Origin of the sequence: Microbacterium songi (genome assembly GCF_042747925.1) — a bacterium.
Classification (GTDB): Bacteria; Actinomycetota; Actinomycetes; order Actinomycetales; family Microbacteriaceae; genus Microbacterium.
Window position 1 is genome coordinate 1 of sequence record NZ_JBHZIE010000008.1, and the last position, 93,109, is coordinate 93,109.

At 69.5% G+C, this 93,109-nt stretch carries 89 protein-coding genes and 1 pseudogene; 45 read left to right on the plus strand and 45 right to left on the minus strand.

All coding sequences use genetic code 11. The features are described from left to right. Window positions 1-721, plus strand: a 721-nt coding sequence (locus ACFM35_RS10500; protein ID WP_378841739.1) for a class F sortase, incomplete at its 5' end; no start/stop codon positions are given. 20 nt (window positions 722-741) lie between these two features. Here ACFM35_RS10500 and ACFM35_RS10505 read toward each other — a convergent pair. Both ACFM35_RS10505 and ACFM35_RS10510 read right to left on the minus strand, forming a co-directional pair. Beyond that, on the minus strand, window positions 742-1,134 hold the full coding sequence (locus ACFM35_RS10505; protein ID WP_378841741.1) for a PPOX class F420-dependent oxidoreductase: 393 nt from the start codon (window positions 1,132-1,134) through the stop codon (window positions 742-744). A 64-nt stretch (window positions 1,135-1,198) separates the two neighbouring features. Next, entirely contained in the window at window positions 1,199-1,417 is a 219-nt protein-coding gene (locus ACFM35_RS10510; protein ID WP_378841743.1) for a three-helix bundle dimerization domain-containing protein, read from the minus strand. Window positions 1,418-1,573: 156 nt separating this feature from the next. On the opposite strand from ACFM35_RS10510, the gene ACFM35_RS10515 reads away from it, so the two are divergent. The 3 genes from ACFM35_RS10515 to ACFM35_RS10525 are packed head-to-tail and all read left to right on the plus strand — an operon-like array spanning window position 1,574 to window position 7,651. Continuing rightward, on the plus strand, window positions 1,574-2,329 hold the full coding sequence (locus ACFM35_RS10515; RefSeq protein WP_378841745.1) for a hypothetical protein: 756 nt from the start codon (window positions 1,574-1,576) through the stop codon (window positions 2,327-2,329). 7 nt (window positions 2,330-2,336) lie between these two features. After that, window positions 2,337-6,272: a Pls/PosA family non-ribosomal peptide synthetase gene (locus tag ACFM35_RS10520; protein ID WP_378841747.1), complete on the plus strand. Its 3,936-nt coding sequence runs from the start codon at window positions 2,337-2,339 to the stop codon at window positions 6,270-6,272. Further along, complete coding sequence (locus tag ACFM35_RS10525) at window positions 6,269-7,651, plus strand: M1 family metallopeptidase (RefSeq protein WP_378841749.1); 1,383 nt, start codon at window positions 6,269-6,271, stop codon at window positions 7,649-7,651. Before ACFM35_RS10520 ends, ACFM35_RS10525 begins: the two co-directional genes overlap by 4 nt. Here the strand turns inward: ACFM35_RS10525 and ACFM35_RS10530 are convergent. Next, the gene (locus ACFM35_RS10530) at window positions 7,626-8,312 is read right to left on the minus strand and encodes a hypothetical protein (RefSeq protein ID WP_378841751.1); all 687 of its coding nucleotides are present in this window, start codon (window positions 8,310-8,312) and stop codon (window positions 7,626-7,628) included. The two genes, ACFM35_RS10525 and ACFM35_RS10530, sit on opposite strands and share 26 nt — an antisense overlap. Before the next feature lie 39 nt (window positions 8,313-8,351). Further along, entirely contained in the window at window positions 8,352-8,702 is a 351-nt protein-coding gene (locus ACFM35_RS10535; protein WP_378841753.1) for a UBP-type zinc finger domain-containing protein, read from the minus strand. A gap of 133 nt (window positions 8,703-8,835) precedes the next feature. Between ACFM35_RS10535 and ACFM35_RS10540 the strand changes: the two genes are divergently transcribed. Together ACFM35_RS10540 and ACFM35_RS10545 are read left to right on the plus strand one after the other, a co-directional pair. After that, window positions 8,836-10,032, plus strand: coding sequence for an MFS transporter (locus ACFM35_RS10540; protein ID WP_378841755.1), 1,197 nt, complete (start codon window positions 8,836-8,838; stop codon window positions 10,030-10,032). Between the two features lie 27 nt (window positions 10,033-10,059). After that, on the plus strand, window positions 10,060-11,022 hold the full coding sequence (locus tag ACFM35_RS10545) for a Dyp-type peroxidase (RefSeq protein ID WP_378841757.1): 963 nt from the start codon (window positions 10,060-10,062) through the stop codon (window positions 11,020-11,022). 24 nt (window positions 11,023-11,046) lie between these two features. On the opposite strand, the gene ACFM35_RS10550 is transcribed toward ACFM35_RS10545, so the two are convergent. Beyond that, complete coding sequence (locus ACFM35_RS10550; protein ID WP_378841759.1) at window positions 11,047-11,865, minus strand: shikimate 5-dehydrogenase; 819 nt, start codon at window positions 11,863-11,865, stop codon at window positions 11,047-11,049. Between the two features lie 102 nt (window positions 11,866-11,967). Between ACFM35_RS10550 and nhaA the strand changes: the two genes are divergently transcribed. Both nhaA and ACFM35_RS10560 read left to right on the plus strand, forming a co-directional pair. Beyond that, on the plus strand, window positions 11,968-13,839 hold the full coding sequence (gene nhaA, locus ACFM35_RS10555) for a Na+/H+ antiporter NhaA (RefSeq protein ID WP_378841761.1): 1,872 nt from the start codon (window positions 11,968-11,970) through the stop codon (window positions 13,837-13,839). Window positions 13,840-13,849: 10 nt separating this feature from the next. Continuing rightward, entirely contained in the window at window positions 13,850-15,481 is a 1,632-nt protein-coding gene (locus ACFM35_RS10560) for an FAD-dependent oxidoreductase (protein ID WP_378841763.1), read from the plus strand. Between the two features lie 44 nt (window positions 15,482-15,525). Here ACFM35_RS10560 and ACFM35_RS10565 read toward each other — a convergent pair whose 3' ends face one another. Next, the gene (locus ACFM35_RS10565; protein WP_378841765.1) at window positions 15,526-16,503 is read right to left on the minus strand and encodes a squalene cyclase; all 978 of its coding nucleotides are present in this window, start codon (window positions 16,501-16,503) and stop codon (window positions 15,526-15,528) included. A gap of 136 nt (window positions 16,504-16,639) precedes the next feature. On the opposite strand from ACFM35_RS10565, the gene ACFM35_RS10570 reads away from it, so the two are divergent. After that, window positions 16,640-16,849, plus strand: a complete 210-nt coding sequence (locus tag ACFM35_RS10570) for a three-helix bundle dimerization domain-containing protein (protein WP_378841767.1) — start codon at window positions 16,640-16,642, stop codon at window positions 16,847-16,849. A 4-nt stretch (window positions 16,850-16,853) separates the two neighbouring features. Continuing rightward, on the plus strand, window positions 16,854-17,660 hold the full coding sequence (locus tag ACFM35_RS10575) for a siderophore-interacting protein (protein WP_378841769.1): 807 nt from the start codon (window positions 16,854-16,856) through the stop codon (window positions 17,658-17,660). 44 nt (window positions 17,661-17,704) lie between these two features. Here ACFM35_RS10575 and ACFM35_RS10580 read toward each other — a convergent pair whose 3' ends face one another. Further along, the gene (locus tag ACFM35_RS10580; protein ID WP_378841771.1) at window positions 17,705-18,262 is read right to left on the minus strand and encodes a helix-turn-helix domain-containing protein; all 558 of its coding nucleotides are present in this window, start codon (window positions 18,260-18,262) and stop codon (window positions 17,705-17,707) included. 65 nt (window positions 18,263-18,327) lie between these two features. Here ACFM35_RS10580 and ACFM35_RS10585 point away from each other — a divergent pair, with 65 nt between their 5' ends. Further along, on the plus strand, window positions 18,328-19,089 hold the full coding sequence (locus ACFM35_RS10585; RefSeq protein ID WP_378841773.1) for a methyltransferase domain-containing protein: 762 nt from the start codon (window positions 18,328-18,330) through the stop codon (window positions 19,087-19,089). A gap of 16 nt (window positions 19,090-19,105) precedes the next feature. On the opposite strand, the gene ACFM35_RS10590 is transcribed toward ACFM35_RS10585, so the two are convergent. From ACFM35_RS10590 to ACFM35_RS10640, 11 genes are all read right to left on the minus strand, one after another. Continuing rightward, a complete protein-coding gene (locus tag ACFM35_RS10590) occupies window positions 19,106-20,569 on the minus strand; it encodes a serine hydrolase domain-containing protein (protein WP_378841775.1) in 1,464 nt (487 codons plus the stop codon). A 49-nt stretch (window positions 20,570-20,618) separates the two neighbouring features. Further along, window positions 20,619-22,037 (minus strand): alanine--tRNA ligase-related protein, encoded by a 1,419-nt coding sequence (locus tag ACFM35_RS10595; RefSeq protein WP_378841777.1) that lies wholly within the window; start codon window positions 22,035-22,037, stop codon window positions 20,619-20,621. Between the two features lie 152 nt (window positions 22,038-22,189). After that, window positions 22,190-22,600: a DUF3253 domain-containing protein gene (locus ACFM35_RS10600; RefSeq protein ID WP_378841779.1), complete on the minus strand. Its 411-nt coding sequence runs from the start codon at window positions 22,598-22,600 to the stop codon at window positions 22,190-22,192. Window positions 22,601-22,627: 27 nt separating this feature from the next. After that, entirely contained in the window at window positions 22,628-23,806 is a 1,179-nt protein-coding gene (locus ACFM35_RS10605) for a zinc-dependent alcohol dehydrogenase (RefSeq protein WP_378841909.1), read from the minus strand. A 145-nt stretch (window positions 23,807-23,951) separates the two neighbouring features. After that, a complete protein-coding gene (locus ACFM35_RS10610) occupies window positions 23,952-24,170 on the minus strand; it encodes a hypothetical protein (RefSeq protein WP_378841781.1) in 219 nt (72 codons plus the stop codon). Beyond that, entirely contained in the window at window positions 24,167-24,493 is a 327-nt protein-coding gene (locus ACFM35_RS10615; RefSeq protein ID WP_378841783.1) for a DUF7882 family protein, read from the minus strand. The genes ACFM35_RS10610 and ACFM35_RS10615 overlap by 4 nt, the downstream gene beginning before the upstream one ends. Before the next feature lie 108 nt (window positions 24,494-24,601). After that, window positions 24,602-24,940, minus strand: a complete 339-nt coding sequence (locus ACFM35_RS10620; RefSeq protein WP_378841785.1) for a hypothetical protein — start codon at window positions 24,938-24,940, stop codon at window positions 24,602-24,604. Between the two features lie 106 nt (window positions 24,941-25,046). Continuing rightward, window positions 25,047-26,093, minus strand: a complete 1,047-nt coding sequence (locus tag ACFM35_RS10625; protein ID WP_378841787.1) for a YihY/virulence factor BrkB family protein — start codon at window positions 26,091-26,093, stop codon at window positions 25,047-25,049. Between the two features lie 80 nt (window positions 26,094-26,173). Further along, entirely contained in the window at window positions 26,174-26,737 is a 564-nt protein-coding gene (locus ACFM35_RS10630; protein WP_378841789.1) for a DUF3618 domain-containing protein, read from the minus strand. Then, window positions 26,734-27,147, minus strand: coding sequence for a phage holin family protein (locus ACFM35_RS10635; protein WP_378841791.1), 414 nt, complete (start codon window positions 27,145-27,147; stop codon window positions 26,734-26,736). The genes ACFM35_RS10630 and ACFM35_RS10635 overlap by 4 nt, the downstream gene beginning before the upstream one ends. Continuing rightward, window positions 27,125-27,937 carry a hypothetical protein gene (locus ACFM35_RS10640; protein WP_378841793.1) on the minus strand — a complete coding sequence of 271 codons (813 nt, stop codon included), beginning with the start codon at window positions 27,935-27,937 and terminating at the stop codon, window positions 27,125-27,127. The genes ACFM35_RS10635 and ACFM35_RS10640 overlap by 23 nt, the downstream gene beginning before the upstream one ends. A gap of 235 nt (window positions 27,938-28,172) precedes the next feature. Here ACFM35_RS10640 and ACFM35_RS10645 point away from each other — a divergent pair, with 235 nt between their 5' ends. From ACFM35_RS10645 to ACFM35_RS10660, 4 genes are all read left to right on the plus strand, one after another. Then, the gene (locus ACFM35_RS10645; protein ID WP_378841795.1) at window positions 28,173-29,390 is read left to right on the plus strand and encodes a glycosyltransferase; all 1,218 of its coding nucleotides are present in this window, start codon (window positions 28,173-28,175) and stop codon (window positions 29,388-29,390) included. Beyond that, window positions 29,387-30,679 (plus strand): hypothetical protein, encoded by a 1,293-nt coding sequence (locus ACFM35_RS10650; RefSeq protein ID WP_378841797.1) that lies wholly within the window; start codon window positions 29,387-29,389, stop codon window positions 30,677-30,679. Before ACFM35_RS10645 ends, ACFM35_RS10650 begins: the two co-directional genes overlap by 4 nt. Before the next feature lie 77 nt (window positions 30,680-30,756). Then, window positions 30,757-31,458: a hypothetical protein gene (locus ACFM35_RS10655; protein WP_378841799.1), complete on the plus strand. Its 702-nt coding sequence runs from the start codon at window positions 30,757-30,759 to the stop codon at window positions 31,456-31,458. Window positions 31,459-31,603: 145 nt separating this feature from the next. Continuing rightward, window positions 31,604-31,870: a hypothetical protein gene (locus ACFM35_RS10660; protein ID WP_378841801.1), complete on the plus strand. Its 267-nt coding sequence runs from the start codon at window positions 31,604-31,606 to the stop codon at window positions 31,868-31,870. Here ACFM35_RS10660 and ACFM35_RS10665 read toward each other — a convergent pair. Further along, on the minus strand, window positions 31,867-32,184 hold the full coding sequence (locus ACFM35_RS10665; protein WP_378841803.1) for a DUF7882 family protein: 318 nt from the start codon (window positions 32,182-32,184) through the stop codon (window positions 31,867-31,869). The two genes, ACFM35_RS10660 and ACFM35_RS10665, sit on opposite strands and share 4 nt — an antisense overlap. 211 nt (window positions 32,185-32,395) lie before the next feature. On the opposite strand from ACFM35_RS10665, the gene ACFM35_RS10670 reads away from it, so the two are divergent. Next, a complete protein-coding gene (locus ACFM35_RS10670) occupies window positions 32,396-33,535 on the plus strand; it encodes a zinc-dependent alcohol dehydrogenase (protein ID WP_378841805.1) in 1,140 nt (379 codons plus the stop codon). A 50-nt stretch (window positions 33,536-33,585) separates the two neighbouring features. Continuing rightward, on the plus strand, window positions 33,586-34,155 hold the full coding sequence (locus ACFM35_RS10675; RefSeq protein ID WP_378841807.1) for a hypothetical protein: 570 nt from the start codon (window positions 33,586-33,588) through the stop codon (window positions 34,153-34,155). 34 nt (window positions 34,156-34,189) lie between these two features. Here the strand turns inward: ACFM35_RS10675 and ACFM35_RS10680 are convergent, their stop codons facing one another. Together ACFM35_RS10680 and ACFM35_RS10685 are read right to left on the minus strand one after the other, a co-directional pair. Further along, window positions 34,190-34,384, minus strand: coding sequence for a hypothetical protein (locus tag ACFM35_RS10680; RefSeq protein WP_378841809.1), 195 nt, complete (start codon window positions 34,382-34,384; stop codon window positions 34,190-34,192). A 26-nt stretch (window positions 34,385-34,410) separates the two neighbouring features. After that, window positions 34,411-34,866 carry an SRPBCC family protein gene (locus tag ACFM35_RS10685; protein ID WP_378841810.1) on the minus strand — a complete coding sequence of 152 codons (456 nt, stop codon included), beginning with the start codon at window positions 34,864-34,866 and terminating at the stop codon, window positions 34,411-34,413. Window positions 34,867-35,081: 215 nt separating this feature from the next. Here ACFM35_RS10685 and ACFM35_RS10690 point away from each other — a divergent pair, with 215 nt between their 5' ends. The 5 genes and pseudogenes from ACFM35_RS10690 to ACFM35_RS10710 all read left to right on the plus strand — a co-directional run bounded on the left by ACFM35_RS10690 (window position 35,082) and on the right by ACFM35_RS10710 (window position 39,834). Continuing rightward, a complete protein-coding gene (locus ACFM35_RS10690; protein ID WP_378841812.1) occupies window positions 35,082-35,579 on the plus strand; it encodes an SRPBCC family protein in 498 nt (165 codons plus the stop codon). Continuing rightward, a pseudogene (locus ACFM35_RS10695) lies at window positions 35,576-37,047 on the plus strand (phytoene desaturase family protein). Before ACFM35_RS10690 ends, ACFM35_RS10695 begins: the two are co-directional and overlap by 4 nt. Window positions 37,048-37,306: 259 nt before the next feature. Beyond that, window positions 37,307-38,659 (plus strand): APC family permease, encoded by a 1,353-nt coding sequence (locus tag ACFM35_RS10700; RefSeq protein ID WP_378841814.1) that lies wholly within the window; start codon window positions 37,307-37,309, stop codon window positions 38,657-38,659. 1 nt (window position 38,660) lies between these two features. Beyond that, window positions 38,661-38,957, plus strand: a complete 297-nt coding sequence (locus ACFM35_RS10705; protein ID WP_378841816.1) for a hypothetical protein — start codon at window positions 38,661-38,663, stop codon at window positions 38,955-38,957. A gap of 115 nt (window positions 38,958-39,072) precedes the next feature. Beyond that, window positions 39,073-39,834: a ParA family protein gene (locus ACFM35_RS10710; protein WP_378841818.1), complete on the plus strand. Its 762-nt coding sequence runs from the start codon at window positions 39,073-39,075 to the stop codon at window positions 39,832-39,834. 42 nt (window positions 39,835-39,876) lie between these two features. On the opposite strand, the gene ppk2 is transcribed toward ACFM35_RS10710, so the two are convergent. Next, window positions 39,877-40,770, minus strand: coding sequence for a polyphosphate kinase 2 (gene ppk2 / locus ACFM35_RS10715; RefSeq protein ID WP_378841820.1), 894 nt, complete (start codon window positions 40,768-40,770; stop codon window positions 39,877-39,879). Between the two features lie 120 nt (window positions 40,771-40,890). On the opposite strand from ppk2, the gene ACFM35_RS10720 reads away from it, so the two are divergent. The 5 genes from ACFM35_RS10720 to ACFM35_RS10740 all read left to right on the plus strand — a co-directional run bounded on the left by ACFM35_RS10720 (window position 40,891) and on the right by ACFM35_RS10740 (window position 45,868). Then, window positions 40,891-41,571, plus strand: a complete 681-nt coding sequence (locus ACFM35_RS10720; protein WP_378841822.1) for a PhzF family phenazine biosynthesis protein — start codon at window positions 40,891-40,893, stop codon at window positions 41,569-41,571. A 128-nt stretch (window positions 41,572-41,699) separates the two neighbouring features. Further along, window positions 41,700-42,995, plus strand: a complete 1,296-nt coding sequence (locus ACFM35_RS10725; RefSeq protein WP_378841824.1) for an ABC transporter substrate-binding protein — start codon at window positions 41,700-41,702, stop codon at window positions 42,993-42,995. A gap of 2 nt (window positions 42,996-42,997) precedes the next feature. Next, on the plus strand, window positions 42,998-43,888 hold the full coding sequence (locus ACFM35_RS10730; RefSeq protein ID WP_378841827.1) for a carbohydrate ABC transporter permease: 891 nt from the start codon (window positions 42,998-43,000) through the stop codon (window positions 43,886-43,888). A 113-nt stretch (window positions 43,889-44,001) separates the two neighbouring features. Beyond that, on the plus strand, window positions 44,002-44,799 hold the full coding sequence (locus ACFM35_RS10735) for a carbohydrate ABC transporter permease (RefSeq protein ID WP_378841829.1): 798 nt from the start codon (window positions 44,002-44,004) through the stop codon (window positions 44,797-44,799). A 121-nt stretch (window positions 44,800-44,920) separates the two neighbouring features. Next, the gene (locus tag ACFM35_RS10740) at window positions 44,921-45,868 is read left to right on the plus strand and encodes a manganese catalase family protein (RefSeq protein WP_378841831.1); all 948 of its coding nucleotides are present in this window, start codon (window positions 44,921-44,923) and stop codon (window positions 45,866-45,868) included. Between the two features lie 54 nt (window positions 45,869-45,922). On the opposite strand, the gene ACFM35_RS10745 is transcribed toward ACFM35_RS10740, so the two are convergent. Continuing rightward, entirely contained in the window at window positions 45,923-46,666 is a 744-nt protein-coding gene (locus ACFM35_RS10745; protein ID WP_378841833.1) for an alpha/beta fold hydrolase, read from the minus strand. 204 nt (window positions 46,667-46,870) lie between these two features. On the opposite strand from ACFM35_RS10745, the gene ACFM35_RS10750 reads away from it, so the two are divergent. From ACFM35_RS10750 to ACFM35_RS10760, 3 genes are all read left to right on the plus strand, one after another. Beyond that, the gene (locus ACFM35_RS10750) at window positions 46,871-47,947 is read left to right on the plus strand and encodes a fatty acid desaturase family protein (RefSeq protein ID WP_378841835.1); all 1,077 of its coding nucleotides are present in this window, start codon (window positions 46,871-46,873) and stop codon (window positions 47,945-47,947) included. Window positions 47,948-48,073: 126 nt separating this feature from the next. Then, on the plus strand, window positions 48,074-48,778 hold the full coding sequence (locus tag ACFM35_RS10755) for a GAF and ANTAR domain-containing protein (RefSeq protein WP_378841837.1): 705 nt from the start codon (window positions 48,074-48,076) through the stop codon (window positions 48,776-48,778). 22 nt (window positions 48,779-48,800) lie between these two features. Continuing rightward, window positions 48,801-49,508 carry a GAF and ANTAR domain-containing protein gene (locus ACFM35_RS10760; RefSeq protein ID WP_378841839.1) on the plus strand — a complete coding sequence of 236 codons (708 nt, stop codon included), beginning with the start codon at window positions 48,801-48,803 and terminating at the stop codon, window positions 49,506-49,508. A gap of 9 nt (window positions 49,509-49,517) precedes the next feature. Here the strand turns inward: ACFM35_RS10760 and ACFM35_RS10765 are convergent, their stop codons facing one another. Then, entirely contained in the window at window positions 49,518-49,871 is a 354-nt protein-coding gene (locus tag ACFM35_RS10765; protein ID WP_378841841.1) for a DUF7882 family protein, read from the minus strand. 262 nt (window positions 49,872-50,133) lie between these two features. On the opposite strand from ACFM35_RS10765, the gene ACFM35_RS10770 reads away from it, so the two are divergent. From ACFM35_RS10770 to ACFM35_RS10785, 4 genes are read left to right on the plus strand one after another with little or no spacing between them, the layout of a single operon-like run. Continuing rightward, on the plus strand, window positions 50,134-50,274 hold the full coding sequence (locus tag ACFM35_RS10770) for a hypothetical protein (protein ID WP_378841843.1): 141 nt from the start codon (window positions 50,134-50,136) through the stop codon (window positions 50,272-50,274). Beyond that, entirely contained in the window at window positions 50,271-51,596 is a 1,326-nt protein-coding gene (locus ACFM35_RS10775; RefSeq protein ID WP_378841845.1) for an O-acetylhomoserine aminocarboxypropyltransferase/cysteine synthase family protein, read from the plus strand. Before ACFM35_RS10770 ends, ACFM35_RS10775 begins: the two co-directional genes overlap by 4 nt. Further along, window positions 51,593-52,918, plus strand: coding sequence for an LLM class flavin-dependent oxidoreductase (locus tag ACFM35_RS10780; RefSeq protein ID WP_378841847.1), 1,326 nt, complete (start codon window positions 51,593-51,595; stop codon window positions 52,916-52,918). The genes ACFM35_RS10775 and ACFM35_RS10780 overlap by 4 nt, the downstream gene beginning before the upstream one ends. A 54-nt stretch (window positions 52,919-52,972) precedes the next feature. Continuing rightward, complete coding sequence (locus ACFM35_RS10785) at window positions 52,973-53,854, plus strand: AraC family transcriptional regulator (protein ID WP_378841849.1); 882 nt, start codon at window positions 52,973-52,975, stop codon at window positions 53,852-53,854. Here ACFM35_RS10785 and ACFM35_RS10790 read toward each other — a convergent pair. From ACFM35_RS10790 to ACFM35_RS10825, 8 genes are all read right to left on the minus strand, one after another. Beyond that, window positions 53,805-56,819: a DUF5107 domain-containing protein gene (locus ACFM35_RS10790; RefSeq protein ID WP_378841851.1), complete on the minus strand. Its 3,015-nt coding sequence runs from the start codon at window positions 56,817-56,819 to the stop codon at window positions 53,805-53,807. The two genes, ACFM35_RS10785 and ACFM35_RS10790, sit on opposite strands and share 50 nt — an antisense overlap. Window positions 56,820-56,846: 27 nt before the next feature. Then, window positions 56,847-59,180, minus strand: a complete 2,334-nt coding sequence (locus ACFM35_RS10795) for a beta-galactosidase (protein ID WP_378841853.1) — start codon at window positions 59,178-59,180, stop codon at window positions 56,847-56,849. Window positions 59,181-59,353: 173 nt separating this feature from the next. Continuing rightward, window positions 59,354-60,169 (minus strand): VOC family protein, encoded by an 816-nt coding sequence (locus ACFM35_RS10800; protein WP_378841854.1) that lies wholly within the window; start codon window positions 60,167-60,169, stop codon window positions 59,354-59,356. A 204-nt stretch (window positions 60,170-60,373) separates the two neighbouring features. Then, window positions 60,374-61,219, minus strand: coding sequence for an alpha/beta fold hydrolase (locus ACFM35_RS10805; protein WP_378841856.1), 846 nt, complete (start codon window positions 61,217-61,219; stop codon window positions 60,374-60,376). Between the two features lie 58 nt (window positions 61,220-61,277). Further along, the gene (locus ACFM35_RS10810; RefSeq protein ID WP_378841858.1) at window positions 61,278-61,826 is read right to left on the minus strand and encodes a cysteine hydrolase family protein; all 549 of its coding nucleotides are present in this window, start codon (window positions 61,824-61,826) and stop codon (window positions 61,278-61,280) included. A gap of 94 nt (window positions 61,827-61,920) precedes the next feature. Next, window positions 61,921-62,244, minus strand: a complete 324-nt coding sequence (locus tag ACFM35_RS10815; protein ID WP_378841860.1) for a hypothetical protein — start codon at window positions 62,242-62,244, stop codon at window positions 61,921-61,923. A gap of 5 nt (window positions 62,245-62,249) precedes the next feature. Then, complete coding sequence (locus ACFM35_RS10820; RefSeq protein WP_378841862.1) at window positions 62,250-63,416, minus strand: inorganic phosphate transporter; 1,167 nt, start codon at window positions 63,414-63,416, stop codon at window positions 62,250-62,252. Between the two features lie 189 nt (window positions 63,417-63,605). Beyond that, window positions 63,606-63,977 (minus strand): hypothetical protein, encoded by a 372-nt coding sequence (locus ACFM35_RS10825; RefSeq protein ID WP_378841864.1) that lies wholly within the window; start codon window positions 63,975-63,977, stop codon window positions 63,606-63,608. Window positions 63,978-64,199: 222 nt separating this feature from the next. Here ACFM35_RS10825 and kynA point away from each other — a divergent pair, with 222 nt between their 5' ends. Continuing rightward, the gene (gene kynA / locus ACFM35_RS10830) at window positions 64,200-65,048 is read left to right on the plus strand and encodes a tryptophan 2,3-dioxygenase (protein WP_378841866.1); all 849 of its coding nucleotides are present in this window, start codon (window positions 64,200-64,202) and stop codon (window positions 65,046-65,048) included. Beyond that, window positions 65,045-66,289 carry a kynureninase gene (locus ACFM35_RS10835; RefSeq protein WP_378841868.1) on the plus strand — a complete coding sequence of 415 codons (1,245 nt, stop codon included), beginning with the start codon at window positions 65,045-65,047 and terminating at the stop codon, window positions 66,287-66,289. Before kynA ends, ACFM35_RS10835 begins: the two co-directional genes overlap by 4 nt. Before the next feature lie 60 nt (window positions 66,290-66,349). On the opposite strand, the gene ACFM35_RS10840 is transcribed toward ACFM35_RS10835, so the two are convergent. The 6 genes from ACFM35_RS10840 to ACFM35_RS10865 are packed head-to-tail and all read right to left on the minus strand — an operon-like array spanning window position 66,350 to window position 73,474. Then, window positions 66,350-68,347 (minus strand): family 43 glycosylhydrolase, encoded by a 1,998-nt coding sequence (locus tag ACFM35_RS10840; RefSeq protein WP_378841870.1) that lies wholly within the window; start codon window positions 68,345-68,347, stop codon window positions 66,350-66,352. 60 nt (window positions 68,348-68,407) lie between these two features. Continuing rightward, window positions 68,408-69,268 (minus strand): phytanoyl-CoA dioxygenase family protein, encoded by an 861-nt coding sequence (locus tag ACFM35_RS10845; protein ID WP_378841872.1) that lies wholly within the window; start codon window positions 69,266-69,268, stop codon window positions 68,408-68,410. Between the two features lie 43 nt (window positions 69,269-69,311). Beyond that, a complete protein-coding gene (locus ACFM35_RS10850; RefSeq protein WP_378841874.1) occupies window positions 69,312-70,292 on the minus strand; it encodes a glycoside hydrolase family 43 protein in 981 nt (326 codons plus the stop codon). Next, window positions 70,289-71,191, minus strand: coding sequence for a carbohydrate ABC transporter permease (locus tag ACFM35_RS10855; protein ID WP_378841875.1), 903 nt, complete (start codon window positions 71,189-71,191; stop codon window positions 70,289-70,291). The genes ACFM35_RS10850 and ACFM35_RS10855 overlap by 4 nt, the downstream gene beginning before the upstream one ends. Beyond that, window positions 71,188-72,171: a carbohydrate ABC transporter permease gene (locus tag ACFM35_RS10860; RefSeq protein ID WP_378841877.1), complete on the minus strand. Its 984-nt coding sequence runs from the start codon at window positions 72,169-72,171 to the stop codon at window positions 71,188-71,190. The genes ACFM35_RS10855 and ACFM35_RS10860 overlap by 4 nt, the downstream gene beginning before the upstream one ends. Continuing rightward, the gene (locus tag ACFM35_RS10865; protein ID WP_378841879.1) at window positions 72,164-73,474 is read right to left on the minus strand and encodes an ABC transporter substrate-binding protein; all 1,311 of its coding nucleotides are present in this window, start codon (window positions 73,472-73,474) and stop codon (window positions 72,164-72,166) included. Before ACFM35_RS10865 ends, ACFM35_RS10860 begins: the two co-directional genes overlap by 8 nt. 153 nt (window positions 73,475-73,627) lie before the next feature. Here ACFM35_RS10865 and ACFM35_RS10870 point away from each other — a divergent pair, with 153 nt between their 5' ends. The 4 genes from ACFM35_RS10870 to ACFM35_RS10885 are packed head-to-tail and all read left to right on the plus strand — an operon-like array spanning window position 73,628 to window position 78,507. Then, a complete protein-coding gene (locus ACFM35_RS10870; RefSeq protein ID WP_378841881.1) occupies window positions 73,628-74,671 on the plus strand; it encodes a LacI family DNA-binding transcriptional regulator in 1,044 nt (347 codons plus the stop codon). An 11-nt stretch (window positions 74,672-74,682) separates the two neighbouring features. Next, window positions 74,683-76,587: a glycoside hydrolase family 2 protein gene (locus ACFM35_RS10875; RefSeq protein ID WP_378841883.1), complete on the plus strand. Its 1,905-nt coding sequence runs from the start codon at window positions 74,683-74,685 to the stop codon at window positions 76,585-76,587. Further along, a complete protein-coding gene (locus ACFM35_RS10880; protein WP_378841885.1) occupies window positions 76,578-77,522 on the plus strand; it encodes a glycoside hydrolase family 43 protein in 945 nt (314 codons plus the stop codon). Before ACFM35_RS10875 ends, ACFM35_RS10880 begins: the two co-directional genes overlap by 10 nt. Beyond that, entirely contained in the window at window positions 77,404-78,507 is a 1,104-nt protein-coding gene (locus ACFM35_RS10885; RefSeq protein WP_378841887.1) for an alpha/beta fold hydrolase, read from the plus strand. Before ACFM35_RS10880 ends, ACFM35_RS10885 begins: the two co-directional genes overlap by 119 nt. Here the strand turns inward: ACFM35_RS10885 and ACFM35_RS10890 are convergent. Beyond that, the gene (locus ACFM35_RS10890; RefSeq protein WP_378841889.1) at window positions 78,496-80,763 is read right to left on the minus strand and encodes a helix-turn-helix domain-containing protein; all 2,268 of its coding nucleotides are present in this window, start codon (window positions 80,761-80,763) and stop codon (window positions 78,496-78,498) included. The genes ACFM35_RS10885 and ACFM35_RS10890 overlap by 12 nt on opposite strands. Window positions 80,764-80,856: 93 nt before the next feature. Here ACFM35_RS10890 and ACFM35_RS10895 point away from each other — a divergent pair, with 93 nt between their 5' ends. Continuing rightward, complete coding sequence (locus tag ACFM35_RS10895; RefSeq protein WP_378841890.1) at window positions 80,857-82,044, plus strand: helix-turn-helix domain-containing protein; 1,188 nt, start codon at window positions 80,857-80,859, stop codon at window positions 82,042-82,044. Window positions 82,045-82,066: 22 nt separating this feature from the next. Here the strand turns inward: ACFM35_RS10895 and ACFM35_RS10900 are convergent, their stop codons facing one another. Further along, window positions 82,067-82,963 carry an ATP-grasp fold amidoligase family protein gene (locus tag ACFM35_RS10900; RefSeq protein ID WP_378841892.1) on the minus strand — a complete coding sequence of 299 codons (897 nt, stop codon included), beginning with the start codon at window positions 82,961-82,963 and terminating at the stop codon, window positions 82,067-82,069. A gap of 265 nt (window positions 82,964-83,228) precedes the next feature. On the opposite strand from ACFM35_RS10900, the gene ACFM35_RS10905 reads away from it, so the two are divergent. After that, window positions 83,229-84,863 (plus strand): Na+/H+ antiporter, encoded by a 1,635-nt coding sequence (locus tag ACFM35_RS10905; protein ID WP_378841894.1) that lies wholly within the window; start codon window positions 83,229-83,231, stop codon window positions 84,861-84,863. Window positions 84,864-84,883: 20 nt separating this feature from the next. Here ACFM35_RS10905 and ACFM35_RS10910 read toward each other — a convergent pair whose 3' ends face one another. The 4 genes from ACFM35_RS10910 to ACFM35_RS10925 all read right to left on the minus strand — a co-directional run bounded on the left by ACFM35_RS10910 (window position 84,884) and on the right by ACFM35_RS10925 (window position 88,425). Continuing rightward, on the minus strand, window positions 84,884-85,312 hold the full coding sequence (locus ACFM35_RS10910) for a VOC family protein (RefSeq protein WP_378841896.1): 429 nt from the start codon (window positions 85,310-85,312) through the stop codon (window positions 84,884-84,886). 92 nt (window positions 85,313-85,404) lie between these two features. Further along, complete coding sequence (locus tag ACFM35_RS10915; RefSeq protein ID WP_378841898.1) at window positions 85,405-86,343, minus strand: alpha/beta hydrolase; 939 nt, start codon at window positions 86,341-86,343, stop codon at window positions 85,405-85,407. A gap of 85 nt (window positions 86,344-86,428) precedes the next feature. Next, on the minus strand, window positions 86,429-87,733 hold the full coding sequence (locus ACFM35_RS10920; protein ID WP_378841900.1) for an ABC transporter permease: 1,305 nt from the start codon (window positions 87,731-87,733) through the stop codon (window positions 86,429-86,431). Further along, window positions 87,730-88,425, minus strand: coding sequence for an ABC transporter ATP-binding protein (locus tag ACFM35_RS10925; protein WP_378841901.1), 696 nt, complete (start codon window positions 88,423-88,425; stop codon window positions 87,730-87,732). The genes ACFM35_RS10920 and ACFM35_RS10925 overlap by 4 nt, the downstream gene beginning before the upstream one ends. A 167-nt stretch (window positions 88,426-88,592) precedes the next feature. Here ACFM35_RS10925 and ACFM35_RS10930 point away from each other — a divergent pair, with 167 nt between their 5' ends. From ACFM35_RS10930 to ACFM35_RS10940, 3 genes are all read left to right on the plus strand, one after another. Further along, a complete protein-coding gene (locus tag ACFM35_RS10930; RefSeq protein ID WP_378841902.1) occupies window positions 88,593-89,798 on the plus strand; it encodes a sensor histidine kinase in 1,206 nt (401 codons plus the stop codon). Further along, window positions 89,795-90,484, plus strand: a complete 690-nt coding sequence (locus tag ACFM35_RS10935; RefSeq protein ID WP_378841903.1) for a response regulator transcription factor — start codon at window positions 89,795-89,797, stop codon at window positions 90,482-90,484. Before ACFM35_RS10930 ends, ACFM35_RS10935 begins: the two co-directional genes overlap by 4 nt. 82 nt (window positions 90,485-90,566) lie before the next feature. Next, window positions 90,567-90,953, plus strand: a complete 387-nt coding sequence (locus tag ACFM35_RS10940) for a YdeI/OmpD-associated family protein (protein ID WP_378841905.1) — start codon at window positions 90,567-90,569, stop codon at window positions 90,951-90,953. 16 nt (window positions 90,954-90,969) lie between these two features. Here the strand turns inward: ACFM35_RS10940 and ACFM35_RS10945 are convergent. Beyond that, a partial coding sequence (locus tag ACFM35_RS10945) for an alpha-galactosidase (protein ID WP_378841907.1) occupies window positions 90,970-93,109 on the minus strand: 2,140 nt, incomplete at its 5' end.

A 93,109-nucleotide genomic window follows, 5' to 3' on the forward strand; every position in this document is an offset into this window, starting at 1 on the left:
TCGTTGCGGGAGGGGCGGGAGCGATCGCGACCTTTTCGGCGGGGCCGCGGCGCGGCCCCGCCGAGCGGTCGTGGTCGGCGTCGCCATCGCCGCCGTCGCCGTGGTGCTGAGCGTCGTGGTGATCGTCTGGGGTGGCGGACTCGCGCAGTCCGCCACCCCGGGGCCGGCCACCTCGCCCTCGGGCGCGTCCGCCACGCCGTCCGCGACCGCTCCGGCGACGGAGTTCTCGGCGGGCGGACTGCAGGATCCGTCGACGGGCGCAGCGCCCGAGGCATCCGCAGGCACCCCCGTGCGCATGGCCATCGCCCGCATCGGCGTCGACTCGACTCTCGAGTCGCTGGCGCTCGCCGCCGACGGGCAGCTCGCCGCCCCGGTCGACTGGGACTCGGCCGGCTGGTACGCCGACGGAGTCTCGCCGGGTGCGATCGGTCCCGCCATCATCGCCGGACACGTCGACTCGCCGACCGCGCCGGCGGTGTTCTGGCGTCTGGCGGAACTCGTCCCGGGCGACGAGGTGCAGGTCACGATGTCGACCGGAGCGGTTCTCGTCTTCGACGTCACGGGCTCGACGCAATCGGCGAAGGCGCAGTTCCCCACCGACGAGGTCTACAGCAACGTGCCGCGGCCGGAATTGCGCCTGATCACCTGCGCCGGTGCATTCGACTCCTCCATCGGGCACTACACCGACAACCTCATCGTCTTCGCGTCACTCCGCACCTGACCGCCGACGGGCGCAGATGATCAGCGGATGCCGCTGACCCTGGCGACCGCGATCTTCAGGATGACGCGCACCTGGTCGCGGCCCCCGTACCAGCTGTACGGCTTGCCGAGGTACTTCTGCGACATCGCCTCGATGCTCTCGACACCGCCCTCGGTGGTCGCCTCGATGACCGACCCGCGCAGCTGCACATAGCTGGTCGGATCCTCGCGGTCGGCCACCGCAACGGCCACCCGGGGGTCGCGGCGGATGTTGCGCTCCTTCTGGTGGCCCTGCACGGTGTTGATGATGACGTGCGTGCCGTCCGTGTCGACCCACACCTCGGTCACCTGCGGCGAACCGTCGGGCATCACGGTCGAGAGGAAGCACGGGGAGGGGGCGCGCAGGAGTTCGAGCGCGCGAGGGGGAAGGTCCATTCCGCCAGTCTGCACCCGCCGTACGTCGGCGCAGGCCGGAACCCGCACCCCGCCGTCGCCCCGGTCAGGCCGCGTGCTCACCGCGCGCGCGAAGGCGGCGCACCACGTTGTGCTCGACGAGCACCGGCACGTAGTCGCGCAGTCGGGCTCCGTCGAATCGCTCGAGTTCCTCGGCCGTCATTGCGAGGATCGCGTCCTCGTCGGCATCGGGGAAGCGCGCGGACACCCGACGGATGAGGTGCACCAGCGCCTCATACTCGTTCTCGGGATTCGTCACGCTCATATATCGATGGTGCCGCAGCCGCAGCGGCCGTGTCCATGCCGGTCCGATGGTCTCGGACCTCGGCTATGATCGTGGGTCGTTAACCTTCGGCCTGTAGCCTGTACGCCTCCCGCGCTCTCGCGCGGGTGCTCGCTTCGAGGGAAGAAGGTACGTCGCGTGTCCAAGACGACGAAGAACGTGCGGTCGGCGCAGACCGCATTGGAGGCGACCGCTTCGGCCGCCAAGGATGCCCACCGGATGAGCAAGACCCTGCCCAAGAAGCAGGCGAAGAAGCTGCGCTCCGTCGCAGAAGAGGCGGCGGATGCTGCGCGCCCCGGCTCGAAGAAGCTCAAGGCGAGCCCTCGCAAGGTGGAGAAGAAGGCCGTCTCGGCCCTCCAGCGCGTGGAGACGGCGATCGACAAGGCAGAGGCGAAGATCGCCGCCGCGGCCGAGAAGGCCGTCCGCGCGACGAAGAAGTCCGACGCCAAGAAGTCCGACGCCAAGAAGTCCGAGGCCAAGAAGAAGTCCGACTCGAAGAAGAAGTCCGACACCGGAAATCGCCCGAAGCCCGCGGCGAAGAAGCCCGCGGCGAAGGCGCCGACGTCGCTGCCCGAGACGAGCTCGCCGATCGAGGCCGGCTCTCCACCGGCTGCTCCCGACGTGACCGCACCGACGTCTCCCGCGAAAGCACGCCCCCGCAAGGCCCCTGCGGTGAAGGCTCCCGCCGGAAAGGCCACCGCCAAGGCTGCGCCTGCGAAGGCCCCCGCTGCGAAGACCCCCGCTGCCGCGCGCCGCGCGCAGCCGGCGGGTGTGGCATCCACCGATCTCAACGGCCTGACCCTCGCCGAACTGCGCGAGCGCGCGAAGGCCGAGGGCCGCACGGGCTTCTGGCGTCTGCCGAAGGCGCAGCTGGTCGCGCTCCTCAGCGCCTGAACGCCCGATGACCCAGGAGATCCTCGATCGTCGCGCCCTCGCGACGCCCCCGCGCACACTCATCGACATCCTGCGGGAGACGGCGCGCCGGCATCCCCAGGCGTCCGCGATCGAGGACTCCGACGGCGCGCTCAGCTACGCCGAGCTCGTGACCCAGGTGTGGCGCACCGCCGCTCGCCTGCACGAGGCGGGGGTGCAGCGCGGGGACCGGGTGGGAGTGCGCATGCCCTCGGGCGGACGCGAGCTCTACCTCTCGATCCTGGGCATCATGGCCGCCGGCGCGGCCTACGTACCCGTGGACGCCGACGACCCTCAGGAGCGGGCCGACCTCGTCTTCGGGGAGGCGCACGTCGCCGGGGTCATCGTCGGCGGGGGGAGCTACGTGCCGAGCGCCGCCGAGCCGGCGTCGGCCCGACACGGCGAGCTGTTCGAGGGCGATGCGCCGCACCCGTCGTCGAGTTCCGTGCTGATCGTGCCTCCGCCGACCGTCGACGACGACGCCTGGATCATCTTCACCTCGGGATCGACCGGTGTCCCGAAGGGCGTCGCGGTCTCGCACCGCTCTGCCGCGGCCTTCGTCGACGCCGAGGCGCAGTTGTTCCTGCAGGGCGCGCCCCTCGGCCCGGGCGATCGCGTGCTGGCCGGCCTGTCGGTCGCTTTCGACGCGTCCTGCGAAGAGATGTGGCTCGCCTGGCGGCACGGCGCGTGCCTCGTCCCCGCTCCGCGCTCACTCGTGCGCTCCGGCGAAGACCTCGGCCCCTGGCTCGTGGGTCACGGCATCACCGTGGTCTCCACCGTGCCGACGCTCGCCGCCCTGTGGCCGCACGACGCCATCGAGAACGTCCGGCTGCTGATCTTCGGCGGGGAGGCCTGCCCGCCGGAGCTGGTGACGCGTCTCGTCGGAGAGGGCCGCGAGCTCTGGAACACCTACGGCCCGACGGAGGCGACCGTGGTCGCCTGCGCGGCGCTCCTGGACGGCACCGGCCCCGTGCGCATCGGACTGCCGCTCGACGGCTGGGCACTCGCCGTCGTCGACGCCGAGGGACGACGCGTGGCCGAAGGCGGGGTGGGCGAGCTCATCATCGGGGGCGTGGGCCTCGCCCGCTACCTCGATCCCGCGAAGGACGCCGAGAAGTACGCACCCTTCCCGGCCCTCGGGTGGGAACGCGCCTACCGCTCGGGCGACCTGGTGCGGTTCGAGCCGGAGGGACTCCTCTTCCAGGGACGCGCCGACGATCAGGTCAAGGTCGGCGGGCGACGCATCGAACTCGGTGAGGTCGAGTCCGCTCTGCAGGCCCTGAGTGCGGTCTCGGCCGCGGCGGTCGTGGTGCAGCGGTCCGAAGGCGGCGTCCAGCTCCTGGTCGGCTACGTCGTGCCGACCGAGGGGTTCGATCGGCAGACCGCCCGGGCGGAGCTCGCCGAGACTCTGCCCGCTCCGCTCATCCCACTCCTGGCCGTCATGGACGATCTCCCGGTGCGCACCTCGGGCAAAGTGGACAAGGCCGCCCTTCCCTGGCCACTGACCGACACGGATGCCGCGGACTCTCCGCTCTCGGGAACCACCGCGTGGCTCGCCGAGCAGTGGCAGGCGGTGCTCGGCATCCGTCCCTCCGATGAGGACGCCGACTTCTTCCAGCTCGGCGGAGGCTCGCTCGCCGCCGCACAGCTCGTGTCGCGCATCCGCACGCGGGCACCCGAGTTCACGATGGCCGATGTCTACGACCTGCCGAGACTTCGTCGGATGGCGGACGCCGTCGAGGCCGAGGCATCCGATGACGACGCCATCCCCGCGACCTTCAGCACTCCGCATCCGACACCACGCGTGATGCAGTGGGTGCAGACGCTCGCCGGGGTGCCGCTGTTCATCCTGACCGGCATCCGCTGGACGCTGTGGCTGCTCACCGCCGGGTGGTTCCTGCAGCTCGTTCCGGGCTTCGAGTTCCTGCCGTCGGTGCCCGGGTGGCTGCTGCTGCTGGGGCTGATCCTCTTCGTCACGCCGTTCGGCCGCATGACCATCTCAGCGGGCGCGTCGCGGCTTCTTCTCGGCGGGCTCCGGCCGGGCGATTATCCGCGCGGTGGCGGCGTGCACCTGCGGCTCTGGCTCGCCGAACAGGTCGCGCGCCAGATCGATCCCGTCGGGCTGGCAGGCGCACCGTGGGTGAGCTACTACGCCCGGGCGCTCGGGGCGAAGATCGGCCCCGACGTCGACCTGCACGCGCTACCGCCGGTGACGGGCATGCTCGACATCGCCGCCGGGGCGGCCATCGAGCCCGAAGTGGACCTGTCGGGCTACTGGATCGACGGCGACACCGTGCGCATCGGCGAGATCCGCATCGGCGCCGGGGCCACGGTGGGCGCCCGCAGCACGCTGGCGCCGGGCACCAAGATCGGCCGCGGCGCCGAGATCGCGCCGGGCTCGGCCGTCTTCGGCCGCGTCCGCGCGGGCCAGCGGTGGGCGGGCTCTCCGGCGGTGCGCGTCGGCGGGACGACACGCCCGCTGGCGCCCGCGCGCCCGCCGGCGCCGACCCGCTGGCTCTGGGCGTACGCGGCGTCGTCCGCGATGCTCGGCCTGCTCCCCTTCCTCGCCTTCGCCGTCGGCGGTCTCGTGATCGCCCAGGGCATCCGTGGAGTCGACACGCTCAGCGACGCGGTCGGCCCCGCGCTCCTCTGGCTCATCCCGGCGACGCTGGCCACAGGCCTCACGTTCGCGGTCGCCGTCGTGGTGCTGGTGCGCGTGCTGTCCATCCGACTGACCGAGGGCGTGCACCCCGTGCGCAGCCGGGTCGCCTGGCAGGCGTGGACGACCGAGCGACTGCTCGACTCGTCACGGACACTGCTCTTCCCGATCTATTCGAGCCTGTTCACTCCGGTGTGGCTCCGCCTGCTCGGAGCACGGGTCGGTCCCGACGTCGAGGCGTCCACCGTGCTCCTCATCCCGTCGATGACGACGATCGACGAGGGCGCGTTCCTCGCCGACGACACGATGGTCGCGACGTACGAGCTCAAGGGCGGATGGATGCGCCTCGCCGAGGCGCGCATCGGCAAGCGCGCGTTCCTGGGCAACTCCGGCATGGCCGGGCCCGGACACCGCGTGCCCCGCGACGGGCTCGTCGCCGTGCTCTCGGTCGCCCCCGAGAAGTCGAAGCCGGGCTCGTCCTGGCTGGGCTCCCCCGCGATGCGACTGCGCCGCGTCGTGAACGACTCCGATCTGGAGCGCACCTACCACCCGCGGCCCAGCCTGCGGGTGGCCCGCACCCTCTGGGAACTGTGCCGCATCCTGCCTGTGTTCGTCTCGTGCGCGATCGGGCTCGGGGTGCTGTTCACGATCGGCTGGATGATCCAGACCTGGGGCGTGGGCGTGGCGATCGTGCTGTCGGGCGTCGTGATGCTGATCGCCGGCGCGGGCGCCGCCGCCATCACCACCGCCGCGAAATGGGCCTTCGTCGGTCCGATCCGGCGCGGCGAGCACCCGCTCTGGTCGAGCTTCATCTGGCGCACAGAGGTGTCGGACACCTTCACCGAGATGGTCGCCGCCCCGTGGTTCGCGAACGCGGCCGCCGGTACCCCGGCCCTCGCGATGTGGCTGCGCTCGCTCGGTGCGAAGATCGGCCGGGGTGTCTGGAGCGACAGCTACTGGCTGCCCGAACCCGACCTCGTGACCCTGGGCGACGGCGCGACCGTCAACCGCGGATGTGTGGTTCAGACGCATCTGTTCCATGATCGGGTGATGAGCATCGACACCGTGACCCTCGAGGCGGGCGCCACCCTGGGCCCGCACAGCGTGGTCCTGCCCGCCGCGACGATCGGCGCGAACGCCACCGTCGGGCCCGCGTCTCTGGTCATGCGGGGAGAATCCGTCCCCGTCGGCAGCCGCTGGAGCGGCAACCCCATCGGTCCGTGGCGTGCGGTCAAGGTGCGCGTCTACCAGGCTGAAAGCGAATGAGCGCCGACTCCTACACCCCGCAGAGCGGCGACGCGGGCATCCGCGTCGAGCACTACGATCTGGAGCTCGACTACCGCGTCACGACGAATCGGCTGAGCGGCACCGCGACGATCCGCGGGCGGGCGGCCGTGCCGATCCGCACGATGTCTCTCGATCTGATCACCCTGCGGGCCAGCCGCGTGCGGGTGACGGGGGACAAGGGAGCGACCTTCCGGCAGACCGACCGAAAGCTGCGCATCTCCTTCGGCGGTCCGTTGGCCGCAGGCGAACCGTTCGAGGTCACGATCACCTACGCCGGTGCGCCGCGTCCCCGCCGTTCGCGCTGGGGGACGATCGGATGGGAGGAGCTGGAGGACGGCGTGCTCGTCGCCTCGCAGCCCACCGGCGCACCGACGTGGTTCCCGTGCAACGACGTGCCCTCCGACAAGGCGACCTACCGCCTCGCGTTCACCACGGACGCGCTGTACTCGGTGTCGGCGACGGGTCGGCGCACCGGACGGGCGTCCCGCGCGGGCCGGACGACCTGGACGTTCGAGCAGGATGCCCCGACACCCACCTATCTCGTCGCCGTCCAGGTCGGTCGGTACGTGACCGAGCCCCTCACCCTCGACATGGTGGCGGGCGAGCTGTCGTACCCGCCGGCCATCGCGGCGCGTGTGCACGCGGACTTCGAGCCGCTGCCGCGCATGATGGCGCTCTACCAGCGGCTCTTCGGACCGTACCCGCAGGAGGGGTACACCGTCGTCGTCACCGAGGATGCCCTCGAGATCCCGCTCGAATCGCAGGGCGCGGCCGTGTTCGGATCGAACCACATCGACGGCATCGGCGGACTCGAGCGCCTCATCGCGCACGAACTCGCCCATCAGTGGTTCGGCAACAGTGTGGGCCTCGCCGGGTGGCAGCACATCTGGCTCAACGAGGGCTTCGCCTGCTACGCCGAGTGGCTGTGGTCTGAGGCCGACGGCGGGCCCACCGCCGATGCCAGGGCGCGTCAGCACCATGCGCGCATCGCCCTGCTCCCCCGGGACCTCGTGGTCTCCGATCCCGGCCCCGACCGCATGTTCGACGACCGCGTCTACAAGCGCGGCGCGCTGGCACTGCACGCCCTGCGATCGACGGTCGGCGACGGTGTGTTCTTCACGATCCTGCGCGAGTGGACAGCGCGGTTCCGTTACGGCATCGCGTCCACCGCCGACTTCACGGCCCTCGCCGAGCGCGTGGCAGGCGTTCCGCTCGCAGACCTGTTCCGCATCTGGCTCGACGAACCCGCCCTGCCGCCCCTCCCCGACGGCCCGAAGACGGGACGCGCGGCGGCGATCGCCGAACGGGTGCTCGATGCGACCGCACCGCGACTCAGGCCCAGGCGACCGCAAGACTGACGACGCATCCTTCGGGCGCGTCCGCGCCCCCCACCGTGGCGACCTCGAAGGCGTCGTGCACGCCGGGCACTCGCATCCACGTCCCTCCGGGAAGGCGGGCGGATGCGGCATCCCGCGCATCACCGACGACATCGGCCGGCTCGATCCGCACTCCGCGTCCGTCGGCCTTCAGGACGGCCTCGATGCGCGTCCAGCCGGCGAGATCGGGCGGGGCGGCCGGCGCGAACAACGCCGCGAGTCCGGACTGCACTTCGCCCGCCGCACCGGCGCGCCGCTCGACGTCGACCCCGAGCCGCGCGATCACGGCGCGGGGCGCGGCAGCGGCCACCACCACAGAACCTGCGTAGCTCACGCTCAGCGCCACCGGCGCGACCACCGCCCGGGGAGCACCGTGGTCGGCGCCGCACAGCGCGCAGGTCGTGTCGATCTCCGGCTCGGCCTCGGGCCCGGCCAGCTCGCCGATCAGAGTGGCGAGAAGGTGTCGGCCGAGCGCGAACCGGCGAGCGCGCAGCCCCTCCAGGCTCGCGTGGCGACGCACCTGCTGCGCTCCGACCGCGGCGAGGCCGTCTTCGGCGGCGGTGATGGCAGGGTGGTCGTCAGAGGACGCGGCATCCGTCCAGCGCAGCAGCACCGGCCCCACCCTTGCGCCGCCGATCGTCATACCCCGAGGGTAGATCCGGGTGGCGCCGCAGATGGCCGGTCACCGCTCGGCGAGGATCTCCTGCCAGTCCCGCGGGAGGCGCTCGGCGGGCCCGGGCACGGTCTGTGACGCGGGATGATGCTCGGGCGGAGCCAGCCGGGGGCCGTCGAGCATGGTCTCTTCGACGTAGTCCCAGTACCAGTCCTCGCCGGGCTCGAAACTCTGCATGTAGCGGTGCCGCGTGGAGTGGAAATGCGCGGTGGCATGCCGGTTGAGCGAGTCGTCGCAGCACCCGACGTGTCCGCACTCCGCGCAGCGCCGCAGGTGCACCCACCACGAGCCGCTCGCGTCGCACTCGACGCACCCGCTCCCCGAGGGCGGCACGGTCGGATCGATCCCGGGAATCGACATGGGTCCTCCTGTCAGGGGCACAGAGCGTCGGATGCCTCGAAGCTACCGTGCACCGATGCCCGGCGCAGCGTCGGCGCACGATATTCGACGGCTGTCGAGCGCGGCCGCGCGCCGTCCGCCCTAGATTATGAGCATGCGCCTGCCCCGCGTGCCCCACAGCATCGGCTTCTGGATCGTCGCGGCCACGTTCCTGAGCGTCATGGCCTACTCGACCGTCCCGACCCCGCTCTATCCGCTGTATCAGCAGCGTGACGGCTTCCCGGTCTCGACCATCACCGTGATCTTCGCCGCCTACGCGGTCGGGGTGGTGGTCAGCCTCTACCTGTTCGGCCATATCAGCGACTGGCTCGGCCGTCGTCCCGTGCTCATCCTCGCGGTGCTGGTCTCCGCCCTGTCGGCGGTGATGTTCCTGCTCTGGCAGGACGTTCCCGGCCTCATCGTCGCGCGGCTCGTGAACGGAGCGAGCATCGGCATGCTGACGGCGAGCGCGACCGCGCATCTGGGCGAGCTGCGCGCGACTGCCAAGCCCGACGAGAACACCATCGTGGCGGCATCCGTCTCGGGGGTCGCGAATCTCGGCGGCCTCGCGCTCGGTCCGCTCATCGGCGGACTCTTCGCGGAGTTCCTGCCCGACCCGCTGATGCTGCCGCACGCGGTCTTCCTGGTCGTGCTGCTCGTCGGAGCGATCGCCCTGTCGTGCGTGCCCGAGACCGTCGACCCGCCGGCCGAGCCCGTCCGATATCGACCGCAACGGCTCTCCGTGCCGGCCGGTGCCGGTCCGAAGTTCGCCACCGCGGGATTCGGCGCCTTCGCGGGATTCGCCGTCTTCGGCCTGTTCACGTCGCTCGCACCCACCTTCCTCGTGCTGACGTTCCACGAGGGCGACCACCTCCTGGCCGGGGCGACCGCGTTCTCGGTGTTCGCGGCGTCCGCCGTCGGACAGATCGTGCTCGGGCGCATCCCCACGCGCACGCAGCTCACAATCGCGGCGGTCGCCTGCGCGGTGGGGCTCATGGCGGTCGCGCTCGGGGCCGTCGTCCCCGAGCTGTGGCTCTTCATCGGCGGAGGGGTGATCGCCGGGCTCGGGGTGGGTGTGCTGTTCAAGGCCGCGATCACGACGGCCGCCTCGGTCGCCGACCCCCGCCGCCGCGGCGAGACGCTCGCCCTCCTCTTCCTGATCGCCTACGCGGGCCTCGCGATCCCGGTGCTGGCCATCGGCGTCGCCCTCGCGTTCGCACCCCCCACCGGAGTGCTGCTCGTCTTCGCCGGCATCGTCGTCATCGCCACGGTGACCGCTGCCCTGACGATGCGGCGACGGGCCGCCGCCTGACCACCTGACCCCCTCGCAAGGAGAACGATGAGCATGTCCACCCCCGGCAGACGGGTGCCGATCGAGACCCAGAGCGTCGACGCGCCGCTCACGATCTCGGCGGTCTTCCTGGTACTGACCGTTGCCGATCGCCCGGATGCGGTCGCCGCCGTGCGCTCGGCCCTCGGGAGCGTCTCCGACATCGTCAAGAACGTCGCCTTCCGCGACCTCGGCGCCGCCGTCTCGTGCACGGTCGGGATCGGCAGTCGGGTGTGGACGAGCCTCACCGGTCAGGCGCAGCCGGCGGAGCTGCATCCGTTCCAGCCGGTCGTCGGTGCCGCGCACACCGCCCCTGCGACGCCCGGCGACCTGCTCTTCCACATCCGCTCCGACCGACGCGATCTCTGCTTCGAGCTCGAGAAGCAGATGCTCGGCGTGCTCGGCGATGCGGTCGCCGTGGTCGACGAGACCGTCGGCTTCCGGTCGTTCGACGACCGCGACCTGCTCGGTTTCGTCGACGGCACGGCCAACCCCGTCGGCCCTGCATTGCCGGATTCAACCCTCGTCGGCGACGAGGACGCCGCCTTCGCCGGCGGAAGCTACGTCGTCGTGCAGAAGTACCTGCACCCGATCCGGCAGTGGCAGTCGCTCACGACCGAGCAGCAGGAAGCCATCATCGGGCGCACGAAAGCCGACAACATCGAGCTCGACGACGCGGCCGAAGACGCCCAGAAGGCCCACAAGACCCTTTCGACGATCGTCGATGATCAGGGCGAGCACGACATCCTGCGCGACAACATGCCGTTCGGCAGCCCGGGTGCCGACGAGTTCGGCACGTACTTCATCGGGTACGCACGGCACCTGTGGGTGATCGAGAAGATGCTGCAGCGCATGTTCATCGGCGACCCTCCCGGTCTGCACGACCGGCTGCTCGACTTCTCGACGGCGCACACCGGCAGCGTGTTCTTCGCGCCGACCGCCGATCTTCTGGACGGCCTCGGCGACGGCTGACCGTCCCGCTCGCCGCGTCCGCTGTCACCCCTCGCGCGAGAACTCCGACGCCCGCCGCACCTGGTCGGCGCGGGGGCGGACCCCCGTGTAGAGCACGAACTGCTCCTCCGCCTGCAGCGCGGCGACCTCGACGCCCGTGATCACCCGCACCCCGGCATCCTGCGCTGCCTGCAGCAGGGGGGTGACGGCCGGCATCGCCACGACATCGAAGACGACGGATGCCTCCGCCACGGTCGCTGCATCGAAGGCGAGGACCTCGGCGTCGGCGCCACCGGCCATGCCGAGCGGCGTGACGTTGACGAGCAGGTCGGCGGTGAGGCCCGCACCGGTCGGATGCCAGTCGAAGCCGTAGAGCCCCGCGAGCGCGCGGCCCGCTTCCTCGTTGCGGGCGATGATCGTGCCGCGCGCGAACCCCGCGTCGCGGAGAGCAGCGGCCACGGCCTTGGCCATTCCCCCGCTGCCCCGCAGGAGGAAGGTGTGCGACGCCGGAACATCGTGCAGCGTCAGCAGCGAACGCACCGCGGTGTAGTCGGTGTTGTGGCCGATGAGGCGGCCGTCGGTGTTGACGACGGTGTTGACCGAGTCGATCGCCGCCGCCGACTCGTCGAGACCGTCGAGGAGGGCGATGACGTCCTCCTTGTACGGCATCGAGACGGCGGCGCCTCGGATGCCGAGCCCGCGCACACCGGCGATCGCATCGGGGAGCGAGATCGGGGCGAACGCCTTGTAGACGTAGTTGAGGCCGAGTTCGTCGTAGAGGAAGTTGTGGAAGCGCGTGCCCAGATTGCTCGGCCGGGCGGCGAGCGAAATACACAGGGTCATGTCCTTGTTCAGGATCGGCATGGCGTTCTCCTCACGTCGGTGGCGCGCGGCTCGCAGGGCCCGTGCCAGCGTATCGAGCCGGCGTCTTGTCCGCTCGAGGCCCCCCGAGGAGAATGCACGCGTATGACCGAGCTCAAGATCATCCCCTCGTCCTCGCCCGCGGCGGCGCCATCGCGTCCCCGCCGATCGATCGCCGGCACGATCCGCGATCTCGGCCGCAACCGCACCGGCGCCGTCCTGCTGCTGGTCGCGACGCTGGCGGCCATCGTCTGGGCCAACATCGCGCATGCCTCCTACGAGGAGTTCTGGGACACCCGCATGACGTTCGGCGTCGCCGACCTGCGGCTCGAGTTCACGCTGCACGCCGTGGTGAACGACGCGCTCATGGCCATCTTCTTCTTCACGGTCGGGCTGGAGGTGCGCCGCGAGTTCGCGATCGGCGAGTTGACGAGCTGGTCGCGCGCCGTCGTGCCGGTGCTCGCGGCCGTCGCCGGCCTGGCGATCCCGGCGCTGCTGTTCGTGCTGATCGTCGGAGATTCCGGCTATGCCCAGGCCTGGGGTGTGGTGATCTCCACCGACACCGCCTTCCTCGTGGGCGCGCTCGCCCTGATCGGGCCGCGGGTACCCGGCCGGCTGCGCGTGTTCCTGCTCGCGCTGGCCGTCGTGGACGACATCGGCGCGCTCACGATCATCGCCCTCGTCTACACGGAGAACTTCACCGCCATGCCGCTGCTCGTCGCGGCGGCAGGGCTCGTGGGCATCTATTTCACCCGCTACCTCCGCGGCGGCCGCGGGCTCGTCTACGCGAGCCTGTCGATCATCGTCTGGCTCGCGTTCCTCGCCTCGGGCGTGCACCCCACCCTGGCGGGGGTCGCCATCGCGCTGCTCGTGCCGGTCTATCGACCGAACCGCCGCGACGTCGAGCACGCTCTGGAACTGGCACGCACGTTCCGCCAGTCCCCCAACACCGAATACGCCCGCGCCGCGGCGAACAGCCTGCGCGAGTCCATCTCCATCAACGAGCGGCTGCAGTCGGCCTACGGGCCGTACGTCGCGTACGTCGTGCTGCCGCTCTTCGCCCTGGCCAACGCCGGAGTGCAGCTCAGCCCCGACATCCTCGGCGCCGCGCTCGGCTCCGCCCTCACGTGGGGCATCGTCGTCGGGCTCGTCGTCGGCAAGTTCCTCGGCGTGTTCGGCTCGAGCGCGCTGATGAAGCTCTTCCGCGTCGGGGAGTTCGGCCCCGGTCTCACGCTCGACCGCATCGCGGGCGGGGCCGCACTGTGCGGCATCGGCTTCACGATCTCGTTGTTCATCGTCGACATCGCCATCGACGACCCCGCCGCACAGAACGAAGCGCGGGTCGGCGTGCTCGCCGCATCCGTCCTCGCCTTCCTCATCGCCACGATCGTCTTCCGCGTCTCGGACGCCGCGCACCCCGACATCGAGACCGGTCAGACACTCGTGCGCCCGGTCGACATGCGCCGCGACCACGTCTTCGGCAACGCGGACGCGCCGTACACGATCGTCGAGTACGGGGACTTCCAGTGCGAGTTCTGCCTCAAGGCGTCGGGGTCTATCCAGGAGGTCGCGCGCGAACTCGGAGATCAGCTGCGCTACGTCTGGCGGCACGCCCCGCTCGTGGGGCCCCACCCGAACGCGCTGGCCGGGGCGGAGGCCGCAGAGGCCGCCGCACTGCAGGGCAAGTTCTTCGAGTTCGAGCGCGGGCTGTTCGCCGACCAGGAGAATCAGCGCCCGTCCGACATCGTCCGCCTCGCGCGCGATCTCGGCCTCGATGTCGAGAGGTTCGAACGCGACCTCACCGATCCCGACGTGACCTCTCGCGTGCGCGATGACATGTTCGACGCCGAGGCGATGGGCATCACCTCGGTGCCGACGCTCTTCGTCAACGGCCGGCGGCACGTCGGGCCGTACGACGCACAGTCGCTGATCCGCGCGCTCGCGGCATCGGACGACATCACCGCCCCGGCCGGTTAGGGTCGTGGTGATGATTGACGCGTCTCGCGATCCCGTCCAGAGCCCGCCCCTGACCGACGCCCAGTGGGCGCGCTTCACCGCGTTCGGCACCGCCGAGACCGCGGCCGCGGGCGACTACCTGTTCCGCGCCGGCGACCCCGCCTACGACCTCTTCCTCGTCGAGACCGGCCGCGTGGAGATCGTGCGCGATGCTCTGAGCTGGTCGCGGGAGATGCACATCACCGTCATGGGTGAGCGCACCTTCGTGGGCGAGCTCGGACTGCTCAACGGCCAGGGCGCCTTCCTGTCGGCGCGGATGGTCACCGACGGCCGGGTCCTCCGCGTGCCGCGCGATCAGCTGCGTCGCCTGATGGCCGAAGACGATGAGCTCTGCGACATCGTTCTGCATGCGCTGTGGGCGCGGCGCGAGAGCCTGCGACGGGGTCCCGCGGCCATGACGCTCAAACTGGTCGGGGTGGAGTCCTCGCGAGATCTTCTGGCGCTCCAGCGCTTCGCGGAACGGCTCGACCTCGTGCACGCAGCGGTGGGGCTCCCGCCCGGTGATCTCGGCTCGCTGTCGGGCCACGACCTCACCGAAGCCGACCTCCCCGTCGCCTTCATCCAGGGCGAGCCGATCCTCCGCGCCACACCGGGGATCGTGGCCGAGCGCCTGGGGCTGAGCTACCAGGCGCGGGGCGACGAGATCGTCGACCTCGTCGTCGTGGGCGGCGGTCCCGCGGGTCTCGCCGCCGCGATCTACGGTGCCTCGGAGGGGCTCAGCACCGTGCTGCTGGACGCGGTCGCCCCTGGCGGGCAGGCGGCGGCGACATCGCGCATCGAGAACTTCCTCGGGTTCCCCTTCGGGGTCAGCGGCGGCGACCTCATCGGCCAGGCATCGCTCCAGGCACTCAAGTTCGGTGTGCGCGTGTACGCCCCGTGCGAGGCCGTCGCCCTCGAGCCCGCCGGCGATCTGCTCGACATCACGCTCACCGATGGGCGCATCATCCGGGCCCGCACCACCATCGTCACCTCGGGCGCGGCTTATCGCCGTCTCGGTCTCGAACGCTGGAGTGAATTCGAGGGATCCGGCATCTACTACGCGGCGACGCAGCTGGAGCTCCGCCAGGTGATCTCGTCACCCGTCGTCGTGGTGGGCGGCGCCAACTCCGCGGGGCAGGCGGCTCTCTACCTCTCGTCGAACGGGTGCCCCGTTCACCTGGTGGTGCGGGGGGACGACCTCGGCGCACGCATGTCGAATTACCTCGTCGACCGCCTCCTGGAAGACCCGAGAGTGCATGTGCATACGCGCTCGCATGTGGTCGGTCTCGACGGCACGGGCGCCCTCGAGCGCGTGCACATCGACACCGTCGGCGAGATCGATGCCCGCGGACTGTTCTGCTTCATCGGCGCCGATCCGGCGACCTCGTGGCTGCCCGACCTCGATCGCGACAGCGACGGCTTCCTGCGGACCGGCACGGATGTCGCTTCCCAGACGCTCGCGCAGTGGCAGTCGCTCGGGCGCGAGCCCCTCCCCTTCGAGACATCCGTCCCCCGCGTGTTCGCGGCAGGGGACGTCCGCCGCGGCTCCATGAAGCGGGTGGCGGCAGCGGTGGGCGAAGGCTCCAGCGCCGTGGCATCCGTGCACCGGGCGCTGGCCGGCTGAGACGCGCGTGCCGTCCGCACCCACGGCTCCGCTCGTCGAACCCGTCAGCCGGCATCCCACCATGCCAGCACGCGTGTCGCGAAGAAGGTGAGCCACTTCGACGGCCGGCCCTCCGCCACATCGACCTCGAACCACACCCGCCCGGGGTGGCGCACGCCCTGCAGCCACGTGCCGTCGGGCTGACGCTGCGCGCGGAGGAGCTCGATGGCCTCGCTCATGCGGGGGTCGGGCCGGGTGCCGTCGTGCATGGCGGCATCGCGCAGATGATCGGTCGCGCGGAGGATGTCGTATTTCCAGCGGAAGGGGTACGACAGGCGCAGCGCCCAGTCACCGACGAGGTCGCCCGTCGTGAGGCGCGTGAACAGGTCGCGTTCCAGGAGGTATTCCTCGCCGGCGTGGCGCGCCGCCGTGAGCGCCGGGCTGCCGCCGGTTGCGACCTCGTATGCGAGCAGGCCGCGGACGGCGTTGAGGGTGGAGTGGTACGACGAGCGCGTCGATCCCTCCACCCACTCGCAGTTCCAGCCACCGTCGGCGAGGCGGTGCTCGACGAACCACTCGGCGATACCGTCGACGTCCGCCCCGAGCCAGACACCCGTCGCCAGGGTGTCGGCGTTGATGCAGCAGTCCACTTCGCCGCCCCAATACGGCAGATCGTCGTACTCCCACCGGGCGTTCGCCGCCAGCAGCGCCGCGGTCCCGTCCAGCGCTGACGCGTCGAGGCCCCATTCCCGCAGAAGCTTCAGCACCGGGGTCGTGGCAGTCCAGGGCTGGCCTTCCGGCTCTTCGGGTCCGCCGGAGTCGAACCACCCTCCCGGGAAGAACGCGCCCCCCGCCCACTGCCCGTCGGCACCCTGGTGCGCCAGCATCCGCGCGCCGAACCCCTCCGTCGCGATGCGCGCCCTCGTGCGACTCCACACGTCCTCGGGTGCACGCAGGAGGTCGCGTTCGACCTGCCAGCGCAGCGCGGGGTCGGACTCGCGCAGCCAGTCCAGGAGGAGAGGATCCGCCGTTTGATCGGTCATGGCGGGACAGTACTGCGGGGGGCGGACATGCGGCCACCCCGTCGACGTGCGGGCCGGTGGCAGATCGGAGCGTCGCCGGATATCGTTGCGAGAACGCACGACTCGCTCCGTGCGTCGAACCCCCTTGGAGAGCACCATGACCCACGAGATCGTCGACGAGAACGCAGCGATGGATCAGGTGGTGGAGCGCCTCACTCTTCGTTTCCCGAGTCTCGACCCTGCCGTCATCCGCACGACGGTCGACGAGGCGCACGCGACGATGAAGGACGCCCACGTGCGCGACTTCCTCCCCGTACTCGTCGAGCGCGAGGCGAAGAAGAAGCTCAAGAAGCTCGCCGCGGCCTGACGCGGTGACCACGCGACTCACCGTCACCGGCGCCGACTGGACCACACCCCACATCCGGCGCATCCACTTCCGCAGCGATGACCTCTCCGCCTTCGCCGGCAGTGACGCCACCGATCGCTATGTGAAGCTCGTCTTCCTTCAGCCCGGTGTGACATACCCCGAACCGCTCGATGTGCGTGCACTCCGCGGCATCCTCCCTCCCGAGCACCTTCCGGACGTGCGCACGTACACCGCACTGTTCCCGGATGTCGCGGCCGGCACGCTGGCGATCGACTTCGTCGTCCACGGTGACGAGGGCGTCGCCGGCCCGTGGGCGGCGCACGCGCAGCCCGGCGACACCCTGCTCGCCAACGGCCCGGGTGGCGCCTACCGTCCCGATCCGGACGCGGACTGGCATCTCCTCGTCGGCGACGAGTCCGCGTTGCCGGCGATCATCGCCGCAGCCGCCGCACTCGACGCCGATGCGGTGGCCCGCGTGATCGTCCTCGTGGAGGAGCCGGGAGACGAAGCCGCGATGGCCCTCCCGGACGGCGGTCGGGTGCAGTGGGTGTACCGGGCGGGCGGTCCCGCCGACGGGCTGCTGCTCGATGCCGTGCGCAGCCTGGAATGGCCGGTCGGCACCCCGCACGTCTTCGTGCACGGCGAGGCGCAGGAGGTCATGCACCGCATCCGCCCGTATCTGTTCGGTGAGCGCGGCCTCCGCCGTGATCGCGTCTCGATCTCGGGCTACTGGCGCTACGGGCGCACCGAGGAGTCGTTCCGCGAGTGGAAGCACGAACAGGCGGAGTCCGAACGGGCCGCCGCGTCCTGATGCACCGCCGACCGCCGTCCGCCCGGACGGCTGCCGCCTTCTCCTCAGTCGGTCGCGACGTGGGTGTGCAGCCTCTCCCCGGCGGCGCTGAAGATGCTGAGCACCTCGGCGGGGCCGTCCACCGTCGCGCTCAGGCTGTGCGGCAGGCGCGTGTCGAACTCCGCCGCCTCGCCCCGCTCGATCACGTGCTCGGTGTCATCGAGCACCAGTCGCAGCCGCCCGCTCAGGACGTAGATCCACTCGAAGCCCTCATGCACCCGCGGAGCGGGCGCGGCATGTGCGGCGGGGAAGGTGATCTTGAACGTCTGCACCGGGGAGTGATCGAGTGTCAGCGGGGCGATCGTCATGCCGCCGCGTCGCGTGGGGCTGCGACGCACCCGCGGGTCGGGTGACGCCGTGGGCAGCAGATCGTCGATGCGGATGCCGAGCTGGCGCGTGAGCGGCACCAGCAGCCCGAGCGACGCCTGGCGCTTGCCGGACTCCAGCCGCGACAGCGTGCTGACCGACATCCCCGCGCGCTCGGCCAGATCCTCGAGGGTCCACCCGTGCGACTGCCGCGCGGCGCGAAGACGCGGCCCGACGTGCTCGATCTCCCCGGCCATCCCCCCATCTTGCCAATATCGCAAAAGCGTTTGCAACTTCATGCGCAGACGAACACGATGAAGACATGGATGCGCACACGGACACACGAGGCGACACCGCGAGCCCTGACGCCGGCGGGCCCCCCTCGATGAGCGAGGGGTCGGCGGGCGCGAAGAGCGCCCTCGTCGCCGAGGATGCGGCGCACGCGGTCGCCGCACAACGGACCGCGGACCGGAACCGGGAGTGGGAGAGCCGCTATTCGTCCGCAGGCACGGTGTGGTCGGGCCACGTCAACAGCACCGTCGCCATCCTCGTCGCACCGCTCGCGCCCGGCACCGTCCTCGACATCGGCTGCGGCGAAGGCGGCGATGCGATCTGGTTCGCCGACCACGGCTGGCGCGTCACCGGCATCGACGTCTCGGCGACGGCTGTCGGGCGCGCCTCCGCTGCGGCGCGCGAGCGGGGGATCGACGACGACCGCGCACGCTTCGTCGTCATGGATGCCACGAGGGAGATGCCGGAAGCGCGATTCGACCTCGTCACGGCGAGCTTCCTGCACTCCTCCGAGCATGACTTCCCGCGCATCGAGGTGCTGCGCGCCGCGGCAGCGCGCGTGGCACCGGGCGGCAGGCTGGTGATCGTCTCCCACGTCGCGCAGGCCGGGTCCGACGCGCACGATCATGGTCCGGTGCTGCGCACCCCTGACGAGGAGCTCGAGACCCTGGGTCTGCGCGCACCCGAGTGGGTGGCCGAGGCGGTCGACGTCCGTCCGCGTGCGGACGTCGTCGCGGCGGACGCCCACGGCCACCTCGAGGACGGCATCATCGTCGTGCGTCGGGTGGCCTGAGGCCCCGGCGCCCGGCTCAGTCGGCGGTGTCGAGGACGAAAGCAGCCGTGACCAGCGTCGAGAGCGTCGCTTCCCAGAGCGGGGCGGTGTGCCACCCTGCGGATATCTCTCCGTCCGCCGCGACGGTGACGATCATCCGGTGGGGCGAGGTCGTGTTCACGAGGTGGACCAGCACATCACCTGCGGGGGTGCGCGCTCCCCGCGCTGCCAGCGCGAGATGCGTGCCCTCGCTCACCTCGGGCCCGACCACGGGCAGCGGGCGGCCGAGAGGATGACCCTCCCCCGTCCGCTCCACGACGGTCTCGATCCACGTACCGTTGCCGACGACGACCTCGAGAGCGGGCAGGACGTCGCCGCCCGGGATACTCAGGCGCCATCCCTCGCCCTCCTCGCTGAGCGCCCAGCCCATCGTGTCGACCGGTGCGGCAGGGTCGATTGCGAGCACCTCGCGGGCGTTCCACGTGTCGAGCGAGTCCGCCCGATCGGCAAGTGCTGCGGATGCCGCGGCATCCGTCTCCACGTCGCCATCGCCGATCGCCTCGACGAAATCCCACATGGCGTTCAGGGTCGCGGGGGTGTCGCGCGACGCTCCCTGATAGCCGATCGCCAGCCCGCGCTCCGGGACCGCGAGCCCGAACTGACCGTAGGCGCCGTCGATGCGGAATCCATGGCGGCTGCGCCACACCTGGTACCCGTATCCGAGCGTCCAGTCATCAACCGGCGCGCCCTCGGCCGGCGGCCCGTCACCCGGGTTGTGCGAGTCGGACCACGGCTTCTCGAGGTCGGCGGCGTAGTCGGCGGGCACAAGCTGGGTGTCCTCCCCCCACCGTCCCCCGTCGGCGAGCAGCGAGGCGAGACGCGCGATGTCGTACGCGGTGAGATGGAAGCCCGAGAACCCCTGCTCGACGCCGAACAGCGGGCTCATCCACCGCCGGCCGATCCCGAGCGGATCGAGGAGGCGGGGCCGCAGGTACTCGGTCAGCGTCTCGCCCGTGAGCGCGCTGACGATCCGGGACAGCGCGTAGGTCGCGTCGGAGTTGTAGGAGAAATAGGTGCCGGGCACGAAGGCGGGAGGCACCGCGAGCAGGGCACGCGGATCGAACCTCAGCCCCTCGATCTGCTCCGCGGTGTGGCCCGTGTTCATGGTCAGCAGGTGGAAGACCGTCAGGCCGTTCGGGTTGGGCAGGTCGAGCAGATCGCCGACCGAGTCGTCGAGGCGCAGGCGCCCCTCGCTCTCGAGGAATCCGATCGCGACGGAGGTGAAGGTCTTCGAGGCCGAGTACGACAGCGCCGCCCGGTCGGTGCGGTACGGGGCCCACGCGGTGTCGAGCACGATCCGCCCGTGGCGGACGACGACCAGTGCGTGAGGGTCGAGCCCCTGATCCTCCAGCGCACGGATCAGGGTGCTCAGCGCGGCGGACGGGATACCCGCCTTCTCGGGGGTCGTGCGCGCGAGGGGGGACGAGACGAACGGTGTCATGCATCGAGCCTACGGCGGCCGCCGTCCGCGGCGGCGGCCGCCGTGCAGGTCACGGGTGCAGCGTGGTGCTCTGCTGCGACCGCGCGCGCTGCGCCGCCATCTGCTCGTCGAACTCTTCGCGCCAGCTCTCGCTGAGCGCGATCTCCTTGCGCAGCGCCTCCTCCGTCGACAGCTCGACCGGGAAGCCGTAGGTGTCGTACAGCACGAACAGCTCTTCGCCCGTGACCGTGGTGCCGCGGTAGCTGTTCAGCTGCTTGAGGCCCTTGCGCAGCGTGCGTCGGAACCCCTGTTCCTCCTTCACGAGCACACGCTCCACCTCGGTCGCATGCTGGGCCACCTCGGGGAAGTGCTCTTCGTAGATGCCCGCGATGGTCGGAATGATCTGCGGGAAGAAGTTCTCCTCGAGTCCGAGGTCGAACGCGAAGCGCACCGCGCGGCGGATCAGTCGCCGCATCACGTAGCCCTGCGCCTTATTGCCGGGGCGCACGCCGTCGACGGCCAGGAACGTCGCGCCGCGCAGGTGGTCGGCGATCACCCGCATCGCCCGCGTCTCATCTTCGTACGTCTTGCCTGACAGCTCCTGGAGCTTCTCGATGATCGGCCACAGCAGGCCGATGCGGAACACGTCGGGGCTGTCGATCGCGGCGGCGGCGATACGCGCGAGTCCTCCGCCGTAGTCGACGTTTTTCCGAGGAAGCGGCTCGAATCCGACCTCGGCCTTCTGGTACTCCATGAACACCGAGTTGCCGAGTTCGATGAATCGGCCGCAGTCGCAGTTCTGATGGCAGTGCAGACCGTACGCCGTGTCGTGCTCCACATTCGGGAACAGGTAGAACATCTCGGTGTCGGGACCGCCGGGTTCCCCCACCGGCATGTCCTCGGCCTTGCCTCCACGGCACCACCAGTTCTTCTTGCTGTAGAACGCGATGCGGGCCCCGTCCGTGCCGACGGCGGCCGCGTGCTCTTCGGTGCCGACATCGACCTGAGCGCTCGAGACACCCGCTTCGTCGAACAGGCGGGACCAGATCGCCGCCGATTCTTCGTCCTTGGGGATGCTGTTCTCGGGGTCGCCGCTGAAGCAGGAGACGTAGATGCGGTCGGGGTCGAGCCCCACCTTCTCGGTGAGGAACGTCCACACCTGCGGGATCTGCTCCTCCTTGAAGTAGTCGCCCAGGCTCCAATTGCCGAGCATCTCGAAGAATGTCGTGTGCCGGTTGTCGCCCACCTCCTCGACGTCCTGCACGCGCAGGCACGTCTGGCTGTCGGCGAGACGCCTCCCCGCGGGATGCTCCGCACCGAGGAGGTAGGGAAGCAGGGGCTGCATCCCGCTGCCGGTGAACAGGGTGGTGGGGTCGTCTTTGGGGATGAGCGGGGCCCGCGGAATGACGACGTGCCCCCGCTCCGTCATGTATTCGAGGTAGATGCGGCGGATGTCATCGGCGGTCACACCATTCTCAGCAGCGGTCATACACCGACGCGTCCGATCCCGCGATCACGGAATGCGCGACGCGCCCTCCCTTCGGCAACTTGTCTACCATCTGCCCGCTCGTTATAGTGATCTCACACGGGGGACGCGCACTCGAGGCGCCTTGCAGGTGCAATTCCTGAGTCCTCCACCATTCACTGTTCTTCGTTCGGTCGTGCGCGGCCGATGCGGATCGGGCCTTTCGCCGTCGACGGATCCACGAGCGCGCCCTTCTGGGTGATGCGCACGTCGCCCGAGGCGACGAGTCTGCGCGCGGCACGGCGCGCCGGCTCCATGAGGTCTCTCCACTCCTCGCCGCCGATGGCGCGGGCGGCGTCGGATGGGCAGATCGTGGATGTCGCCGCCCGCTCGCCGAGCAGCCGGAGGATCGTCTTCTCGAGTTCGCGATCGGTCGACGACACCCGGCGGGCGCGACACGCATCGGAGCAGTAGCGCACCTCGTCCCAGTGGGACGCCCATGCCGCGCGCCACTCGATGCGTCGGCCGCACGACGCGCAGGTCTTCTCGGTCCGATCGGGCTCGGCGACGCGCTTTCGATGTGCCATGTCGATCCCGATGCTACGCGCCGTGCGTCAGGCGGGGTTCAGAACGACCTTGATGCAGCCGTCGGTCTTCTTCTGGAACGTCTCGTACAGCTCGGGGGCGTCGGTGAGAGGGGCGTGGTGGGTCACGAGATCCATCACTCCGAGCGGATCAGCGGGATTCTCGACGAGCGGCAGCAGATCGTCGATCCACCGCTTCACGTTGCACTGCCCCATCCGCAGGCTGATCTGCTTGTCGAACATCGTCTTCATGGGCAGGATGTCGGCGTCGCCGGCGTAGACACCGCTCAGCGAGACGGTGCCTCCGCGGCGGACGACGTCGATCGCCGCGTAGACAGCCGCGAGACGGTCCATTCCCGTCTTGTCCATCATCGGCCGCGACAGCGCATCGGGCAGGAGTCCGACGGCCTTCTGGATGAACTTCACGCCGCCGTCGCCGTGGGCTTCGAGGCCCACGGCGTCGACGACGGCGTCCGCTCCCCGGCCTTCGGTGAGATCGCGCAACTCGTCCACGATGGTGTCCGTCAGGTCGAAGGTGAGCGCCCCGTGACGCTCCGCCATCGCTCGACGCGCCGGCTCGGGCTCGACGGCCAGGACCCGCAGCCCCCGGTGCGCCGCGATGCGCGCGACGAACTGGCCGACGGGGCCGAGACCCATGACGGCGAGCGTGCCGCCCTCGGGAACCTGCGCGTACTCGACGCCCTGCCACGCCGTCGGGAGGATGTCGCTCAGGAAGAGGTAGCGGTCGTCCGGCAGCTCCGCCCCGACCTTGATGTGGTTGTAGTCGGCCAGCGGGACGCGCAGGTAATCGGCCTGACCTCCCGGCACCTGGCCGTAGAGCTTGGTGTAGCCGAACAGCGCGGCCCCGCTCCCGTATTCGCGCACCTGCGTGGTCTCGCACTGCGACTGCAGCCCACGACGGCACATGAAGCACGTGCCGCACGAGATGTTGAAGGGGATGACGACGCGGTCGCCGACCGCGAGGGTGCTGACGTCGGCGCCCACCTCGACGACGACCCCCATCGGCTCGTGACCCAGGATGTCACCGCGATCGATGAACGGACCGAAGACCTCGTACAGGTGCAGGTCCGAGCCGCAGATCGCGGTCGAGGTGATCTTGACGATCGCGTCGCTAGGGTGTTCGATGCGCGGGTCGGGGACTTCCTCGACGCTGACCTTGCGCGTGCCCTGCCACGTGAGCGCCTTCATCGCACGCCACCCGTCGAGGAGGTGAGGGAGCAGGAAGATCGGATGCTTCGCGTTTTGGTCATGCCCCACTGTGAGCCGCGCCCACGCACCCGCCGAAGGGCATTGACGAACGTCCGCCGACCATCTATGCGTCGCGACGAGAAGATCAGTCGGTGCCGCCGGTCGCCGGGATCGGGATCACCGCGATGCTCGTGCCGGTGCTGACGAACAGGAGCGCGTCACGGCGCTCGCCCTCCCCGTCGTTGACGCGGATCCACCCACCGCCGTCGCGCACGGCGGCCGTGATCTCATCGGTGAGATCCTCGATCTCGCGGCCGCCCACGCTGTACAGCTGCCCGCCGTACGTGATGTCTATGCGCTTCACGACGGCAGCCTCGCCTCGCCGCTGCCCTCCGGCGGCTCGGGAACGATGTGCAGCCCGGTCTGCGAATTCGCGGTGTAGGACAGCGCCTCGATCCAGGCGCGATTGACCGCCGGTCGCCGGCTGCCGTAGTACTTGTAGACCATCGAGCAGCGCGGGTGCAGCCACACCGTCGTGCGGCCGTCACCGATGCTGGTGTCGTCCTTCCAGCTGAAGAAGAACGGCTCGCCGCGCCTGAGCTTCGCCCCGATGACGGTCTGCAGGTGCATCAGCAGTCGGTCCTCGAAGTCGACCTTGACGAGCCCGTCGTAGATGAACTTGCCCAACTCATGCCTCCGTGTTCATGTGCGCGCGCGGTCCGCGCCGCTCGACCATAGGGGGCACGGCGTCGGGTTGCCGAGGGTCTTGACCCCTGGTGCACCCACTGATAGGCGTCACAGCTCGTCGATGCCCAGCGGTGAATCGGGCTCGTCGATCATGTCCGGCCACACCGGCGTGGAGATCTGCAGGCGCCGGGTGCGCTTCTCGAGTTCTTCGACGAGCTCGGCGTCGACGACCTCCTCGACCGATTCGGCGACGGGTGTCGAATACAGCTGGCTGGCGGGCCCCACCAGGAAGTGCGCGTATCCGCGCGCGCCCCCCTCTTCCAGCACCGGGATGGAGACGACGTCGGAGGTCGCGTTGTCGGCGAGTGCACGGGCATAGCGCAGGAGCGCCGTGCTGACGGCGTCCGGCGTCAGCACGTACCCGCCGGAATAGTGGAGTCTTCTCATGTCGTCAGCGTGCCTTTCGTGGGGCGTGGTCCCGTGGGGGTTGATTACCGCGGCGCGAGCTCACATGATCACGCGCGCTCGTGAGGGGCGCAGCATCCGCCTGCCCTCACTCGTTCTCTCGTCTGATCCGTCGGCCCTCTGCGACGTCCTTCTCCTCCTTCTGGGCCGCCTTGTCGCTCTTGCGCGTGTCGCGCGGCGGCAGCTGGATGTCGCGCTCCGCGGCCACACCCGCCTGCAGCTGACGGCCCCGCTCCAGCTCCGCATCGAACTCGGCGCCGAAGAGGAGGGCGAGATTCGCGATCCACAGCCACAGGAGGAAGACGATGATGCCCGCCAGTGAACCGTAGGTGCGGTCGTAGTTGGAGAAGTTCGCGACGTAGAAACCGAAGGCCGCGGTGGCGATCGCGAGGATCAGGATCGCGAGGAAGGCGCCGATGCTCAGCCACCGGAACTTGGGCTGCTTGGCGTTCGGAGTCGCGAAGTAGAGCACCGCGACCACGAGCACGACGACGAGCACGAGCACGGGCCACTTGAGGATCGACCAGATCAGCAGCGCCGTGTCACCGAGGCCCACGGCGTCGCCCACGGCCGAGGCCACCGGGCCCGACAACACGAGGATCAGACCGGCGATCACGATCAGCGCGATCGCGATCAGGGTGACGAGCAGCTGCTGCGGCTTGAGCTTCCAGAACGGACGGCCTTCCTCGATCTCGTAGATCCGGTTCATCGCGCGGCTGAACGCGCTGACATAGCCCGACGCCGACCAGATGGCCAGCACGATGCCGGAGATCAGGGCGAAGCCGGCGGCCGGCGATGACGCGATCTGCTCGATCGGCCCACGGATGGCCTCGGCCGTATCGCCGGGAGCGACCTGGCCGACGATGTCGAGCACGGCGTCGCTGGTGGATTGGCCCTGGCCGAACACCCCGAGCAGCGAGAAGATCGCGATCAGGGCGGGGAACGCCGCGAGCACCGCGTAGTAGGTCAGCGATGCTGCGATGTCGAGGCACTGGTCCGACGAGAACTCGCGAAGCGTCTTCCTCAGGATGTACTTCCACGACCTCTTGTCGAGATCATCCGGCGAGTCCGGCTTGCCCTCGTCTTCTGCATCCGGTGCCTTCCCGGACGGGCCTGTGGTGTGGATGGTGCTCATTCGATCTCTCCTCGCAGAAGGCGGGGCCACTTTCGTGGCCCCGCCTCATGGATGTTCTCCGGGTGCTCTCAACGCGTGGTTCAGTGCCCGGCGACGTTCTCGCGAGCCTGACCCGCCTGATCCTTCACTTCACCGGCAGCCGACTGGGCTTCGGATTTGACGGCCTCGACCGATTCCGCGGCGGAATCCTTCACGGCCGCAGCAGCCTGCTGCGCGGGCTCCTTCAGATTGCCGCCGACCTCTTTGGCCGTCGCGGACAGGTCGTCGACGAGCGGCTTCGCCTGCTCCTTGACGTCGGCGGCGAGATGCTTCTCGCGCTGCGACGCCGGGATGAGCGACGCGATGAGAAGTCCGGCGCCGAAGGCGATCAGGCCGATCGCGAGAGGATTGCCCTCTGCCTTCGCCTTCGCTCCGCTGAGACCGGCGGACGCGGACGAACCGGCGTCCGAGAGGGACGAGCCCGCGCCATCGGCCGCTCCCATGACTTTGTCGCGCACCGACCCGAACGCTCCCTTGACCTTGTCGGTCTGGCGACCGACGATCTTCGACGGCGTCACCTTGTCGGCGAGGGCGTCCACGTCGCCGCCGAGCTCCGCCCGGGTGGCCTCGATGTTCGCTCGGATCTCTTCCGCTGACTGGCTCATCGGTTCTCCTCGTTCCTCTTCAACGTTTCGGGTATCTCTTTCAGGGTCTCCGCGGTCTGCGGGGCGCCCTTCACCTTCTTCATCTGGCCTCGGCCGACGACGAAGAGGATGGCGGCGATGATCAGCCAGATGACGGCCACGATCACGCCCGACCAGCCGCGGCCGGTCACCTCGCCCAGAGCCCACCACAGGGCGATCGAGAGGAAGAGCACGCCCATCAGGGCGGCATAGCCGGCTCCCCCGAACAGACCTGCGCCTTTCGCGCTCTGGGAGGCCGTCTCCTTCAGCTCGACCTTGGCCAGCTCGACCTCTTGGCGCATGAGCGTCGAGATGTCGCGCGTGACCTCGCCGACGAGCTCACCGAGCGACGTGGTGGCCGCTCTCTGCTCAGAAGGTGTCGGGTCGGTCATCTTCGTCCTTTCGGCTGTCTCCGGCGGTCGTGCTCGACTGCTCGAAGATCGGCGTGTCACCGGCATCCGGCTCGCCGTCGGCGAAGACCGTCGCGCTCGCGATGGGCGCGGTACCGGTCACCGGCGGCGCATCCCACGGCTGGTTCGGGATGCGGTCGGTGGCGTGCACGCCGACGGCGGGCACCTCGGCGGGCGCTGCGACCGCGTAGCGATCGGTCGCGACGTCGTCGGCCGCCGTCCGGGGCGTGGCATCCGACGCTTTGTCATCCGCGGCGTTCGCGGTCAGGGCCTTCGTCAGCCGTCCGGCGACGACGCCGATCACGGCGGCAGCCACGATGAAGGTGCCGGGGCTGCGGCGCGCGTACTGCTTGACCTCGGTGAACACCGAGGCGGGATCGCGATCGCCGAGCCACGACGAAGCGCTCGAGAGGCGTGTCGAGACCTGGCGGACCAGATCGGCGGCGATGCCCGAACCCTGGGATTCGGCTGCCATCGAACCGAGTTCGTCGCTGACCGAGCTCAGTCCGCCGGCGAGGCGCTGCTGCTGGGTGTTCGCCTGGTCCTTCAGCTCGCTCTGCGTCTGCGCGAACAGGTCCTTCGCCTGCGTCTTCACGTCGCCCACGACGGAGGATGCTTCGTCCTTGGCGGTGCCGGCGACGCTCTTGGCCTGGTCGGCGGTGGTGTGTGTCAGCCCGGCGGCCTCTTGCGTGGCCGAATCGAGCGTGCCGGGGGAGTCCGCGGACGCGGTTCCCGACGTGCTCTGCACACCCGTGTCATAGCTGTCCGTCATCATTGCCCCTTTCGTAACCGACCCGTCGGGCCGGAGAAGTCCCATTCCTACGCGCGACCGAATCGTTCCCGATGCCCCTTGCCAAGCTCGGCCGTCATGAGCTACATGCACGCGCGGCGCCGATGCCTGCGCTGCCGTGAACGGCGCTCGCGCGGAACGGGAGTTCGGATAGTCCACGGCGCGATCCCGCGTCAAGGGCCGCCGGGAAAATCGACGGCAGCTCGACACTGACCGGATGGACACCCGTGCCGCGCAGCATCCGCTCGCCGATCTCTTCTGCTTCTCCCATCTGCGATGGGACTTCGTCTACCAGCGTCCGCAGCACGTCATGAGTCGGTTCGCCCGCACACGCGGCGTGGTCTTCGTGGAGGAGGCGATCGTCGAGGCCGGGGTCGAGCCGCATCTGCACTGCTCCGACAGAGCGGGTGGGGTGCGCGTGGTCGTGCCCGTCCTCCCGGAGGACCAGGGCGACCGTGACGCGATCGCCCTGCAGCGCGGACTGCTGTCGGACTTCGTGGAGCAGCACGGGACGCCGTCTCCGACGTTCTGGTTCCAGACCCCGATGTCGCTGCCGGTCGCGCCCCTGGACCTCGCCGGCGCGGTCGTCTACGACTGCATGGACGAACTGGGCGCCTTCCACGGCGCGCCGCCCGCCCTCGCCTTCAACGAGAAGCAGCTGCTGAGCCGCGCCGACCTGGTGCTGACGGGCGGGCGGGCGCTCTACGAGGCGAAGCGGTCCAAGCACCCCAACGTGCACTGCCTCCCCAGTGCGATCGACGCGGCGCACTTCGCCCGCGCCCGTCACCACATCCACGGAGCGACGGAATGCCTCACCGAGGTGGTGGACCTGCCCACGGGGCCGCGGGTGGGCTTCGCCGGCGTGCTCGACGAACGGCTCGACATCGGGCTGCTCGCGGACGTAGCCGACCTGCGCCCCGATCATCAGTTCGTCATGGTGGGACCGATCGTGAAGATCGATCCCGCCGAGCTCCCCCGGCGCGCGAACATCCACTACCTGGGCCTGCGCGAGTACGCCGACCTTCCGGATCTGATGGCCGAGTGGGATGTCGCGATCATGCCGTTCGCGCGGAACGCGGCCACCCGCTTCATCAGTCCGACGAAGACGCCGGAGTATCTCGCCGCCGGGCTCCCGGTCGTGTCGACCGGCATCCTCGATGTGGTGCGGACCTACGGCGAGCCGGGGCTCGTGGCGATCGCCGACGACGCGGCGGCCTTCGCGGCGGCCATCGACGCCGCCGTCGGGGTGAAGGACGACCCGACGCGGCTCCGTGCCGTCACGAACGCTCTCAAGGACGTGTCCTGGGACTCGATCTGGAGCCGGATGGCCGCGCTCGAGCAGATGGCCGCGCTGGAGCAGAGATCGCTGCCCGAGCCGCCCTCCGCCGGCCCGGTCGGAGAAGGGCGGCGCGAGAACGCGGCGGACGTGCGGTGACGCCGGGCCCGCTCACGCGCCCCGAGGTCTGGGGCGGTATCGAGTGCACGCACAATCGCGTGGGCGGGCGGTTCCACAGCCAGCTGGATGCCAGCGGACACTCTGCTCGGATCGAAGCAGACCTCGACCGTTTCGTGACGCTGGGCATCGCACGATTGCGCTACCCCGTGCTCTGGGAGCGCGTCGAAGCCGTGCGCGGGGTGTTCGATTTCCGCGAGTCCGACCGGGCCCTCGGGCACCTGGGTGCCGGTCCCGTGCGCCCCGTCGTCGGACTGCTGCACCACGGGAGCGGCCCGGCATGGACGTCCCTCGACGACGAGGGCTTTCCGGAGCGGTTCGCGGTCTACGCCGAGGCGGTCGCCCGCCGGTACCCGTGGGTGGACGATTACACGCCCATCAACGAGCCACTCACGACCGCCCGGTTCTCCGGCCTCTACGGTCACTGGTATCCGCACGGTCGCAACGACGGATCTTTCGTGCGGATGCTGGTGCTGCAGGCCCGGGCGACCGTACTGGCCATGCGCAGCATCCGTCGGGTCAATCCGGCGGCGCGACTGATCCAGACCGAAGACCTGGGGCGAGCGACCGGCACCCCTCCGCTCGAGGATCAGGTGACGTTCGAGAACGACCGTCGCTGGCTGACGTTCGACCTGCTCAGCGGAAAGGTCACGCCGCAGCATCCGCTGCACGACTACCTGACCTCGTCGGGGGGCGCCGATGCCGCAGCTCTGGCATGGTTCGTCGACCACCCATCCGTACCGGGCGTCCTGGGCATCAATCACTACCCGCGCAGCAATCGATGGCTCGATCACCGACGCGAGCTGTTCGACCCCGCCGACCACGGCGGCAACGGCCGGATGGCATATGCGGATGTCGCGGCCTCCGACGTCGCCCTGGCCGTCGCGCCGACGCTTTCGTCGTTGATCAGGGAGACGTCGGCGCGCTACGGAGGCGCCGTCGCCGTGACCGAGATCCACGTGGACGGCGACGCGGTCGCACGAGTCGCCTGGTGGGAGGCCGCCTTGGGTGAGGTCGAGCACGCCCGGTCGCACGGAAGCATCGTCTGCGCGGTCACCGCGTGGAGCCTTTTGGGATCGTTCGACTGGGACACCCTCTGCACGAGCGTCGACGCCTCCGCGGATCGTACCGTCACGTATGAGGCCGGTGTCTTCGACGTCTCCGCCGGCGAACCGGCCGAGACGCCGATGGCCGAGGCCGTCCGGCGGGCATACGCCCCGAATACCGCACCGGTCGCCGCCCGATGGGCTCGGACTGTAGCGCGGGAGTGATGCCCTGTCTACCGCCTCACGCGAACCGGCTCCGCGCCCCCAGAGTGATCCAACCACTCACGATCATCGGAGCCGACATGCTGAATCCCCCCGCCGAGCGCAGAACGGGTGACATCGGGCGCGTGGACGCGCACACGTCCCACGACGACGCCGACCGGGCGCCCCAGGGCGTGACGAGCGACGCGCACACCCCCGAGGTCGCGACCGGCGAGCGCAAGGACGCACTGCTGCGCGATGTGCATGCGCGCGAGAAGGCGAAGTTCGGCGGCATCAAGTTCGGGACCGCCTTCTTCGGTTGGCTCACCGCCACGGGCGCCGCCGTCATCCTGGCGACGATCGTGGCCGCCGTCGGCGCCGCCGTCGGCGTGAGCGCCGGTGATTCTGCCGGCGACGCGGCGGCCGACAACGCCGGCACCATCGCCGTGGTCAGCGCGATCGTCCTCGGTCTCGTCCTGCTCGTCGCGTACTTCGCGGGCGGCTACGTCGCGGGGCGGATGGCGCGCTTCAGCGGTGCGAAGCAGGGCCTGGCCGTCTGGATCTGGGCCGTCGCGATCGCGATCGTGGTCGCGGCCGTCACTGCCATCGCCGGCAGCCAGTGGGACGTCCTGGCGAACCTCGACAGCTTCCCGCGCATCCCCGTGACGCCCGAGACCGCGACGGTCACGGGTGTGCTGACCGCGCTGGGAGCCTTGGCCGTCGCCCTGATCGGTGCGGTCCTCGGCGGCCTGGCCGGCATGAGGTATCACCGCAAAGTGGACCGCGCCGGCCTCGCCGAGTGAACGGGACCCGCGCGGGGATCGGTGCGGACGCCGGTTACCACGGGCGCGTCTCACCGGCAACCCGGGGGCTCCACGGGGCGGATCTGCGTAATGTCGACGCTGACAGGTTGTTCGACGCCGAGGGGACGTGGATCCGATGTACTACGTGAACGTCCACGATCAGTACTTCGCCGTGTCGGACGAGCGCATCGACGACGTCCGCTCCGCGATCCTCTCCGCCGTCCGTGACGGTGGAGGATTCGTGAGCTTCGATGTCGGCACCGGTGGGAGCGCGGAAGTCCTCATCACTCCGCACACCACCGTTCGCATCGAGCAGACCGCGACTGCCGCGGGCGATGATGAAAGCCGCCCCGAGGGGGCGCGGGAAGCTCCCGAGCACGCCGACATGGACTGGTGGCTCGAGTGGGGCTAGGCCTCCGGCTCGTCGGCGGGTTCGATGCTCTCGCCCGTGATGACCAGTCCGTTGTTGGTGTTGGCCGATAGCGCCAGGGTTTCAGCCCAGGCCCGGTTGATCTTCGGTGTCTCCGACTCGTCGAACCGCATCCTCAGCGGCACGCCGTTGTCGATCCAGATCACGTTGCGGCCCTCAGCCTCGGACTCGCTGCTCTTCCACGACAGGAAGAAGCTCTCGCCGCGGCGCAGCTTCAGGCTGATGATGATCTGCAGGTGCGCCAGCAGCCGGTCGTCCAGGACGAACCGCGCGTCATCGTAGAACAGTGTGCCCATGCGCTGCCTTCTCCTCCGGGTCCCGGGTGACCGCCAGCAAAAGTACCACCAGGCACGGTCCCGACGTCGCCCTTGATCTGAGCTCCGAGATGTGCTCGCCCCGCGGTCGCCGTGCCGCCCCGGCGAACGCGGGGGTGAGGCATCCGGTTTGTCAAGCCTTTTGATCTCGACCCCTCCGCACGGCGATGGTGCTGACGACGAAAGGGACGACATGAAGGCGATGGCCTACCGCGGTCCGTACAAGATCCGCGTCGAAGAGAAAGCGGAACCGGAGCTCGCCCATCCGGGCGATGCGATCGTGCGCGTCGAGCTCGCGGCGATCTGCGGTTCGGATCTGCACCTCTACCACGGCATGATGCCCGACACCCGGGTGGGCCACACGTTCGGCCACGAATTCATCGGGACGATCGAGCAGGTCGGCTCGTCGGTGCAGAACGTCCGGGTGGGCGATCGCGTGATGGTCCCCTTCAACATCTACTGCGGATCATGCTATTTCTGCGCACGGGGGCTGTTCTCGAACTGCCACAACGTGAACGCGAACGCCACAGCCGTCGGCGGCATCTACGGCTACTCCCATACGGCCGGCGGCTACGACGGCGGGCAGGCCGAGCGCGTCCGCGTGCCGTTCGCCGACGTGGGCCCGGCGATCATCCCGGAGGACATCTCCGACGAGGATGCCCTCATGCTGACCGATGCGTTCTCGACGGGGTACTTCGGCGCCCAGCTCGCGAGCATCGCGGAGGGCGACACGGCCGTCGTGTTCGGGGCGGGACCGGTCGGACTGGCCGCGGCGAGATCGTGCTGGCTGATGGGCGCGGGAAGGGTGATCGTCGTCGATCATCTGGACTACCGCCTCGAGAAGGCGAGGACGTTCGCCTTCGCCGAGACCGTGAACTTCGGGCAGGTCGGCGACATCGTCCGCCATCTGAAGTACGCGACCGATGGCCTAGGGGCGGATGTCGTCATCGACGCCGTCGGCGCCGAGGCGGACGGCCATGTCCTCCAGCACGTCACGGCCGCCAAGCTCAAACTGCAGGGAGGCTCGCCCGTCGCCCTCAACTGGGCGATCGACGCGGTCCGCAAGGGCGGCACGGTCTCGGTGATGGGCGCCTACGGGCCGCTCTTCAGCGCCGTGAAGCTCGGCGATGCGGTGAACAAGGGCCTGACCATCCGCACCAACCAGGCACCGGTGAAGAGGCAGTGGCCCCGGCTGTGGGAGCACATCCGCAACGGGCACATCGCGCCCCACGAGCTCATCACCCACCGCATGCCCCTCGAGCACATCGCCGAGGCGTACCACGTCTTCTCATCCAAGCTCGACGACTGCATCAAGACCGTCATCACACCCTGAACCGCCGCACACGCGGCAACGCTGCCGGCCGACCATCCGCAAGGAGCACCATGCCCTACACCGCACGAGACCACGAGCACCGGCCGTCGCCCGACGAATTGCGGGCGCGAATCCCCGGCTGGGGAGCCGATCTCGACCACGCCGATCGGCCGGCGTTCCCCCGCGAGCAGCCGGGGATCGACACGGGGGCGCGCGAGGAGCTTCCCCCGCAGCAAGCGGGCGGGCGTGGGCGCGAGAGGTCGGTCGAGCACCTCCGCCTGACACCGGTGTTCGGGACGGCTCAGCCCTTGCACGGTATGGCCGGTGCGATCCGTCGACGTGCCTACCGCGTCTACAGCGAAGGCCAGACCGCTCACTGGCTGCTGCTGATCGCCGCCGATCGGGTGGACTCCGCCACCGCGCACGCCCGGTCGCTCGTGTCGGGTCGTCCGGACGATCCGATTACCCAGAGCGGTGTGCTCGGCGAGCGCGGGCACCACCCCGTCGTCTCACGCTTCGGACGCGGGCGCGTCGACCTGAAACACGCCTGGCTCGACCCGATCCTCGTGGTCGGTCCGTGGGTGCTGGTCGTCGTGGCGGGCTCCGCAACGGTGCGCCGGCTCCTTCGAGCCCTCGGGTGACGCGAGGGAGCCGGGCGCACACGGTGCCGGTGGATCAGTCCGCCGTACCGGGCCGCACGACGGCGTCCGGCACGATGTCAATCCGCGTGATGTTGCCGCGCCTGGTGGTCTCGATACGCGGTGCCGCGTCCTCTTCGGTGGACCCCGCCGCGCGCAGAAGCTGATCCCGACGCTTCTCCTCGTCGGTCATGTCGACCGAGGACTCCCGAGCGGCGTCGGGAGGAAGCATCCGATCAGCGTCGTCCACGTCGGGGGTCACGCCTCGACGTCGCCGCGCCAGGCACCCGTTTCGGCGCCCCGGCTCTCGATGAGCTCCTTGAAGTTCTTGAGGTCCTTCTTCACGGCGTGCGAACCGACGCCGACGAGCGAACCGACGCGCTCGAGCAGCCCCTCGGGCTCCCAGTCGATCTGGACGGTGACGCGCGACGTCGAGTCTGAGAGCTTGTGGAACGTGACCACGCCCGCGTGGTCGGTGTCTCCGCCGGTGCTCTTCCACGCGACGCGCTCGTCGGGGTGCTGCTCGGTGATCTCGGCGTCGAACTCGCGCTTCGCACCGGCGACGCTCACGACCCAGTGGGTGTGGGTGTCGTCGGTCTGGGTGATGGACTCCACTTCGTCGAGGAACTCCGGGAAGCTCTCGAACTGGGTCCACTGGTTGTAGGCGGTGCGGACGGGGACGTCCACGTCTACGGTCTCGATGATCTGCACCATGGGATGCTCCTTGCTCGTCGTCAGGGGTGTACATGTCTATTCAGCCGGACGAGGGCCCCGACGGGGACGGGGTTGACAGGCGCCGAAGCGATCACTCTCGATGGGAGGAGCTAGCGGCTCGCGCAGGTTTTGGCCAGACCCTCGGCGATATCCTTCTCGCGCGAAAGAGTGGGGCGTCGCCCAGCAGCGCTCGGGCACCGAGGAGAGGACGTGGGATGTCGCGCAATGTGAGGGTCGTGGAGTGTTCGCCCGAAGACGTCTTCCGGGTGCTGGACGATGGATGGCTGTTCCCGTCCTGGGTGGTGGGGGCATCGCGGATGCGCCACGTCGAGAAGGCCTGGCCGAACGTCGGCTCGCGCCTGCACCATTCCTTCGGCGTCTGGCCGGCGCTGATCGACGATGCCACGGTCATCGAGGAGTACGACCCGCCCCGGCTGATCGTGATGCGGGCGAAAGGCTGGCCGATCGGAGAGGCCCTCATCACCATCAACGTCAAACCCCGCGGTCTCGGCAGCGCCGTCCGCCTGCAGGAGGAGCCTCTCGCCGGTCCCGCACGATACGTGCCGCAGACGCTGATGGATGCGCTGCTGCACTGGCGCAACCGCGAGACGCTGCATCGGCTGGCCTATCTCGCCGAAGGCCTGTCGGAACATCCGTCGGATGTGACCTCGGCCGAGCGCGAGCTGCAGACGGAGTGGGCGTCGGCGTCGTGACGCAGAGCGGGGAGCGGGACGAGGTGGACGCGGTCGTGGTCGGGGCGGGACCGAACGGGTTGGCCGCCGCCGTGACGCTCGCGCGCGCCGGCCTGAAGGTGCGGGTGTACGAGCGCGATGACCGCGCCGGCGGAGGCGCCGCGACCCGCGAACTGACGCTGCCCGGATTCCTGCACGACGTCTGTTCGGCCGTGCACCCCTTGGCGTTCATGTCGCGATTCTTCCGCGAGTTCGGACTCGCGCAACGCGTGCCGTTCGTCACGCCGGACGCGTCGTACGCGCATCCGCTCGACGGGGGTCGCGCCGGCATCGCCTACCTCGACCTCACCCGTACCCGCGAAGAGCTGGGGCGCGACGGCCGGGCATGGGAGCGGCTGATGCGGCCCCTCGTCGACCGCGCCGGCGCCGTCGCCGAGCTCACCGGCTCCCCGCTGCTGCGCATCCCGCGCGACCCGCTGACCGCCGTCGCCTTCGGGCTCCGCACCCTCGAGCAGGGCACCCCGGCGTGGAACGTGCGCTTCCACGGCGAGGCGGCACCCGCGATGCTGACGGGGATCACCGCACACAGCATCCTTCCCCAGCCCAGCCTCGCCGCCGCCGGCGCGGGGCTGACGCGTACGCGTACGCGCACGCACGCGGATGGCCCATTCCGATCGGCGGGAGCCAGAGCATCGTCGACGCGCTGGTCGACGACCTGCGCGCGCACGGCGGCGAACTGGTCACCGGGCGCCACATACGATCGCTGCGCGAACTGCCGGTGGCGAGGGTCACGCTGCTGGATGTCACGCCGCGCGCGCTGATCAGCATGGCGGGGTCGCGGATGCCGCAGCGCTATCGGCGGGCGCTCGAAGGGTTCCGCTACGGCGACGGCGTCGCGAAGATCGACTTCGCGCTCAGCGACCCGGTGCCGTGGGCGAACGCGGAGGTGCGTCGGGCGGGGACGGTGCACGTCGGCGGGACGCGGGCGGAACTGGCCGCGTCCGAGAACGACGTGAGCCGCGGACGCCTGCCGGAGAGTCCTTACGTGCTGGCGTCGCAGCCGTCCGTCTTCGACGAATCGCGCGCACCCCGCGGACGCCACACACTGTGGACCTACACGCACGTCCCCGCCGGCAGCGCCGAGGACCGGCAGGAGGCGGTCATCCGCCAGATCGAGCGATTCGCCCCGGGCTTCCGCGACACGATCCTCGCGACGAGCTCCCGCAGCGCGGTCGAGGTCGAGCAGCACAACCCGAACTACCCCGGTGGCGACATCGCTGCCGGGGCACCGTCGCTGCGGCAGATCATCCGTCGTCCCGTCCTCGGCGCCGAGCCGTGGCGCACGCCCATGCCGGGCGTCTACCTCGCCTCCGCCTCGGTGGCGCCCGGGCCCGGCGTGCACGGCCTCGCCGGGTGGTTCGCCGCACTGAGCGCGCTCCGGCACGAATTCGGGTCGCGCGCGCTGCCGGACCTGTCGCCGCGCCCCTGAGGTCGCGGCCGCGGCGCTGGGTGGGCTGCGCGGTGGGCTGCGGCCGGGTCGCCCGGGTGGGTGCGCGGGCCCAGGCCTGTTCGCGCCGCCTCGGCCCAGACGCGGGCGCAGCAGCCACGACCAAGCGGGAGCAGCAGCCGGGGATCAGCAGCCATCCGCAGCCGGGAGCCGGGAGCCGGGAGCCGCCCCACCGACGCACGGGCGAAGCGCGCTGTCAACCCGCAGTCGCATAGCGCCGGCCGGCTCCTACGGTGGCCCGATGACCACCGATACCGACGCGCCGTCCACGCTCCACCGCGGCATCACCGGCCCACTCCTGTTCGCCTTCATCCTCGGAGACGTCCTCGGCGCCGGCATCTACGCGCTCATGGGCGTCCTCGCGGGCCGTGTCGGCGGGATGCTGTGGGCACCGCTCCTCGCAGCCCTCCTGCTGGCGCTGCTGACCGCGGGCTCGTACGCCGAACTCGTCACGAAATACCCGCGTGCCGGCGGAGCGGCCGTCTTCGCGGAGCGGGCGTTCAAGAACCGGCTGGTGTCGTTCCTCGTCGGCTTCAGCATGCTGGCCGCCGGTGTCACGAGCGCCGCGGGTCTCTCGCTCGCCTTCGCCGGTGAATACCTGGGGACCTTCATCGACCTGCCGCCCGTCCCCGTCGCGATCGTCTTCCTCGGAATCATCGCCGCACTCAATGCACGCGGCATCCGCGAATCGCTCGGGGCCAACTTCGTCATGACCGCGATCGAGGTCAGCGGGCTCGTCATCGTCGTCGTCGCCGTGACGTTCCTGGTGGCCGGTGGCGGCGGCGACATCTCGCGCGTGACTCAGGTGCCCGAAGGCACCGGCGTCGCCTCGGCGGTGCTGGCGGGCGCGATCATCGCGTACTACTCGTTCGTGGGGTTCGAGACGTCCGCCAACGTCATCGAAGAGGTGAAAGAGCCGTCCAAGATGTACCCGCGGGCGCTCTTCGCCGCGCTGGCGACCGCGGGCGTCGTCTACGTGCTGGTCGGGCTGGCGAGCTCGATCGCCCTCCCGGCCGACGAACTCGAGGCCTCCAGCGGGCCGTTGCTCGCCGTGGTCGCGGCGAGCGGGGTGGGCATCCCGTCGTGGCTCTTCAGCGTCATCGCTCTGATCGCCGTCGCCAACGGCGCGCTGCTCACGATGATCATGGCCAGTCGCCTCGCCTACGGGATGTCCGACCAGGGGCTGCTCCCTGGTGTGCTCTCGCGCGTCCTGCCGAAGCGTCGCACCCCGTGGGCGGCGATCCTGGCGACCACGGTCGTGGCGATGCTGCTGACGCTCGTCGGCGACCTGGCCACGCTCGCCGAGACGGTCGTCCTCCTGCTGCTGTTCGTGTTCCTCAGCGCCAACGTCTCGGTGCTGGTCCTCCGCCGCGACACCGTGGAGCATTCCCACTTCCGGGTGTGGACCTTCGTCCCCATCCTCGGCATCGCCTCGTGCATCCTGCTGATGACGCAGCAGCGTCCGATCGTCTGGCTGTTCGGGGCCATCCTCCTCGCCGTGGGCGTGGGGCTGTACTTCCTCTCCCGCTGGACGCGTGCTCGCCGTGGCGACCACCACGCCGTGCCCGCAGGTCGTGCGTCGGGCGGAGCCTGAGGTGGGACAGCCCGCGCGAAGACAGCGGTACCGACTGCACCGAACCGACCTCTTCACGTGGGTCATCACGTACGCCGGCACGACGGAGCCCGGCGCGCACCCCGTGGCGCATCTCACGCTGAACGAGCACGATCAGGTCGACGCGGTCTGGGTGCCCCCTCGCCCGCTGCCCGTACTCTTCGCCACGGTCGGCGACGCCCTCGACAGCCTCCAGGAGTGGGAGGACCGCCCCGACGGCGCCTCCAAACCCATACCGATCCCGCACCGTCCGCCCCCGCGCCGCAGGCCGCAGGGGTGATCGGCCGGCCCCCGAGCCCCGCGAGGGTGCCGCGGATCAGTACGGTGGGACACAACGGCCCGCCGCGGCCGCGAAGGTGGAGGTTCGGGATGCTGCGAACGACGGGAAACGGCGCATGAAGGTCGTCGCGGTCTACAGCACGAAGGGCGGGGTCGGGAAGACGACCGCCGCCGTGAACCTCGCCTGGGAGGCCGCGAAGGACTATCGGGTGCTGCTGTGGGACCTCGATCCGCAGGGAGCGACCACCTTCCTCCTGCAGGTGAAGCCCAAAGTGAAGGGCGGCGTCGGAGCCCTCGTGGCTGGTGACAGCAAGGTGTCGGCGGCGATCCGCTCCACCGCCTTCGACCATCTCGACGTGCTGCCCGCCGACGCCAGCTACCGCGATCTCGACCTCGTCTTCGATCACGCGAAGAAGTCTGAGCGGAGGGTCGCGAAGATCCTCGAGCAGGTGGAGTCCGACTACGACGTCGTGATCCTCGACTGCCCACCGGGGGCGTCGCTGGTGGCCGAGAACGCGGTGTTCTCCGCTGACGCGGTCGTCGTGCCGCTGGTGCCCTCGCCGCTGTCGATGCGCTCTCTGGAGCAGGTCACCGAATTCGTCGAGGCATCCGTCTCGAAGGCGCCGGTCGTGGCCTTCCTGTCGATGGTCGACCGCCGGAAGACCGCGCACCGTGCAGCCGTCGAACAGCTGCCCGCCACGCAGGCGGCCGTCACCGACGTGGTCGTGCCGGCGACGGTGCACATCGAGCGGATGGGCACGCACCGCGCGCCGCTCGGCTCGTACGCTCCCACCACCGAAGCCGCGCAGGCGTACGGCGAGCTCTGGAGTCAGGTGCGGGCGCTGGTCTCGCCGAAGGCGCGCAAGCGCAAGCGCTGACCACCGCGGGGGCGGAGGGCGTCCCCGCTGCTCGTCCGTCGGCTATTCGTCCGCCGTCTCCTGCCGACCGCGCATGACCAGGAGAGGGTCGGGCTCGCGGACGACCGCGTCGTCGCGTCCGTCGTAGTCGAACTGCCCGAGGAAGAAGCGCATGGCATTGATGCGGGCGCGCTTCTTGTCGTTGGACCGGACGATCGTCCACGCGGCATGCTTCTTGTCCGTGCGACGGAACATCTCCTCCTTCGCCGCCGTGTAGTCCTCCCAGCGGTCCAGGGACGCGAGGTCCATCGGCGAGAGCTTCCACCGACGGACGGGGTCGAGCTGTCGGAGAGCGAAGCGGGTGCGCTGCTCGGTTCGCGAGACCGAGAACCAGAACTTGGTGACGTGAATGCCGCTGTCGATGAGCATCCGCTCGAATTGCGGCGCCTGCGTCATGAACGTCTCGTACTCCTGGTCCGAGCAGAAGCCCATGACGCGCTCCACGCCCGCGCGGTTGTACCAGGACCTGTCGAACATGACGATCTCGCCGGCCGTCGGAAGGTGCTGCACGTACCGCTGGAAGTACCACTGCCCCTGTTCGCGCTCGGTGGGCCTCGCCAGGGCCACCACCCGAGCCGTGCGGGGATTGAGGTGCTCGGTGAAGCGCTTGATCGTGCCGCCCTTGCCCGCGGCATCCCGCCCCTCGAACAAGATGATCGCGCGCTTGCCGTGGTCTTCGAGCCAGTACTGGAACTTCACGAGCTCGACCTGCAGACGGTACTTCTCGAACTCGTACTCGTCGCGGTCCATCCGCTCCGCGTAGGGATACCCCTCCTGCCACGTGTAGACGGGGGCGCCGTTCGGGTCGATGAGGTCGGGGTCGGGAGTGTGACCGTCTCGGACCGAGTACCCCTCCTCCCGGAGCTGTTCGATGTACTGCTGCAACCCGTCGCCCATGCGCGTCGTCCCTTCCCACCCGTGGGGTGTCCTCTCGGCATTATCGTCGCCGCCGGTGACGCGACGGTGAACGGAGCGCGCCGTCGTGCGTTTCGGGCATGTCTGCGAGGATCGGTTCTCGTGAGCCTCCTCGTGAACGTCGTACGCGTCTTCGTCGATGAGGACGGCGACCACGGCAATCCGCTGGCCATCGTGTGGGCGTCGTCCGCAACACAGCGCCAAGAGCAGCAGATCGCCGCCGACCTCGGGTTCAGCGAGACGATCTTCGTCGACGCCGTCGCCGGGGGCTCGGCGCGGGCCCGCATCTACACCCCGACGCGGGAACTGCCGTTCGCGGGTCACCCCACCGTGGGGCTCGCGGCGTGGCTGCACGCGAGCGGTGACGACGTCAGGCAGATCGACGTCCCCGCGGGCAGCGCCCGCGTGCGGGTGGAGGGCGACCTCGTCTTCGTCACCGCACGTTCGGAGTGGGCCCCGGAGTTCGAACTCGTGCAGCTCGATGGGCCCGCCGCAGTCGGCGTCGTGGATCCGGACGCGTTCGGCTACAGCGCCGTCTACGTCTGGGCGTGGGCCGACGAGGAGGCCGGCCGGGTGCGTGCACGCATGTTCGCGCCCGATCTCGGGATCCGCGAGGACGAGGCGACAGGGTCGGCGGCGGTGCGCCTCACGGCCGCCCTGGGTCGAGACCTCGAGGTCTTCCAGGGCCAGGGCTCGAGGCTGTACACCCACAATCGCTATCTCGGTCAGCAGGTCGAGGTGGGCGGGCGTGTGTCGAGCGCGCGGACCATCGAGCTGCGCTGAGGTCCCGCATCACATTTCGGTCTCCGATGGCCCTCGCCTGCTCCGAGCGCCCATAAGTTATCTGCAGGAGGCGACGCAACTCGCGGCGTTCACTTCTGTTCTGGTTCGACGACCGATGGAGTGACGCCATGACTATTTCCCGACGCGGGTTCCTCGCCGGTGCCGGGGCGCTGACGCTTCCCGTCCTCCTGGCCGGATGCGGCTTCGTGCCCCAGAGCACCCCTTCCGCGCGCACCGGCACGCTGACGTTCACGACCTGGGGCACCGACGCCGAGCTCGCGGGCTTCACGTCCGCGATCGCCGCCTTCGAAGCCGCCAACCCCGGTCAGAAGGTCACCCTGAATGCAGTGCCCTACGAGCAGATGTTCACGAACATCGACGCCCAGCTGCAGGCGGGGAACCCGCCCGACATCTTCCGGGTGCCGTACTACACGTTCGGCGCCTACGCGGGGCGTGGCCAGCTGCTCGACCTGAAGCCGCTGCTGTCGTCGGACCGCGAGGCGCAGTTCACGCCGACCGCGTGGAAGGCGGTGCAGAACAACGGCGGCGTCTTCGGCCTCCCCCACCACACCGACACGTCGGCGATCCTGGTCAACCGCGAGATGCTCGCCACCGCCGGTATCACCGAGGTGCCCGAGAGGCTCGAAGACGCCTGGACCTGGGATGAGCTCGCCGACATCGGCGACCGCCTGCGCGCGGCACTGCCTGCCGACCGCTATCCGTTCGCGTACAACTGGCAGGGCAACGGCGTCACGCGCTGGTTGAGTCTGCTGTTCCAGGCCGACGGCGCGTTCCTCGAGTCCGATCAGAAGACTCCGGCGATCGATTCGGATGCCGCGCGCAAGGCCATCGAGTTCTCGAGCTCGTTCTTCTCGAAGGGCTACGTACCCGCCAACAACACGATCGCCTCGTCGAGCTACGCCAGCGAGTCCTGGTTCTCGCAGTCGGTCGCCATGGTGTGGTCGGGGGCGTTCCAGCTTCCCGACGCCGACGCCACCGCGTCGTTCGACTGGACGGCGACCTTCGCTCCCCGTGACGTACGCGGCGGCGGCGACTTCGGCGGCAACGCCCTGGTCGCCACGGCGCAGACCGCCCAGCCGGAGCTCGCCGCGTCGTTCCTGGAGTTCCTCACCGACGCCCCGCAGATGTCATCGTTCTGCCAAGCCGCGTCGCTGCTGCCGACCCGCGCCGATCTGCTCAACTCGGATCTGCTGTTCGACGTGCGTCCCGAGCTCGCGCCGATCTATGCGGCGCAGGCCAGCACCGTGCAGCCGCAGGACGTCGCCCAGGTCGCGTCTCCCTCGATGTCGGCCATCATCCCGGTGCTGAAGGAGCAGCTCGATCTCGCCTTCACCGGTGCACAGGATGCCTCGGCCACCGTCGACGGGCTGCAGCGCGGCATCGCCGCGGCCACCGGGGCATAGGGATGGCGGGCGCCCGCCGGGCCGGTGCGCGCAAGGAGGCGTTCGCCGCCTACGCGTTCATCGCGCCGAACTACGCACTCCTGCTGATCTTCGTGCTGCTCCCCCTCGCGGGCGCGTTCATCGTCAGCCTGCAGAGCACGGACGGATTCGGCGAGGGGACTTTCACCGGGTTCGACAATTACGCGCGGCTCGCGTCGGATCCGCTGTTCTGGCGCTCGCTGGGGAACACGCTGCTGTTCACGGTGATCGTCACACCGCTGTCGATGCTGTTCGGTCTGCTCGCGGCCGTGCTGCTCAATTCCGCGCTGCCCGCGAGGCCCGTGCTGCGGTCGCTGCTCATCCTGCCGATGGCGGTGTCGGGCGTCGCCACGGCTCTCATCGGCATTCTGATCTTCGACCAGAACTCGGGGGTGCTGAACAAGCTCGCGCAGCTCTTCGGCCTTCCGTACATCGACTGGCAGTCTCAGCCGGCACCGGCGTTCGCGTCGATCGTCATCGCGACGGTCTGGTGGCGCACGGGCTTCAACATGCTGATCTACCTGGCCGGCCTGCAGGGCCTCGGGGCGGATCTCTACGAGGCCGCGCGCCTCGACGGCGCGAATGTCGTGCAGCGATTCCGCCACGTGACGGTGCCTCTCCTCGGACCCACCACGTTCTTCCTCGTCGTGCTGAACGTCATCTACTCGTTCCAGGTGTTCGACATCGTCTTCGTCCTGACCGGCGGTGGGCCCGGTGGCGCGACATCGGTCCTCGTGACCTACGCGTACGACACCGGATTCGTCACGCGTGACCAGGGCTACGCGGCGGCCATCGGCATGGTGCTGTTCGTCTTCGCGCTGCTGTTCGCCGCCGGTCAATGGCGCGCCAGCCGAACAAGGGATCTCGTCGAATGAGCACCGCAGAAGTGGACAGGACGGCAGCGGACCCGCTCGCACCCGAGGGGTCGTCGCCGAGCGCGCGAAGACCGAGGTCGGCCCAACAGCGGTCCTCGCGGTGGGCGACGGTCGTGCGCACGGTCATCGTGCTGGTCATCGGGCTGCTCACGATCTCGCCGCTCTACTGGATGCTGGCCGTCGCCTTCTCCACCCGATCGGAGCTGCTCAGCGGCGGTGATTTCCGGCTGTGGCCGCGCGAACTCACCCTCGAGAACTTCGAGCGCGTGTTCGGGTCGTTCCCGGTCGCGACGTGGTTCGGCAACTCCGTGGCGATCGCCGTCGTGGTGACCGCGCTGTCGGTGGCCACCAGCCTGCTGGCCGGGTATGCGTTCGCCCAGTTGCGCTTCCCCGGGTCGACGGCGCTGTTCTTCGTGGCGCTGGCAACCCTCGTGCTGCCCGTCCAGGTGATCATGGTCTCGCTGTTCCGCCTCATCACCGGCCTCGGGCTGTACGGCACCTACTGGGGCGTGATCCTTCCGAGCGCAGCATCCGCTTTCGGCCTGTTCCTCGCCCGACAGTTCATCCTCGGCATCCCGCGCGAACTGATCGAGGCGGCGCGCCTCGACGGCGCGAGCCACTTCCAGATCTTCCTGCGCATCGTGCTGCCGATGTCGAAATCCCTCATCGCCGTGCTGGTCTTCATGGGCCTGCTGCAGTCGTGGAACGACTTCGCCTGGCCTCTCATCGCTCTCAAGGAGAATCAGCTGTTCACGCTGCCGATCGGCCTGCTCTTCCTGCAGGGGCAGGCGAACAGCGACTACGGCGCCACGATGGCCTTCGCGCTCATCAACGTCGTGCCGATCGCCATCGTCTTCCTGTTCTTCCAGAAGTACTTCATCGCCGGGTTCGCGCGCAGCGGCATCAAATAGGGACGGATGCTGCGGGGCGCGCGCGATCGTACGCACTCGGTCATGCGTTGTCCAGGCCCGCGGGTTTCGGGCCGGTTCCGACGCACGATGAGCGCACACAACCCGTGCCAAGGAGGCCCTGATGTATTTCCACTTGCAGCAGCTGATCAACGAGATCGAGCAGGACGAGCCGGATCCGGCGGCGGCGAACGCCCTTCAGGAGGGCCTGGGCGGCCAGTTCGGCGAGATGCGCACGATGATGCAGTACCTCTTCCAGAGCATGAACTTCCGCGGGCCCGCTGCCAAGCCCTACCGCGACCTCATCCAGGGCATCGGCACCGAGGAGATCAGCCACGTCGAGCTGATCGGGACGACGATCTCACGCCTGCTGGACGGCGCTCCGGAGTATCACGGCAAGCTCACCGACCCGCTCGACAAGCCCGGAGCAGGTGGAGCCACGCCGCTGAACATCGCTCTGGACCACGGCAACATCCACCACTACCTCGTGGGGGCGCAGGGCGCCATGCCCGTGGACGCGGCGGGCAACCCGTGGCTCGGCAGCTACGTGTACAACTCGGGCAACCTCGTGCTCGACCTGCTGTACAACCTGATGCTCGAATCGACCGGCCGCCTGCAGAAGTGCCGTCTCTACGAGATGACCGACAACAAGACGGCGCGGTCGACGATCGCCTACCTCATCGTGCGCGACCAGGCGCACGAGAACGCCTACGCCCAGGCGCTCGAGACGCTCGGCGTGCAGTGGAACAAGACGCTGCCGATCCCGAAGACCAATGCCGAGAGCTTCCCCGAGGTCAAGCGGCTGCTCGACCTCGGCCTGCAGAGCAAGCAGTACTCGTTCGACCTCGGAGACCAGTCCGAGGCCGGCAAGATCTTCCAGGGGATGTCGCCGTCGAAGGACGGCACCACCCTCGACGCGAGCCAGCAGGCGCCGGAAGGTGCTCCCCTGACGATCTCGCCCGAGCGGTTCGAGGAGTTCGCGCCCGGTGCGGACGAAGACCTCATGGCGCTCATCGAGGCCACGGCCGCGATGGAGATGGCCGACATCGACGCGACGTTCGGCCGGATGTAGCCCGAACGCGGGAACGACGGGCGGGCGGCGACCACGGTCGTCGCCCGCCCGTCGTCAGGGGCGGAGGTGGGCGATGATCGCGGAGGCGACCGCACCGGGCGCGGTGTGCTGCACGACGTGGCGGTGCCCGGGGACGACCGCGACGAAGCCCTCGGCCGCACTGTCGCGCAAGCGCCGACACCACCGGATGCCGGCGACGGGGTCGTTGCCACCGCGGATCACCAGGAGCGGCGCCGTGAGGGCGGCGACGCGTTCCTCGATCGGGTACCCGATCATGAACGGGAGGTGCCGCGCGTACCAGCGCGGGCCGCACCGGAGGTAGTCGGTGAACACGATGGCGTTCGCACCCGGTGTCTCGCCGAGGACGTCGGCGGTCAGGGCCACGGCCTGCGCCGGCGCTGAGCGATGCTCGCTGTCTGTGACGGGGCCGATGACCACGACCGCCGCGATCAGCTCCGGCCGCTGCGCGCCCAGCTCCACGACCCACTGCGCGCCCATGGAGTGCCCGACCAGCACGGCCCGCTCCACGCCCAGCCGCGTCAGCACGTCACCGAGCGCGGTCGCCGTCTCGGCGATGTCGGGAGCGTGGTCGGGTTTGGGCAGTCCGGCGAATCCCGGCAGGTCGATCGAGTGCACCGAGCCCGTCGCCGCGAGTCGTTCGTGGAGGCGGCTGAGGTAGCGGTGCGAAGCACCGATGCCGTGGATCAGCACGAACGTCCTGCTCGTCCCCTCGGGGCCGTCGGACGACCTCACCCGGAAGGAGAGACCGCCGACCCGCACGACGCTTTCGCGGATCATCAGCGTCGCATCCACCGCGCACCCGGCCCGCTCTGCATCTCGTTCACTGCGCAACCGTACCCCTCGCAGGCGCGATCAGCGCACACCCCTGTTGTCAACCCTCAACCACCCGAGCAGCGAACGGACGTAGGTTCAGCCCAGTTGCCCCAGACCTCGGTCGACTCCATCGTCGTCGATGCGCGAGAGCGCAGGACCGGAGCCACCATGACCACACCGACCCGGGTCGCCACACGAGTGCGATCGACCGGCCCCAGCGACTTCACCGAGCTGTCCGCGCGGATCCAGGCAATGGGGCTCATGCGCCGCCGATACGGCTACTACTGGACGAAGCTCGCGCTGACGCCGATCGTGCTGGCCGCTGCGATCGTCCTGTTCATCTGGGTCGGCGAGAGCTGGTGGCAACTGCTCGTCGCCGCAGGGTTCGCGGTGCTGTTCACGCAGATCGCGTTCCTCGGCCACGACGCCGCCCATCGGCAGATCTTCGCGTCGGGCACGTGGAACGATTGGACGAGCCTCATCATCGCCGACCTCTTCATCGGCATGAGCTACGGATGGTGGCGACACAAGCACACCCGCCACCACGCCAACCCGAACAAGCAGGGGGCGGACCCCGACATCGAGCTCCCGGTGATCTCCTTCACCCCGGAGCAGGCCGCGCGCCGCCGCAATCCCGTGACGAGGTGGCTCGTCAGCCATCAGGGAACGTTCTTCTTCCCGATCCTCCTGCTCGAGGGAGTATCCCTCCACGCGTCCGGCATCGCCCGCGTCCTGCACCGTGACCACGTGGACCGACGGTGGGTCGAGATCGTGTTCATCACTCTCCGGCTCGGCGGATTCATCGCCCTGGTGTTCATCGTGCTCTCGCCCGGCCTCGCCGTGGCGTTCCTCGCCGTGCAGCTCGGCCTCTTCGGGTTCTACATGGGCGCGTCGTTCGCGCCGAACCACAAGGGCATGCCGATGGTTCCGGCGACGCTCAAACTCGACTTCCTCAGGCGGCAGACGCTGATGAGTCGCAACATCCGGGGAGGACCTGTCGTCGACACCCTCATGGGAGGCCTCAACTACCAGATCGAGCACCACCTGTTCCCTTCCATGCCGCGCCCGCATCTCCGGCACGCGGCGCCCATCGTGCGCGCCTACTGCAAGCGGCTCGATATCCCGTACACCGAGACCGGACTGATGCAGTCGTACGGCATCGTGCTGCGCTACATCAACCGTGTCGGCCTCGGCGAGCGCGATCCCTTCGACTGCCCGCTCGTGGCTCAGAGACGGGCGATCTGATGGAGCGCCGTCCGGCTTCACGTGCGACGGCCCCCTCCCGGGAAAACGTCATCCCCCGTGTAGCCTCGGATCGACGGCACCATCACCCACGCGACTCGTCATCTGACAGAGGCGAGGCGAGAGTACATGGCTGCGTCATTACCGGGCGATGATCGAGACGACTTCGCCCAGGCCCTGAGGGGTCTCACGACCGCCGGATCCGACGGCGACCTGTGCGGTCCCTTCGTCCGGGCCGTCGGCGTGTCGGGCGCGTCCATCTCCACGCTCGGTCGACCGCTCGGGAGCCAGGTGGTCTGCGCGAGCGATCCGGTGGCGGCGCGCATCGACGAGATCCAGATCGATCTCGGCGAAGGACCGTGCTGGGATGCGCTGCGCACACGCCGGCCCGTCCTCGAATCCGACATCCGGCGCACAGGCGGCGACGGGTGGCCCGGCGCGCGCGAGGCGTTCCGCGCACTCGACGTCGGCGCCGTCTACGCGTTCCCGCTCTTCGTGGGAGACCTGGGGGTCGGGTCGGTCGACCTCTACTCGCTGCCTCATCGGCAGCTCTCCCTCGTCGACATCGAGGACGTCACGGTGCTCGCGGCGATCGCGTCGCGACATATCCTGCGGCGTGCGCTCGATGATCTCGACACCGCGGACGAAGGAATAGCCGATGGCCCCCACTCTCGCCGCGAAGTGCATCAGGCGACGGGAATGGTCGCCGCCCAGCTCGGTGTCGGCGTGGATGAGGGCCTCCTCGTGCTGCGCGGGCGGGCGTTCTCCTCGGGTCGCTCCGTGCGGGACATCGCAGCCGACGTCGTCGCCCGGCGACTCACCTTCGTCCCCTGAACAGAGCGGCATACACTCAACTATGAGCACAAGAGAAGACCAACTGCTGCAGACCGTGGCGACACTGGCCGACTCGCTCGTCGACGATTTCGACGTCGTCGAGCTTCTCCAGCTGCTGGTCGACGAGTCCGCGAAGATCTTCGCGTCGAGCGCCGCCGGCATCCTCATCGTCGGGCCGTCAGGCGATCTGGAGGTGCTGGTCTCGACCAGCGAACGCAGCGAGTTCGTCGGTCTCATGCAGCTGCGGGCGGGGCAGGGACCCTGCGTCGAAGCCGTCACCACCGGCCGAGTGGTGTCGGTGGAGGATCTCCGCAATGTCGCGGACCGCTGGCCCGAGTTCGCCGCCGACGCCCGCCGTTCCGGCTTCGCGTCACTGCACGCCATCCCGATGCGCCTCCGCGACACCGTGATCGGCTCACTCAACCTCTTCGGCGACCGCGTCGGAGCGCTCAACGCGAACGACGCCGCGGCGGCGAAGACCCTGACCGACATCGCCACGATCAGCATCCTGCAGCAGCGTCTGGTCGAGGAGTCGATGATCGCCCAGGGTCAACTGCAGCGGGCGCTCGACAGTCGCGTCCTGATCGAGCAGGCGAAGGGCTACGTCTCGCAGAGCAAAGACGTCGACATGGACGACGCGTTCCGCCTCATCCGCGCGCACGCCCGGTCGTCGCAGACCGCTCTCAGCACCGTCGCCGCAGAGATCATCGCGGGGCGACTCGCCCTCTGACGCCCGGCCTCACTGCATCTCGTGAGAGAGCTTGAGGTTCAGCGCGTCGGCGATCGTCAGCGCCCCCTCCGGCGGCTCCGACACGGCGTAGAGACCGGTCGGGGCGTTCGCGGTGTACATCAGGGCCTCGACCCATGCCCGATTGACCTGCGGCTGCCTGCTGCCGTAGAACTTGTACGCCAACGAGACGGTGGGGTGCACCCAGACCATCGTGCGTCCGCTGCCGACGCTCGCTTCGTCGCGCCACGTGAAGTGGAACGATTCGCCGCGACGGAGCTTCGCTCCGATGACGAGCTGAAGGTGTGCGAGGAGGCGATCGTCGAAATCGACCTTGATCGTGGAGTCGTAGATGAACTTGCCCATGACAGACCTCTCGATGTGGGGATCAGAGGGCTCCGAGGTCTGGGGGCAACGGCTCGAAGGTGAGCCGTCCACGCGCGAGGAGCAACCGCTGCAGTCCGCTCCCGACAGGTGACTGATAGTCCAACGATCTCACACACCAGGCCGTGGCGACAGGGGGCTTGACGTCATCCGCGCCCCCCGGGACGCGAACCTCATCCCGCTCATGTTTCGGCGCGTAACAGACGACCCGCGCCGGACGGCGCGCTCACCATAGTCTCCCTCCATGGTTTCCCGCCGCTCCATTCCGCCGATCGAGATCTGGCACGCGCAGCACCTCGCTCAGGTGCAGGCCTCGCCGCCGAGCACCGCCGCTGCGCCTTCACCGTCGGTCGACGTCGACGTCGACGCCGGAGCGCTCCGGTGACGTCGCCGCAGGACCTCGGCTTCGCCACCCGGCAGATCCATGCCGGAGCGGAGCGGGACGATTCGCACCGGCCCCGGGCGACGCCGATCTACCTGACGGCCGGGTTCGTGTTCGACGACTTCGAGCAGGCGAACGAGCGGTTCTCCCCGTCCGGCGACGGATACAGCTACACGAGGGTCGGCAACCCGACGAACGCCGCGGTCGAGCGACGCATCGCCGACCTCGAAGGGGCCGCGGGGGCGCTTCTCGTCGGCAGCGGGCAGGCCGCCGTGTCGACGGCGATCCTCGCCCTCGCCGGAGCCGGGGACCACCTCGTGTCGGCGAACAGCATCTACGAGGGATCGCGCGAGCTCTTCCGCGACAACTTCGGGCGGCTGGGCATCACCACCTCGTTCGTCGACGATGCCAACGATCCGGCGGCGTGGGAGGCGGCCATCCGTCCCGAGACACGCGTGCTCTTCGCCGAGTCGATCCCGAATCCGAAGAACGACGTCGTCGACATCCGCGCCGTGGCCGCGGTCGCACGCCGCCACGGGATCCCGCTGATCATCGACAACACGCTGGCGACGCCGTATCTGCTGCGGCCGATCGAGCACGGCGCCGATGTCGTGGTGCACTCGGCGAGCAAGTTCCTCGCCGGTCACGGCACGGTGCTCGGCGGCGTCATCGTCGACGCCGGTCGCATCGACTGGTCGACCACCGGTGCCCGCTACCCGCATCTGACGGAGAATCGCGGCGCCGACGGGCGGACGTTCGTCGAGCGTGCGGGCCGGGCCGCATTCCTCACCTATGCGCGATCGGTGATCGCCCTGCGTCAGGGGCCGTCACCCTCTCCGTTCAACGCCTTCTTCATCCTGCAGGGCATCGAGACGCTGTCGCTCCGCGTCCAGCGGCACTCCGATTCCGCGCGGCGCATCGCGGAGTGGCTCGAGGCGCACCCAGCGGTCGCGTCGGTCGACTACAGCGGCCTGGAGTCGAGTCCGCACCGGGCCTTGGCCGAGCAGTACCTCCCCCGCGGCCAGGGATCGGTGTTCTCCTTCACCCTCCGCGGAGGGCGGGGTGCCGCGCGCGCGTTCGTCGACACCGTAGAGCTGTTCACCCGGATGACGCACCTGGGTGACGTGCGCTCGCTCGTGCTGCACCCCGCCTCGACGACGCACGCCGGTCGTTCCGAGGAGGAGCGCGTCGCCGCGGGGATCGGCCAAGGGCTCCTGAGGGTCTCGATCGGGCTGGAGGATGCGGAGGACCTGATCGCCGACCTCGACCGCGCGCTCGCGGCCGTCGAGGCATCGGAACTGCTCGAACGGGCCGGCATCCGATGAGCAGGCTCCAGCACTTCGGATGGTTCCTGTCGCGCGGTTTCGGCCCGCACGGGTGGGCGCGGCCCTACTACGAATGGAATTACGACTGGCAGAAGCCCGGCATCTACCAGGAGGGAGCGCGCACCCTCGAGCAGGCGGGTTTCGACTTCGTGCTGATCGAGGACGCCCTGTCACTGGGGATCAGTCCGGAGACCCTCGACCTGCGGGTGCGGAAGGCCTACGGCGGACCCAAGCACGACCCGTGGACGCTCACTCCGTACCTGTTCGCCGCGACAGAGCACCTCGGCGTGATCCCCACCGCCAACCCGGCGGGATTCCTGCCGTACACCGCCGCGCGGCAATTCGCGTCGCTGCAGCATCTGAGCGGCAGCCGGCTGGGTGTCAACCTCGTCACCGACGTCGGCAGCGCGCACCACTTCGGGCAGCAGAGGCTGCCGCACGACGCCGCGTACGACCGTGCCCAGGAGTGGATCGACGCGCTGCGCGAGCTCTGGCACAGCTGGGGCGATGACGCGCTCATCGCCGACCCCGTATCCCAGCACTACGCCGACGGCAGCCGCATCGGCGCGCTCCGGCACCGCGGGCAGTACTACTCCTTCGACGGTCCGTTGAACGCCGAGCCGTTCCCCGCGGGGGATCCGATCGTGGCGTCCCCGGGCGGGTCTCCCCGCGGCATCGACTTCGCGGCCCGCAACTCGGGCATCCAGCTCGCGCTGACCCGTCTCGACGTCGCGAGCGTCCGCGCCTACCGCGAGAAGGTCCGTGCGGCCGCCACCCTGCAGGGTCGCGACGCCGCAGACATCAAGACGCTCTTCGTCTTCAAGCCGATCGTCACGGCGAGCGCGGAGGAGGCCGATCGCCTCGTGCGCGCCTCGCTCCACCCCGACGACGCCGCCCTGCGCGAGGTCGCCGAGGCGTGGTCCAGCGACCTGGAGACCGATCTGACGGCGCTCGATCTCGATCGACCCCTCGATCCTGCGGTCTTCGGGGAGCACGTGTCGCAGGGCACCATCAAAGGACTCCGCGGACGCTACGACAGTTTCGCGGACGCATCGCTGCGTGACGTCCTCGCCGCGAAAGCCCGCCTCGGCCGTATCGGCGACGGCGCCGGCGGCGCGGTGGGCACCGCCGACGAGATCGCGGACCTCATCGAGGAGCTCGGAGAGGAGGCCGACAACGACGGGCTCCTGTTCTCCGGCGATCTGCACCCCGTGACGCTGCACAGGATGCTCGACGACCTCGTTCCGATCCTGCGACGCCGCGGCATCCTCCGCACCGAATTCGCGTCCGGAGGACTGCGCGCCAACCTGTCGTCGTTCTGACGGTCGAGCCCGCGGTCGGTGCGCCTGGATGATCCGATGCTCTAGCGTGGCCGTGTGTACGTCAGAGACGGATTCCTCGGCCAGCGGCTGCGGGTGCTCTCGGCTCCGCTGGCCGCACGCGCCGCGACGAGCCCGCTCACCGATCGCCTGCTGGTGACGGATGCCGGATACTTTCCGCATGCCGCCGCCCACGGGCGTTCCCGGCCGCGCGGCGCGGCGCAGGCGATCGTCATCATCTGTGCGAGCGGCGCCGGGTGGCTCGAGCTGGAGGATACGCCGCCGGTGCGCATCGAGGCAGGAGCGGCGGCGGTGATACCGGCCGGCCGGCCTCACCGATATCGCGCGGATGGCAACGACCCCTGGTCGATCTGGTGGGTGCACGCGACCGGCCCCGATGTCGACGAGCTCGTGACCGAGATCGTCCGCGACGATGACCCGGTCGTGCGCCTGCGCGACTCCTATTCGGCCATCGCGGGGATCGACGAGGTGCTGACCGCGATGGAGGACGAAGAGACCACGGCCGCGCTCTATGTGGCCTCGGGTGCCGCGTGGAGGCTGTTCGCGCAGCTGGCGGCCGATCGACTGCGCGCGCCCGCTCCCACCGACGACCGGATGGAGATCGTTCAGCAGTACCTCCGCTCCCATCTGGCGAGCCCCATGTCAGTCGATGACCTCGCCCGGCTGGCGGGGCTGAGCGCCTCCCACTTCTCCGCGCTGTTCAAGGCGACGGCCGGCATCCCGGTGGTCGAGTACATCAAGCGACTGCGCAGCGCTCGGGCCCGCGAGCTGCTCATCACGACCGACCGATCGGTGACCGAGATCGGCGAGGCCGTCGGCTACGCCGATCCCTTCTACTTCTCCCGACAGTTCCGCTCGATCAACGGCGTCAGTCCGACGGTCTTCCGCGCGCGCTCGAGGGACGAGCCGGCGACGTGACGGGCTCGGCCTCCTCCCGCGAGAAGAGCAGCAGCTCGGGGAGGCTCGTGGCGAAGTAGTCGACCTCGCCGGTGTCGTGGCGGGCAACCGGTGCCGTGAACGGCGAACGGGCCTCGCCCAGCGAGCGCGGAGGGTCGCCGAGCGGCAGACCCAGGGCCAGGCGTGCGCGGTCCCACGCGGCGAGGACCCGACCCTCACCCCCCTCCCACGGTTGGAACGGGCGGCTCTCGAGCAGAGCCAGCGCGTGGGCGGGGCGACCGACCGACACCAGGAGGTCGGCGAACTCGACCACCAGGTCGTCCCGCTTCAGCACCAGCGACCGTCGCGCCTCGAGTCGCGCGACCCGGCGCGCAGCGCTCTCGCCCAGCCGCGCCGCCAGCTGATCACGCTCGAAGAGGAGCCGCGGGTCCGTCGGGCGGAGCTCGAGCGCCCGCTCGTAGAGCTCCACCGCGGCATGGTCGTCGTGGGCGATGTTGAACGATGCCAGACCGGCGTTGCGGAGGACCACGGGGTCGGTGCTGCCCGCCTCGATGGAGGCCCGCCAGGCAGCGAGTGCCTCCGCCCGGCGACCCGCGTCGTAGAGCAGACCCCCGAGCAGCCCGCCCGCGACGACGTCGTCCCCGGTGGTGACGGCGGCGACGAGGGCGTCGTGGTCGTCGAGTCCGGCCGGGAACGCCCACTCGAGATCGGCCGTCCGGGCGCGGCCACACTCGGCTGCGGCGCACTCTTCTCGTCCGGCGCGCTGCAGAAGGAGAGCCTTGTGATAGCGCGCGACCGCAGACACGTTGCCGGCGCCCGAGGGTGTGGACTCCGCCGCGGCGTCGAAGACCCGGAGGGCCGCTTCGACCTCCCCGGCCTGACCCAACTCGACGGCGACATCCTTCCTCGTGCGCCCGTCTTCGGGGAGCGAGCCGTCGCGGAGATGTCTCAGCACCGGGTTGAGCGGGTCCTCCGCGAGGCCGCGGTCGAGCGCGCATTCCGCCTCCTCGGTGCGGCCGAGTCGGCGCAGGAGCACGACGAACAGCACGGCGCGCCGGCGATCGTTCCCGCCGAGCTGCGCGAGCTCTTCGAGGTCGGCGAGAGCCGCGGCATCCCTCCCCGCCCTGGCCGCCTGCCGGACGAGCTCGAGGCCGGCGGGAGCGAAGAAGGCGGCATCCCACCTCGCACGTGCCCATGCCGTCGCCGCCCGGTCGGGGCGACCTCGGCGGTCCTCGATCAACCCCATCAGGTAGTAGGCCTCGCCGTCCCGCAGGTTCGCGTTCCGGCGCGCGGCCCGTTCGAGCGCGATCATCGCGTGGGCGTGGGCGGTCTCGTAGTCGCCGGAGCGATAGGCGAGATCTGCCAATGCCAGCCGCACGCGGGCGTCGCGTGGGTCCCGCGCGATCGCCTCGTTCCAGTACAGCAGGGGCGAGCGGGTGGGATGCCGGTACTGCTGAAGGTGAAGTCCCGTGAGGTAGAGCTCGTCGACGCTCTCGATATCGACGGGGGCGGGCGGCTCGTCCGCGGTCCACGGCTCGTCGGCCAGGACATTCACCGCCTCCCACGCGACGAGCACTCTGCCGTCGGCAGCCTGCAGCTCGGCGGTCGTCCCCGCGGCCCAGGGCGCGTCGGACGAGACGACCATGACCTGACCCGGCCCCAGATCCATCCTGTTCTCGGCGAGCATCAGTCCCTCGGCGTCTCGGATGACACCTCGCGCGCCGGAACGCGGCGACGTCACCGCGAAGCGCGCGACGACCGGACCCTCTCGATCGACGTGCACCGCGGCATCCGGCGTCGCCTGATGCACGACCCCGATCGCGCCGACCGGATACCAGAACTGGCTGAAGCGCTTCGTCTCGCCGGGGGCGAGCCAGGAGAAATCGGGCTGATTGTCGGTGTACACGCCGGCCATGAGCTCCACGTAGGGACCGTCGTCGTCGGTGAGATGGGCGTCCCACGCATGCCCGAACGGGGCATCGCCCCACGTCCACTGCTTCTTGCCCGGGGCGATCCGCCGGTCAGCCCAGTGGACCACCCCGGCGCCGGCCGCGTGATCGTAGCCGCCGAAGAAGTCCTGCGCGGTGTCGACGATCATGTAGGAGGTCGGCACCGGGATGTTGCGGTAGAAGTCGATGCGGTCCGAACCGGCCTGCTCGGCCTGACGCGAAGGGTAGTCGACGCCGTAGTACGGGCGGTCCGCCGAGGGGAAGCGGGTGAGGGCTCGTCTCGCATGGTCGGCGACGTACCCGACGTCTTCGGGGAAGAACGACTGGTAGTCGTCGTGCACGCGGACGGCGGCATTCGCCCACCACAGAAAGGTCTGCGTGTCACTCGTGCGGTTGTGCAGGCGCACATCGATCTGCACGACCGAGCGATCGGGGTGCAGCCGGATGCCGTGGGTGCCCTGCATCCTCGTGAACGGGTCGTGATCGCTGCACCAGACCACGACGCTGCCGTCGGGCGACTCCTCGATGAGCGTCTCCACCGGGAGGAACGTCGCCGGTCGGTGGTGCTGCGGCCAGTTGAACTCCACGCCCCCGCTCACCCACGGGCCGGTGAGCCCCACGAGCGCGGGCTTGATCACGTTGTTGCGATAGAAGAAGTCGTACCCGGTCGTCTTGTCGTAGCCGATGTGGATACGGCCGCCGAGCTCGGGGAGGATCATCAGGCGGACGAATCGGTTCTCGAGGTGGATGGCCTGCCACGGGCGGGACTCGGGTGTCGACGCGACGCGTTCGTAGAACGGCAGCGGATACACCCGGCCGCTCGACCCCTGGTAGACGCGGTGATCGAGGAACATCGGGTACGTGGAGGGTGGTTCGGGCATGTAGGTCGAGATACTCACCGGCTCCGACCAGGCGATCGTCGCCCCCTCATCGAGTCGTCGTTGCAGGTGTGCGGGCGCAGCGGGCAGCACGAGGCGCGCACGCCCGGAAGCCTGATGCGCTCCACGAGCGGGTGCGCGGGTGGTGTCGTTCGTCATATGTTGTCCGCCTTCTTCGAGGGTGTCTCAGTGGGCGGCGTCGACGGAGCGGACGCGCGTGATGCGGGCTCGGTCGATGCCGAGCACGGGTTCCGTCGCGCGGGGACGCACCCGCGGGTCGACGAAGACCCCCGACGCGGGGTCGAAAGGCAGCGCCGTCAGCCGCACCTGCCGATCGCCCGCAGTCAGAGCGAGGTCCCACTCGCGTCCGTACCAGTACTGGTCGACCGTTCTGCGCCCGCCCACCGACGCGCGACCCACGTCACCCGTCCACTCGACGGAGAGCAGCGCCATCTCATCCGCACGCTCGAACGCCGCCTCGGGGATCGTGATGACGGCGGTCGCGGCCCGGTCGAAGCTTTCATCGGCGGGCGCCGAGAATCGATCCGCAGACCCTCCCCGTCGAGTCGGAGCCGGGACGGCGCCGTTCAGGTGCACCGTGATCACCGGGTCGATGGCCTGCGGGGTGGGCCCGTCGACGGTGTACACGGCGAGTACACCCGATCGGTCATCGATGCGTTCCACTCCCGCGCCGGTCGCCCGAAGCGGCGGAAACGCCCGCAGGAGCTGCCCGGCGTCCGTCGCGAGAAGGCGCAGCGTGCCCCGGTCGAAGACGAGACCCTGCTCCCAGAGCAGGACCGTGTCGACTCCGCCGACAACCCCTCGCCAGACGCGGCTCGCCGTGTGCGGGTCGAGCACGACGATCGTGGTGTCCTCTACCCGCAGCACGGCATGCACCCCGGGAGTCTCGTCGACGGCGACGAGAATGCGATCGCCGTCGGCGGCCACGACGCGTCCGCCGTCGACGTCCGCCACCGCGACACCCTCGAAGACGAACTCGACGGGCACCCCGGCCGTCGAGCTCACCAGCACGAGAGGGCCCTCGGATGCTGCAACCTCGGTGATCGGTTGAACGGTGGCCGACACCGCCTGCAGTCCGCCCAGCGGCCGTCGCACCGGCCAGATGAACGAGGCTCCCGATTGGATCGTGACGGGCGCCGACGGCAGGACGACTTCGCTCTCGGCGAGCTCCGCACGGAACTGCACGTCCGGCAGCTCGGGCAGGGGATCCGCCGCAGGCTGATGATTGTTCACGAAGAGGAAGCCGCCGGTCTCGTCGCCGCGGAACGAGAACCGCGGGTCGCCCGCCACGGTCGGAGCGATGACGGTCGTCGACTCGAGGAGCTCTCGGGCGTAGCGCTCCACGAAGAGATGCTGCTGCCGCAGCAAGTGGTAGTGCTCTCGCAGCTGGCCGAGTGCGCCGATCGGCGCATAGAAGTCGTAGTCGGTCATGGGCATATCGTTCGGGTAGCCGGTCGCGTGCGACTCCTGCGTCGGGCCGAGCTCTCCCGCGAAGTGCGTCCCCCCGTGGTACATGTAGTAGCCCTGCCACGCCGAACCGCTGCCGAGCTTGACCAGAGCGAGCGCGGCGACATCGGCGGGTTCGACCAGCGGGCGACGGTGATAGGCCACCGTCATACCCCCGCCCAGTTCGCAGGTGACCCAGGGGAAGCGCTCGTCCTGAGTGCGCGCGACGGCTGCCGTGCCGCGGACGTCGGCGCCCACGGTGAGGTCGTCCCGAACGCTCGAGAACTCGAAGTGGGTCCGGCCGAACGCGGGCCAGAGCTCGTCGCTCTCCGCCCAGAAGCCGTCGGAGTAGCCGGCATAGATGGGCATCAGATCGGGCGGCAGCTGCGCGCCGCCCCAGCCCGTGGCGGTCCACAGGGGGGCGGTGAGACCGACGCCCTCTGCGGCGGTGCGCAGCCACGCGAGGTGTTCGGGCTGGTCGTAGAGCTCGTTGTCGGTCTGGAACCCGATGATCGCGGCATCCGGCGTCGTCTCGGTGCGCACGAAATCGCCGACCTGACCGGCGATGGCCGCGTACCAGGCCAGAACCAGAGCCTGGTAGGCGGGATCGTTCGTGCGGTGACGGATGTCGAGGGCCTGCACCCAGTCGGGGAGGCCGCCGTTGCGAGTCTCACCGTGCACCCACGGCCCGAGACGCATCATGACCTTGAGTCCGTGGGTGTCGGCGAGCGCGAGGAAGCGCCGCACGTCGCGGTCGCCGTCCCACCGGAAGACGCCGCGGCGCTCTTCGTGGGCGATCCAGATGAGATAGGTCGCCACGACCGTCACGCCGCCGGCCTTCATCTTGAGCAGCTCGGTCTCCCACCGGGACGCATCGTCGCGGCTGAAGTGGTACTCCCCCATCACGGGGAACCAGGGTGCGCCGCCGCGCGTGACGAACCGGTCGGTGAACGAGACGGCGCCCGGTCGACCGTCGGGCTCACCCATGCCGGTGAGCGACGCGATCCCGTCCTCGGCGATCGGGGCGGGACGGGCGGTCAGAGAGTGGATCACAGAAGGATGCGCCTTTGCGTCGTACGGTCGGTTCCGGCGGGATGATCCCGCCCCGGCTCTGCCACGCTACGGCGGCGACTCGCCCGGGTGAATAGAGGAAGCGGGGCAGCGGCTGGACGATCCGACGAATCGATGCGCGTTTGTGGTTTCGGCGCCGCCCCGCGTCCGGAGAGTCACCCGGGAACGACGAGCTGACTGATGATGAAGGCCGCGCCCTGCGGGTCCTCGATGACGGCCTCGCGCGTCCAGTCCGTGTCGGTCACGGAGGTCACCATCCCGCCAAGCGACCTCGCCCTGTCCGCCGATTCATCGCGGTCCGCGACGGCGAATCGGATCCACCAACGGGCCTCGGAATCGGCTGGGGAGAGGCCGGCGATGACGTCGTCGAATCCCTCCGGCGCGAACTCCTGCCTCCGATGGATGTCCGGATCGGGGCCGGATGCCAGGAAGTCGCCGTATCCCGGAAGTCTGACCATGCCCGCTCCGAGCTCGGGACTGACGACCCAGCCGAAGACGTCGCGGTAGAAGCGCATCGCCTGCTCGGCATCGGGGGTGGCCAGGTCGCTGAAGTTCCAGGCTCCCGGTTCGTTGACAGCCTGTGCACCCGGACGCCGCCGCGCCTGCCAGAGGCGGAATCCCGCTCCCTGAGGATCGAGACAGGTGGCCGCACGGCCACCCGGCCCGGCATCCTCGGGAGGGTCGACGATCGTGCCGCCCGCGCGGGCTATCGCCGCCGCCGTCTGGTCGGCGTCGTCGCACGCGATGTAGCTCACCCACCCGTCACCGCCCTCGCCCGGAGCCAGGGCCGCCGCATCCTGCCCGTCGAGTGTGGCGATCATGTAGGCACCGGGAGCATCCGGCGGCATCGCGTTGCTGAAAGACCAACCGAAGAGGCCGCCGTAGAACCGCATCGCTCCGTCGAGGTCAGACTGGTTCAGGTCGACCCAGCAGGGAACGCCCTGCGGGTAGGTCCGTGTCATGCCGGCCATGTCGTCCTCCGTCTCCGTGTGCCTCAGACCATAGGACGGGCCGCCGACATCGTCATCACCCGGCCGTCGGCGGGGGTGTTCGCGGGCACAACTCCTCGAAGACCGTCCCCGCCTCCCGGAAGAGGCCGTCGCAAGGCCCCGCAGTGCTCGGATGTGAGGAGTTCCACCTACCCACAACCCGTCACTCCGCCGGGCCGGCCCCGCTCACCGTGCGCCGCGGGTGCGAGGCAGGGCGTCGAGGAACGAGAGCACGGCGGTCGCGGTCACCTCGGGTTGCTGCGCCTGCGGGTAGTGGCCCGCGTCGGCCACCATCACCACCTCGGCCTTGAGCGCATCGCCGATGAAGCGGCCCTCGGCGGCCGGATCCTTGAAATCGGGGTCGCGATCGCCCATGATGACGATCGCCGGGGCGGTCACGGCGTGGAGCTTGGCCTCGGCCGGGGCGTGGTCGGTCTGCCGGGTCGTCTGCGAGAACGCTTTTCCGTACGGCTTGCGCTTCAGGCTCGACACGACCGCGGTCCGGTACTCCTCGAAGTCGTCGGGCTTGCGGCCGGCATAGAGGGTGGGCATGTACCCCTTCCACACGGGAGCGATCCACAGCGGCGACATCATCGCGCGGAACATCAGGCGCGTGAAGGTGCTCGCCGGCGGGTTGCGCACGAACGCGCCCATCAGCACCAGGCCGTCGACCTGCTCGGGGTGGTCGGCGGCGACGATGACCGCGGCACCGGCGGCGAGGGAGTTCCCGCCGATCACGGCCGTTCCGCCCAGCTCGTCGATCAGCGCCGCCACGTCGCCGGCGGTCGCGACATCGCCGTAGGACGTGAACCCGGTGTCGCTGTCTCCGTGGCCCCGCAGGTCCATCGTCGCGACCGAGTACCCGGCTGCGACGAGCGCGGGCGCGAGGTAGCGGTAGGACGAGCGCAGGTCGCCCATGCCGGGCACGAGCACGACCAGAGGTCCGTCGCCCTGCAGGTCGTAGGCGACGCGACCCTGCGGACGCGAGAGGTAGCGGGTCGGGAGGGCGGAGGAGGGGCTTGAGGAGGTCATGTGGCTAGTCTGCATCTCTCTTTAGCTATAGTCAATAGCCAAACGGAATTCCTGCAGATCATGCCGTCGAGGCGGTGATCTCCTCGACCGTCTGCACGCGCGCGTACGCGCTGCCGAGGGCGGCGATGAACGCGGCGTGCACCATGGCGCCCGGCACGGTTGTGCCGCCGTATGCGAGATCGGGAGCCGCGCACGCGTCGGCGGCGACGGTGACCGGGAAGCCGAGATCGGATGCTGCGCGCACGGTGGCGTCGACGCACATGCTCGTCATCATCCCGGCGACGACGAGCTGCGCCTCCTCGTATCGGTCGAGCTCCTCCTGCAGAGGCGTGTCGAGAAACGCATTCGGATTCTTCTTCACGACGACGGGCTCGCTCGGTCGCGGTGCCACACGGTCGTCGAATTCCGCCCCCGCCGTCCGGGCGACCAGGAATCCGGCATCCGGTTCCCCCTCGTGCCGGACGTGGATCACCGGGAGTCCGCTCGCGCGGAAATGCTCGAGCAGGGAGGCGGCGCGGTCGGCGGCGTCGTCGGGGGCGACGAGCGGCAGGTTCCCTCCGGGGAAGTAGTCGCGCTGGATGTCGACGAGCACCAGGACTGAGGTCATGCCCCGACCCTAGTCGGGGGTGGCGACCGGTCGGGGGCGGAGATGCACCCGCGGTCTGCGGGTGCGGGCAGACCCGCTCGACCACCGCTCCGGGCTACTGATGGAAGATCGGGATGACGAGGTAGATCCCGTAGATCGTCGCAGCCACTCCGACGGCGAAGAAGAGGGAGGCCGCGGCGGTCGCCGACGCGGGGCGCGGTCGGGTCCGGGGACGGACGATCGCCTCCGGGCCGTCGACCTCGCTCCCCTCCGGCACTTCGATGTCGGGCGCGCCGACCGCGAGCAACCTCGTGCCGAACGCGTACGAGCCGGCCACGACCACGGTCGCGACGAGGCTCACGACGAAGACCAGGCCGATCGACCCCCAGTCGACTCCGAGCCACGGGGTCTCGGCTGCTGCTGCGAGAGGTGCGATCATCGCGGTCACCGTGCCTTTTCCATGGATGCGGTCGGGGAGTCGCCGGGTTCCGCAGGGTCGCCGGCCTCGTTCACGTTCTCGTGCGTGACGGGCGTGCGGCGGGCGAGGAGGAAGAACCCGAGTCCGATCCCGACGCCGACGACGGCGACGGCGACCAGTCCGAAGGTGCTCGAGCCTCCAATCCAGGCGGCGAGCCCGCCGACGAGGGCGGCGGCCGGCATCGTGAACAGCCACGCCGTCGCGATGCGCCCGACCGTGCCCCACCGCACCTTGGCGAGATGCTTGCCCACGCCGGCGCCGATGACCGCGCCGGACGTCACCTGTGTCGTCGACAGCGGGAAGCCGAGCGTCGAGGAGGTCAGGATCGTTGCCGCGGCACTCGTCTCGGCCGCGAACCCCTGCGGCGCCTTGATGTCGGTGATGCGCTTGCCCACGGTGCGCATGATGCGCCACCCGCCCAGATAGGTGCCCAGCGCGATCGCCAGACCCGAGACGATGATGACCCACACCTGCGGACCGGTGCCCGTCTCCTGGTAGCCCGCCACGATGAGGGTCAGCGTGATGACGCCCATCGTCTTCTGCGCGTCGTTCGTGCCATGGGCGAGAGAGACGAGGGATGCCGATACCGTCTGCCCGTGCCGGAATGCCGAGGTCGATCCGGCGGCGGTCGCCATCCGGGTGATCTTGTAGACGAGGTACGTCGCCACCAGCGCGATCGTGCCCGCGATGAACGGCGAGAGGAGCGCCGGCAGGACGATCTTCGACAGGACGCCCGCCCAGTTGACGGCGTCGAACCCGGCGCCGATGACCGCCGCACCGATGAGGCCCCCGAACAGCGCGTGCGTCGAGCTCGACGGCAGGCCCAGCCACCACGTGCCGAGATTCCACAGCACCGCGCCCACCAGTCCGGCGAAGATCATGGTGACGGTGATTCCCGGAAGTCCGGCGTCGTCCTCGGTCAGGATCCCCGACGACACCGTCTTGGCGACGGCCGTCGACAGGAAGGCGCCGACCAGGTTGAGGACCGCCGAGATGAGCACAGCCACTTTGGGTCGCAGTGCGCCGGTGGCGACCGACGTCGCCATCGCATTCGCCGTGTCGTGGAAGCCGTTCGTGAAGTCGAAGAAGATCGACGTCGCGACGACCAGCAGGACCAAGACCATCACGTCCACAGACGCGCCTCCGTTCGTCGACTGATCGGACCGGCGAGAGTCCCGCAGACACGTTAGGACTGCCGCCGCGCCACCGGTTCGAACGGCAGGTGAAGAGGCGGCGAACAAACCCACCCCAGACCGGGGCGCGCGCCGACCGCACGACATGGCGCCGAGTGCCTGCGCGCTCGAGGGGACGGTCGGCGACCTCTACTGGTCGCCGGACGTGCGGGCGTAGATCCCCAGGCGCCGCGCCAGGGTCGCGATGGCGGGAAGCACCCGCGGTGGCGGGAAACTCTGCGGAGATGCCGTGCCGGCCGTCGCGGAGCGCTGTGCAGCACGGAGGCTGTCGAAGCGCCCGATCGGCCGGGCCCGCGAATCGAAGGCGATGAAGATGCCGTCCGCCACCACGACGTGGCCGACGATGTCGTTCCCGCGCACAGCCCGGTGCAGGCCGGGTTCGGGCACCACCCACGTGAGGTCGGGAGGGGAGGAGACGCGTCGGCGCAGAACCGAGACCGTGCGGGCCTCCGCGCCGTGATCGTGCGTTCCTGCGGCCGTGTGGAAAGCGCCTGTGCTCACGTTCATCCCCGCCTGTCGTCCGCCATGAAGGAAGACGGCCGGGGTCTGGGGCCAGTCGAGCGCCACCGTACGGCCTGTCGCCCGTCGGCGCAAGAGGGTGGCGGTGAACGGGACGGCGAAGAGCGGATGCTTCTCCTCCCCGGATCACGCGTGACCGACGGCGTGCGTACGGCGATAGGTTCGACGGAGCCCGTGCGGGCGCGACAACGGAAGGAGCTCGGGATGCCGGAGAACGAACGCCCCCTCGAGGGCGGCATCGTCACTGATTTCCAGGATCGGATGAGCTACGGCGGGTACTTGGATCTCGATCGACTGCTGACGGCGCAGCATCCGCTCAGCGCTCCCGAGCACCACGACGAGCTGCTGTTCATCATCCAGCACCAGACGACGGAGCTGTGGCTCAAGCTGGTCCGGCACGAGCTGGTCTCGGCACGCGCGCTCCTGGCCGCCGACGATCTGCGCACGGCTCTGAAGCGGATCGCGCGCATCAAGCACATCCAGGAGGTCATGACTCAGCAGTGGTCGGTGCTCGCCACTCTGACCCCGTCCGAGTACGGGCAGTTCCGCGAAGACCTCGGCAACTCGTCGGGTTTCCAGTCGGCGCAGTACCGCGTCGTCGAGTTCATCCTCGGCAACAAGAACCGCCGCATGCTCTCCGTCTTCGACGCCGAGCCCGACAGCCGCGAGGCGCTCGCTGCCGAGCTCGCGACGCCCAGCCTCTACGACGAGTTCCTGCGTCTGCTCGCCCGTCGGGGCTTCGACGTTCCCGCGCACATCCTCGAGCGAGACATCACCGAGGCATACAGCCTCAACGAGGACCTCGTGCCCGTCTTCCGCCGGATCTACGGCGATCCGGCCACGTATTGGGACCTCTACGAAGCGTGCGAGGAGCTCGTCGACATCGAGGACAACTTCCAGCTGTGGCGGTTCCGGCACATGCGCACCGTCATGCGCACGATCGGATTCTCCACCGGCACCGGCGGGTCCAGCGGTGCCGACTTCCTGCAGCGTGCGCTCAGTCTCACGTTCTTCCCCGAGCTGTACCGCGTGCGGACGGAGCTCGGGGCATGACCGCGGACACCACCGCCCACCCGCGCGCGACGGCTCTCCTCGACGAGGCGTCCGCTCTCGATGCGGTCGATCCTCTTGCTTCCTTCGTCGACCTGTTCGAGCCCGCACCCGGTGTCTCGGCCTACCTCGACGGCAACTCCCTCGGCCGCCCCGTCCGGGGGACGCCGGAGCGCATCGCGCGATTCGTCCGGGAGGACTGGGGCACCCGCCTCATCCGGTCGTGGGACGAGGGATGGATGGAGCTGCCCCTCGAGCTCGGCGACCGCATCGGTCGCGTCACGCTGGGAGCCGCCGCGGGCCAGACCGTGGTTGCGGACTCGACCACCGTGCTGCTGTACAAGCTGATCGCCGCCGCCGTGGCCCGCACCCCGGTGGGCGGACGCATCGTGATCGAGCGCGGCAACTTCCCCAGCGATCGCTTCATCGTTGACGGAATCGCGACCACCAAGGGCCTCGTGGTCGATTGGATCGACCCCGATCCGATCCGTGGGGTCGTCGCCGAAGACCTCGAGGCTGTGCTGACCGAAACCACGGCGCTGGTCGTGCTCAGTCACGTCGATTACCGTTCCGGCGCCGTGGCCGACATGGCGGGGATCACGGCGCTCGTGCGCGGCGCGGGCGCGATCATCCTGTGGGATCTGTGCCACAGCGCCGGCGTCATCCCGACGCAGCTCGACGCCTGGGGAGTCGACCTCGCGGTCGGCTGCACCTACAAGTACCTGAACGGAGGGCCGGGATCACCGGCCTTCGCCTACGTGCGCCGCGGCTTGCACGACGTGCTCGAGCAGCCGATCCAGGGATGGATGGGAGCCGCCGACGTGTTCTCGATGGGTCCCGAGTACCGCGCCGCCCCGGGCATGCGACGGTTCCTCAGTGGCACCCCTCCCGTGGCGGCGATGGTTCCGATGCAGGGGATGCTCGATCTGATCGAATCCGCCGGGCTGGGCGCGGTCCGGCAGAAGAGTCGCACGCTGACCGACCTCGCCGTGCGCGCGTACGACGACGCCCTCGCCCCCCGCGGGGTCGAGCTGCTGTCGCCGCGCGACAGCGACCTGCGTGGATCGCACGTGCTGTTCGGGCACCCGTCCTTCCGCTCGGTCACCGAGCGGCTGTGGCATGACGGCGTCATCCCCGATTTCCGCGGACCGCGCGGCATCCGTGTCGGGCTCTCCCCGCTGAGCACCACGCACGCGGAGGTCGTCCACGGCGTTCTGGCGATCGCATCCGCGATGCCCGCCTGACGGGGGAGTCCCGCGCAGGTGTGCTCGGGGCGATCGAGGCACACCTGCGCGGGGACGCGATCAGTCGCGAGGGCTGCGCTCTCTCACCGTGGATACGCGCACGTAGTCGAACTCGGCGGTGAGCTGCACCGCCGGGTCCTGCAGGCCGTACGCGACGAGGGCGATCTGCGCGTCCTTGCCCAGGGTGTGCGTCCAGGTGCCGCCCGTGACCCACGCCTGACCGTCCTGGCTCGTGTACGCCGTGAACCGATGCGTACCGTCGCCGGCATCGCGCCGTTCCGATCCGGAGAGCTTCTGAACGGCGATCCGGAGGTAGGTCCAATCGTCGCCGGGAGGGCCGACGATCGTGTTCCCGTAGCGCGCCCACCCTTCCGGTGCCGTGGCGATCTCCTTCGCGAACTCCGTCTGACGCGTGTTCCAGATGGACGTCTCCGTGAGCTTCACGTACTCGTCGTCACCGGCGTAGGCCAGAACGCCGACCTGCGCGTAGTTGAAACAGCATCCGTCGGGCACGTCCATCCGCACCTTCGTCTCGACCATGTAGTCCCCGCGCGGGGCGTCGCGGAGCAGGACCGCAGCGCTGTCGGCGTCGACGTACAGATCGCCGGACTGTACGGGAACGCTCAGCGTTCCGCCGGCGACGGTCGCAGACGGGGCGATGTCGTCGCGCTGCCACGCCCAGTCACGACTCAGCGCCGTGCCGTCGAACTCATCGGAGTAATCCGTCAGCGCACGCCGGGGCTCCTGCACCGTCGCGGGGCGGTAGCGGTGCCGCGAGACCTGACCCGCCTGACCCGCCGGCGCCTCCCGGCGGTCCACCGAAGGACCACTGCCGCCGTTGACCGTCGGCCATCCGTCGACCCAGTCGACCGCGTCGAGCATCGCCGGCCGCTTGGTGAAGCCGGTCTGGAAGGCGAAGAAGGGATCGAGCTGGTCGACGGCGTGATAGATCGTCCACCAGCCCCCGTTCGCGTCGGTGAACACCGTGTTGTGCCCGGTGCCGACCCAGCGGTTGCCGTTCATCGTGAGGAAGGGCGTCCCGCCGGTGCGCTCGGCCACGAGCGACACGCCTTCGCGGTCCACGAACGGACCGAGAGGATCGGCGGACCGACCGACGAAGGCGCTGTAACCGGTGAGTGCACCGTTGCAGCAGTTGGTCGCACTCAGGAACAGGTAGTAGAACCCGTCCCGCTGCACGACGTTCGCGCCCTCGTACTTGTTGTCGATCGCCACCATCGTCGCGCCGTCGGTGTCGGCGACGGCACCGTATGCGGTGACCTGGAGCGAGGCCCCGTAGACACCGCCGAAATAGCTGCCGTAGTAGAGGATGCCGGCGTCGGTGACCGTGTCGCCCAGCACATCGGGGTCGTACGTCCATTGGAAGTTGCAGCCGTCGCCGCCTGAGCGGGGGGCCACGACCGGGGTGTCGGAGAAGGTCCAGGGCCCCGTCGGCTCACGGCTGGTCGCCACGCCGATGGCGCTGTCGCTGGCGCAGTCCTCGACGCCGCTGACCGCGCTGACCGTATCGGTCACCACCACGAACATGTAGTACTGATCGAACGTGCTCGAATACACGACGTCCGGTGCCCACAGCGCGGCGTCCGGCTCGGCCCAGCTCGGGAGCGTCGAGAACGACTCCCCCGCGTACGTCCAGTCCACGAGGTTCTGTGACGTCATCGCCGGCACCTTGCGGAACACCGGATCGCCGTTCGCGTCGACGTCCTCGTCGTTCAGTGGATCGGTGGTGCAATACAGGTACCAGTCGGTGTCGCCGGGCCTCTGGCCGCGCAGCACGTTCGGGTCGGCACAGCTCTCGACCGCCCCGCCGGGGACCTGCGGGAGAAGCGGGTTCGTGTACCGGCCCGGCTTGCCGGGGCGTCGATCGGCCGCCGATGCCGGATCGGACGTAGGCGATGACCGGTCGGCCGATGTCGACGACGGCGTGTCGACCGGATCAGGTCCGGGGTCGGCGGCGGCGACGCCGCCGGGCGCGATGACGATGAGGGCCGCGAGGAGCGCGGTCACCGTCATCGATCGGGGGGAATGGAACGTCTTCATCGACTACTCCTTCAGGTGGGGCGGAACCGGGCGGCCCGCGTCGGTGTTCGGCGAGTGCGGCTACGCGTCGCCCATCATGAGGCCCTCGATGGAGTGCTTCTGGGTGATCGGCGTGAGGACGTCGACGATCGGGCAGGCGAGATGTCTGGTCACCCGGGCGGGCAGCGAGTCGTGGAACCGCCGCGTCACGGCCATGTCGTGATGCTCGGCGTTGCCGGCACCCGGCGTGTCCACACCGAGAACCAGCACCGGCCGCGGCTTCGAGGACGTGTTGGCGGTGCCCCGGTGAACGGTGAGCGCCGATCTGACCGACACGTCACCACGCTGCGGGAACCGGGTGACCCCGAGCGACCGGAAGCGCGGGTAGAGCGCGACCGAGGGGAACATCTCATGCTCGAAACCGACCGGGAGGTCCCACTGCGTCGTGGGCGCGATCTGGAAGGGCCCCATGTCCTCCTCGGTGTCGACGGCGGTGACGTTGAAGGCGAGCGATGTCAGCCGGCCCCTGTTTTTCGTCTCGTCGGGCATCGGGAAGTCGCGGTGCCACGGCTGATCCTTGGCCCCCGGATTGGGCACGTCGAAACCCAGTTCCACGATCTCGTAGTCGGGTCCGAGCACGCCGGTGCAGACGGATCTGACCCACGGATGGTCGACGAGGTCGAGCCAACCGCGCATCTGCTCGGGGTGGATCTCGACGTAGTGGCGATTGGTCCCGCGGCCCACCGCGCCGCCTGTTCGACCGAGAGCCTCGGCATACGCGATCTCGAGGTCCTCGCGCAGCACATCCGCCCACTCGGCGGTGAAGAGCCCCTTGCGTCCGTCGACGCCGTCGGAGTACAGGGAACGCACCGTCGCTGCTGTGTCTTCGTCGAGCTGGTCCAGCGCAGGAAGGTCGGGCTCCACCCGTGGCACGGTGTTCATGAGGTCCTCTCGGTCGCGGCGACCGCCGGCGGCGATCACGTCGTCAGGGGAGCTGCACGGCCGGCCGGCCGCCGTCCCAGGTGAGCGGCACGCTGTAGAGGCCGCGATACATCAACAGGTCGTTCCACCCGTGGAAGAACAGCTCGTCGCCGTCGGGCGTCGAGACCACGTCCTGCCCGCCCGGTCCGATGAAGAGGCCGTCGCTCGAGGCCGAGGAGAGCAGCGGTGCGGACTGCTTCACGTAGGGGCCGGTGAGAGCGGATGCTGTCGCCACTCCGACCGCGTAATCCTCGGTGCCGTAGTCGTTGGCTGAATAGAAGAGGGCGTAGACACCGTCGTGCTTGACCAGCACGGGCCCCTCGACCAGCGCGCCCTCCCAATCCTCGGTCTGGGTGAAGAGCTTCGTGGTGGGACCCGCCAGCGCCGTGCCCGAGGCGTCGAGCGGCGCGAGCTGGATCCAGGTGTCCAACGCGCAGCAGTTGCCGTCGTTCTTCCAGACGAGGTAGCGGGTGCCGTCGTCGTCCGTGAAGACGGCCGGATCGATGGCGCCGCCTTCGTCCAGCGTGCACACGATCGGATCGCCCTCGACGGGCGTGTACGGCCCGGTCGCGTCGGGCGACGTCGCGACTCCGATGCACTGCTTGTCCGACGCGGTGTGCGCCGCGACGAAGTACATGATGTATCCGCCGGCGGGGAGCTCCGAGACGTCCGGGGCCCAGGTGCGTCCGCGGCTCGCCCACGCCGGCAGCGTCGGCAGGGCGTCGTCGAGGGAGACATCCCAGTCGGTGAGATCGTCGGAGGTGGCGAACTGCACGTTGACGCCGCCGGTGTTGATCGCGAACGCGACGTACTGTCCGTCCACCTCCAGCACATCGGGATCGGCGAAATCCTGGTCGATGAGGAACGGGGCGATCGTCGGTCCGGCTGCCGGCTCGGGCGGGGGTGCGCATGCCGTGAGCGTTCCCGCTCCGGTCGCGAGGACCAGCGCGACCCCGAGAGCCGCCCGCCGCACCGACGCCCTCATCCCTTGACCGCGGAGCCTGCGACCGACTCCACGATCTGGCGCTGCGCGATGCCGAACAGGATCAGGACCGGGACGGAGGCGATGACGGCACCGGCCATGACGATCGCGAAGTGCGTCGAATACGCGCCCTGCAACTGATTCAGACCCGGCTGCAGCGTGAGGTTCTCGGGACTGAGCAGGACATACACCGGCCACAGGAAGTCGTTCCAGTTTCCGAGGAAGGACAGCACGGCCAGGGTGGCGAGGGCGGGCCGGGCGAGCGGGAGCACGATCTGCAGGAAGATGCGGATGTCGCCGGCGCCGTCGATCCTTGCCGCCTCCTCGATCTCGGGCGGCAGCCCGACGAAGAACTGTCGAAGGAAGAAGATGCCGAAGGCGCCGGCGGCACCCGGCACGGTGATGGCCCAGATCGTGTCGAGCCAGCCGAGGTTCTGCACGATCAGGTAGTTCGGGATCAGGAAGACGACCGGCGGCACGAGCAGAGTGGAGATGATCGCGCCGAACACGATCTTCTTCCCGGGGAACTCCAGTCGCGCCAGGGCGTAGGCGCCCATCGACGCGGTCACGAGGATCAGCACCGTCTGCAGCGTGGCGGCGGCGAAGCTGTTCCACAGCCACAGGAAGATGGGCTGCTGACCAGAGGTGAGCAGCGTCTGATACGCCTCGATCGAGAACGGGTCGGGGAGCGAGTACGGCGACCGCACAGCATCCGCATCGGTCTTGAACGACGTGATGAGCATCCAGATCAGCGGCAGGACGATCGCGAGGGCGAGAGCGATCAGGATGGCGTAGAGCACCACCTGCGCCCAGGCAGCCTTGGTGCGGCCGGGTCGGCGCGGGGCCTTCGCCTCGGTCTCGGTCGGCGGGATGGCCGCCAACGGTGTCGTGGTGGTGGTCATTTCACGCCCTTCTCGACGCGCTCACGCGAAAAGCGGAAGTTCAGGATGCTGATGACGGCGAGCGCCGCGAACAGGATGTAGCTCATCGCCGCGGCCGGGGCCATGTTGTTCTGCGACAGGCCCTGATCGGCGATGTACATGATCACCGTGCGGGTCTCGGTGCCCGGGCCGCCCTTGGTGAGCAGGTAGGACTGTCCGAACATGTTCGCCGAGGCCAGGATCGTCGTCGTCGTGATGAAGACCATCACCGGTCGGAGACCCGGCAGCGTGACGTTCGTGAACTTGCGCCCGGCCCCGGCGCCGTCGATGGACGCCGCCTCGTAGAGATCGGCGTTGATCCCCTTGAGGCCGGCCAGGAAGATGATCGTGTTCAGGCCCATCGTCCACCAGACCGTCACTCCGACGAGCGAGACCCACGCCCACGGCACGTTGACGGTCCACGGGATGTCGGAGGGCAGCCCCAGGAGTCCGAGCAGGTAGTTCAGGACGCCCGACTGCGTGTCGAGGATGTAGCCCCAGATCACGCCGATGACGGCGACACCCAGGACGTACGGCGCGAAGAAGATGGTGCGGAACGTCGCCGCCGCGCGGATGCGCTGGTTCAGGAGCATCGCGATGAGCAGGGGCACGACCACCAGGAACGGGACGCTGGCCACGACGAAGATGCCCGTGACGCTCATCGACTTCCAGAAGTCCGCCGACACGACCGTGCCGGGCGTGAAGAGGTCGATGTAGTTCTGCAGCCCGACGAAGCTCTGGACGTCGCGGAACGGGCTCCAGTTCGTGAGGCTCATCCACAGCCCGAAGACGGCCGGTGCGACGATGAACGTGAAGAAGAGGATCAGGAACGGCGCCAGGAACAGGTAGGCCGTCAGCGTCTTCTTGCGCGAGGCGGACCGCGCGCTCGGTGAGGTGCGGGGGGACCGCCCCTCAGCGCCGGAGCGCTGAGGGGCGGCGACCAGGGTGGCTGTCTCAGTCACCGTACTTGGCCTGGTTCTGCTCGATGATCTGGTTCGCCTTGTTCGCGGCATCATCCAGCGCGGTCTTCGGGTCCTTCTTGCCGGTGAGCGCCTCGTTCAACGCCAGGGTGATCTGCGCGTTGGCCTCGGTGAGTCCCGGAGAGACGGTCTCGTAGTGCGCGTAGTCGAGCTGACTCATGAACGGCTCCAGGTTGGGGTACTGCTCGAGGAGCGCGGGATCCTCGCGGACGGAATTCGCCGCGGGGAGCTCGCCGGTCTCGGCCCAGCCCAGTGAGTTGTCGTTCATCCACTTGACGAACACGGATGCCGCGGTCGTCTTGTTCTCGTCCTGACCCTTGTTCGCGGGGAACACCCAGTGCGTCGAGCTGGACCAGACGGCCTTCTCGTCGCCGATCTGGGGCACGGGCGCCGCAGCCCAGTCGAGATCAGCGAATGCCGTGTTCGTGGTCTGCCACACGCCGTTCCAGTTGAAGGCGGTGTCGCCCGAGATCAGCGCCTTGATGTTCCCGTCCTGGGCGACGTCGGCGGGGCTGTATCCCTTGTCGACCATGTCCGTCATCCACGTGAGCGCCTTGACACCGGCCTCCGAATTGAACGTGGCCTCGGTGACGTCCTCGTTGTAGAGGTCGCCGCCGAACTGCCAGATCAGGCTCTGGAACTCGAACGTGCCGGTGAAGACGTACCCGTCCACCCATTCGCCGGCGACGCCCGCGCCCTTGAGCGCTTCCAGCGCCGCGGTATAGGAGGCCGCGTCCGTGGGGATCTCGGTGATGCCGGCCTTGGCGAGCACGGTCTTGTTCACGTAGAGCCCGAGAGGCGTCACGCTCCACGGCACCGCGTACTGCGCGTCACGGAAGTTGCCCTTGTCGAACACGCCCTGCGGGAAGTCGTCGGCGGTGTAGCCGAGACCGTCGATGATGCCGCCGGCGTCCTGCAGGAGGTTCTGCGCCGCGTAGGTGGCGAGGTCGTCGCCGTGCAGCACGGCCACGTCGGGGCCCTTGCCCGCCTTGATGGCGAGCGGCATCTTGGCGGTGATGTCGCCCCACTCCTGCGGAACGGCCTTCACCGTGATGTTGTCGTGCTCCGAGTTGAACTGCTCGATCAGCTTCGGGACGATCGACGGTGCCGCGCCCCCGGTCCAGCCGTGCCAGAACGTCACGTCGACGGCGGGTCCGGTGTATTCCCCGTCGCCGGAGACCGCACCACCGCCTGTGGAGCCGGACGACGCGCATCCGGCGAGTGCGATGCCGACAGCGAGTGCCACTCCGGCACTCAGCGCTCGGCGAGCCCACGGATTCTTCATGTGATTGCTCTCCTTTGAGTTATCCGGCCTTCCGGATGGAACGCGACCGGAAACAGGACGACCGGTCGCTGGTGTGAAATTTACAGCGCTGGAAAACGGATGTCAAGGTGTACCCTGAACCCCGGATACCGGATGCCTGGACAAGGGGGACGCATGGGCGGAGTTCGCCTTCAGGATGTGGCCGAACTGGCCGGAGTCTCGATGAAGACGGTCTCCAACGTGGTCCGCGGCTACAAGCACGTGAGCACCTCGACGCGCGACCGGGTGCAACGGGCCATCGACGAGCTGGACTACCGACCGAACCTCATGGGACGCACCCTCGCGACGGGTCGCACCGGCCTCATCGCCCTCTCGTTCTCCAACGTCGGCATCCCCTACTTCGCCGAGCTGTCGCGGCTCGTGTCGGCGGCAGCCCATTCGATGGGCTACCGCGTGCTCGTCGACGAGACCGACGGCACGCTCGAGGGCGAGCGTGCCGTGCTCGAGAGCTTCGAGGCCGGGCTCGTGGACGGAATGCTGTTCCAACCGGCCGTGGTGTCTTCACTCGAGATCGCTCGACACCGCAGTGCCGTGCCGATCGTGATCCTGGGCGAAGGCGCCGCCCCGCTGACCATGGACCGCGTGATGATCGACAACGTCAGCGCTGCGCGGGATGCCACGAACCACCTGATCACGCTGGGACGCCGGCGGATCGCCTTCGCGGGCCACGAATCGGGCAAGCTGTCGGCGGCCTCCTCCCAGCGCATCATGGGCTACCAGCAGGCGCTCGAGGACGCAGGGATCGCGCCCGATCCGCAGCTGCTCCTCCCCCGCGACACGGTCACGCCGATGGCGGCCGTCCTCGGGGTGGGGAGGGCGCTGGACGAGGGAACCCGCTTCGACGGTCTGGTCTGCCGAGACGACCTCGCCGCCATCGGCGCACTGCGGGCTCTGCAGGAACGCGGGATCCGCGTTCCGGACGACGTCGCGCTGACGGGCTGGGACAACATCATGATGAGCCGGGTGACGCATCCGAGCATCACCTCGCTCGCCCCCGACACCGCCGCGCTGACGCTCCGGGCCATGGAGATGCTGGTCGAGCGCATCGAAGGGATGGAAGGCGCGGGTCGCCATGAGCTGGTCGGCCACCGGCTCGTCATCCGGGAAAGCGCCCCGGCCGTCTCCGATCGGACGCAGGAGAGTGTTTTACAGCGCTGAACAATTGGGGCATGCTGGTCGTCATGATCAACGACGACCGGACCGCTCAGCTTTCGGCGACCCATCAGGACGGCAGCCACCCCCGGCCGCAGCTGTTGCGCTCCGCCTGGGTCGACATCAGCGGGCCATGGAACTTCGCCTTCGACCCTGACGACATCGGTCTCCGCGAACGCTGGTACGAGCATCCTGAGTTCGACCGCACGATCCTGGTTCCGTTCCCGCCGGAGTCCGCCGCATCCGGCGTGCACGACACGGGCTTCCACAGAGCGCTCTGGTATCACCGCCGGCTCAGCGCGGAAGACATCGCCACTGCGGGGCACGCGGTCGGGCGCCGGCTGATGCTGCGCTTCGGAGCGGTCGACTACCGCGCCGTCGTCTGGGTCAACGGAGAGAGAGTCGGATCGCACGAAGGCGGGCACACTCCCTTCTCGGTCGACATCACCGATGTGGTCCGCGGCGGCGACGGCGGTGACGACGTCGTCGTGCGCGTCGAGGACGACCCGTCGGACGTCAGTCAACCCCGCGGGAAGCAGGACTGGCGCGAGACCCCGCACGTCATCTGGTACCACCGCACGAGTGGGATCTGGCAGCCCGTCTGGCTGGAGTCGGTGCCGACGCCGGCGATCGACTGGATCCACTGGCGGAGCGACGGCGCCACGGCGCAGGTGCACGCCCGGATCGGGCTCAGCGCCACACCTCCCCCCGGCGCCACGGTGGAGGTGGAACTGCGCTACCGGGGAACCGTCCTCGGTCGAGCCGCGGTGGCCGTGGACAGCGCAGAGGTGGAGCTCCACGTGCCGCTGACCCGGCAGACCAACGGGCAGGCCTACGAGGAGCTGCTGTGGTCGCCCCGGCGCCCCCGCCTCCTCGATGCGACGCTGAAAGTCTCCGCCGGCGGTGCGGACCTCGACGTGGTCGCGTCCTACCTCGGGATGCGCAGCACCTCCGTCGACCGGGGCGCGTTCCTGCTGAACGACCGGCCGCTGTACGTCAGATCCGTGCTGGCGCAGGGCTACTGGCCCCAGTCGCACCTCGCGGCGCCCTCGGCGGATGCCCTCCGGGCAGAGGTCCAGCTCATCAAGGACCTGGGCTTCAACGCGACGCGGCTGCACCAGAAGTTCGAGGACCCGCGCTTCCTCTACTGGGCGGACCGCCTCGGCCTCATGGTGTGGGGCGAGGCGCCCGCGAGCTTCACCTTCACGCCCACCTCCGTGCAGCGCACGATCCGCGAGTGGCTGGAGGTCGTCCATCGCGACTTCTCGCACCCGTCGATCGTCACGTGGGTTCCTCTGAACGAGAGCTGGGGCGTTCAGCACATCGCTCACGACGACGCCATGACGCACTACGCCGCATCGCTCGTCAGCCTGACGAAGGCACTCGATCCCACCCGCCCGGTCGTCTCGAACGACGGGTGGGAGCAGGTGAACACCGACATCCTCGCCATCCACGACTACGAGGGCAGCGGAAAGATCCTGCGACGGCGCTATCGGGATCGAGCGGCCATCGAGCGGATGCTGGAGGGGATCGGCCCCGCCGGGCGACGTCTGGTCGTGGAAGGCGACGTGTCGAAGGCGCCGGTCATGCTCACGGAGTTCGGGGGCATCAAATTCGATGTGGAGCGCACGAAGAACGCGTGGGGCTACACCGAGGCGTCCTCCGACGGCGACTTCCACGAGCGCCTCGACGCGGTAATGAGCGCCGTGCACGACAGTCAGGTGCTCGCGGGCTACTGCTACACGCAGCTCGCCGACACCCTCCAGGAGACGAACGGACTCGTCCGCGCCGACCGCACACCCAAGCTCCCCGTCAAGACCATCCGGAAGACCATGCTCGGCCGGAGGGCGCTCACGGAGGAGAAGCAGTGGGAGTCCGTCGAGGAGCAGGCGCAGCACGCCGAAGACCAGGCGTGGCCGTGAACGACGTGCGCACCGACGACCGGCTGCGTCCGCCGGTGAGGCCCGGCTACTTCGCCGACCCCTTCGTGGTGAGGCTCGACAGCGGAGGTTACGCCGCGTACGGCACGCACCCCGAAGCATCCGACAGCGCCCGCGTCTTCGAAGTGCTGCTCTCGGACGACCTCGTCACCTGGACGAGCGCGGGACCGGCCCTCGAACGCGTGCCCGCCGACATCGGAGACCAGTACTGGGCGCCGGAGGTCTGCGAACGGGACGGCGCGTGGTGGATGTACTTCTCCGTGGGCCACGACATCTCAGGACACCACATCCGGGTCGCCAGGGCGGACGGCCCCGCCGGACCCTTCGTCGACCTCGGCGTGAATCTGACGCCGGGCGAGCGCTTCGCCATCGACCCGCATCCGTTCGAAGACGCGGACGGGCGGTGGTACCTCTTCTACGCCCGCGACGTCCTCGACGCCGACCGCCCGGGAACGCATCTCGCCGTCGGGGATCTCGATTCTCCGACCGAGCTCACGAGGGTGGAGTCGGTCCTGGCACCCTTTGCCGACTGGCAGATCTATGAACGCGATCGATCGATGTACGACGGCGTGTACGACTGGCACACGCTCGAGGGCCCCTCGGTGGTGCGCAGGAACGGGACGTACTGGATGACCTTCTCCGGTGGCGCGTGGACGGGTGCCGGATACGCCGTGTCGTGGGCATCCGCGCCCCACCCGCGCGGCCCGTGGCAGCACGCTCCCCTCGGCGCGCCCGCCCTCCTCGCGAGCGGCGGCGGCCTCATCGGGCCCGGGCACAACTCGCTCGTCCAGGCGCCCGATGGATCGGACGCGATCGTGTTCCACGCGTGGAACGCCGCGGGCACGGCCCGGCAGATGCACGTCGCCCCGATTCGGTTCCTGGCCGACAGTCCGGTGGTCGTCCTCCCGCCCTGGTAGGTCGCGCGCCGCCGGTCGCGAGCAGCGATGGGTCGCCGGGGGTTCGACATCTGTCGCACGAGGAGTCGACGGATGTCCATGCCGCGGTCGCAGCGACCGCCCTACCTTCGGACTGCCGAACGGGCATTCGTCGCGAAGGAGAACGACCCTGCCGTACATCACGACGTCGGACGGAACCGAGCTCTACTACACCAGCCAGGGGCGCGGTCCCGTCGTCATCCTCAGCCACAGCTGGCCGTTGTCCTCCGACGCGTGGCAGGTGGAGGTCAAACTGCTCGCCGACAGCGGCTACCGGGCGATCGCCCACGACCGCCGCGGCCACGGCCGATCCGCGAAGACATATGCCGGCAACGACATGGACACCTACGCCCGCGATCTCGCGGAGATCGTGGAGCAGCTCGACCTCGACGAGGTCTCTCTGATCGGGCACTCCGCGGGTGGCGGCGAGGTCATCCGGTACGCCGCGCAGCACGGGGCGGGACGCGTGCGGCGGATCTTCACCGTCGGCGGTGTGGCGCCGATCCTGGTGGAGTCCGAGGCCAACCCCCACGGGACCCCCATCGAAACCCTGGATGCGATGCGCGCGGGCGTGCTTCGGGATGCGTCGCAGTTCTGGATCGAGCTCGCCGAGTCGTTCTACGGTGCCGACCGGCCGGGCGGTGCGATCTCGGAGGGAGTGAGACGTGACTTCTGGCGCCAGGGACAGCTCCTGAATCTGGCGGCCGCGTACGACGGCGTCGAGGCGTTCTCCGAGACGGACTTCACGGACGACCTCAGGGCGCTCGATGTACCGATCTTCCTCGCCCATGGCGACGACGATCAGATCGTTCCGGTGGGCGTCTCCGCCGAGAAGTCGATCGCCCTGGTCTCGCACGGCACCCTGAAGGTGTACCCCGGCGCGCCGCACGGCATCAGCGGGTCCTACCAGGCCGCCCTCGACCAGGACATCCTCGCCTTTCTGTCGGAGAAGCCCTCAATCGTCTGAGCCCGGAGGCAGCGAATCGAGTGCCGCCTGGATCTCGTCCGCCCAGTACTCGGGACGGTGCTCGCCCGCCAGCTCGAGCGCTCTCTCCAGTTCCCGCCGAGCCTCCTTCAGATCGCCCTGCCCGAGGCGCGCGAAGCCTCGGTGTCGGTGACCGCGGGCTCGCCCGGCGTCGTCGATGGGGACGGACAGCTCCGCGACGCGGATGAGGGCCGATCCTTGATCCGCCGCCTCGGCGTAGCGTTCCAGACTCAGGAGGGCCTTCGCGCGAGCGTTCCACGAGTTGAGCCTGGTGATGTGCCGATAGTGCTCCGACAGCGCAGCGGTGGGTGCGTCCGTGACGTCCAGGATCCTTTCCAGTTCGGCGAGCGCCGCCGCCGGGTCGCGGCTCATCAGCACCAACGCCACGGTTGCGCGAGCCTGCAGCTCACCTTCCGCGTCGGCCAGTGAGAGGAAGAGCGAGATCGCCTCGCTCGAGGACGAGAGCGCCAGATCCATGTCGTCGAGGTGGTACGCGCTGAAGCCGATGGTCACCCCCGCCCACGCGATCTGTCGCTCATCACCGCACTCCTGCGCGACGGCCAGCGCTCGCCGCCCGGCCTCCAACGCGGCAGCGAAATCGAACGTCTCGTGCCCGTGCATGTGTCCGAGGTTGTTCAGAGCGTCCGCCTGCGCGCTGCCGTCGCCCACGGCTGCCGCAGAAGAGGCGGCGAGCTCGAAGAACTCGTGCCAGTGTCCCCACGCATGCCACCGGTCACCGAAGGGTGTGATGCCCGCGGCCGCCTCGACGAGTTCACCGTGCAGGCCGCGGGCGGCGGTCTCCCGATAGGCCGAGAACCAGGCGTCGGCCTCACCCATCAACCACGCCCGAGCATGCTCGGCGGTCTCGAACGATCCTCGGGAAGGGCCGGCGCCCTCCCCGCCGCGCCGAGCCGAGGCGAACATGAGACCCGCGTCGGCCGCCGTGGCGAGAAGCCAGCTGCGCAGTGCCTGCTCGCGCCGGGCGACGACGTCTGCCGGCACGTCGGCAGACAATCTCTCCGCCGCATAGATCCTCAGCAGGTCGTGCAGACGATAGCGGTAGCCACGGAGCGATTCGACCAGTCCGAGATCGACGAGTTCTTCCAGCAGCTCGTACGCCGCGTCCTCCTCGATTCCGGATGCCGCGCCCGCGAGTCGAGCGGTGAAGGAGGAGCCGTGCAGCAGCGACAACGTGCGGAAGAAGTCCTGCGTCTGAGGCGGCAGATCGGCGTACGACGCGGCGAAGGCCGGTGCCACGCCGAGATCGCCCGCGACCAGGCTGCGCAGGCGGGTGCGCTCGGAGCGGAGCCGACGGAGGAAATCGTCGACATCCCAGGCGGGTCTCGACGCGATGCGATTCGCGGCGACCCGCAGCGCGAGCGGGAGGTCGCCGCACAACGCCGCGAGCTCGTCCAGGTCGCCGGCCCGCCTCTGGTCCGCCGGAATGGTCTCTTCGAGGAAACGCACGCTCTCGCTGCGGGCGAGGGTGCCGACGGAGAAGTGACGGGCGCCCTCGAGCCCCGCCAGGCTGCGCCTGGAGGTCACCAGCACGATCGCGTTCTCGGCGGCGTTGAGCGCCGGACGCACCTGCGCCTCCGATGCCGCATCGTCGAGGACGGCGATCACGCCGAATCTCTCCGTCGCCGCCGACCACGCCGACTTGGCCTCTGTCAGCGTGCGGGACTCGTCCGCGCCGTGGGTCACCTGCCGCAGGAGAGCCTGCAGAACCTGGACAGGCGAAAGGCGTGCGCCGCCCGAACTGCCGAGGTCGACGAAGAGACGCACACGGTCGCCGTCGGCTACGCGGTGCGCTGCCTCGACGGCGATCGTCGTCTTCCCGACACCCGGCGCGCCACTCAACACGGCAACGGCCGTCGCGGGCAGGTCGGCGTCGGCGGCGGCGTCGGCGAAGAAGGCGACGAGACGGGTGATCTCCTTCTCCCGTCCGGTGAAGTCCCTCAGCCGGCGCGGTTGACGGTCGAGATGCGGCGCAGAAGCGGCCGCGGACCGCCTGCCCGTACGGGCGGCGGTCACCAGCTCATCGCGTGCGCGGGGGTCGAGCTGCAGACCGGCGGCGAGGGCATCGACGGTACTGCGGCGCGGGCCGAGACTCACGCCCCGCTCGATGTCGCTGATCGTGCGATCGCTGACCGTGGCGCGCTCGGCGAGCGCCTCGAGCGTCAGGTCCTCGGCCAATCGGTGGGCCCGAAGAAGCTCACCGAGAGTGCGATCGGCCATCAGGGACGGGCCCGCGCAGGTGTGTATACCGAAACTTCATGCTTTCCTCGTGGTGCGCGCGCAGTGCTCAGCGGTCTGATGGATGCGGGGGCCATGTCATTCAGAGTCCCAGTCCGCACCACTGCTGCACAAGCCGAGCAGAGGGCCGACGCATCCGGTATCCGGCAGATGGGAATCATGCGTATGACCAACCTCGACCTCGCCGCTCACGAACCGGGGGTTGCGTCGCTGCGAGACGTGATCGATCAACTCGCCGATGCCGTGGACCGACCTGTCTGCCTGCGCGGACCCGACGGCTCGGAGCTTGCCGCGAGCACCGGCCGAACCGTCCTGCGCGCCCTCTCCGACACCGACCACCCGCAGCCGCACACCACCGGCGTGGACGTCCGCGTCGCGTCGACGACCCTCGGGCGGCTCGAGATCTCCCACCCGCAGCTCCCCCTTCTCACGGCTGCGCAGTGGGAGGCCGTCGACTCCGCCGTGATGTTGGTGACCGCCATCCTGAGCGATGGAAGGCCCGCGGTCGGATCCGATCGCGAGGAGGTCATGGGCGCGCTCCTGTCCGGGCGCCTCGACGACCGCGCCCGCTCGTACGAGACCGCACTCGGTCGTCGCTGGCTGCAGCGCGGTCAGGGAACGGTCGTGCGAGCCCTCGCCATCGGCACCGCGGTCAACGACGTGCAGTGTCAGGCATTCGGGCACTTCCTGTCGACGATGCGACCCGTGCCGCTCTGGTTCGCGGGCGTCCGTCCGGACATCATCTTCGCAGTCGGTCCGTCGGTCGACGCGTCGGTCGATCACGCGGTCATCGACGAGGGCGCACGCCGTGGCATCCGGATTCTCGGCATCGGCACCGCGTCACCCACCCGCTCGGCCACCGACCTCGGGGCCGCCGCCGACCAGGCCGTCGCGGCGGCGGAGCTCTCCGCGTCTTTCGAGGAATTCCACCCCTCGGTCGACATCGATCGACTGGGCGGGTGGGCCATGCTCAGCGCCATCGGGGCCGACCCCTCGTGGCTGGGTGTCTTCTCGCCCGCTGCGCAGGCGCTCGTCGCGCAGGCCGACGACACGCAGCGCCGCACCATCGAGACCCTTCTCGATGCCGGCGGGCAGGTCAGCAGGGCGTGCGAGCTGCTCTTCGTCCACCGCGCGACGCTCTACTACCGGCTGGAGAAGATGCCGGAGGTCGTGCGCACGGCGATGGCCGACGGGATGCAGCGCAGCACGCTGCATCTGGCCCTCAAACTGACGCGCGTGTGGGAGGCGAGCGGCCGGATCTGAGGCGACGTCCTCCCCCACTCGATCATCGGTATCGACGCGGAACCACCCACGGACGCCCGAACTCCTCGTCGAAGCTCTCCGGGTGGAAGGGGCTGTCACCGCCGGCGGGGTAGCTCGTGAGCTCACCGAAGACGATGCGGCCCGCGACGTCGTAGAGATCGACGCGCACGAAGTCGGTCCCCGCTCCCAGGCGTGCGGCCACGTCCAGCATCTCCGCCAGCGCGGCGGGCGCTGCCGGCGGGGGGTCGGCCCACGGCGGGCCGCCGCTCAGTGCGAGGTGCTGCCACTGCGGGTCGAAGAAGTCCTGCGTCCGCGTCCCGAAGCGGCCGGCATCCACTTGCACGAAGGCGCAGGCGCCGTGGAAGACGAAGAACTTGTAGTCCGCAGGCACACCACCGTCGGCGCCGACGAGCATCTCCTCGATGATCACGCCGCGCGGTACGCGTCCGTAGGCCCACTCCTTGTTGGGGCCCTGCCCGTAGACCTGGTCGAGCCATCCCCTGCTCAGTCGCGCGATCTGCTCGCGCGTGACGTGCTCGGGACGAACGTGGCTGTACGTCCAGCTCTGCCCGTCCTGCGGAAGACGGGCATCCGCCGGCGCCGACTCCGAGACGATCAGCGCGGCGCCGCTGCCGTGCGTCGGCTTGACCACGTAGGCGGCCGGCAGCTCCACCCGGTCGAGCATGCCGGGGTCGTCGAAGACGGCGTGCGCCACGGGGAGGTACTGCTCTCCGACGAGCGCTGCCACGTACTGACGGACGGCGGCCTTGTCGGCGAAGGTCACCAGCAGCTCCCGGTGGTCCCGCAGCATCTTGTAGCGCACCTTCTCTCGGAAGGTGCGTGGATGCCGCGTCCGCCACAGTCGCGCCGCCCGCACGAGACGGCTTCGCTCGCGCCAGCGCACCTGCTTCTCGTTCATCGAATCCCCCGTGGTGCGCTCGGATGCACAGGTGTACACGCTAGTGCGCACGTGAGCGGGGACACCTGCTCGACGGAGAGCGTTGCGCACCGCCCGGATGTCCGAGAACCCGTCGGGCTTCACCGGTCCCCCGCTCGCGCGCGGTCGTAGAATGGGCGGAGGCGCTTCCTCCGAGGGTTCACCCTTCTGCGTGACCCGGAGGCTCGCGGCCGATCGTCTGCAGCGTACTCGCTGGCTCTGCGGCGCTGAACGGGAGGTTCACGCCATGCAAGGTCTTGAGGTCATCGTCATCCTCGGCATCGCCGTGTTCGCGGGTGCCGTCCTGGCACCGCGGATCCGTGTGGCCCTGCCCCTGATCCTGCTCGTCTTCGGGCTCGGTCTCGGGTTCGTGCCGCAGCTGCGCGCCATCGAGCTTCCGCCCGAGGCGGTGCTTCTCCTCTTCCTGCCGGTCATCCTGTTCTGGGAGAGCCTCACGACCTCGCTGAGGTCGATCAAGCGCGCCCTTCGCGGCATCGTTCTGATGAGCACGCTCCTGGTGGTCGCCACCGCGCTCGGCGCCGCGGCGGTCGCGCATCTGATGGGCCTCCCGTGGGGGGCTGCGCTCATCCTGGGCGCCGCCATCGCCCCGCCCGACGCCACAGCGGTCGCCGCCCTCGGACGCACACTCCCCCGCCGCAACTTCATGCTGCTCAAGGCCGAGAGCCTGACGAACGACGGCACCGCACTGGTGGTGTACGCGATCGCCGTGGGTGTTGCCGTCGGCGGGCAGTACACCCCGTTGTCGATCTCGGGTCTCCTGCTGCTGTCGTACGGCGGGGGCCTCGTCGCCGGCGCGCTGGTGGCCGCTGTCGCCTACCTCGTGATGCGACGGCTCAGCGACCCGATGCTGATCAACGTGGCCCTCGTGATCATCCCGTTCGCCGCCTATCTCCTCGCTGAACTCGTCGAAGCGTCGGGCGTGCTCGCCGTCGTCACCACCGGGCTCATCATCACCTTCCTCTCCCCCCGGATCAGCACGCCCGCGTCGAGACGCCAGACGGAATGGGTATGGCCGCTCGGATCCCTCCTCCTGAACGGGGCGCTGTTCGTGCTCGTGGGGCTGCAGGTGCAGGCGGTCGTGCGGGAGATCGACATGCGGCAGGTCTCCTCGCTCATCTTCATCACGATCGCCGTGTGGGTCACGCTGCTGGTGGTCCGATTCGGCTTCCAGACCGTCAGCGTGCAGCTCATCCGTCTGCTCGATCGCCGTCCCGCGCAACGCGACCGCCGGATGACCTACCGTGCCCGCATCGTCAGCACGGTCGCGGGCTTCCGCGGTGCGGTGTCGTTGGCGATCGCGCTGTCGGTGCCCTTGACGGTGTCGAACGGAGACCCGTTCCCCGGGCGCGACGAGATCCTGTTCATCACGGCCGGTGTCATCCTTCTCACCCTCCTCGTCCAGGGTCCGTTGCTCCCCCTCGTGGTGCGGTGGGCACGTCTGCCCGACGACACCGAGGAGGCCGATGAACTCGAACACGCGGAGCGCGTGACGCTTCAGGCGGCGATCGATGCGATCGACGGTCTCGCGGAGCGGTTCGACGTGGCCGATGACGCGCGCGAGCGCCTCACCCAGGAGTATCGCGAGCGGCTGGAGCTGGTCGAGGCGCGGGCGGATCTCGCCTCAGAGGACTCTCCCCCGATGTCGGACCGCGGTGCGTCGGGCGGAGACGACCAGGCTCCCGCCCCGGTGGCGCGCGAAGAGGCGTCCAATCAGCTGCGGCTCGCGGTCCTGGACCGCAAGCGCGAAGTGCTCCTGCAGCTGCTGCGGGAGGGGGTCATCGATGACGCCGTCGCCCGCACGGTCCAGACCCGCCTGGACGTCGAGCAGTTGCGGGTGACGGGAGTCGAGCCGGTCGACTGACGTTCGACCGCCGTGCAGGCTCAGACGAGCCCGGCGGCCTTCATCAGATCGACCCCGATGGGTCCCGGGTTGTACGCGACCTCCCACCGATACCCGTCCGGGTCCTGGAAGTATCCGGAGTACCCACCCCACTCCCGCTCCCGGGGGGATTCGACGGGGGCGCCCGCGGCCGCGGCATCCGCCAGCACCTCATCGACGCCGCGTCGATCGGGCATGTTGTGCGCCAGGGTGAGGGGAGGTGCTCCGGGACCGGACTGCACCGGCCCGACTTCCGCCTCGAACTGCGACCTGCTCCACAGCGACAACGTGACCGACGGCGCGACGCGGAAGAAGATGACCTCCCCGTCGACCTCGAGCTCGGGCTGCCAGCGCAGACCGTCGACATAGAAGCCCCGCGAGGCCGCGACATCGGCGACGGCGAGCGTGATGAAGGTGACCCGAGCATCCATGTCGTCGAAGATAGTCCGCTGCGGCCCGGAACGTCAGGACCGAATACCCCGCCCGGGGATCGGTCGGATCGCCGCCCCTCCCCGTCCTCGGGTCAGGCGAGTGCCGCCCGCTGCGCCTCGACGACGGCATTGATGGCCGGCTCGGCGTCGCGCGCGAAGCGCGGGAAGTTGAGGAAGCCGTGCGGCATCGCCGGGTAGTCGATGAGATCGACCGGGACACCCGCCTCCCGCAGCTTCTCGGCGTAGCGGATCCCGTCGTCGTGGAGTGGGTCGTGGCCGGCGACGACGACGACGGCAGGCGGCAGTCCGGCGAGGGAGACCGCCCTGATCGGCGACACGCGCCAGTCGTCCTCGTCTCCGCCGTACAGTTCACCGAAACGCTTCATGTCGGCCGCGGTGAGGATGAACCCGTCGGCGTTGGCTCTGCGGGACTCCGTGTCGCCGGCGCCGGTCGCCGGGTACAGCAGCGCCTGGTGAGCGATCATCGGACCCCCCCGGTCGCGTGCCGCGAGGGCGATGACGGCGGCGAGGTTGCCGCCCGCGCTTTCGCCCATGACGCCCACACGAGACGGGTCGGCTCCCAGGTCCGCCGCATATTCCGCTGCCCACACCAACCCGGCGTAGCAGTCGTCCACAGCGGCGGGGAACGGATGCCGCGGCGCCAGCCGGTACCGCACCGACACGACGATCGCATCGAGCCGCTTCGCGACGGTGCCGCACATCCAATCACCACCGCGAAGATCTCCGAACACGAACCCTCCGCCGTGGAAGAAGACCACGAGTGGGCGCCCGCTGCCGGGGGTGCCCGGTGTGCCCGGTGTGTAGACGCGCACGGTGATTCCGCCGACCACGCGGTCGGAGACGCGCACACCTTTCGGACTGCGGCCCATCAGGACGGAGGCGACCGGTTCCGGAACCTCGGCGCCGGAGCTGCGCTCGATCTGCGGGTCGGTCGCCGTGGCGATCGACGATCCCGGCATGCGGCGCAGAACCTTGCCGAGGCGCCGCATCCCCGGGGCGAGTGGCTCCATGGTGCGACCTTACCCGCGGCGTCACCCGCGGCGTCGATGAGAGCGGATGACCGCTGATCGACGCCGCGGGCACTCCCGCGGGGCTCTACTCGTAGCGGAGGGACTCCACCGGGTCGGCCTTGGCGGCTCGCGCCGCGGGCAGGGTGCCGGCGAGGAAGGCGATGACCATCACGATGAGGATGATGATCGCGATCGATCCCGGCGAGAATGCGATCAGCGTGAGTCCGGGCAGGTTGGCGAGCAGCGATCCCGAGAGCGCCGCGCTGATGCCGGTTCCGGCGAGGATCGCGACCGCCGCCCCGATGGCGCTGCCGAGGAATCCGATGAAGGCGGCCTCGAGACTGAACAGCCCGAAGACCTTGCCGCTTCCCATGCCCATCGCCTTCATCAGGCCGATCTCGCGTGTGCGCTCCTGCACCGACATGAGCAGGGTGTTCACGATGCCGAAGCTGGCGGCGAGCAGCGCGATGACGGCGAAGGCGTTCAGGACGAGCACGATGCCGTCGATCACGGTCTTGACCGTGCCCAGCTGATCGGCGACCGTCGTGCCGGTGTAGCCCGCGTCCGTCAGCCGCGCCTTGAGATCGGTGATCTGCTGATCGGTGGCGTCGGGGGCGAACCGGATGGTCGCCTGCGCGTACCGCTCCACCTGGTCGGCGGGCACCCCGATGTTCTGCGTCTCGTAGAGCTCGTCGGTCAGTGCGTCGTTCGGGACGATCGCCGCGCCGGTCGGGGAGGCGATACTCTCTTCGGCGACACCGGTGATCGTCGCGACGATCACGTGCGGGGTGCGCTGCGCGTCCGTGATGCCGATCGAGACGGTCTGGCCCACGGCGTCATCGTCACTGGCGAAGCCGAGGGGCTCGACGTACGACGCCGGCAGAACGAGCTCGAACTCATCGGCGTCGTTGGACGCCTCCTGCCCGGCGAGCAGGTTGACGGTCTGCCCGGCGACGAGTGCGCCGACGCTCACGACGTATTCGGTTCCCCCGCCTGCCACGATGTAGTCCGCGCTGATGGACTTCGTGGCCTGCACGTCGAGCACCCCGTCCACCTGCGCCAGCCGGTCCAGGTCATCCGGACCGAGCGCGATGACCGTCGCTCCGGGAGGGCCCGCCTGAGAGCTCGCGATCGAATCCGGGTTGTACTCCTGGGGCCCGGATGCGCCGAACGCGCTCGTCTCGTCGGAGTTCTTCGTCACGATCATGGTGTCGGACGCGCCGATTCCCGAGACGGTGTCGTCGATGTACGCGTTGATGCCGGTGCCCAGCCCACTGGTGAGGGTGAGCGTGAAGGCTCCCACGAAGATGGCCAGAATGGTCAGGATCGTGCGGGTCTTCGAGCGGAAGGTGTTCGAGACGGCGGCGCCGATCAGGTCGATGGTCTTCACGCCGCCACCGCCCGGGAGTCTTCGACGAGCAGGCCGTCGCGGATGAAGATGCGGCGGTCGCAGCGCGCGGCCAGATCTTCGTCGTGGGTAACCACGATCAGCGTGATGCCGTGCTCCCGGTTGAGCGAGAAGAGGATGTCCTCCACGACCGCACCGGTGGCGGTGTCGAGATTGCCGGTGGGCTCGTCCGCGAAGATGATGCGCGGGTTGTTCACCAGGGCGCGCGCGATGACGGTGCGCTGCTTCTGCCCGCCCGACAGATTCACGGCCTTGCTCTTCGCCTTGTCGGCGAGCTCGAGCTGCTCGAGTGCCGCAAGACCTCGCCGCCGTCGTTCGCCTCGGCTGACGCCCGCGATCTTCAGGGGCAGGATCACGTTCTCGAGCACCGAGGCGTTCGCGGTGAGGAAGAACTGCTGGAACACGAAGCCGAAGGTCTTGTTGCGCGTGCGGTTCAGCCGTCGGCCGCGCAGACCTCGCGTGTCGACTCCTTCGAGCTCCACAACGCCCGACGTGGGACCGTCCAGGAGCGCGAGCACATGCATCAGGGTCGATTTCCCCGACCCGCTCTTTCCGACGATCGCGACGCTCTCGCCCTCCGAGATGTCGAAGCTCACCCCCTTGAGAGCTTCGAAGCGGTTCTGGCCGCGTCCGTACGACCTGCGCACGTCCTTGACCGAGATGATCGGCGTCATGGTTCGTCTCCTCCGTAGACCCGGCTGATTTCGGGCTGATCCCAGACTGATCGGGATGCTCTCCCCCCGCGTCCCCCGCCGGGAGTCACCTCGATACCGCGATCGCGGTACGTCGGATGCCGCGTGGGGTTGACTCGGTGCCGGCCGCCGCCCGGCACACTGGTCGAATGGCAGACGCGACCCGGCATGCATGGGACGCTGCGGCGCCCCATCGCCGGCCGCCCGCCTGGGTGGGAGACATCCTGGCCGCGGTGGTGGTCGTCTGGGCGGCGTTCATCCCCTTCCCGCAGGCGGAGTTCCGTCCCGCCGACGCGGTCGTCCTCGCCGTGGTGGTCGCGCCGGCGGCGCTGTTGCCCGCGCGCCGGCGGTGGCCGGTCGTGGTGCTGGGGCTCATCATCGGGCTCTACGGTGTCGCGGCGCTCCTGGGCACCCTGTCGCCCGGAATCGTCCTCGCGACGGCGATCTCCATGTTCACCATCGCCAACCGGTTCCCCCGCCGGACGAGTGCGATCATCGCGGTCGCCGCGGCGGTCGCGGTGACGCTCCTCAGTCTGCTCGTGGCCGAGGGTGGCGTCTTCGATCCCCGCTCTCTGCAGTTCGCCGTCACGATCGCCTTCGCCGCGGCGGCGGGGGACGCCAACCGATCACGCCGCGAGTACATCAGGGTGATGACCGAACGCGCGGAACGCGCCGAGTCGACGCGAGAGGCCGAGGCGAGCCGCCGGGTGGCGGAGGAACGACTGATCATCGCCCGCGATCTCCACGATGCCGTCGCGCACCAGATCTCGGTAATCAGCCTCAACGCCGGCGTCGCATCGTCGACGCTCGAGACGCGTCCCGAGCGCGCGCGGGAAGCGCTCGCGAGCATCCGCCACGCCTCCCGGACCGTCCTCGGCGAGATCGGCAGTCTGCTCGAAGTCCTGCGCGGGGAGGACCAGCGGCCGAACGTCGCCCGTCCCCAGGCCGGACTCGACGACCTCGACGAGCTGGTCTCCGAATTCGCTGCGGCGGGGCTCGCCGTCACCACCCGCGTCGAGGGCGATCCGGCCGCTCTGCCGGATGCCGTCTCCTTCGTCGGCTACCGGATCGTTCAGGAGGGCCTGACGAATGCGCACAAGCACGGCGCCCTCCACCGCGCGCACGTGCTCGTCGAGGTCGGAGAAGGCGAGACCATCGTGGTCATCACCAATCCCACCGCCGAAGCGGGGGGAACGCTCGCCGAGACCGCGGACGGCTTGCGTTCGGGAGGGCACGGGTTGCTCGGCGTCCGTGAGCGGGCCGCGTCGGTCGGAGGAACCATGGAGGCGGGAGCCCATCCGGGCGGCTGGCGTCTCGCCGCCCGTCTCCCCACCCGAGAGGGGGAGCCGTCGTGACCACGGTCCTCGTCGTCGACGATCAATCCCTCATCCGACAGGCGGTCACCGACATCCTGTCGGCAGAATCGAACATCGACGTCATCGGCGAGGCGGCCGACGGCACGGCGGCGATCACGCTCGCCCGCCGGCTGAGACCGGATGTCGTCCTGATGGACATCCGGATGCCGGTCCTCGACGGAATCGGGGCCACCGCGGCCATCTGCTCGGATCCGCAACTCGTCGACACCCGGGTGCTCATCCTCACCACGTTCGAGGAGGACGAGTATCTCGTGGCCGCGCTCCGAGCCGGGGCGAGTGGATTCATCGGCAAGGGGGCGGAGCCCGAAGACATCGCGCGTGCGGTGCGGTCGGTGCATGCCGGGGACGCACTGCTGTCGCCCGCGGCCACGCGCAGCCTGATCACCCGATACGTGGTCCCGACCGCGAAGCCCGGCCATGGGACGACCCCGGCCGTGCCGCCGCAGCTCGAACCTCTGACCGACCGCGAACGCGAGGTCATGCTGCTGGTCGCGCGCGGGCAGTCCAACCAGGACATCGCCGAGACCCTGGTGATCTCCCCGCATACGGCGAAGACCCATGTGAACCGCATCATGGCGAAGCTCCACGCCCACGACCGGGCCCAGCTCGTGATCATCGCCTACGAGAGCCGCCTGCTCGCGCCCGGCTGGGACACCGGGCCATGAGCCCTCAGTGGCCGGCGCTGGGGCCCGAGCATCCCATCGACGGGTTCATCGAGCCGATGCCGTGGGGCACCTCGGGTACACCGTGATCCGAGTGCCGCCGGCGCTGGTCGAGGCGGCGCAGTCGGTCGGAACCAGGCGCATAGCCGGTGAGCTCGAAGGGGTGCCCGTCAACCTCGCCCTGACGCGGGCGCCGGTCTTCGACGGGACGTTCGTCTGGGCGGGAGCATCCCTGCTCCGGCGCCTGCGCCTCGAAGCCGGAGACCCCGTTCGGGGCCACCTCGCGCCCGTCGACCCCGACGACGTTCCACTGCCCCCGGACGTCGCTCACTCCCTCGATGCAGCTGGAACCCGCGCGGCGTGGGAATCTCTGCCGCCTGCTGCACGTCGCAGACGGCTCGCGCCCGTCGAGGCCGCAGCCACGGCGACGACGCGGGCCCGCCGCATCCAGGCGGTCGTCGACGCCCTGTGACGACGGGCCCGCCCGATCAGTCGGACGAGCTCTCGCCGACGGCGACCAGGTGCAGGACGAGCGCATGCTGCGGAGCCAGCAGCGGCATCGGCAGTCCGACCTCGACCAGGAGCCGCCCCGCGAGGAGCGCGCCGCCCGCGGCATACCAAGGCGGTGGCCGGTCGGCGATCGTGACGACCGGTGCCCCGAGGTCCAGTGGCCGAACGGCGTACCGGGCGTCCGGGTCGAGGCCGGGGAAGCGCACCGGTGGAGCAAGGGCGCCGCGGGCGGAATCCACCATCGCGATCGAGAAGACGGCTTGGCGACGCGATCGGTCGACGACGCCGTGGACCACCTGTCCCGGATCCGCCGTGTCCGCACGGACGACACGTCCGGTGTGCAGCAGCGAGCGCAGGCGCTTGTGCTGGGCGATCCATCCGGCGACGGTGCCGCGCTCCTCCGGGGTCGCCCTCGACAGGTCCCACTCGACACCCGCGCTGCCGAACAGGGCGGTGGCGAAGCGGAACGACGCGTCCGCATGTCGGTGCGTGGTGTGGGCGCGTTCCGCGCCGACGTGCGCTCCCAGATACTCGGGCGGGATCAGGATCCCGCTGGATGCGGTGATGCGCTGCCGCTCGAGCGGATCGTTCGTGTCGCTGGGCCACACCCGATCGACACGCGAGAGCATCCCCAGATCCAGACGTGCGCCGCCGGACGCGCAGGATTCGATCTCGACGTGGGGGTGGGCGGCACGCAGCCGATCGATGAGGGCGTACACGGCCGCCGTCTGCTGATGTGCGCCGGCCGTCAGCAGGTCCCTGTTGTGGTCCCACTTGAGGTAGGCGATGTCGTGGGCGCGGAGCAGCTCATCGATCCTGTCGAAGACGTGGGCTGCGGCGCCCTGCGCCGTGAGGTCGAGCACGCGCTGGAAGCGCCACTCGAGGTCGCCCTCCCGGCCGAGTATCCACTCCGGATGGGCTCGCGCAGTGTCGGAGTCGACGCTGATCATCTCCGGCTCGACCCACAGCCCGAATTGCATCCCTGCCTCATGGACCCGGCGGATGAGAGGTTCGAGTCCATCCGGCCAGGCCGTCTCATCGACGCTCCAGTCGCCCAGCGCCCTCCGATCGTCGGTGCGTCCGTGGAACCAGCCGTCGTCGAGCACGAAGCGCTCGATCCCGACCTCTCGCGCCGCATCGATGAGAGGCGTCAGTGCCTCCAGGGAATGCCGGAAGTACACCGCCTCCCACGTGTTCAGCACCACCGGCCGGGGCAGACGCGGCACCGATGACCACGACCTCACCCACGGATGCACGCGATCGCTGATGCCGTTCATCCCCTCCGAGGAGTAGATCGCGATCACCCACGGGGAGCGGTAGGACTCACCCGCGGCGAGCACGATCTCGCCCGGCGCGAGCAGCTCGCCCGCGCCCAGGACGGATCGCCCGAGAGCGGACCGCTCCGCCCACAGGTCGGTGTCGCCGCTCCACGCCGCGTGCAGCGCCCAGACCTCGCCGGTCTCCCAGCCGAATCCCGCGACGCCCGCCGAGAGCAGGGCGGGGTTGTCGTGGCCACCACGGCCGTGCCGGCTCTCGCGGGCATGTACTCCATGATCGAGCGGACGGCGGATGGGACGGCCCTCGTGCGCCCAGAGACCCGAGAAGTCGAGCAGGTCATCGGCCCGCTCGGGGACCGGGAGCACGATCGCGACCGTGGCCACCCCGAGCCCATCGGACCCAGTGTTGGTGACCACCGCGCGCGAACGCAGCACGCCCTGGTCGGTGAGCTCCATCTCGATCTCGACCCTGACGCCGGCCTCTTCGTCCGCGAGCGCGTAGACGACGGCCTGCGCCGGGCTCGAACCGGCCTCTCCGACCCGACGCAACCGCAGCGCTCTCGCCTGCGATGCTCCCCTCGATCCCTCAGGACGCGAGACTGCCAGCGCCGGCCTGCCGGTCCAGCCCTCGCCGATGGTGGGCACGAGGGAGACGGTCAGCGGCACGTCGATCGACGACGGCGGAACTGCGGGGACGGATGCCTCGGCCAAGGCGGCGAGCGAACGCTCATCGAGGTGACCGAGGTCCGCGCCCCAGTGGATCACGGACGGCACCCCCGCGCCGCGGGCGTCGACGATGAGAATGCCGACCGTCGTACGGAGGCGGGTGGTGCTGAGGCCG

Coding starts and splice junctions, on each gene's coding strand:
- ACFM35_RS10790 (WP_378841851.1), bottom strand. CDS start 56,819: ATGACGAACGACACCACCCGCGCACCCGCTCGTGGAGCGCATCAGGCT.
- ACFM35_RS10675 (WP_378841807.1), top strand. CDS start 33,586: ATGCCCTACACCGCACGAGACCACGAGCACCGGCCGTCGCCCGACGAA.
- ACFM35_RS10905 (WP_378841894.1), top strand. CDS start 83,229: ATGCAAGGTCTTGAGGTCATCGTCATCCTCGGCATCGCCGTGTTCGCG.
- ACFM35_RS10685 (WP_378841810.1), bottom strand. CDS start 34,866: ATGGTGCAGATCATCGAGACCGTAGACGTGGACGTCCCCGTCCGCACC.
- ACFM35_RS10925 (WP_378841901.1), bottom strand. CDS start 88,425: ATGACGCCGATCATCTCGGTCAAGGACGTGCGCAGGTCGTACGGACGC.
- ACFM35_RS10670 (WP_378841805.1), top strand. CDS start 32,396: ATGAAGGCGATGGCCTACCGCGGTCCGTACAAGATCCGCGTCGAAGAG.
- ACFM35_RS10930 (WP_378841902.1), top strand. CDS start 88,593: ATGGCAGACGCGACCCGGCATGCATGGGACGCTGCGGCGCCCCATCGC.
- ACFM35_RS10680 (WP_378841809.1), bottom strand. CDS start 34,384: ATGCTTCCTCCCGACGCCGCTCGGGAGTCCTCGGTCGACATGACCGAC.
- ACFM35_RS10835 (WP_378841868.1), top strand. CDS start 65,045: ATGACCGCGGACACCACCGCCCACCCGCGCGCGACGGCTCTCCTCGAC.
- ACFM35_RS10520 (WP_378841747.1), top strand. CDS start 2,337: ATGACCCAGGAGATCCTCGATCGTCGCGCCCTCGCGACGCCCCCGCGC.
- ACFM35_RS10505 (WP_378841741.1), bottom strand. CDS start 1,134: ATGGACCTTCCCCCTCGCGCGCTCGAACTCCTGCGCGCCCCCTCCCCG.
- ACFM35_RS10510 (WP_378841743.1), bottom strand. CDS start 1,417: ATGAGCGTGACGAATCCCGAGAACGAGTATGAGGCGCTGGTGCACCTC.
- ACFM35_RS10600 (WP_378841779.1), bottom strand. CDS start 22,600: ATGGCACATCGAAAGCGCGTCGCCGAGCCCGATCGGACCGAGAAGACC.
- ppk2 (WP_378841820.1), bottom strand. CDS start 40,770: ATGGGCGACGGGTTGCAGCAGTACATCGAACAGCTCCGGGAGGAGGGG.
- ACFM35_RS10840 (WP_378841870.1), bottom strand. CDS start 68,347: ATGAAGACGTTCCATTCCCCCCGATCGATGACGGTGACCGCGCTCCTC.
- ACFM35_RS10875 (WP_378841883.1), top strand. CDS start 74,683: ATGCTGGTCGTCATGATCAACGACGACCGGACCGCTCAGCTTTCGGCG.
- ACFM35_RS10560 (WP_378841763.1), top strand. CDS start 13,850: ATGATTGACGCGTCTCGCGATCCCGTCCAGAGCCCGCCCCTGACCGAC.
- ACFM35_RS10545 (WP_378841757.1), top strand. CDS start 10,060: ATGAGCATGTCCACCCCCGGCAGACGGGTGCCGATCGAGACCCAGAGC.
- ACFM35_RS10710 (WP_378841818.1), top strand. CDS start 39,073: ATGAAGGTCGTCGCGGTCTACAGCACGAAGGGCGGGGTCGGGAAGACG.
- ACFM35_RS10740 (WP_378841831.1), top strand. CDS start 44,921: ATGTATTTCCACTTGCAGCAGCTGATCAACGAGATCGAGCAGGACGAG.
- ACFM35_RS10645 (WP_378841795.1), top strand. CDS start 28,173: ATGGACACCCGTGCCGCGCAGCATCCGCTCGCCGATCTCTTCTGCTTC.
- ACFM35_RS10800 (WP_378841854.1), bottom strand. CDS start 60,169: ATGGCCGGCATGACACGGACCTACCCGCAGGGCGTTCCCTGCTGGGTC.
- ACFM35_RS10745 (WP_378841833.1), bottom strand. CDS start 46,666: ATGATCCGCGAAAGCGTCGTGCGGGTCGGCGGTCTCTCCTTCCGGGTG.
- ACFM35_RS10665 (WP_378841803.1), bottom strand. CDS start 32,184: ATGGGCACACTGTTCTACGATGACGCGCGGTTCGTCCTGGACGACCGG.
- ACFM35_RS10805 (WP_378841856.1), bottom strand. CDS start 61,219: ATGACCTCCTCAAGCCCCTCCTCCGCCCTCCCGACCCGCTACCTCTCG.
- ACFM35_RS10585 (WP_378841773.1), top strand. CDS start 18,328: ATGGATGCGCACACGGACACACGAGGCGACACCGCGAGCCCTGACGCC.
- ACFM35_RS10580 (WP_378841771.1), bottom strand. CDS start 18,262: ATGGCCGGGGAGATCGAGCACGTCGGGCCGCGTCTTCGCGCCGCGCGG.
- ACFM35_RS10770 (WP_378841843.1), top strand. CDS start 50,134: ATGGTTTCCCGCCGCTCCATTCCGCCGATCGAGATCTGGCACGCGCAG.
- ACFM35_RS10865 (WP_378841879.1), bottom strand. CDS start 73,474: ATGAAGAATCCGTGGGCTCGCCGAGCGCTGAGTGCCGGAGTGGCACTC.
- ACFM35_RS10570 (WP_378841767.1), top strand. CDS start 16,640: ATGACCCACGAGATCGTCGACGAGAACGCAGCGATGGATCAGGTGGTG.
- ACFM35_RS10815 (WP_378841860.1), bottom strand. CDS start 62,244: ATGATCGCACCTCTCGCAGCAGCAGCCGAGACCCCGTGGCTCGGAGTC.
- ACFM35_RS10870 (WP_378841881.1), top strand. CDS start 73,628: ATGGGCGGAGTTCGCCTTCAGGATGTGGCCGAACTGGCCGGAGTCTCG.
- ACFM35_RS10780 (WP_378841847.1), top strand. CDS start 51,593: ATGAGCAGGCTCCAGCACTTCGGATGGTTCCTGTCGCGCGGTTTCGGC.
- ACFM35_RS10550 (WP_378841759.1), bottom strand. CDS start 11,865: ATGCCGATCCTGAACAAGGACATGACCCTGTGTATTTCGCTCGCCGCC.
- ACFM35_RS10525 (WP_378841749.1), top strand. CDS start 6,269: ATGAGCGCCGACTCCTACACCCCGCAGAGCGGCGACGCGGGCATCCGC.
- ACFM35_RS10605 (WP_378841909.1), bottom strand. CDS start 23,806: ATGAAGGCGCTCACGTGGCAGGGCACGCGCAAGGTCAGCGTCGAGGAA.
- ACFM35_RS10765 (WP_378841841.1), bottom strand. CDS start 49,871: ATGGGCAAGTTCATCTACGACTCCACGATCAAGGTCGATTTCGACGAT.
- ACFM35_RS10725 (WP_378841824.1), top strand. CDS start 41,700: ATGACTATTTCCCGACGCGGGTTCCTCGCCGGTGCCGGGGCGCTGACG.
- ACFM35_RS10630 (WP_378841789.1), bottom strand. CDS start 26,737: ATGAGCCAGTCAGCGGAAGAGATCCGAGCGAACATCGAGGCCACCCGG.
- ACFM35_RS10620 (WP_378841785.1), bottom strand. CDS start 24,940: ATGAGAAGACTCCACTATTCCGGCGGGTACGTGCTGACGCCGGACGCC.
- ACFM35_RS10895 (WP_378841890.1), top strand. CDS start 80,857: ATGTCATTCAGAGTCCCAGTCCGCACCACTGCTGCACAAGCCGAGCAG.
- ACFM35_RS10915 (WP_378841898.1), bottom strand. CDS start 86,343: ATGGAGCCACTCGCCCCGGGGATGCGGCGCCTCGGCAAGGTTCTGCGC.
- ACFM35_RS10595 (WP_378841777.1), bottom strand. CDS start 22,037: ATGACCGCTGCTGAGAATGGTGTGACCGCCGATGACATCCGCCGCATC.
- ACFM35_RS10635 (WP_378841791.1), bottom strand. CDS start 27,147: ATGACCGACCCGACACCTTCTGAGCAGAGAGCGGCCACCACGTCGCTC.
- ACFM35_RS10885 (WP_378841887.1), top strand. CDS start 77,404: ATGGATCGGACGCGATCGTGTTCCACGCGTGGAACGCCGCGGGCACGG.
- ACFM35_RS10625 (WP_378841787.1), bottom strand. CDS start 26,093: ATGAGCACCATCCACACCACAGGCCCGTCCGGGAAGGCACCGGATGCA.
- ACFM35_RS10760 (WP_378841839.1), top strand. CDS start 48,801: ATGAGCACAAGAGAAGACCAACTGCTGCAGACCGTGGCGACACTGGCC.
- ACFM35_RS10535 (WP_378841753.1), bottom strand. CDS start 8,702: ATGTCGATTCCCGGGATCGATCCGACCGTGCCGCCCTCGGGGAGCGGG.
- ACFM35_RS10750 (WP_378841835.1), top strand. CDS start 46,871: ATGACCACACCGACCCGGGTCGCCACACGAGTGCGATCGACCGGCCCC.
- ACFM35_RS10655 (WP_378841799.1), top strand. CDS start 30,757: ATGCTGAATCCCCCCGCCGAGCGCAGAACGGGTGACATCGGGCGCGTG.
- ACFM35_RS10690 (WP_378841812.1), top strand. CDS start 35,082: ATGTCGCGCAATGTGAGGGTCGTGGAGTGTTCGCCCGAAGACGTCTTC.
- ACFM35_RS10755 (WP_378841837.1), top strand. CDS start 48,074: ATGGCTGCGTCATTACCGGGCGATGATCGAGACGACTTCGCCCAGGCC.
- ACFM35_RS10910 (WP_378841896.1), bottom strand. CDS start 85,312: ATGGATGCTCGGGTCACCTTCATCACGCTCGCCGTCGCCGATGTCGCG.
- ACFM35_RS10845 (WP_378841872.1), bottom strand. CDS start 69,268: ATGAACACCGTGCCACGGGTGGAGCCCGACCTTCCTGCGCTGGACCAG.
- kynA (WP_378841866.1), top strand. CDS start 64,200: ATGCCGGAGAACGAACGCCCCCTCGAGGGCGGCATCGTCACTGATTTC.
- ACFM35_RS10890 (WP_378841889.1), bottom strand. CDS start 80,763: ATGGCCGATCGCACTCTCGGTGAGCTTCTTCGGGCCCACCGATTGGCC.
- ACFM35_RS10540 (WP_378841755.1), top strand. CDS start 8,836: ATGCGCCTGCCCCGCGTGCCCCACAGCATCGGCTTCTGGATCGTCGCG.
- ACFM35_RS10530 (WP_378841751.1), bottom strand. CDS start 8,312: ATGACGATCGGCGGCGCAAGGGTGGGGCCGGTGCTGCTGCGCTGGACG.
- ACFM35_RS10640 (WP_378841793.1), bottom strand. CDS start 27,937: ATGACGGACAGCTATGACACGGGTGTGCAGAGCACGTCGGGAACCGCG.
- ACFM35_RS10590 (WP_378841775.1), bottom strand. CDS start 20,569: ATGACACCGTTCGTCTCGTCCCCCCTCGCGCGCACGACCCCCGAGAAG.
- ACFM35_RS10900 (WP_378841892.1), bottom strand. CDS start 82,963: ATGAACGAGAAGCAGGTGCGCTGGCGCGAGCGAAGCCGTCTCGTGCGG.
- ACFM35_RS10850 (WP_378841874.1), bottom strand. CDS start 70,292: ATGAGGGCGTCGGTGCGGCGGGCGGCTCTCGGGGTCGCGCTGGTCCTC.
- ACFM35_RS10700 (WP_378841814.1), top strand. CDS start 37,307: ATGACCACCGATACCGACGCGCCGTCCACGCTCCACCGCGGCATCACC.
- ACFM35_RS10565 (WP_378841765.1), bottom strand. CDS start 16,503: ATGACCGATCAAACGGCGGATCCTCTCCTCCTGGACTGGCTGCGCGAG.
- nhaA (WP_378841761.1), top strand. CDS start 11,968: ATGACCGAGCTCAAGATCATCCCCTCGTCCTCGCCCGCGGCGGCGCCA.
- ACFM35_RS10855 (WP_378841875.1), bottom strand. CDS start 71,191: ATGACCACCACCACGACACCGTTGGCGGCCATCCCGCCGACCGAGACC.
- ACFM35_RS10730 (WP_378841827.1), top strand. CDS start 42,998: ATGGCGGGCGCCCGCCGGGCCGGTGCGCGCAAGGAGGCGTTCGCCGCC.
- ACFM35_RS10810 (WP_378841858.1), bottom strand. CDS start 61,826: ATGACCTCAGTCCTGGTGCTCGTCGACATCCAGCGCGACTACTTCCCC.